This is a genomic window from Bradyrhizobium sp. CCGUVB23 (assembly GCF_024199885.1).
Classification (GTDB): domain Bacteria; phylum Pseudomonadota; class Alphaproteobacteria; order Rhizobiales; family Xanthobacteraceae; genus Bradyrhizobium.
Map to the genome: position 1 here is coordinate 1,081,069 of NZ_JANADQ010000001.1, position 112,068 is coordinate 1,193,136.

108 protein-coding genes, 1 tRNA gene, 6 pseudogenes and 1 riboswitch (1 of these 116 only partly in view) are annotated in these 112,068 nt (G+C 62.4%); of the genes and pseudogenes, 44 read left to right on the forward strand and 71 right to left on the reverse strand.

Annotated elements, in window-relative coordinates:
* Positions 1–342, reverse strand: the 5' portion of a protein-coding gene (locus tag NLN62_RS05065; protein WP_254107718.1) for a helix-turn-helix domain-containing protein. 339 nt of this gene lie to the left of the window's left edge; only the first 342 of its 681 coding nucleotides appear in the window; its start codon is at positions 340–342; the stop codon falls past the left edge of the window.
* Positions 343–697: 355 nt separating this feature from the next.
* Between NLN62_RS05065 and NLN62_RS05070 the strand changes: the two genes are divergently transcribed.
* Positions 698–862 carry a hypothetical protein gene (locus NLN62_RS05070; protein ID WP_254107720.1) on the forward strand — a complete coding sequence of 55 codons (165 nt, stop codon included), beginning with the start codon at positions 698–700 and terminating at the stop codon, positions 860–862.
* 74 nt (positions 863–936) lie between these two features.
* Here NLN62_RS05070 and NLN62_RS05075 read toward each other — a convergent pair whose 3' ends face one another.
* Together NLN62_RS05075 and NLN62_RS05080 are read right to left on the reverse strand one after the other, a co-directional pair.
* Positions 937–1,440 carry an ester cyclase gene (locus tag NLN62_RS05075; protein WP_254107722.1) on the reverse strand — a complete coding sequence of 168 codons (504 nt, stop codon included), beginning with the start codon at positions 1,438–1,440 and terminating at the stop codon, positions 937–939.
* A 407-nt stretch (positions 1,441–1,847) separates the two neighbouring features.
* Positions 1,848–2,633 (reverse strand): class II aldolase/adducin family protein, encoded by a 786-nt coding sequence (locus NLN62_RS05080; RefSeq protein ID WP_254107724.1) that lies wholly within the window; start codon positions 2,631–2,633, stop codon positions 1,848–1,850.
* 76 nt (positions 2,634–2,709) lie between these two features.
* On the opposite strand from NLN62_RS05080, the gene NLN62_RS05085 reads away from it, so the two are divergent.
* Positions 2,710–3,072, forward strand: coding sequence for a hypothetical protein (locus tag NLN62_RS05085; RefSeq protein ID WP_254107726.1), 363 nt, complete (start codon positions 2,710–2,712; stop codon positions 3,070–3,072).
* A 299-nt stretch (positions 3,073–3,371) separates the two neighbouring features.
* Here the strand turns inward: NLN62_RS05085 and NLN62_RS05090 are convergent, their stop codons facing one another.
* Entirely contained in the window at positions 3,372–3,884 is a 513-nt protein-coding gene (locus NLN62_RS05090; RefSeq protein ID WP_254107728.1) for a hypothetical protein, read from the reverse strand.
* 940 nt (positions 3,885–4,824) lie between these two features.
* Here NLN62_RS05090 and NLN62_RS05100 point away from each other — a divergent pair.
* Complete coding sequence (locus tag NLN62_RS05100) at positions 4,825–5,016, forward strand: hypothetical protein (protein ID WP_254107731.1); 192 nt, start codon at positions 4,825–4,827, stop codon at positions 5,014–5,016.
* A 48-nt stretch (positions 5,017–5,064) separates the two neighbouring features.
* Here the strand turns inward: NLN62_RS05100 and NLN62_RS05105 are convergent, their stop codons facing one another.
* Positions 5,065–5,364 carry a DUF1330 domain-containing protein gene (locus tag NLN62_RS05105; RefSeq protein WP_254107733.1) on the reverse strand — a complete coding sequence of 100 codons (300 nt, stop codon included), beginning with the start codon at positions 5,362–5,364 and terminating at the stop codon, positions 5,065–5,067.
* 298 nt (positions 5,365–5,662) lie between these two features.
* On the opposite strand from NLN62_RS05105, the gene NLN62_RS05110 reads away from it, so the two are divergent.
* Positions 5,663–5,887, forward strand: a complete 225-nt coding sequence (locus NLN62_RS05110) for an MGMT family protein (RefSeq protein ID WP_254107734.1) — start codon at positions 5,663–5,665, stop codon at positions 5,885–5,887.
* A 79-nt stretch (positions 5,888–5,966) separates the two neighbouring features.
* Here the strand turns inward: NLN62_RS05110 and NLN62_RS05115 are convergent.
* The 6 genes and pseudogenes from NLN62_RS05115 to NLN62_RS05140 all read right to left on the reverse strand — a co-directional run.
* Positions 5,967–6,164 (reverse strand): annotated as a pseudogene (locus NLN62_RS05115) (JAB domain-containing protein); the annotation flags it as partial.
* 88 nt (positions 6,165–6,252) lie between these two features.
* Positions 6,253–7,310, reverse strand: a pseudogene (locus tag NLN62_RS05120) (glycosyltransferase family 4 protein).
* Between the two features lie 479 nt (positions 7,311–7,789).
* Complete coding sequence (locus NLN62_RS05125; RefSeq protein WP_254107735.1) at positions 7,790–8,176, reverse strand: hypothetical protein; 387 nt, start codon at positions 8,174–8,176, stop codon at positions 7,790–7,792.
* A 122-nt stretch (positions 8,177–8,298) separates the two neighbouring features.
* Entirely contained in the window at positions 8,299–8,799 is a 501-nt protein-coding gene (locus tag NLN62_RS05130; protein WP_254107736.1) for a DUF1236 domain-containing protein, read from the reverse strand.
* A 216-nt stretch (positions 8,800–9,015) separates the two neighbouring features.
* Positions 9,016–9,261, reverse strand: a complete 246-nt coding sequence (locus NLN62_RS05135) for a hypothetical protein (RefSeq protein ID WP_254107737.1) — start codon at positions 9,259–9,261, stop codon at positions 9,016–9,018.
* 94 nt (positions 9,262–9,355) lie between these two features.
* Positions 9,356–9,580: a hypothetical protein gene (locus NLN62_RS05140; protein ID WP_254107739.1), complete on the reverse strand. Its 225-nt coding sequence runs from the start codon at positions 9,578–9,580 to the stop codon at positions 9,356–9,358.
* Positions 9,581–9,723: 143 nt separating this feature from the next.
* Between NLN62_RS05140 and NLN62_RS05145 the strand changes: the two genes are divergently transcribed.
* The gene (locus tag NLN62_RS05145) at positions 9,724–10,080 is read left to right on the forward strand and encodes a PRC-barrel domain-containing protein (RefSeq protein WP_254107741.1); all 357 of its coding nucleotides are present in this window, start codon (positions 9,724–9,726) and stop codon (positions 10,078–10,080) included.
* A gap of 824 nt (positions 10,081–10,904) precedes the next feature.
* Here the strand turns inward: NLN62_RS05145 and NLN62_RS05150 are convergent.
* Complete coding sequence (locus NLN62_RS05150; RefSeq protein WP_254107743.1) at positions 10,905–11,147, reverse strand: hypothetical protein; 243 nt, start codon at positions 11,145–11,147, stop codon at positions 10,905–10,907.
* A 52-nt stretch (positions 11,148–11,199) separates the two neighbouring features.
* Between NLN62_RS05150 and NLN62_RS53285 the strand changes: the two genes are divergently transcribed.
* From NLN62_RS53285 to NLN62_RS05160, 3 genes are all read left to right on the forward strand, one after another.
* On the forward strand, positions 11,200–11,328 hold the full coding sequence (locus NLN62_RS53285; RefSeq protein WP_371933101.1) for a hypothetical protein: 129 nt from the start codon (positions 11,200–11,202) through the stop codon (positions 11,326–11,328).
* Between the two features lie 408 nt (positions 11,329–11,736).
* A complete protein-coding gene (locus NLN62_RS05155) occupies positions 11,737–11,922 on the forward strand; it encodes a hypothetical protein (RefSeq protein ID WP_254107744.1) in 186 nt (61 codons plus the stop codon).
* Between the two features lie 86 nt (positions 11,923–12,008).
* Positions 12,009–12,239, forward strand: coding sequence for a hypothetical protein (locus tag NLN62_RS05160; RefSeq protein ID WP_254107745.1), 231 nt, complete (start codon positions 12,009–12,011; stop codon positions 12,237–12,239).
* A 182-nt stretch (positions 12,240–12,421) separates the two neighbouring features.
* On the opposite strand, the gene asnS is transcribed toward NLN62_RS05160, so the two are convergent.
* Positions 12,422–13,822, reverse strand: coding sequence for an asparagine--tRNA ligase (gene asnS / locus NLN62_RS05165; protein WP_254107746.1), 1,401 nt, complete (start codon positions 13,820–13,822; stop codon positions 12,422–12,424).
* A gap of 700 nt (positions 13,823–14,522) precedes the next feature.
* Here asnS and NLN62_RS05170 point away from each other — a divergent pair.
* Both NLN62_RS05170 and NLN62_RS05175 read left to right on the forward strand, forming a co-directional pair.
* A complete protein-coding gene (locus tag NLN62_RS05170; protein WP_254107747.1) occupies positions 14,523–14,702 on the forward strand; it encodes a hypothetical protein in 180 nt (59 codons plus the stop codon).
* A gap of 188 nt (positions 14,703–14,890) precedes the next feature.
* Positions 14,891–15,517, forward strand: coding sequence for a hypothetical protein (locus tag NLN62_RS05175; RefSeq protein ID WP_254107748.1), 627 nt, complete (start codon positions 14,891–14,893; stop codon positions 15,515–15,517).
* Positions 15,518–17,255: 1,738 nt separating this feature from the next.
* Here NLN62_RS05175 and NLN62_RS05180 read toward each other — a convergent pair.
* Positions 17,256–17,747 (reverse strand): annotated as a pseudogene (locus NLN62_RS05180) (SOS response-associated peptidase family protein); the annotation flags it as partial.
* Positions 17,748–18,024: 277 nt separating this feature from the next.
* On the reverse strand, positions 18,025–18,258 hold the full coding sequence (locus tag NLN62_RS05185; RefSeq protein WP_254107749.1) for a hypothetical protein: 234 nt from the start codon (positions 18,256–18,258) through the stop codon (positions 18,025–18,027).
* A gap of 540 nt (positions 18,259–18,798) precedes the next feature.
* On the opposite strand from NLN62_RS05185, the gene NLN62_RS05190 reads away from it, so the two are divergent.
* Positions 18,799–19,053 (forward strand): hypothetical protein, encoded by a 255-nt coding sequence (locus NLN62_RS05190; RefSeq protein ID WP_254107751.1) that lies wholly within the window; start codon positions 18,799–18,801, stop codon positions 19,051–19,053.
* Positions 19,054–19,074: 21 nt separating this feature from the next.
* On the opposite strand, the gene NLN62_RS05195 is transcribed toward NLN62_RS05190, so the two are convergent.
* On the reverse strand, positions 19,075–19,452 hold the full coding sequence (locus NLN62_RS05195) for an NUDIX hydrolase (protein WP_254107753.1): 378 nt from the start codon (positions 19,450–19,452) through the stop codon (positions 19,075–19,077).
* A 344-nt stretch (positions 19,453–19,796) separates the two neighbouring features.
* Here NLN62_RS05195 and NLN62_RS05200 point away from each other — a divergent pair, with 344 nt between their 5' ends.
* On the forward strand, positions 19,797–20,051 hold the full coding sequence (locus tag NLN62_RS05200) for a hypothetical protein (RefSeq protein WP_254107754.1): 255 nt from the start codon (positions 19,797–19,799) through the stop codon (positions 20,049–20,051).
* A 166-nt stretch (positions 20,052–20,217) separates the two neighbouring features.
* Here NLN62_RS05200 and NLN62_RS05205 read toward each other — a convergent pair whose 3' ends face one another.
* A complete protein-coding gene (locus tag NLN62_RS05205; protein WP_254107756.1) occupies positions 20,218–20,595 on the reverse strand; it encodes a hypothetical protein in 378 nt (125 codons plus the stop codon).
* Positions 20,596–21,263: 668 nt separating this feature from the next.
* Between NLN62_RS05205 and NLN62_RS05210 the strand changes: the two genes are divergently transcribed.
* A complete protein-coding gene (locus tag NLN62_RS05210; RefSeq protein WP_254107758.1) occupies positions 21,264–21,413 on the forward strand; it encodes a hypothetical protein in 150 nt (49 codons plus the stop codon).
* Between the two features lie 43 nt (positions 21,414–21,456).
* Here the strand turns inward: NLN62_RS05210 and NLN62_RS05215 are convergent, their stop codons facing one another.
* Positions 21,457–21,660 carry a cold-shock protein gene (locus NLN62_RS05215; protein WP_254107760.1) on the reverse strand — a complete coding sequence of 68 codons (204 nt, stop codon included), beginning with the start codon at positions 21,658–21,660 and terminating at the stop codon, positions 21,457–21,459.
* 151 nt (positions 21,661–21,811) lie between these two features.
* On the opposite strand from NLN62_RS05215, the gene NLN62_RS05220 reads away from it, so the two are divergent.
* Positions 21,812–21,976, forward strand: coding sequence for a hypothetical protein (locus NLN62_RS05220; protein ID WP_254107761.1), 165 nt, complete (start codon positions 21,812–21,814; stop codon positions 21,974–21,976).
* 1,154 nt (positions 21,977–23,130) lie between these two features.
* Complete coding sequence (locus tag NLN62_RS05230) at positions 23,131–23,295, forward strand: hypothetical protein (RefSeq protein WP_254107763.1); 165 nt, start codon at positions 23,131–23,133, stop codon at positions 23,293–23,295.
* Positions 23,296–23,703: 408 nt separating this feature from the next.
* On the opposite strand, the gene NLN62_RS05235 is transcribed toward NLN62_RS05230, so the two are convergent.
* A complete protein-coding gene (locus tag NLN62_RS05235; RefSeq protein WP_254107764.1) occupies positions 23,704–23,886 on the reverse strand; it encodes a hypothetical protein in 183 nt (60 codons plus the stop codon).
* Between the two features lie 228 nt (positions 23,887–24,114).
* Between NLN62_RS05235 and NLN62_RS05240 the strand changes: the two genes are divergently transcribed.
* Complete coding sequence (locus NLN62_RS05240) at positions 24,115–24,615, forward strand: Crp/Fnr family transcriptional regulator (protein ID WP_254107765.1); 501 nt, start codon at positions 24,115–24,117, stop codon at positions 24,613–24,615.
* A 135-nt stretch (positions 24,616–24,750) separates the two neighbouring features.
* On the opposite strand, the gene NLN62_RS05245 is transcribed toward NLN62_RS05240, so the two are convergent.
* Both NLN62_RS05245 and NLN62_RS05250 read right to left on the reverse strand, forming a co-directional pair.
* Positions 24,751–24,972 (reverse strand): DUF2274 domain-containing protein, encoded by a 222-nt coding sequence (locus tag NLN62_RS05245; RefSeq protein ID WP_254107766.1) that lies wholly within the window; start codon positions 24,970–24,972, stop codon positions 24,751–24,753.
* Positions 24,973–24,976: 4 nt separating this feature from the next.
* Positions 24,977–25,132: pseudogene (locus NLN62_RS05250) on the reverse strand (TrbI/VirB10 family protein); the annotation flags it as partial.
* On the opposite strand from NLN62_RS05250, the pseudogene NLN62_RS05255 reads away from it, so the two are divergent.
* Positions 25,133–25,231 (forward strand): annotated as a pseudogene (locus NLN62_RS05255) (P-type conjugative transfer protein TrbJ); the annotation flags it as partial.
* A 172-nt stretch (positions 25,232–25,403) separates the two neighbouring features.
* Here the strand turns inward: NLN62_RS05255 and NLN62_RS05260 are convergent.
* The 3 genes from NLN62_RS05260 to NLN62_RS53290 all read right to left on the reverse strand — a co-directional run bounded on the left by NLN62_RS05260 (position 25,404) and on the right by NLN62_RS53290 (position 27,819).
* The gene (locus NLN62_RS05260) at positions 25,404–25,628 is read right to left on the reverse strand and encodes a hypothetical protein (RefSeq protein ID WP_254107767.1); all 225 of its coding nucleotides are present in this window, start codon (positions 25,626–25,628) and stop codon (positions 25,404–25,406) included.
* The gene (locus NLN62_RS05265) at positions 25,625–25,801 is read right to left on the reverse strand and encodes a hypothetical protein (RefSeq protein ID WP_254107768.1); all 177 of its coding nucleotides are present in this window, start codon (positions 25,799–25,801) and stop codon (positions 25,625–25,627) included. Before NLN62_RS05265 ends, NLN62_RS05260 begins: the two co-directional genes overlap by 4 nt.
* A 438-nt stretch (positions 25,802–26,239) precedes the next feature.
* Positions 26,240–26,339: riboswitch (SAM-I-IV-variant riboswitch) on the forward strand.
* A 1,204-nt stretch (positions 26,340–27,543) separates the two neighbouring features.
* Complete coding sequence (locus NLN62_RS53290; protein WP_371932922.1) at positions 27,544–27,819, reverse strand: hypothetical protein; 276 nt, start codon at positions 27,817–27,819, stop codon at positions 27,544–27,546.
* 1,144 nt (positions 27,820–28,963) lie between these two features.
* On the opposite strand from NLN62_RS53290, the gene NLN62_RS05275 reads away from it, so the two are divergent.
* Complete coding sequence (locus tag NLN62_RS05275) at positions 28,964–30,403, forward strand: FAD-binding oxidoreductase (RefSeq protein ID WP_254107769.1); 1,440 nt, start codon at positions 28,964–28,966, stop codon at positions 30,401–30,403.
* Positions 30,404–30,569: 166 nt separating this feature from the next.
* Here NLN62_RS05275 and ald read toward each other — a convergent pair whose 3' ends face one another.
* The 18 genes from ald to NLN62_RS05365 form a co-directional block, all read right to left on the reverse strand.
* Positions 30,570–31,682, reverse strand: coding sequence for an alanine dehydrogenase (ald, locus tag NLN62_RS05280; RefSeq protein ID WP_254113343.1), 1,113 nt, complete (start codon positions 31,680–31,682; stop codon positions 30,570–30,572).
* A 739-nt stretch (positions 31,683–32,421) separates the two neighbouring features.
* Entirely contained in the window at positions 32,422–33,102 is a 681-nt protein-coding gene (locus NLN62_RS05285; RefSeq protein WP_254107770.1) for an aspartate/glutamate racemase family protein, read from the reverse strand.
* Positions 33,103–33,397: 295 nt separating this feature from the next.
* Positions 33,398–34,723: an FAD-binding oxidoreductase gene (locus tag NLN62_RS05290; RefSeq protein WP_254107771.1), complete on the reverse strand. Its 1,326-nt coding sequence runs from the start codon at positions 34,721–34,723 to the stop codon at positions 33,398–33,400.
* 507 nt (positions 34,724–35,230) lie between these two features.
* A complete protein-coding gene (locus NLN62_RS05295; protein ID WP_254107772.1) occupies positions 35,231–36,553 on the reverse strand; it encodes an FAD-binding oxidoreductase in 1,323 nt (440 codons plus the stop codon).
* A 293-nt stretch (positions 36,554–36,846) separates the two neighbouring features.
* Complete coding sequence (locus NLN62_RS05300; RefSeq protein ID WP_254107774.1) at positions 36,847–38,175, reverse strand: aspartate aminotransferase family protein; 1,329 nt, start codon at positions 38,173–38,175, stop codon at positions 36,847–36,849.
* 79 nt (positions 38,176–38,254) lie between these two features.
* Complete coding sequence (locus NLN62_RS05305) at positions 38,255–39,328, reverse strand: phosphotransferase enzyme family protein (RefSeq protein WP_254107776.1); 1,074 nt, start codon at positions 39,326–39,328, stop codon at positions 38,255–38,257.
* 50 nt (positions 39,329–39,378) lie between these two features.
* A complete protein-coding gene (locus NLN62_RS05310) occupies positions 39,379–40,842 on the reverse strand; it encodes an aldehyde dehydrogenase family protein (RefSeq protein WP_254107778.1) in 1,464 nt (487 codons plus the stop codon).
* A 75-nt stretch (positions 40,843–40,917) separates the two neighbouring features.
* Positions 40,918–42,087 (reverse strand): alanine racemase, encoded by a 1,170-nt coding sequence (locus NLN62_RS05315; RefSeq protein WP_254113344.1) that lies wholly within the window; start codon positions 42,085–42,087, stop codon positions 40,918–40,920.
* Between the two features lie 26 nt (positions 42,088–42,113).
* Positions 42,114–43,124, reverse strand: coding sequence for a GNAT family N-acetyltransferase (locus NLN62_RS05320; protein ID WP_254107779.1), 1,011 nt, complete (start codon positions 43,122–43,124; stop codon positions 42,114–42,116).
* A 96-nt stretch (positions 43,125–43,220) separates the two neighbouring features.
* Positions 43,221–44,249, reverse strand: a complete 1,029-nt coding sequence (gene tdh, locus NLN62_RS05325) for an L-threonine 3-dehydrogenase (protein WP_254107780.1) — start codon at positions 44,247–44,249, stop codon at positions 43,221–43,223.
* A gap of 19 nt (positions 44,250–44,268) precedes the next feature.
* Positions 44,269–45,471 carry a glycine C-acetyltransferase gene (locus NLN62_RS05330; RefSeq protein WP_254107781.1) on the reverse strand — a complete coding sequence of 401 codons (1,203 nt, stop codon included), beginning with the start codon at positions 45,469–45,471 and terminating at the stop codon, positions 44,269–44,271.
* A gap of 18 nt (positions 45,472–45,489) precedes the next feature.
* Positions 45,490–46,458, reverse strand: coding sequence for a homoserine kinase (locus NLN62_RS05335; protein WP_254107782.1), 969 nt, complete (start codon positions 46,456–46,458; stop codon positions 45,490–45,492).
* A 33-nt stretch (positions 46,459–46,491) separates the two neighbouring features.
* Positions 46,492–47,919, reverse strand: coding sequence for a threonine synthase (gene thrC / locus NLN62_RS05340; protein ID WP_254107783.1), 1,428 nt, complete (start codon positions 47,917–47,919; stop codon positions 46,492–46,494).
* A gap of 72 nt (positions 47,920–47,991) precedes the next feature.
* The gene (locus NLN62_RS05345) at positions 47,992–49,302 is read right to left on the reverse strand and encodes an FAD-binding oxidoreductase (protein WP_254107784.1); all 1,311 of its coding nucleotides are present in this window, start codon (positions 49,300–49,302) and stop codon (positions 47,992–47,994) included.
* 53 nt (positions 49,303–49,355) lie between these two features.
* Complete coding sequence (locus NLN62_RS05350) at positions 49,356–50,234, reverse strand: ABC transporter permease (RefSeq protein WP_254107786.1); 879 nt, start codon at positions 50,232–50,234, stop codon at positions 49,356–49,358.
* Positions 50,235–50,272: 38 nt separating this feature from the next.
* Positions 50,273–51,223 (reverse strand): ABC transporter permease, encoded by a 951-nt coding sequence (locus NLN62_RS05355; RefSeq protein WP_128938452.1) that lies wholly within the window; start codon positions 51,221–51,223, stop codon positions 50,273–50,275.
* Between the two features lie 55 nt (positions 51,224–51,278).
* The gene (locus NLN62_RS05360; RefSeq protein ID WP_254107788.1) at positions 51,279–52,946 is read right to left on the reverse strand and encodes a peptide ABC transporter substrate-binding protein; all 1,668 of its coding nucleotides are present in this window, start codon (positions 52,944–52,946) and stop codon (positions 51,279–51,281) included.
* Positions 52,943–54,634, reverse strand: coding sequence for an ABC transporter ATP-binding protein (locus tag NLN62_RS05365; RefSeq protein ID WP_254107790.1), 1,692 nt, complete (start codon positions 54,632–54,634; stop codon positions 52,943–52,945). Before NLN62_RS05365 ends, NLN62_RS05360 begins: the two co-directional genes overlap by 4 nt.
* 673 nt (positions 54,635–55,307) lie before the next feature.
* On the opposite strand from NLN62_RS05365, the gene NLN62_RS05370 reads away from it, so the two are divergent.
* Together NLN62_RS05370 and NLN62_RS05375 are read left to right on the forward strand one after the other, a co-directional pair.
* The gene (locus NLN62_RS05370) at positions 55,308–56,633 is read left to right on the forward strand and encodes an FAD-binding oxidoreductase (protein WP_254107791.1); all 1,326 of its coding nucleotides are present in this window, start codon (positions 55,308–55,310) and stop codon (positions 56,631–56,633) included.
* A 113-nt stretch (positions 56,634–56,746) separates the two neighbouring features.
* Positions 56,747–57,223, forward strand: coding sequence for an Lrp/AsnC family transcriptional regulator (locus tag NLN62_RS05375; protein ID WP_254107793.1), 477 nt, complete (start codon positions 56,747–56,749; stop codon positions 57,221–57,223).
* Between the two features lie 32 nt (positions 57,224–57,255).
* Here NLN62_RS05375 and NLN62_RS05380 read toward each other — a convergent pair whose 3' ends face one another.
* Complete coding sequence (locus NLN62_RS05380; RefSeq protein WP_254107795.1) at positions 57,256–58,632, reverse strand: aspartate aminotransferase family protein; 1,377 nt, start codon at positions 58,630–58,632, stop codon at positions 57,256–57,258.
* A 339-nt stretch (positions 58,633–58,971) separates the two neighbouring features.
* On the opposite strand from NLN62_RS05380, the gene NLN62_RS05385 reads away from it, so the two are divergent.
* Positions 58,972–59,661 (forward strand): haloacid dehalogenase type II, encoded by a 690-nt coding sequence (locus NLN62_RS05385; RefSeq protein ID WP_254107796.1) that lies wholly within the window; start codon positions 58,972–58,974, stop codon positions 59,659–59,661.
* A 125-nt stretch (positions 59,662–59,786) separates the two neighbouring features.
* Here NLN62_RS05385 and NLN62_RS05390 read toward each other — a convergent pair whose 3' ends face one another.
* The 3 genes from NLN62_RS05390 to NLN62_RS05400 form a co-directional block, all read right to left on the reverse strand.
* Complete coding sequence (locus NLN62_RS05390; RefSeq protein ID WP_254107798.1) at positions 59,787–61,244, reverse strand: NAD-dependent succinate-semialdehyde dehydrogenase; 1,458 nt, start codon at positions 61,242–61,244, stop codon at positions 59,787–59,789.
* 212 nt (positions 61,245–61,456) lie between these two features.
* Entirely contained in the window at positions 61,457–61,813 is a 357-nt protein-coding gene (locus tag NLN62_RS05395; protein WP_254107801.1) for a cupin domain-containing protein, read from the reverse strand.
* 13 nt (positions 61,814–61,826) lie between these two features.
* Complete coding sequence (locus tag NLN62_RS05400; RefSeq protein WP_254113345.1) at positions 61,827–62,750, reverse strand: glyoxylate/hydroxypyruvate reductase A; 924 nt, start codon at positions 62,748–62,750, stop codon at positions 61,827–61,829.
* A gap of 343 nt (positions 62,751–63,093) precedes the next feature.
* Here NLN62_RS05400 and NLN62_RS05405 point away from each other — a divergent pair, with 343 nt between their 5' ends.
* Positions 63,094–63,972 carry a GNAT family N-acetyltransferase gene (locus NLN62_RS05405; RefSeq protein ID WP_254107803.1) on the forward strand — a complete coding sequence of 293 codons (879 nt, stop codon included), beginning with the start codon at positions 63,094–63,096 and terminating at the stop codon, positions 63,970–63,972.
* Positions 63,973–64,035: 63 nt separating this feature from the next.
* Positions 64,036–64,137 (forward strand): hypothetical protein, encoded by a 102-nt coding sequence (locus NLN62_RS05410; protein ID WP_254113346.1) that lies wholly within the window; start codon positions 64,036–64,038, stop codon positions 64,135–64,137.
* A 17-nt stretch (positions 64,138–64,154) separates the two neighbouring features.
* On the opposite strand, the gene NLN62_RS05415 is transcribed toward NLN62_RS05410, so the two are convergent.
* Complete coding sequence (locus NLN62_RS05415) at positions 64,155–64,352, reverse strand: hypothetical protein (RefSeq protein ID WP_254107805.1); 198 nt, start codon at positions 64,350–64,352, stop codon at positions 64,155–64,157.
* Positions 64,353–65,022: 670 nt separating this feature from the next.
* Here NLN62_RS05415 and NLN62_RS05420 point away from each other — a divergent pair.
* Positions 65,023–66,279 carry a tyrosine-type recombinase/integrase gene (locus NLN62_RS05420; RefSeq protein ID WP_254107807.1) on the forward strand — a complete coding sequence of 419 codons (1,257 nt, stop codon included), beginning with the start codon at positions 65,023–65,025 and terminating at the stop codon, positions 66,277–66,279.
* Between the two features lie 8 nt (positions 66,280–66,287).
* Here NLN62_RS05420 and NLN62_RS05425 read toward each other — a convergent pair whose 3' ends face one another.
* Both NLN62_RS05425 and NLN62_RS05430 read right to left on the reverse strand, forming a co-directional pair.
* Positions 66,288–66,467: a hypothetical protein gene (locus NLN62_RS05425; protein ID WP_254107810.1), complete on the reverse strand. Its 180-nt coding sequence runs from the start codon at positions 66,465–66,467 to the stop codon at positions 66,288–66,290.
* 117 nt (positions 66,468–66,584) lie between these two features.
* A tRNA-Pro gene (locus tag NLN62_RS05430) sits at positions 66,585–66,661 on the reverse strand.
* 68 nt (positions 66,662–66,729) lie between these two features.
* Here NLN62_RS05430 and NLN62_RS05435 point away from each other — a divergent pair.
* The 6 genes from NLN62_RS05435 (at position 66,730) to NLN62_RS05460 (ending at position 72,845) form a co-directional block, all read left to right on the forward strand.
* Positions 66,730–67,719 (forward strand): L-threonylcarbamoyladenylate synthase, encoded by a 990-nt coding sequence (locus tag NLN62_RS05435; RefSeq protein ID WP_254107812.1) that lies wholly within the window; start codon positions 66,730–66,732, stop codon positions 67,717–67,719.
* Positions 67,720–67,739: 20 nt separating this feature from the next.
* The gene (locus tag NLN62_RS05440) at positions 67,740–69,167 is read left to right on the forward strand and encodes an FAD-binding oxidoreductase (protein WP_027524328.1); all 1,428 of its coding nucleotides are present in this window, start codon (positions 67,740–67,742) and stop codon (positions 69,165–69,167) included.
* A complete protein-coding gene (locus NLN62_RS05445) occupies positions 69,164–69,619 on the forward strand; it encodes a GNAT family acetyltransferase (RefSeq protein ID WP_027524327.1) in 456 nt (151 codons plus the stop codon). Before NLN62_RS05440 ends, NLN62_RS05445 begins: the two co-directional genes overlap by 4 nt.
* Before the next feature lie 200 nt (positions 69,620–69,819).
* A complete protein-coding gene (locus NLN62_RS05450; protein WP_027524326.1) occupies positions 69,820–70,401 on the forward strand; it encodes an NUDIX domain-containing protein in 582 nt (193 codons plus the stop codon).
* A gap of 305 nt (positions 70,402–70,706) precedes the next feature.
* On the forward strand, positions 70,707–71,636 hold the full coding sequence (locus NLN62_RS05455) for a glycine reductase (RefSeq protein ID WP_027524325.1): 930 nt from the start codon (positions 70,707–70,709) through the stop codon (positions 71,634–71,636).
* 15 nt (positions 71,637–71,651) lie between these two features.
* The gene (locus NLN62_RS05460) at positions 71,652–72,845 is read left to right on the forward strand and encodes a CaiB/BaiF CoA-transferase family protein (RefSeq protein WP_254107814.1); all 1,194 of its coding nucleotides are present in this window, start codon (positions 71,652–71,654) and stop codon (positions 72,843–72,845) included.
* 126 nt (positions 72,846–72,971) lie between these two features.
* Here NLN62_RS05460 and NLN62_RS05465 read toward each other — a convergent pair whose 3' ends face one another.
* Complete coding sequence (locus NLN62_RS05465) at positions 72,972–73,730, reverse strand: SOS response-associated peptidase (protein WP_254107816.1); 759 nt, start codon at positions 73,728–73,730, stop codon at positions 72,972–72,974.
* 63 nt (positions 73,731–73,793) lie between these two features.
* Between NLN62_RS05465 and NLN62_RS05470 the strand changes: the two genes are divergently transcribed.
* The 4 genes from NLN62_RS05470 to NLN62_RS05485 all read left to right on the forward strand — a co-directional run bounded on the left by NLN62_RS05470 (position 73,794) and on the right by NLN62_RS05485 (position 75,737).
* Positions 73,794–74,294: a hypothetical protein gene (locus NLN62_RS05470; RefSeq protein ID WP_027524322.1), complete on the forward strand. Its 501-nt coding sequence runs from the start codon at positions 73,794–73,796 to the stop codon at positions 74,292–74,294.
* 10 nt (positions 74,295–74,304) lie between these two features.
* Positions 74,305–74,727 (forward strand): NUDIX hydrolase, encoded by a 423-nt coding sequence (locus NLN62_RS05475; RefSeq protein ID WP_254107817.1) that lies wholly within the window; start codon positions 74,305–74,307, stop codon positions 74,725–74,727.
* 54 nt (positions 74,728–74,781) lie between these two features.
* The gene (locus tag NLN62_RS05480) at positions 74,782–75,159 is read left to right on the forward strand and encodes a TIGR02301 family protein (protein WP_027524320.1); all 378 of its coding nucleotides are present in this window, start codon (positions 74,782–74,784) and stop codon (positions 75,157–75,159) included.
* A gap of 311 nt (positions 75,160–75,470) precedes the next feature.
* Complete coding sequence (locus NLN62_RS05485; protein WP_027524319.1) at positions 75,471–75,737, forward strand: hypothetical protein; 267 nt, start codon at positions 75,471–75,473, stop codon at positions 75,735–75,737.
* Positions 75,738–75,901: 164 nt separating this feature from the next.
* On the opposite strand, the gene NLN62_RS05490 is transcribed toward NLN62_RS05485, so the two are convergent.
* The 5 genes from NLN62_RS05490 to NLN62_RS05510 all read right to left on the reverse strand — a co-directional run bounded on the left by NLN62_RS05490 (position 75,902) and on the right by NLN62_RS05510 (position 80,020).
* The gene (locus NLN62_RS05490) at positions 75,902–76,219 is read right to left on the reverse strand and encodes a cupredoxin family copper-binding protein (RefSeq protein WP_254107818.1); all 318 of its coding nucleotides are present in this window, start codon (positions 76,217–76,219) and stop codon (positions 75,902–75,904) included.
* A gap of 10 nt (positions 76,220–76,229) precedes the next feature.
* On the reverse strand, positions 76,230–76,763 hold the full coding sequence (locus NLN62_RS05495) for a DUF4142 domain-containing protein (protein WP_254107819.1): 534 nt from the start codon (positions 76,761–76,763) through the stop codon (positions 76,230–76,232).
* 88 nt (positions 76,764–76,851) lie between these two features.
* Complete coding sequence (locus tag NLN62_RS05500) at positions 76,852–77,538, reverse strand: RNA polymerase sigma factor (protein WP_371933102.1); 687 nt, start codon at positions 77,536–77,538, stop codon at positions 76,852–76,854.
* A gap of 69 nt (positions 77,539–77,607) precedes the next feature.
* Positions 77,608–78,486, reverse strand: a complete 879-nt coding sequence (locus NLN62_RS05505) for a sulfurtransferase (RefSeq protein WP_254107822.1) — start codon at positions 78,484–78,486, stop codon at positions 77,608–77,610.
* Between the two features lie 199 nt (positions 78,487–78,685).
* Positions 78,686–80,020 (reverse strand): dihydroorotase, encoded by a 1,335-nt coding sequence (locus NLN62_RS05510; protein WP_254107825.1) that lies wholly within the window; start codon positions 80,018–80,020, stop codon positions 78,686–78,688.
* Between the two features lie 103 nt (positions 80,021–80,123).
* Between NLN62_RS05510 and NLN62_RS05515 the strand changes: the two genes are divergently transcribed.
* The 6 genes from NLN62_RS05515 (at position 80,124) to NLN62_RS05540 (ending at position 86,625) form a co-directional block, all read left to right on the forward strand.
* Entirely contained in the window at positions 80,124–81,005 is an 882-nt protein-coding gene (locus NLN62_RS05515; protein WP_254107828.1) for a folate-binding protein YgfZ, read from the forward strand.
* The gene (locus NLN62_RS05520) at positions 81,002–81,628 is read left to right on the forward strand and encodes a DNA-3-methyladenine glycosylase I (RefSeq protein WP_254107831.1); all 627 of its coding nucleotides are present in this window, start codon (positions 81,002–81,004) and stop codon (positions 81,626–81,628) included. The genes NLN62_RS05515 and NLN62_RS05520 overlap by 4 nt, the downstream gene beginning before the upstream one ends.
* Positions 81,625–82,242: an HD family hydrolase gene (locus NLN62_RS05525; RefSeq protein ID WP_254107833.1), complete on the forward strand. Its 618-nt coding sequence runs from the start codon at positions 81,625–81,627 to the stop codon at positions 82,240–82,242. The genes NLN62_RS05520 and NLN62_RS05525 overlap by 4 nt, the downstream gene beginning before the upstream one ends.
* Positions 82,243–82,376: 134 nt before the next feature.
* A complete protein-coding gene (locus NLN62_RS05530) occupies positions 82,377–82,883 on the forward strand; it encodes a tyrosine phosphatase family protein (protein WP_027524310.1) in 507 nt (168 codons plus the stop codon).
* Between the two features lie 22 nt (positions 82,884–82,905).
* Entirely contained in the window at positions 82,906–83,874 is a 969-nt protein-coding gene (locus NLN62_RS05535; protein ID WP_254107835.1) for an NAD regulator, read from the forward strand.
* A gap of 45 nt (positions 83,875–83,919) precedes the next feature.
* Entirely contained in the window at positions 83,920–86,625 is a 2,706-nt protein-coding gene (locus tag NLN62_RS05540) for a DUF2339 domain-containing protein (RefSeq protein WP_254107837.1), read from the forward strand.
* Between the two features lie 3 nt (positions 86,626–86,628).
* On the opposite strand, the gene NLN62_RS05545 is transcribed toward NLN62_RS05540, so the two are convergent.
* The 7 genes and pseudogenes from NLN62_RS05545 to NLN62_RS05575 all read right to left on the reverse strand — a co-directional run bounded on the left by NLN62_RS05545 (position 86,629) and on the right by NLN62_RS05575 (position 96,145).
* The gene (locus NLN62_RS05545) at positions 86,629–88,317 is read right to left on the reverse strand and encodes a methyl-accepting chemotaxis protein (protein ID WP_254107839.1); all 1,689 of its coding nucleotides are present in this window, start codon (positions 88,315–88,317) and stop codon (positions 86,629–86,631) included.
* Between the two features lie 233 nt (positions 88,318–88,550).
* A complete protein-coding gene (locus NLN62_RS05550) occupies positions 88,551–90,521 on the reverse strand; it encodes a methyl-accepting chemotaxis protein (RefSeq protein ID WP_254107841.1) in 1,971 nt (656 codons plus the stop codon).
* Positions 90,522–90,766: 245 nt separating this feature from the next.
* Complete coding sequence (locus NLN62_RS05555; protein WP_254107844.1) at positions 90,767–92,500, reverse strand: methyl-accepting chemotaxis protein; 1,734 nt, start codon at positions 92,498–92,500, stop codon at positions 90,767–90,769.
* Positions 92,501–92,705: 205 nt separating this feature from the next.
* Positions 92,706–92,958 (reverse strand): annotated as a pseudogene (locus tag NLN62_RS05560) (hypothetical protein).
* A 183-nt stretch (positions 92,959–93,141) separates the two neighbouring features.
* Entirely contained in the window at positions 93,142–93,741 is a 600-nt protein-coding gene (locus NLN62_RS05565; RefSeq protein WP_027524305.1) for a hypothetical protein, read from the reverse strand.
* Positions 93,742–93,852: 111 nt separating this feature from the next.
* Positions 93,853–94,839: an MDR family oxidoreductase gene (locus NLN62_RS05570; protein ID WP_254107847.1), complete on the reverse strand. Its 987-nt coding sequence runs from the start codon at positions 94,837–94,839 to the stop codon at positions 93,853–93,855.
* A gap of 40 nt (positions 94,840–94,879) precedes the next feature.
* Positions 94,880–96,145 (reverse strand): MFS transporter, encoded by a 1,266-nt coding sequence (locus NLN62_RS05575; protein ID WP_254107849.1) that lies wholly within the window; start codon positions 96,143–96,145, stop codon positions 94,880–94,882.
* Between the two features lie 370 nt (positions 96,146–96,515).
* Between NLN62_RS05575 and nadA the strand changes: the two genes are divergently transcribed.
* The 3 genes from nadA to nadC all read left to right on the forward strand — a co-directional run bounded on the left by nadA (position 96,516) and on the right by nadC (position 100,285).
* Positions 96,516–97,622 carry a quinolinate synthase NadA gene (gene nadA, locus NLN62_RS05580; RefSeq protein WP_027524302.1) on the forward strand — a complete coding sequence of 369 codons (1,107 nt, stop codon included), beginning with the start codon at positions 96,516–96,518 and terminating at the stop codon, positions 97,620–97,622.
* 172 nt (positions 97,623–97,794) lie between these two features.
* Positions 97,795–99,396, forward strand: a complete 1,602-nt coding sequence (locus NLN62_RS05585; protein ID WP_254107851.1) for an L-aspartate oxidase — start codon at positions 97,795–97,797, stop codon at positions 99,394–99,396.
* Positions 99,397–99,409: 13 nt separating this feature from the next.
* Positions 99,410–100,285 carry a carboxylating nicotinate-nucleotide diphosphorylase gene (gene nadC, locus NLN62_RS05590; RefSeq protein ID WP_254107852.1) on the forward strand — a complete coding sequence of 292 codons (876 nt, stop codon included), beginning with the start codon at positions 99,410–99,412 and terminating at the stop codon, positions 100,283–100,285.
* A gap of 4 nt (positions 100,286–100,289) precedes the next feature.
* Here nadC and NLN62_RS05595 read toward each other — a convergent pair whose 3' ends face one another.
* The 3 genes from NLN62_RS05595 to NLN62_RS05605 form a co-directional block, all read right to left on the reverse strand.
* The gene (locus tag NLN62_RS05595) at positions 100,290–101,735 is read right to left on the reverse strand and encodes a cell wall hydrolase (RefSeq protein WP_254107854.1); all 1,446 of its coding nucleotides are present in this window, start codon (positions 101,733–101,735) and stop codon (positions 100,290–100,292) included.
* A gap of 592 nt (positions 101,736–102,327) precedes the next feature.
* Complete coding sequence (gene ppdK, locus NLN62_RS05600; protein WP_254107856.1) at positions 102,328–105,237, reverse strand: pyruvate, phosphate dikinase; 2,910 nt, start codon at positions 105,235–105,237, stop codon at positions 102,328–102,330.
* A 95-nt stretch (positions 105,238–105,332) separates the two neighbouring features.
* Complete coding sequence (locus NLN62_RS05605; protein WP_084801505.1) at positions 105,333–105,488, reverse strand: DUF3096 domain-containing protein; 156 nt, start codon at positions 105,486–105,488, stop codon at positions 105,333–105,335.
* A 234-nt stretch (positions 105,489–105,722) separates the two neighbouring features.
* Between NLN62_RS05605 and NLN62_RS05610 the strand changes: the two genes are divergently transcribed.
* Complete coding sequence (locus NLN62_RS05610; RefSeq protein WP_254107858.1) at positions 105,723–106,076, forward strand: DUF1236 domain-containing protein; 354 nt, start codon at positions 105,723–105,725, stop codon at positions 106,074–106,076.
* A 236-nt stretch (positions 106,077–106,312) separates the two neighbouring features.
* On the opposite strand, the gene glyS is transcribed toward NLN62_RS05610, so the two are convergent.
* From glyS to NLN62_RS05640, 6 genes are all read right to left on the reverse strand, one after another.
* The gene (gene glyS / locus NLN62_RS05615; RefSeq protein WP_254107861.1) at positions 106,313–108,421 is read right to left on the reverse strand and encodes a glycine--tRNA ligase subunit beta; all 2,109 of its coding nucleotides are present in this window, start codon (positions 108,419–108,421) and stop codon (positions 106,313–106,315) included.
* Positions 108,421–109,359 (reverse strand): glycine--tRNA ligase subunit alpha, encoded by a 939-nt coding sequence (locus NLN62_RS05620; protein ID WP_254107863.1) that lies wholly within the window; start codon positions 109,357–109,359, stop codon positions 108,421–108,423. The genes glyS and NLN62_RS05620 overlap by 1 nt, the downstream gene beginning before the upstream one ends.
* Before the next feature lie 213 nt (positions 109,360–109,572).
* Positions 109,573–109,764, reverse strand: a complete 192-nt coding sequence (locus tag NLN62_RS05625) for a hypothetical protein (protein ID WP_027524294.1) — start codon at positions 109,762–109,764, stop codon at positions 109,573–109,575.
* Between the two features lie 104 nt (positions 109,765–109,868).
* A complete protein-coding gene (locus NLN62_RS05630; protein ID WP_027524293.1) occupies positions 109,869–110,780 on the reverse strand; it encodes a S49 family peptidase in 912 nt (303 codons plus the stop codon).
* Between the two features lie 214 nt (positions 110,781–110,994).
* On the reverse strand, positions 110,995–111,771 hold the full coding sequence (locus NLN62_RS05635) for a tRNA1(Val) (adenine(37)-N6)-methyltransferase (RefSeq protein WP_254107866.1): 777 nt from the start codon (positions 111,769–111,771) through the stop codon (positions 110,995–110,997).
* Positions 111,764–111,991 carry a DUF2007 domain-containing protein gene (locus NLN62_RS05640; protein ID WP_027524291.1) on the reverse strand — a complete coding sequence of 76 codons (228 nt, stop codon included), beginning with the start codon at positions 111,989–111,991 and terminating at the stop codon, positions 111,764–111,766. Before NLN62_RS05640 ends, NLN62_RS05635 begins: the two co-directional genes overlap by 8 nt.
* Positions 111,992–112,068 lie beyond the last annotated feature (77 nt).

Below are 112,068 nucleotides of genomic sequence, written 5' to 3' on the forward strand. Positions count from 1 at the left end.
CACCACCTCAAGGCTTTGCCGTTTGATCAAGCGAACAGTGGTCTTGACCACAGCTTCTGCCGTAAATCGATGCGTCTCACCGTTGTCGAGTCCAAAGATATCGCCGGGCAAGTGAAACGCGCCGATCTGGCGCCGACCATCGGAGAGCAGTTTGTAACGTCGCACCGCGCCTGCTTTTACCTGATAGACGTACTCGGCAGGCTCCTTCTCGCCGTAGATTACCTTACCTTTTGGGTAGGTGAATTCACTCAGGCTGACGATTGGGTTTGAGCCGCTCGTTATGCCGAAGTCACTGAGCGAATTGAGACGAGGCGTTCGGTCTGTGGTGATGTGCACAAACATGGTTCGACACTCCTGAACCAATGATTGTCTCTCGAAAGGCATTGTAACCAAATAGTGCCACCGGCAAAAGCGGCATCGTTTGCGAGGTGCATGACAGCATGGCGCACCGCGAGCATGTAAAGCGAGCTTCGGGGGTCCGGGGCAGACCGTACAGAGCGCCGGAGCGCGGGGAACAGGATAGGGACAGCGCGGTCACAGCCTGCTGCAGCGTCGCTGATCGACGGCGAGGGCCGAGCAGGCCATGCAAGGGTTCCTTCACCTTGATCCAGGGATACATCCTAATGAGCTATAGCCGGAGATCGCTTCGTGCTGAAGAGTGAGACCGCCGCCGCTGGGGGCCAAACGGAGATGTCCGATGGATGTGGCAGGCAGGCGCTTCGCGCATGTGAAGAGAACCCTCCGCGTCCGGTCGGCCCTTGTCGGCCTGCTGGATGAGTTGCCGTTTATCTGCCCGGTGGTGGTCGCAATCGGCTCGCTGATCATGATCGGCATCACGCTCTGCAAGGATTGGCCACAGTGAGGCATCAAACTGCGGCGGAGAGCGGGTAATCCTTGGACCACCGCTTTGAGGCCATAACTGGAAGCTCGGACCAGCTATTGCTTGGGCGGCGGCAAAGCTCCGGCCTGATGAAGCATCGCAAAGCGATCCGGCACTCCCCAATGCTCAACTAGCCTTCCGTTTTCAAATCGGCATATGTCGATGACGGTCATGCTAATCGGTTTGCCTGAGCGCCGGTGTGTTCCGGTCGCTGTGCTTCGGCCCCAGACCTTGTCGCTGCTCTCGACGAGGTCTTCAACCGTAAGCGTGAGCCCTTGTATGTTGCCGCGAGCTGTGTGGATCTGATCCTTCAAAATCTCTGGACCGAGAACATCGGTCTTGGCGAGGTATTCGTGCTCAGACAGTTTTGGAGCGCACACTTCATCAGCAATGGAGAGATCTCCCTGATTGAAGCCACGTTCGATGATGGCGATGAACAATCGAACATTCGTGGATTGGGCGGCCCCTTGCGCCGTCGCCATTGTCGCTCCGGCCGCCGAGCCGATTGCTGCGCCCGTGATAGCCGTCACAAAGTCGCGCCTTGTCGTGTTCGCAGACATTCCGTCGCACTCCCTATAGGCCAACTCACCAAACCATCTAAGCGGACGCAGAAGCTGGTAGCAAGCCTCGCGCTCGTATCCACCGAAGGCCCGACATGGCGGCGTCGCGCGTCGCGGTCAGGACGGTGGATCGGGCGTGCCGGGAAGGCTGCAGCAACGCGGCGAGAGCGCGGCCTAAGAGGGATACCGGCCGACCGGCACGCAGCAGCGGCGACAGGACCGTAGCACGCCCCACCCAAGCGTTTTTCCGGCGCTCGTGCTACAGACACACCGGGCTCGGAGTTCGGGCGCATCAGCGGCCTTCCCAGAGGCGGCGGCGGATCGGGACACAACGGCGGACACACCAAGCCATAACCGTTGTATTTTCTGACTTATTTTCGCCAATCCGGTTCCCGCAAGGGGAGAAGTCACGTAGCGTAGTCCGGCTCCTTGCGGTCGAGGATGCGCTTGAGCGCATCGAAGTGCCGCTGCGCGGGGATCGGGCTCTTGTAGAGGTGGTCGTCCCTGTAGTCGCGCTTGGTCTTCTCGACTACGGGCGTCGGCAGCTGTTTCAGCCGCTGCCCGGTCCACATGGCGTAGATCTGCACCTGCGCGGCGCGCTCGACGTAATAGAGCTTGTCGTAGGCTTCGGCGACGGTTGCGCCGGTGGTGGTGATGCCGTGATTGGCCATGAACAGGACACTCTTGTTGCCGATGACGCGGGCAAGCCGCGCGCCTTCGACGGGGTCCATAGCCGGGCCGGAATACTCATCGTCATAGGCGATGGCCTCGGAGAGGCCGACTTCGGTCTGGCCGATCTCCTTGATGCGGGGGTCCTCGAGCCGCGTCAGCGCGCTGGCATAGGGCATGTGGGTGTGGAACACGGCCTTCGCCTGCGGCAGCCTCTTGTGAATCGGCGCATGGATGCAATAGCAGGAGCGCTCGACATCACCCTCGCCGCTCTTCACCTCGCTGTCGTCGATGCCGACCTCCATGAAGGTCGAGGCCGTCACCTCCGACCAATGGGTGCCGAAAGGAATCTGGTAGTAGCGGTCGCTCTGGCCTGGCACCACCAGCGTCAGATGATTGAAGATACCCTCGGAAAAGCCGTGCATATAGGCGAGGCGATGCGCGGCCGCGAGATCGACCCGCGCCTGCCACTGCTCGGCGGGCACATCGTCGCGAAGCGATTTCGGCGAAACCCTGAATTGCATGCGCATGCTCCCGTGTAGCTTGTTGTTATCGGGGCAGTATAGCGCAATTGGCGCGAGGCGCTGAGGCGCGCCCATCGTGTTCGTGGAGATCGATTTGGCCACCGGTGCGACGGCTCGCACTCCCAAAATTTTGCCGATCCGGTCACGAATCTCGGGGTCTGTCCGCAAGGCTGCAGAGCCGGGCACGCTTTTTTCAATGCGCGAACTGAGGAACGCCAAGAAAGGCGACTTTCGGATCATGCGCAAGCTGCTCTCGCGCGTACACGGGGCAGAGCGCCGCGTGGCCGCGCGAAAGCCTACCGGCTTGCCGACAAGGCTGAATTTGCGCGGAGATACAAAGACCGGACCGCCAGTTGTCCGCATCGAAAACAACACCCGAAGGCGCTGCTCGATCCTTAGCGCGCTCCGTTGGTCCGGTCCCACGGTCGCGCCGCTGTAAGACACCGGGCAATGCATCGAATGTATAAGCGGCCTCTCTAACCGCTGAATATCTCCGACTTACACTCCGCTGAGACTTTCGAGCCTATGCCGCAATCATTGCGGTTTTTCATCTCTGTATGTCCCCCCAGGCGTCTCCTAGCGCTACTGGCAACCGCTTGTGCCCGAGGGTGGCATGCGCGGGCGTCGCAAGGCATGCCGACGCCGTCATGGGACGTTAGTTCGTGCCCTATGCTGCATAGTGATGTCTGATGTTGCACAGACCGGACACAAACCGGACAAACGGCTTGGCTCTTGCAACTAACCTTTTGATTTATCAATATTTTCACAATCTATAACTTCTATGACAAATCCCTGCGAGGGAGGGCTCCTCCTCCGCGCCATATACTTGGCGACGCTGGTCTGTCCGATCTCGATGCCGAGCTTGAGAAGCTCTCCATGGATTCTCGGCGCTCCCCATAATGGGTTGGCGATGCTCATCTCGCGGATCAGCCGGCGAATTTCCAACGGTACAGTTGGTCGACCGCAGCGGTGCCGCGATTTCCAGCGCCAATACGATCTGAAACCAGCACGGTGCCAACGGATGACGGTATCCGGCGTCACAATCGTGAACGCCTTGATGGTATTTGGCACCAAACGATACAGACCAACAAAGATCAGGCGATCCATGGCACTGAAGGGCACCCTCTTCGGCACATGCCGACGCTGGATGTTAAGTTGATGACGAAGGATCAGGATCTCAGCTTCCAACGAGACCCGCGACCGGAACAACAGGACCAGCACCGACCAGACCAGACTGTAAGCTTCTCTCATGAGACAAAAGCATTGCGCGATTCGACCTCACGTACCGGCCGGATTAGGGTTTCGGACAGGGACAGAGGCCCGACAGCTTCACCTCGGTCATTTGACCCGGAGGCCCAGCCGTGGCCACCTCAGAGAGATCCAAAGTTGACCTAGCATTTGACGAAGGTCCCGACGCCTGAAGAGGCGTCCCAGTTAGGAAGCATTCGCCCGTACTCGCTGCCGGGCGGCGCGCCGTCGCTCGCGATGTCGCGGAGTTGTGTCGCTCACAGCTTCATCCTCTGCTCGCGGTGTAAGGAGGACGGGCACTGCCCCTGGGAATTCACGCAACGGCAGCGACGCCTTTTGGCGCGACCCAGACGTGGATCTTCCCACTCCATGGAACTATCGACGACGTTTGAGGAACGCGAAACAATTTCCCACTCTGTAACTTAAGTTAATCGTGGGGCCCGATCAAAGAAGTCGCGTCATGGAACCGATCAGCCGAATATCGGACCACATCGACCATAAGACCGCCCGGTCGATCTGTGACGAGGTGGGTGAAAGGTTGCAACAGGACTTATCTCGCGAAACTTCGCCCCTGCCGCCATACCTCGAACGTCTAATCGATGAGTTGCGCAAACAGGAGCGTCATCTAAATGATGGCGTCGAAAGCTGGCGCGCGCCCGCTGACTAGCGGCGGCCATCTGAGCGTGAAGAAAAGGCGGCGCCGCACTCGCTCACCCGGTGGCGCTTCCGCCGATTTCGCCGTTCAGTGCATGTTGCGTCTCGGCGGTCCCGGATTGTCTGCTCTCGCGCCGCAATTGGGGGCCAAGCAGACGTGCACGGCGTGTGCTCGATGTTGGCACGGTTCACATCGAGGGGCGCGAGAAGGTTGCAGATCATTCGGTAGTTGATTGAGCGCACCTTGGTGGTCGGACTGCCTCACTGCGGCCAATCCTTGCAGAGCGTGATGCCGATCATAATCAGCGAGCCGATTGCGACCACCACCGGGCAGATAAAACGGCAACTCTTCAAGTTAACTCCGAGCTTGCAAATCGACCTTACCAAGATTCATTGCGTGCATTTGCGCTATTCCATTCTGGCTCGTCATCAAATCGCTGCCGAACCTGCGTTCCGCTTTTGCAGCTTAGGCGGAGATTAGGACGAGACGGCTCGTTATTCGTCGCTCCAGTCTAGCGGACTGGCGGAATCAGCCGCCACCATCAATGCCGTGCACCAGCAACAGAAGGGTATCCGCTCCCGCCTTTCGGTCCTTTGCAATCTCCCGATATTGGGCTGACTCGAAGAACCCGCGGAAAGCCGTCGCATTTGAAAAAGACAGAAGCACGATCTTGTCCCTATCCCAACGCCCCTCGATGATTTCTGGCTGCTCATCGGCTGCCAACAGCCTTCCTCCGAATTGCTTGAGTACGCCCCTGAAACGCGCAGCGTAGCGTTCGTATGCCGCACGATCGGTGAATTTGAGCTGTCCAACGACGTAGACGGTCATGAAGGGTCCTCCCATTTAAGACTTTGGATGTCATCCGGGCGTTGCCGTTGGGCTCACATCTACCTCGCCTTCGGCACGCTCTCGTCGATCAACAACTTCGCCGCCGCGACCGCCAGTAAGGCCGGCAAGGAAGGGACGCTCAAGAAAACTAAAAAGTGCCTCCACAGTGACGCCTTACCGGACGCCGCCGGCGATTGTGACTATTGTCGGTGCCGGGAACGGTCGGCAAAGAATTACGTTCCATACAAACATAAAGAACACTCCTAGCGGTCAACTTGAAGAAGGCTACACTCGGCATATGAAAAAGACGTTCTCCGACAAAGTGCGCGATATCGTCCGGAAAATACCGAAAGGCAAGACGATGACGTACAAAGAGGTCGCTTCAAAAGCTGGAACTCCGAAGGCCGCACGGGCTGTCGGAGCCGTTATGCGATCCAATTACGATCTGTCGATACCGTGCCATCGCGTCGTTGCGAGCGACGGGAAGATGCGCGGGTACAACCGCGGTGCGCGCATCCGCTGATCGCTCTGCGGATGAACGCGCGTATGTTCTCATTGGGTCCGAGGATAAGGTCCGGATTGGCCCCAAGAAGCGGCGTCGTTTAGATCAGCTTCAGTCCTTTCAGACTGGCGTGACCTTGCTTGCCGACGATGATGTGGCCCTGGATCGCAATACCGAACTGCTTCGCGATCTCAACAATCACTCGCGTCATCTCGATGTCAGCACGCGATGGTGTTGGATCTCCTCCCGGATGATTGTGCATCAGCACGACCGGACGGCATGATGTCCGCTTGGGGCGACCGCCAACCCTGAACAATGCCGCCCCGCATGATCTTGCAGTAGAGACCGAGCGATTGGTACTTGCCTTGCCGTGATCTTCTCGAGCGCTACCGCTCGAAGCACGCGCTCTCTCCTATCGGAGCCGCGGCGATCAGCGCTCGGTAGTGGCTCTCGTACTCTCTTAACATTCGCTGCACGGAGAAGCGCTCCTCGACCGCGCGCGCACCTTTCTTCGATCCAGTTGCGCCACTTTGCTTACCGCGCTGACAGCCTGCTCCTCGCTGTTCACAATAAAGCCCGTTACTCCGTGGTCGATGACCTCCGGCACAGAGCCCGAGCGATAGGCGATAACAGGCGTTCCGCACGCCATCGCCTCGATCATGACTAGGCCGAACGGTTCGGGCCAATCAACTGGAAACAGTAAGGCGGCGGCCTGCGCAAGGAATGGCTGCTTTTTTACTTCGTCGACCTCGCCGACTAGCTGAATTGTCTCGCTGTCGATATGAGGCTCGAGATATTTTTTGAAGTAAGCGGTCTCGGCACGCGGTATCTTTGCAGCGATGCGCAGTGGCTTTCCGGCTGCGCGCGCTATGCGGATCGCGTCTTCCGGACCTTTCTCCGCCGTAAGGCGCCCGAGAAACGCCAGATAGGATCCTTCTCCGTACGACGGCCGAAACAGGTTCGGGGGCAGTCCGTCTTGGATCGTGCCGCTCCAATTTGCATCCGGAAGTGGTAGGCGCTGATGGTCCGAAATCGAAACGAAGCTGGCTCGTGAAAATTTTCGAACTACACCGGGCAGCCCCGGTAGGTCGGGGCGCCCGTGCATGGTCGTGAGCAATGGCACGCCCAGTCTGCCGAGCAGCGGGAGGTGTAGCCAGTCGATGTGAGCGTGGATCACATCAAAGTCCTGCGCTCGTTGCGAAACGGCTTCCAGCAGCAGCGCGTAGGCCGCATTTGGATCTGTACGCTGCCGTCCGAGGCGCAGCGCGCGCGGCCATACGGGCTGAAGCTTCCCTTTCGTTCGGGAATCGCCGCTCGCGAACAGCGTGACGTCGTGCCCAAGTTCGACCAGCTCATCCACCAGCCACGCCACGACTCGCTCCGTGCCGCCGTAGAGCTTAGGGGGAACGCTCTCGGCCAATGGAGCAAGTTGGGCGATGCGCATCGATTCCCCCTAGACTGGAAGCACGGCCCGAAAGACGAGCACGACCGCCGCGGATAGGAGCTCCGAGATAGCGAGCAACGTCCAGGCTGGCCTGGCGCTGTCGAGCGTGACTCGCCTGACGAGCCCCTCCATCGGACTCAACATTCGTCTTCGGGAAGGCGCTCCAGGTAAGCCAGGCCGAACCCTGTCAGTTCTTCGGCGTCGCTCACACGCGCTTCCCATCTCCCTTGCAGATGTCGCTCAGGCAGCGGCGGCTATCCGCGGCATCGACGTCGCGATGCTTAGCCCGAAACAGGGACCAGACCGTATCCACGGCCGTTCGCAACGAGACATCGGCGACCATTTTGCGACTCCGCAAAAAGAGACTTTGTCGGACGGCAACTCGCCTGATTGGCGTGAGTTTCCGGTTTTTCCCTTAAACTTCCGGCTAGTGGCAGCACAGGCCGTGGCGTCCTCGTCAGGCCGGCGGGAGCAACCGATCACCACGTTCCAGAGAAATCACGACGGTCGAAAGCCAGCCGACTTTCCGTCGGCCTGCGCACCAGTTTTGCCGACCGCTTCGCACGAGGCCTTTGCCGCGCGACTTTCTGCGCAAGCGGCTTCTGGTCTTCAGTCTTCGGCACCGTCGCCTCCGTCATCGCCGCAAAAGCTTCGCGAGAAGGTAAATTGGCCACTTCCGCTGCAGCTGCCATCGGCGCGAGCATCGCCGGGCTATGCGTGTCGAGCACGATTTTTTCGGGAAGGCTCTGCGCCGAGCGAATGCGAATGATCGTCTTATCGAGGTCGGCGGACGGTGCGTGACCAACCGACGCAGGAAGATATCGGTCGGCGGCAAAGAGCAGCGCTGTCAAAAAAAAGACCGACAAAGACGAAGTATCTGATGATCGGCATGGGACCGCCATTCTTTAAGGTTCGCATTTTTCGCCGACCTGCCGCGTCGCGCGACGGCTCGCGGCGGGCGGCTCCTCCCGGGCCCGCCGCGACGGTCTTAGTCCACCTCCTGGACGACGGTTCGGGTGGGCGGATCCACCAGCATCACGCGCTCTCCGGAATAGACGTACCGATACTTGGTCAGAGACGACCCCCATTCGGCCGGCACCGCTTCGAGCTCCACGCCGCTCGGCACCGGCGATCCGACGACGATCTTCTCGCGCGTCTCGACCGGACGGATCTTGTGCTCGGTCACGTGGCTCCGAATCTTCGTGCGGTACTCCGGCTCGATCTGAACTGCGGTTGTATGTCCGGTCCCGGTCGTCGTGACTGTGGACTGGGCAAACGCGCCGGTCGAAATCAGCGCGGCCGCTGCGGACAGCAATAGCAACTTCCTCATGTCATTCTCCTCGCCGCTGGTTGCGGCCGCCGCAAAAACCTCCAATGCTGGCAAATCGTTCCCCGCGCTTGGCATGAGACTTTCCACTTTTTCCCTGCTAGCCTGCGGAACCGGGAACGTATTGCGCGATTGCATTTGGCGGACGAGGGTCGATCCCATCCCTCTTGATCCTTGATGCACTCAAGAATGGAGGAATCATGCGCACGTCGGATGTCATGGAGTGGCGCGATGAGGCAGGGCTGGCAACGAAGCTGGAAAACGAGGCATCGGCCTGGCGCAAACGGCGCCTCCTGCGACCGAAATTTTCGATGAGTGGCGTCCAGGTCGTTCGGCTTCCGAGACGTCGGCTATCGCGTTCGGCCGTCGGGGCGGTGGTCAGCCGTTCTTGAGGGTCGATCTCACCTCCCGTACGGACCAAGATTCGCCTGCGCGTATGACCCGGGCCACGCCGCCGGCGCCGATGAGTGCATGAGAACCGACGTCGCCCTTCGTCGCGACGACGTCAAGCTCAGTTTCCGGCTTCCAATTGAGCGTGACGTCGAGATCGCCCGGGAATATCTGCCAGCGCGAGCCATCGTCGAGTTCGACGATGTGACTCTCCGAATGCGACCTGATCTTCATGGCATCTCGATCGACCGTGCGACGCCGGACATCAGTACGATTTTCATGGCATCCGCGCGTCCATGCGAGCCAGCAGCCTATGCGGAGTGAATGTTCACTTTCGACCGGACGGCGCTTGAGCATTCGCCTTGTTGGGATCCGACTTGTTCGCCTCGTGATGGCCGATCACGCAGCCGACCGCTGCGCCGAGCTTGCCATGGCCCGCCACGTGGCCGGCAACGCCGCCGACGATGGCTCCCTTGATGCATCCTTTTGCCTCGGCGGCGCCAGAGGAGATCAGAGCAACGGCGACACAGGCAACGGCGAGTATGGACTTCATGATAAACTCCCAACGTCAATCCAACGATTCAATCGCCATACCTACCGTCAGTTCCTCGCCTTCGCAGTGGAGATCGAAAGGAACGAGACTCAGGCGCGCTCCGTTACACCGCATCTATGTTTCTAAAACGAGGAGGATTTACGATGGAAACGGAAAGGCGTGAAACAGGAACGCTGATCGGCAGCGATAAGGTCGAGGGCACCGCAGTGTACGGCGTCGATAACCAGAAGATCGGCTCGATCGAGCGTGTGATGATCGACAAGGTCAGCGGCAAGGTGTCGTATGCTGTTCTCGGCTTCGGTGGCTTCCTGGGAATCGGCGACGATCACTACCCCCTCCCCTGGCAATCCTTGAAGTACGATACGGGCCTTGGCGGATATCGATCCAATCTCACCGCAGAACGGCTGCGGGGAGCGCCGAGATACGGCAATGACAACGACTGGAATTGGGAGGACCCGGGACGGGCGAGAGTGGTGAACGAGTACTATTCCGGATTCTGACCCATGCTGGTCGCCTAAGATGGGCGATGCCGTAGCAGGCAACGACGACGGCATCGCCCCCGCGTCCATCGCGCGCCTGTCAGCAGGCTGACTAAATGTTCTTGCTGTCCAATCCGATTATCCGAATCCTCTACAGGGGGAAAGGAACAGTAGCCGGTCAGCCCGCGTTCCATTGCCATCGTTGCGAGAGGAGACGTCAAATATGGGAATCTTCACCAAGGACATAAAGTCAATGGAAGATCTGCTGATACACGGTCTCCAGGACATCTACTATGCCGAACGTGAGATCATCAAGAACATCCGTCAGCGCCTCAACTAAGCCCGCACTATTTGGCGGTCTTTTCATTTTCGAATGTCACTGATGGCGCATCAGCGAAGTGACGGCACGCCTCTGCGAGGCTCACGCTTGTTCCGGAAACGCTCACATCCATTTGTTGTGGACTAACTCTTCATTAACGCCTGCGCCGTCACCATACTTGTAGCTAGTGTTTGGGCATGGAGGTTCTTTTAAGATGCTTCAGACCGCGCTTGTCATTTTTGCGGGCGCATCCCTGTTCGGCCTAACGGGTGTTCTGTTTCGTGATGAAATCACGAGCGAGCGCTGGCTTAGAGGACAAAGGGCCACTAATGCTAATCGCCGGTCCGCAACCTCCCGATAGTCGTATGGATGACCCCGAACGTCCCGGCGATATCGCTTAGGGCCTCCCGGCCTCGCGCCGTGCCAGAGCCTCGCGTTGCTGATGTGGCGTCGATGCCGGTGGCTGCCCATATGCACCCCTCGGGCCATCGCCTTGGCCCTGCCTTCGCTGGTACGGGGTCAGCGGTCAATCCTTCGCCTTCAGTCGTGCTTCATTTTCGGCAATAAACGCACGAATCTCATCGGACATGCTCAGAAGCTTCAACCATTGCTCTTTATATAGCGTCACTGGAAAGCGCCCCATTCCGTAAACGGAGAGGCCGCCCTTTTCACTTACTTTCATACGGACGCCTTCGGACGCTCCTTTCTTGAGAGTCTCGTTCTCTCTGCGGAGGCGTTCGAGCTCAGCTTTCATATCATCATCGGACATGGCAGCATTCTCCCTCTTGTTACCGTGATTTTATCACGTCGCTTCCAACTTTCTGGCATTTCTTCTCCGCCCGCATGAAAGCCATGGTCTGGGTGACACATTCCTAAAGTCTCTCATGAGGCGCGCCCTGGAAAATGTACCCGGAACCGCCAATGGGTACCCTCAACCTCGTTTTGGCTGATTTCACAGATGCGCTCGTCACACGTGAATGGCGAGGCATTGACGTTCTGATCGAATCCAAAATTAACAGGCTCGTGTGAGCTATAGAAAACAAAATCGATTCGACAGAATCCGAAGATCAGCTCACCTCCTCAAGAAAGTGAGCTGCTTCACATGCTGTGGCTTCTCTTCATTGATATAAAATAAACGAGACAACGGTTCTGCCAGGTGTTGGTTGATGGCGTCCGTGATCGCGCCGAGAGAATAATGGAGATGACCATGAGTGTGGCGCTCCTCTTTCAACGGGTGGTGATCGGTGCTGCCGAGTCGTCATTAGATGTCGCGGGGTCTGCGCTCTTGCCGGGCGCTTGCGAACGCGGACATGGGCAGGGCAATCCCTGCGCTGTACAGATCGGCCGCTCAACCAGTCATGCGCGACTTCGGCACCGGCTTGCCACGAGCAGCCGTTAAACCAGGCTTGGCATTGATCGCGACGGAAGATTCCTACTGCGGCGGCGAGACGCTCGCGCGCCGTTCTGCCGAGCGAGCCCAGGCAAAGGTCGCCGTTTTGGAAGGGTCATTGGTGGATGTGCCAACAGCCAAAACAAGGAGCTGACGCGATCAACGCGTTCGTGGCAAACCTGAACTAGCTAGCACTAGCTGAGCTGGACGCCGCGCGCCTTGGCAGCCGCGAGCGCTTGTTTGGTTCGGATCGATGTTGCGGCGCTCCTTCTCCGCCAGCGATGCCGAGCTGGCGAAGGAGAACAGGCGCAATATGCAAAGACGCTGCGGCTGAACTTGATCGAATTTCGCCACCTGCCTGTCGAGAAGATCGCTTACGAACTGACCAGACGGAAGGTCGCGACGCCGCACGGTGGCCGCTGGCATGGCAGGAAGGTGGCAAGGCTGCTCGACCGGTTGCATCTGCGGTGATCACTGGGCTTCAATCGAGCCGGGGTTCTCGAGCGCCACGTCGGTGAACGTCCCGCCGATGTCGAGGCCGAGCCGGATTGTGTGTGTTGGGAGGGGTCACACTCGAAACCCGCATTGCGATGCAACGCTAATTCATCCGCCGCAACGATGAAAGCGGGCCGCGCAGGCGGTCGCGCGACACCTCAATACTTCGCATGCCCCGGAGTGCGCGGGAACGGGATCGCGTCGCGCACGTTGGAAAGCCCGGTGACGTAGGCGAGCGTGCGCTCGAAGCCGAGGCCGAAGCCGGCGTGCGGTACCGAGCCGTAGCGGCGCAGGTCGCGGTACCAGCCGTAGTGCTCCCGGTCGATTCCGAGTTGCGTCATCCGTGCATCGAGCATGTCGAGCCGCTCCTCGCGCTGGCTGCCGCCAATTATCTCGCCGATGCCGGGCGCCAGCACGTCCATGGCGGCGGCAGTCTTTGCGTCGTCATTCACCCGCATATAGAACGCCTTGATGTCCTTCGGGTAGTGCATCACGACCACGGGCTTCTTGGCGTACTTCTCGGTGAGATAGCGCTCGTGCTCCGCCTGCAGGTCGACGCCCCAGCGCACCGGAAACTCGAACTTCTCCTTGGCGCCTTCGAGCACCTTGATCGCTTCGCCGTAATCCATGCGCACGAAATCGGATGCGACGATGCCTTCGAGCTTCGCCACCAGACCCTTCTCGACCCGCTCGTCGAAGAAGGCGAGATCCTCGTGCCGCTCCTTGAGCAGCGCCTCGAAAGTGTACTTCAGGAGCCGCTCGGCCAGCGTCGCATTGTCGGAGAGATCGGCGAACGCGATCTCCGGCTCGATCATCCAGAACTCGGCGAGATGGCGGCTGGTGTTGGAGTTCTCGGCGCGGAAGGTCGGCCCAAACGTGTAGACTTTGGTGAGCGCGAGGCAGTAGGCTTCGACATTGAGCTGGCCGGACACGGTGAGGAACGCCTCGCGGCCGAAGAAATCCTGGGCGAAGTCGATCTTGCCCTGCGGCGTGCGCGGCAGGTTGGCGAGGTCGAGGGTCGACACGCGAAACAGCGCGCCCGCCCCCTCGGCGTCGGACGAGGTGATGATCGGCGTGTTGACCCAGAAGAAGCCGTTCTCGTCGAAGAAGCGGTGGATCGCCTGCGCGAGCGTGTGGCGCACGCGCGTCGCTGCGCCGATCACGTTGGTGCGCGGGCGGAGGTGCGCGACCTCGCGCAGGAACTCCATGGTGTGCGGCTTCGGCTGGATCGGGTAGGTATCCGGGTTGTCGACCCAGCCGATCACCTTGATCGCATTCGCCTGCATCTCGAACGGCTGCCCCTTGGCAGGCGACGGCACGATTAGGCCAGTCGCCTCGACGGCGCAGCCGGAGGTGATCCTGAGCACCTCGTCGGCATAGTTGGGTAGCGTGTTGGGTGCGACCACCTGCACTGGGTGGAACGCCGAGCCGTCCGAAAGGTGGACGAACGAGATACCCGCCTTGGAGTCGCGTCGGGTGCGCACCCAGCCCCTGACAGTCACCGGTGCATCGTTCGGCGCCTCGCCGGCGAGGATGCTGCGCACGTTGATGTTGTCCATCGGCGAAGATTAACTCGGCGGCCGCGACATTGTCCAGACGCACGGAAGGGTTCGGGCGATGCGGGGCCGTTACTCCCGCTCTTTCGGGGTCGGCGCCCATTGCGTCGCCGCCAAGCGCCTTCGCGGCTTTGAGTTCGACGGCTAGTCTCCTCACGACACTCAAGTCCGAATATAATCGAAGAACACGTTGCCTCTCCGGGCTGGACGACGAGGGGACGAGTCGAATGGTTCGACCGCAGACAAGATCGTGAACACGAGCTTGCTGATGCCGTTGCCGAAAAAGTGTGTCTCGGCATATGTGTCTTGGAGACCACAGCCGCCACCAAACTGATTAGCCGCGGCAGCATTTTGCTGGACTTTTCGCCACAAGCAAAGACCATCCAGCGCATCCTCAACCGTGGATGCATTGCATCACGGCATGGTCCACGCTAGAGCGGCCGTAACTTTTAGAGGTAGACACATGTCATATGCCTATAAGCTGAACCAAGACGTTCGCCACCAGCCCCAACGTCCACAAGGACGTGCCGCAACTGATTCACCTATGATTTACACCATCGTTCAACTTATGCCCATCGAGGCAGATGGACGTCTTAGATACCGCATCAAGAGCAAGTCGGAGAATATCGAGCGAGTCGTTACGGAAGATCAGCTTTCGTATTCTCAGTGATTTAGCGCGCTTGATGACGGTAGGAGTCTAGTCGTGCTGAATGATCGAGAAAATATCCTGAGTGCGCTCCGCGAGAACCCGCTCAAAGTGCGCGAGGTCATGAAACGCGCCAATGTCGTGAATGAAGAAGCTTGCCAAGACCTCCTGTTGAAAATGCGAGACGAAGGCTTGGTGAAATTCGATATCCACACAGGGCGATGGATCATCGGATGATTTGCGAAATTGCGGGGACCATCTAGCGTGATCCCAGGAGACTCACTGGGCTCTTAGGAACACGCTCAGACTTGAAGGATGGAGCGTCTACTCTCTTGCCGGAACATCGGCTGGGACACGTAGCCGGTAGGTTGATTTGCCATTGAACAACTGCCCCGCCGAGTCACGAAGCCGTGGCGAAACGCGAGATGCGCGATCAGGTTGCCGCGCTGGCGCAGGCTGCGGCACCGAACGCAGATGCAGCGATTGAATTTGGTCAACCAATCCAGTTCGCGACATCGCGACTGACGGCAAGCATCTACAACGCAAATTCGCCCGGCGCGGTGGCCTTCGGCGAGACGCATGATGCGGTTGGTCTTATCGCGTGGCTCTGGGGCGACCAGCTCATCGCCAAGCTCGACAAAGCCATCGACGATGCCGCTGACGACGGCGCGGCGTTGACGCGCGAGCAGCGCGAGGTGCAGGAGGCGCAGGTGCTCAGCGACATGCTCGCCGTCGAGCGGCGCGAGGTCGCGTTGATCTTCGCCGCTGAGGCGCAGGGCACCATGATCGATTTCCGGCCCGACACCTCGCCGCAGGCACTGCTCGGCCTGCGGTTGGCAATCGACCGCATGCCAGCCAGTCAGGGACTTCGCCCGAGCATGTCATCACGTTCGGGGGCACGCGATGTTGACGCGTTCGTGCAGCCGGGAGCGCGGTTGCCTGCCGAGCCCGGCATGCACGGGCTCAAGAGAGGATCGGTGTCCCGCTTTGGATTAAACTCGCAGAACAGTGGCAGCGAACATGGGCGGAGGGGCAAGCGCCATTCGAGTTAACTCTGCGTTTTGGCCGCGCCCTGGGGGCTTTCGTCCGCACGCCTGACCAATTCGAATATGGCGAGGTGAGTGTCGTCCACCCAATATTCAAGCGTGTCACCGCAAATCGTACAGGATGCATGACTGGTGTGCGGCACCAGGAATTTCTCGGCTGTACGGTGGTACTCAGCGCCGCAATTGTTACATCTGACAATTGTCGCCATCGAAAGATTATGCGCCCGCGCTCAACCGCTTTCCAGTGGGGATGGCTGACCTATCAAAGTAGTCACAACGGATGCCCCAGCGATGAGGCGGGAAGCGGGATGGGAGCGTTGTGTTGCTCCTAAGCGGCGCGCTCCGGTCTCGTCGGTGATCTCGCGGAGGTGTGCTATTGAACCTTCGGCGAGCCCGCGCGGGACCGCCGGAGAATTGGAGCGGCGGATGCCACGAAGAGAACCCCTGTTAGTCGCGGGCGGCGCTCACCTCTATTCGCCGCGTGGCTTGCGATCCAGTCGCGCGGCCCGGTGTGCGAGCGTTGGCGATCATAGTTCACGAATTTCTATGGCCGTCCCTCTTTTAGGGGAACCACCAAAATCTCCGCCCGCGCTTCGAACGCTCCCAGGCTGGTGGCTCGTCCTCGCAGTCGGGAATGTGTGGAGGCGCGTTGCCTTCCAGTTCAGCGATCCGATCAACCAATTTTCGTAGGCACGTCGGTACCAGTGAGGTGTCGCGCGCGAGGCTATGCTGAAGCCGCACACCGATCTCCTCGCAGATCGCCCGACAATGGTCGAGTTCTAAAGCTTCGGTTAGGTGAGGGTCTTGTGGCGGAAGGGGCTTCGCCATGGCTGCCACCGTTGGCTTGATGGGCACAGCTTCGTTATTTGTTCCCTGCCGCCGCCGCCGTCATAACGCGGAAGGTACTTGCACCGATCCGGCGGAACCGAATCTTTTTTATCATAGGTGAATTTATCGATGGGGCTGCCCGAGGCGAAGGCATGCCATGGCTGCCATATCGGTGCGCGACGCGTTTCTTACGGTCGCCATCATGTCCGTCACTTTCCTAATCGAAATCGGCTTTTTCGCCTTGATCGGGGTGTTCTGAACGCGCGCTCTGGGCACCGCACAAATGGAGGAACCATCCCTATGAGGACCGAATATCTCGCTGCGATTGTGATAGCTGTTCTCGCCGCTGGTACGGGGCTGACAGTCAATTCTGTCGGCTCGCTGCCTTCCGAAAAGCAGTCCATGCCGAGTGCCGGGCAAGCAGCGGACCGGTTAGCTGAGGCCGTGGATCTGCATCGGTCCGGTGGCTAACAGCCGGGCGCAACTCAAACTCATCGCTCCTAAGCGCTTTCGCAAAATCCCTTGGCGCCGCCGACCGCACATGAAGCGACCGTGCGCCCGTAACCGTCGAGGCTCATCGGCGTGCATGAAACGGGCCGACTACCGATGAATGCCGCCAATTCGTTGGCCGCCTTCGCTCCGCATCGATATCCAAGGCTACGTCCCCTCGACAAATCTGACTGCTCTCGGAGCATCGATGCCCCAGAGCCGGATGCGCGTGCCGTGGAGTTCGAGGGTGTCGCCGTCAATGACGCTTGTTTGGCCGGGCAGTTCGGCTGCAAGAACTGGTAACGCGATCATCGGGAGGAAGAAGGCCAGGCAATCGAAAGAACAATCCCTAAGCGGTGCCATCCATTAAGATGTGCCATCTTGCCCCACGACCGAAAGCCCATCCATCGCTGTCCCTGCGATCCATCTATGCTGCGACTTTATCTTCCTTGTCGGCTCCGCGCGCAACGATCATTAGCGCCTTATCCGGCAGTGGCCGCTGCAGTGCCTTTGCCTTCCAAACGTCGCGCTCCTCATCGGTCGTCAGGATCACCGGCACTGCCTTTGGATGGATCGGCGCGACGACCGCATTCGGCGCCGTCGTCAGGAGGCCGTAGACCTGATGCGGTCCGGGGATCGGCTTGGACTTGGTTCCTCGGTCGCCCCTGAACTCGGTCCAGATGCCCAAAAACGCGCAGAGAGGCCGGTCATCATTCAGGGCGAACCAGACGACATTCTTCTTGGTCTCAGGGTTCGGCTCCGGCGCGTATTCGGCGAAGCTGTTGAATGGCACAAGGCAGCGGTTCTCGGGCTTCAGCCAGCCGCGCCAGTGCGGTGACGACGTGTTGCGGATGTTGGTGACCGGCGGCCCACCCGTGCGCGGCGGCGGTGGCATGCCCCAGCGCATGAGTGTCATCTCGCTTCCGGAACCGCAATCCGGTTTTGAAGTCGCAGGCTGCTACTCCCGCCGACCTCGGCATCACCAAAACGCAGTCGTCACGCTGGCGGCCCAACTGTCCGCAAACGAGCATTGTTCGAACAGTTGCTTTGCTGGCGGCGGGGAAAGCTCAATAAAATCACAACGCAGGCCGGTCGCGCCAGCCATCGAAAATCGAACTGTTGCATCAAAGCGGGCTCAGCCGCCGGACAAACCGCGCAGCCGAGCCCGGTGAGTTCGCAAATTTCCTCGCAATCAGTTACGCGGGCTGCTCGCCCTCGGCCGGCGGCTCGCCTACGGGCTCGGCCGGGGCCTCGACCGGCTCCGCAGAGATGACGGGCTCCTGCTCGGGCTCGGCCACGGCCGGGGCCTCGACCGGCTCCGCAGAGACGGCGGGCTCCTGCTCGGGCGCGACCTCGATGGCCGGGCTAGGCGTCGCCTCGGCGGTTGGCTCCACGCTCGGGGTGGTCTGATCGGGTTCGTCTGGTGCCATAGGTATTCCCTCCCTCAAGGGGTGACTTTGTTAGACATTTGGATTTGGAAGAGTGGTCGCGTTGCCTGCGCGAGCAGGCAAGTCCGCAACGTATTCATTTAACGCACAACGCGAACCTTCCCGCAATATCGTAGGTTCAGCCGCGCTGTGATTTTTTTTTGCGCGCGACGACAACACGCCAGTGAATTCGCCAGCGCCAGCAAACAGCCGTCGCTACTTCACTCTGACCGGGATCGGCGGAATGATGGGCGATGTCCGACCGCCCGACCAAGATCAGCTTCGGCGAAATGCGCCATTGCGCGGACTGCCACTGCAGCCATTCGGTTGCGATCAGCGGCCCCGCGACCCGTGTCAGCCGACTCAGCCTATCAAGGCTCTACAATCAGCCGTATGGCCGGGGTCCGCGGCCTCGCCGCGCCGTCATTCTGGATCGTAGGCCTGAGCCAGAGCCGCCGTCGCCGCAATCGCGACGATAGCCGAAATGAGTCTGGGATGGACGCCTTAGCCTCTTCGGATCGGGCTGAAGGCGAAGTCGAAATAATGCTCGCAGCCCGACCCCAAAAGATCACCTTCGGCGAGATGCGCCAGATGGGCGTGCGCGGCGTCCTGGTCTATTGCGCCGACTATCGTTGCAGCCACAACGTGGCCCTGAGCGCCGATTGCTGGCCCGACGATACGCGGCTGTCCGACATCGAGCCGCGGTTCGTCTGCTCCGCTTGCGGTCTGCGTGGGGCCGACGTTCGGCCGGACTTCAACTGGAACGAGCCTGTGATCCCAGCCATGGGATACCGATGAGGTTCGCTTTGGTCAGTGCGCTCAGGACGGAAATAGCTTGTCCCGGATGTACCGCGAGGTGGGGGTCAGCCGGAGACCACGGGGCTTGCGCCAGGCAGCCTTGTCGATCTCTTTCTTGTCGCCGATCTTTAGGCGACCGGAAACCGACTTAGCCACGAAGATCGCGTCGCTCATCTTTCGGCCAGATCGGGGGTTCTTCGCGTTCACTTCCTTCCAGAGCTTCACAGACCCAAGCCTAAGATTGGGCAGCTCTTCGCTGATCTCTCGGCGAAGGCATTTCCTCTCGCTCTCACCTACGCGCTTGCGCCCGCCTGGAAACATCCAGAGCCGATCGCTTCGACGTCTCACGACGAGCACCCGCCCCTTTCTTGCCGCGACAAGCTTTGACGATTTCGCCATTCCCCGACTCGACTCGGTAGGTGGTAACGTCAGTATAGCTAGCAACATCACCGCAGAGTTCCGTAGTTTCCCGGATAAGAACCGGAATGGAACTCGGGCAAACTTAGAGGGATGCCAAAGGGTTCCAACGGCGAATCCCAAGTTCCGGTTTGCGAGGCGTATGGGCGCGAAATGACGCCGTTGGGCGTACTGCCGGCGATCAACAACAGGCCCCGCATACGCGTGTACAGGTGCTTGCCCTGCGGCAGGGTCGCGAACGTCGAAGAGGAATAGAGCGACTTAGAACGGCTCGCATCTGCTTGACCGGGAAGGATATGCAACCAAACCCCCGTGAGCGAGGACTCATGAAGCTTACCTGCGAACGACCCTACGCCAACCCGGAAGCCGCAGCGCGAAAGCTCGTCGAGCTCGCCGCCTGCATCGAAGCCGTCCAGGACGGTCGAATCCATATCGAGAAGATCAACGCTACGTTCCTCTACACGCTGAAGGCCAGCGGCCCTGAGTTCGGCGCCGGGATCAAGCACGCAGTCGAGCGCAGTTGGCTCGAGCTGCACGAGAGCGGGACCTATGTGCGGCTGATAAATGGGCAGGCGGCCTGATCCAGTTAGACAAGATCAGAAACGCCGAAATGGCGACAGTGGTCGCCCCGAGAGCGCTGAAGGAGAACGGGAAATAACTCTGGGGAAGGACCATGAACCCGCTAAGTCAGACTTATCGCCCCAGCGTCCCAAGGTGGAACGGCAATTGGCGCCAGTTCATGCACCACTAGCGACGAGCGCCGATCCTGGGCGAGCCACGGATCCTTTTGCCTCGGGCGGGTCCGATGAACCCGCCGCCGGCCCACCAGCCGCCATATGGGTCCACCATGGGAGCGTCGGAGTAAGGGGCATAGGCGAGAGCGGATTCCTGAAGCTTGAGTTGTTGCATCTGAATCTCGGCTTGGCGGCGCTCAATCGCGATCTGCTTTTCAGTCTGCATGCGCTCCCAGGCGCGCCGGTTCTGTGCTTGCAACTCGGCATTGTCGAGGAGTTCGCCGCCGGGACCATAGACGTGCTGGATGTCGCCAGCGATGACCCGGACTTGCTGGGCAAAACAGGGCATTGCCATGGCGACGGAAGTCGCAATCAAAACAGCTCTCAGCATGTGCGAGGCTCCTTCCGTGCTGATCGACCCCCGATTCACTCACTCCACGCGCATGACGGCGGCAGCTAAGACAACGGGCACCCTGATCATCACAACGCCCTCGTGATGAGGACAGAGCAGACGCCAATAATACCGCCGCTCGGCCCGTGCATCGAGAGAGTCCACTAGTCGACACAGGGCAGATTAAATTTCATGACCAGTAGCGTTACCCCGAAAGAGGTACTTACGGATCGCGGGCTCAGATTCATTTTTGTTATTTGCTGACGCGGGCATCTGTCGAATGATCTACGCTACCGGGCTGGCTAAGCGATTGCAGTTTCGGAGTTCCTATTGCAACCCCGGTGAAAGGGCCGCCGCTCCAAACGCAGCGGCCCTTTGCTCTGTGCTCCGTTGGACACTCAGCAGATCAATATCCGTTCGGCGGTGCGCAGATGGACGGCTCCGGCTCGCTTTCAGCCAGCCCCGCGCGCTGGAGCCGTTCTCTCTCTACTGAACTTGGGAAAAACTGGCAGACGGCATTTGAAGCGCTGATCCTGGTGGCCCGAGCAAGGCGGTGACCGTGTTCGCCCGCATCGGCATCATGCGGGCCTTGCACCGGCACGACGTCCCAGCGTTCAATCCGAAGAAAAAAACCGCATTTGGGGCCGGCGCAAACTGAAGAGGGATCAATGACCGTCTTCGTCTACGTCAAGACTGCCAAGCAGGTCGGCGACGCAGAGCACATCAAGATCTTCGTGACAGTCGATGCCGCGGAAAAGTGGTTCGAGGAGAACGACTCGGAGGGCATCGCCTTCGAAAATGATGTGATCGAAGAGTGATGTGAGTGAGTGCCCGCCAGCACGCTGGCGGGCACTTCGCCAATCAACCAACCCGAAGATTTCCAGCGGATTCTTTGCCGCGGTCCGAAACTATTTCGTAGCTTACCTTCGCACCCTCGTTGAGGCTGCTCAGTCCGGCCTTCTCAACGGCCGAGATATGGACAAATACGTCCTTGCCGCCCTTGTCGGGTTGAATAAATCCATAACCTTTGGTTGCGTTAAACCACTTCACCGTCCCTGTAGCCACGTCGCTTCTCCCCATAATTCGAAACGTGAAAGGATGGTGCCATAAATCTGGCGAAACAAAGGGGGCTAGCGTGAACCGGCGGGCCTGATGTCGTCCCACGGGACCTTGCGGCAAGCGCGGCGCGATCCTCGGGGGCGGATCAGAGCCGACCATGATGGGCATCTTCCTCATGAAGCTCACTGCCGAACGTCTCTTCCCCAGCCCGGAAGCCGCAGCGCGGAAGCTGGTCGAGATCGCCAGCGGCATCGACTTGGCAGAAACTTCTCCGGCCCGCGATGCCGGCCCGGCAAGATGGCCCATAAAATCGTGTCCTTGAGCTCGCAGTACGGGCTGAGCGTGTTCTGCGCAGACTACCGTTGAGCTTACTCTGGCGGCTGCGAACCTGGGGATCGCAACCACCCAAACACGTGCCCAGCGTTTTCGGCTTGGCGCGCCTTCTGCAGAAGCTCCTCGCGACGAATGCTAGGAGGCATGCCTTCGGCTTGCTTGCGAAGATTGATTGCCTCTTCCGCTAGTCGGTCTTCAAGTGCCGATGATTGGTTGATAGGTCGTCGCGGCCACATGGCGCTACTCCCTTATTTGATTAAGGCGGGAGCGCGATCGGGCGTTCTCATCACCGATAGATACCAACGGCAGCGCGGTGATACCCGTCAACGTTTGGGGATTCTGGTTGGTTGCTGGGCGAACTGTCCGTATTCAACCCTCCAAGCATCCAGAATTGATGGGTGCCTGCGGCAAGCGCGGTGCCCATCCTCAGGCCGATGTTCCCCCGGATGAGCTAGGGCCGCCGCTATCGTTCGCGCGGCTCGGCCGCGTAATGCGTCTTGCTCCCTGCCAGAATTCCACCGGGCGATCACGCACCAACCGTTGGGCGGCTGAATGGCTTGGCTCAGGCTCGCATTCAAGGTCGTGCCATTCGAGCACGTTGCCTCGTTCGTGTACGAGAACCGATTCGACATTCGGCCTTTCCGCCATATCTTTACGCGCCATGCGACCCTCCAGGCGACCCGTTCGCAACCAGCGCCCTCTTGTCACAGTGAGCTTGGACGTAAAGGATCGTCCGGAAAACCGACAAATGGCGCATGCGCCTGATTTCTAATGTTGTCGTAGAGGCCGAGCGAAGGCAAAAGATGATGAAGGTAGCGGTCGGACTTCTCGCCATTTTGTTTGCAACGAGTGCGTTTGCTCAGAGTCCTCCACCGAAAGCGGCCAAAAGACCGGCGGCGGCGCAGGCCAAGCCACAGGCGCCAATGGGTTGCAAACTGGTCGGCACCGTTAAAGGCACCAAGATTTGGGCGGGCGATTGTGCCGCCCCGTCAGAGCTCAGGGGTAGCACACCGGCCGCCGAGCCCACGGCGCCGGTTGCACCACCCGAACCACCCAACAAACCGTAGCGACTTCCCTTGCGCTCGCCCTCCGGTTACGGAAACATCCGTCGCGCCGTCGAGACTCCGGGTTGAGGGCGAGGCAATGACTGAGGCTGATCTTCGCGACCTGTTAGAACTCGCCGAACAACTGCTTGCTAAAGTTCGTAAGCTGCCACCAGGATCCGAGCGAGAAGAGGCCTTGCGCGAGATTGCCAGCTATCTTGATACGCTCGCCGCGATCTCCGCGAAGGTGAAGTCCGAGTCCTAAGCCATGACAGAATCTGAACGAGAAGGCCGATTCGCCCCAACAGCAATAAGAATGCGGGCGATCCGCCGCGCATCGGCATATCCGACGCCGCAGGCGTTTTGTGAGTTTCTTGGAATCAGCGGCCTCTCGGCTCTCAAGTGTCGAGGACGGCTTCCCGATGTCGCGTATGATTCAGGACATCATCATTGCGAAGATGCCCTGGATCTGTCGCAGATCGGTTTATGCGTCGGACCGTTAGCGATCCACTTGCGCTCATGTTTGCTTTCACGACTTCCAGTATTCCTAGACTGATCAGTATGGGCAAATAGAAGGCCAGCATAGGGTTGCTCAAGGTTCGACTGGGAAAAACCGTCACTGTAAATTGGGCTGCCGCTGTGTTCGTTCCGGTGCCCTACCGAGAGGTGATCATCACCTGAATCCTTCGATCAGCGTCCTCCAGCCGAGCGCATCGTTCTCCATCAGCAGAAAAACGCCAAGCGCTGCCAAGTGGCGTGGCAACTCGCAATCGGGACGGGCGCGCATATCGCTGACAAACGCGACCGCGTTTTTAAGATCGCCGCGGTCGTGATAAGCGAAGCCCGTTGCTTGCACCGCTCGACATTTTTGTCGCGCGACATGTCAGTTATCGGGGAACGATCCATTTCGCCTCGCCGCCGATGACTGATTCCGGTAGGAGCAGTTGAACCGAACGGATTTGACTTGTCTGTTCGAAAGCGACACGCAGACGCGTTTTCCAACCGCAGTGTGGGAATCAGGACACAGACGCGCACGCCGGAACCCGTATCTCTCGCGCCGAGAATCCGAGCGAAAAGAGGCCGCTTGCGTTGCCACAAGCGGCTCAAGTCTAGAAAGAATCAGCAGGCACTCGCTGTGCTGCCCGTGTTTCGCACCGTGGTGCATGCCTATGTTGCGTCGGTCTTGGTTCAGACCGCTCAATCAGGCGCATGCAATACGGTCCATCCGTTACAGCAACGTCTTGGGCGATGGTTGCTGCTCGCACGCGATGCCTTGCAATCTGACGACATTCCACTTACCCACCAAGTGCTCGCTCAACTTCTCGGCGTGCGCCGCGCGGGGGTGACCGAGAGCCTTATTCTACTCAGAAAGGAGGGGCTCATCGAAATGATGCGCGGTCGGCTTGTCATACGTGACGCTTTTCGACTGGCGCAAAGCTCCTGCCCTTGCTGGCGGTTGATCAAACGCGAGTACGAGCGCCAGCTTGTAAGCACCGAAGCTGGAGACATCGGAGCGTTGCCCACGCAAATCACAAGGGAAAGAACGGCCTCGGATCACTTTCTCCTAAGGCAAAAAACCGTGTAAGGCCTATGCTGGAACGACCGGCGCGAGGTTGGGGGCTGGACGGCTGGCTGCTTGCTGCGGCGATCACATGGTCGCTGGTCGTCACTGGCCTGTTGCTCTGGCTTCTCTTCTTCGTCTGACAATGCGAGTGCAGGGTCACTTGATGTGTGCGCGAAGCTTTGCAAAGGCCCGATCCGTTGCCATGAAGCGCGTCAACATGGGGGCGATCAGTTTGACCGGATCGCCAATGGGCTGACCACTCTCGCGCGCAAGTAACTCGGCATAGGCGATCAGGTCTCGGTGTACGCTCGCCGGCAGCTCATGTGTGACCTTGACCGGCTTGTCGTCGGTGAGCGCCCCGAGTTTGAGTTTGGCCATGCTGCTAGCCCCCATACGGTTCGAGCACGAGATCGCGATTGACGATGACCTGCACCGGAAATCCCGGTCGAATGGTCAGCGTCGGCTGGATGTTGAGATTGCGTCTAACGATCTGCTGGCCGGTTTGATTGAGGGAGTCCCCTGCCCCCCGTCGTAGCGCAACCAGATCACGTCATTGCAAAATCAGGCGCAGATGCTGATCAACCAGGGAAAGAACCTGGCGACCCTGCCGCTCTCGTCCCTGTTACAGCTCGAGCAAGGACCTGCCCTTCCATCAGATCACCATGCCGCGCTCCCGGCTGAACGCCCCCGGGTCCCCCACCCCCTTCAGCGATAGATGTCCACCGCGACGGCCGCCAGAGCTGTTAGCCGTAGCGTGTACTCACTGGTGGCGTGATGGGCAGTCTGGCCGATCAGTCCGGCCACAGCCGCTAACGGCGTCGAGGCACTGCTATCTCGCCGCTCATCTCGAATTCTTCGATGATGAGGCCGCCAAGCTGGCTGCCGTGGAAGATGCCGGTGAGCTGACGTTCGATAAACTTGTATTCGGCGCTGCCCTCTTGCGCGTGGCTCAAGCGATAGACCAAATCGGAGATCGTGTCTTCCAGCTCGATCTCTTCGGCGGTCCTCGGAACGATAGGGTCGTAAACAGTCATTGGTCCCTCGGTGGCGGCGACTTTTGCAGGTGGGGCTGTGGCGTTGAAGCAGGACGGTGAGCGATCGTGAGCGAACTGGCGCCGCCGACGCGCCGGTAGAACTCGTCTTCCTCTTCTTCGGTGTAGGGCGGCTCGTGATAGTAGGTGCCGTTCTCCGCCATCTTCCTGACCACGCGCGACCTCCACCACCGTCGCGATTATTCTACCCCAGCTGAGAGGAAACAACCACGGCGCAAGTGCAACCACCGTTACCCCGCCGAACGGTGGAGGTGCCGACAGGCTGGAGGCATGACGCATTGGTCCTGCACACACGGTCACCGCAAAAATGAATCGCTGCGATTCCGAAAACGCGGATCGTACAGATCCTAAACGGTTTGGTTTAGCCAATATAGCGGCTTGGCCTCCTGTCACTCCTCGGAGAAATTACCAAGAGTGCTAGACGCTGGAGATAAGACGAAGGCCACAGATTGGCGAAGCAAGCCATCGCGCGGCATGATGAGAGGCGTACGACCCGCAGGCCTCTTTCTCTTTTCGAATTCGATCTGGCCCATCTTGGAGCGTCTCACGCGGCGATCTGGAATTTGACATGGTTTGCAAATGCGCTATCTATAAGTCTGCATCCTGAGAGGACCTGACGGTCCCGCCAACCAGCCTTAGACCGGCAACGGTGGCACGACGATGTGGCCCGCAAGGGCAACAGTAGGTCGCCAGTCCTCCAGATGCGTGTGCCATCTCGGAGGATTTTTTATGCTGCAATCACGACGTGGATTTCTGATCGGTGCTGGTGCGGTGCTGACGACGGCGTTCGTGAGGGACGCGCGCTCCTTCATTCACCGGAATAACGAGCCCCTGCTGACCTCGCCTTCACAGGCGACCGAGACCATGTATGGTGTGAAATTCCAGACGAGGGTTATACCTGACCCCGCCAGGAATCCCTGCAAATGAGTTTCCTCACCACGTACCAGCTCGCAGGCGATGGTAGATACTTGGCGGTGTTTGTTCCACCGCAAGAAGCGGGACGACGATCTCCCGGCGATATGGTTGCGTGCACGGACAGTGCCGGCTCGCACTGATTACAATTACTCGATGCCAGTACGTATCCCAGATGCGCGACTCCGCCGTTTGGGCGATGCACCCCATTTCCTATCGAGTGGCTGCCAGCGTGAACTATAGCCGACATGCGGCATCTCGCGGGTTCATGATGGCTCCAAATCCCTCCTGAGCGTGACGACGGTAGATCCACACGACTTCATGCCATGGCTTGTGGTCGTAGATTCAGACAAGCATGGCGCCGCTCTCGCCAGGGATCGCGTCCAACTGTTTGCGGAAGGGCATCATGACGTTCGCGACTTACGGCAAGCTCATGAAATGCTTGCATCCCGACAGTCAGCGAAGCGAGGCGGAGAGAAGTGAGGCACGCGCGCTGCTCGGTCAATGGAAACAGGACGGGGATCGAGCGCGACGCCGAGCTCAGCAGCGGTCCTCGTCAATCCTGCGCCAGTAGCCTGTCGATACTCGGGCACGCGGATGGCCATGGTTCGCATGGGCGAGCAGCGTGGCTTGTTCGAGCCTGGCATTGGCTCAGAGGATTCGCTTGCACATGCCAGAGCATGCGCTCGGCAATATCGGGACGCACGCCACCGCGACGTCAGCGCGCGGTTCTCCGCAGTTCATGCAACACCCATGGCGCGACACACCCGGCAGCTTGGCGTCAAAGGCCCGCTTGCTCTTGCTAGGCCATTGATCGGGCGGTCGCCGCGACCAGCGAAAATGTGCGGGTTGTCGCCGAGAGGCTGCGCCTTGACGATCTCAGGCGCAGCGCGGGCAACAGCAACTCGCCTGCATGTCATTCTCGCGGGTCTCTGCGGGATCGTTCACATGTCATTGATTGAAACATCGGCCCATTGCATCGATGTCACCTTGTCGCGGCGTTACCCGGTCCGGATCGGCCGGCCTCTGAACTGGGGCGTCGCGAGGAAGACGCCTTGGTCTGCAGACGAGTCTCCGATACCGGCAGCCGTTCGAGATGACCTCCAATGACCAACCAGCTGGCGAAAAGAAGGGTCACCGGGTCAGCATCGGGGAAGTCGGCCATGGTCGAGGAGACCACCTCGGGATCGTCCCTCTCATTGTTGATGCCCTGATGGAAGAGGTTGCTGCCGGCGCTCCAGGCTTCCAGCGCCGCCTTCATCGATGGCACCGGGATCGCGAGATCGTAGAAGCCGACCGAGGTCCTGTAGGTCTAGAATGCTGGACGCGATCTAGGTTTCGGCACTCACTCGCGTCGGGGAGTATGCGGGATTTCGTAGCTCTGGAGCCGCTCGACGCCTTTCTCGATCTCGCGCTGCGAAAGCCAGACTTCGAATAGAAACAGCGAACCCGCAAGAGCGGCTAAACCGACAGTCAACCTCAACATTGCGGAGAAATATCTTGCAGGCTCCCCAGTTCCAAATTTTGCTGCCCATAGCGACCTCGGACTTAGTTTTATCATTGGCAGGATTAGCATATGTGAAAGCCGGAACTGGCGGCGGGGGGATCCTCTTCAGCACCGGGGCTGGCTAAGCAATTTCATTTCGGTTTTATTGCAACCCGGGGAGGCCGCTGTTCCAGAGCAGCGGCCTTCGACGCGAGGTTGCATTCGGCTGTTGGAGAAAAGTTCGAGAAGCGCCGCGCAAAAGGCTTGAGAAAGCAGCCAAGTGCTTGAAATCACTGGCGCTCTCTTGGGGAATCGAACCCCTGTTTCAGCCTTGAGAGGACCAGCGACGGTCTTAGGAAATGCGTTCGAGAAGGGATGGGTGCCGACAGAGTCTGGGGCTAAAACCGGAGCTGAGCTGCTGTCTCGCGATCGACCTGCAATCACAATTGAGTCATCACGCCATCGCCAACTTGCGCTGCGACCTACCTCTCACTGCTTCCACATCGCTTCCACGAGCGAAAATTGAGCATAGAGATGGAACGATGAAAAGCCCTTGAAATCGATCTGATTTCAAGGGCTTGGCAACTAGTTGCGGGGAGGCGCAACCACCGATACCGACATTCGGTTCGAGTTGCGATCTAATCGCAGTTCGACAGAGAGAGTGGGCAGTAAACCCCATTGAAATATGTACCGTTTTTCAGTTCAGCACAGGGCAACCTACGATCTTGGCTACGCGTAGCGACGCCCCACTTCAAGTACCAGGGCGCAATAGATTAACCGTGAATCATCGACTGCTCCTCTCAAGTCCCAAAGGCCTCGCGAGAAAGTGTTCGACAGCGGCGCAAGCTGCCGTCAATCGTAGCAATTCGGCATTGGTTTCTTCTGAATGCCCCCCAAACAGCAGCCAATGCGGCAGAGCATGTCCCAGTCAGTACACGTTCGGGCCTTTCGCGACCTTGTCGGCGACAGAGGCGTCATTGACGACCAGGAGCGGATGGCTGTCTACACGACGGATCAACGCCAGCTATTCACCGGCTCGACGTTTGCCGTGCTGAAGCCGACGACGACGAAGCAGGTCGCCGACATCCTGCGGCTCGCGGCGTGCCACGGAATAGGAATCGTTCCGCAGGCCGGCAACACCAGCTACTGCGGCGGCGCGACGCCGGACGCCTCCGGACAGCAGATCATCGTGAGCCTCGAGCGGATGGACCGGATTCGCGAAGTCGATCCTGTCTCCATGAGCATCTCTGTCGATGCCGGCGTCATCCTGAAGAACGCACAGGACGCCGCGGCGGCCGCCGGACTTCTGTTGCCACTCAGCCTCGGCGCGGAAGGTAGTTGCCGGATCGGCGGTAACATCGGGACGAATGCCGGCGGACTATCGGTCGTCAGGTACGGGATGACGCGCGATCTGCTGCTCGGAATCGAGGCGGTCTTGGCGGACGGCACGGTGGTTTCCGACATGCGTAAGCTGCGGAAAAACAATACCGGTTACGACGTCAAACAGTGCTTCGTCGGCAGCGAGGGAACTCTCGGCATCGTCACGGGCGCGGTGCTGCGTCTAGCGCCTTTGCCGACCCGCCGCGCAACTGCCTGGCTGAAGCTCGCGAGGGGGGCACCGCTCGCCGAGCTTCTCACGTTGGTGCGTCGCGAATCCGCGGACCTGCTGACCACGTTCGAGTTCATGGCGGCCCGATCCATCGCGCTCGCAACCGAAGCAATGACCGACCCGCCCTCTCCCCGAGCCGGCCCAGGAGGCGCCGTCCTCGTCGAGTTCGCCTCTTCCTCACGCCATCTTGATCTCGATGAACTGATGGAAGCCGTTCTGGCCGAGGCGATCGAGTCCGACTGGATCGATGACGCATTGCTGGCGCAGAGCGGATCACAACGGACCGCGATGTGGCGGCTCCGCGAGACCATCCCCGAGGGCGAGAAGCGCCGGAACGGATCGGTCAAGCACGACATTTCCGTACCACTTTCCTCCATACAGAGCTTTCTGGATTTAGCCGGCTCGCAGGTGCGGTCGTATGACGCTGATCTTGAACTGTCCGTCTACGGCCATGTCGGCGACGGTAACCTGCACTACAACGTGCTCGTTCCTCCCGGCGTCGACCGGATGGAGTTCACCAAGCGGATCGAAGGCAGCCTGTCGCTGCAACTCTACGACACGGCCGCAGCGCTCGGCGGCACCTTCAGCGCGGAGCACGGCGTCGGTCGTTTCAAGAAGCACCTTCTGGAGCGGTACGGCGACGTCGGGCGTATCGCGGCGATGCGCCGGATCAAGACCGCCTTTGATCCGGCGGACATCATGAACGCCGGCGCGGTCGTTCGTCCGTTGGGAGAGGAGTCTGCCCCTTGAACCATCGACCAACGAGCTAACGATCTTTCGTCCAGGCCTGAACGGTGCGTCGTCGGCTGAGGCACCTCGATCGCCTAAATCGGCTTGTCCCATAAAGAAAGAGCCACTCCGAAGGAGTGGCTCAAGTTGGGGAGGAAACGCCCCTTAGGGACTGCTGAAATCGCGATCAGGCCGCGACCAGGTCGACAGGTGAGCATGGCAGGCCGAGACTCTCAGCCACTGGCCTTGAAGTTAGCCGTCCGCGATGGACATTAAGCCCTGCACGCAAATGTGGATCTTCAAGCACGGCTGCGAATCCCCTGTTGGCGAGGGCCAGACCGAATGGCAGCGTAGCGTTATTCAATGCCTGGCTTGAAGTTAGTGGCACAGCTCCCGGCATGTTGGCGACGCAATAATGGATGACGCCATCCACCTCGTAAGTCGGATCGGCGTGCGTCGTAGGACGCGATGTCTCGAAGCATCCGCCCTGATCGATGGCTACGTCCACGATCACGGTTCTCTTGCGCATCGAGTTCAACATACCGCGGCTCACAAGTTTCGGCGCGCTCGCCCCCGGAACGAGCACTGCGCCAATAACGACGTCTGCGGCAAACACCTCGTTCTCGAGGACATCTATCGTCGAGAACCTGGTACGAACACGTCCTTCGAACGATTCATCCAGTTCACGAAGCCGCGGTATCGATCGATCGAGAATAGTGACCTCGGCGCCCAGGCCCACCGCCATGCGTGCTGCGTGCGTACCGACGACCCCGCCTCCGAGCACCACGACGCGCGCTGGTTGGACGCCCGGAACGCCGCCCATCAAGAGCCCTCGCCCGCCCGCATAGCGCCTGAGGGCCGCACCCGCAGCTTCGATCGCCAGCCGACCCGCGACCTCGCTCATCGGCGCAAGCAACGGAAGTCCGCCGTGCGCATCAGTCACGGTTTCGTAGGCGACTGCCGTGCATCCGGACTTCAGGAGACCCATTGCCTGTTCTGGGTCGGGCGCCAGATGGAGATAAGTGAACAAGATCTGGTTCTCTCGGAGCTGCACCCATTCGGAGGGCTGCGGCTCCTTAACCTTTACGATCATGTCGCTTGATGAAAATACGTCACGCGCGGTGTCTAGAATCGTTGCGCCAGCCCCGCGATAGTCCTCGTCCGTCGCGCCGATGCCATCGCCTGCATTGGTCTCGACTAACACGCTGTGGCCGGCCGCCACATACTCCCGGACGGCTCCAGGCGTCAGGCCCACGCGATATTCGTGCGTCTTGATTTCCTTCGGCACACCAATTTTCATTTGCAACCTCCTTGAGGCACGATCTCGTCTATTCGAAAGAGCGGCTTGTTTTCCCACAAACTTGCGAAGCGGAACGCCGAACGGTGCAGAACTTCAGCGAACCGTGTGAGACCACACAGGATTCAAACAGACGACACCGCGAGAATCCATCTGACGATCCTGACGCTGACTGGAGCGTATCTTGGGTCCGACGGCATTACGCAATCAAACTGAAGCAGAGTTCGGCACGATATTGCATTGAAGATGCATCAGAACGGGCGACATGCTGTCAGCGGCTGGCGCGTCACAGCGCGATCCAGTCCTACATCCGATACCTCTGAATGATAGCCGGCATAAACGACGAATGCGCAGCATCGCACCCGTTCATTATCGGCGAGTTCGTAGTGCATGATTCGATGGCTCAGTTTGGGAGCTTAAATCATGGGCGCCCGGCCAAATGCAGCGCTCTTTGCCGACCCCCAACGCTTTTCGCCATCGACGTCGATGTCTCGGCCGGTTTCGGGGAAGTACAGCGAGTAGCCGCCTGCATCTCTTCGGAGATCAGTTGGTGGCGCGCCAGTCGTTGCACAAGCCGCGTCGACTGCTGAAATAGCGGTACCGGAAACGTCGACGCCTGTGCCGTCGCCTTTTATGAGCGCGACGCACGGGGCTTTATCATGCCCTAATCAGTCCCGTTACAGGAGCTGCAATCGATAGGTTTTCGAGGATGGCGAACCATTGCAGCCTCTCCCACCTCGTCCTATCGCTTCTTTAAACGCCGTTTCACGTTTTCAACCCCAAGCACGGGGCTTGTCAGAACTGGAAGACTGTGGACCGTGCCCCGCACTGCACGAGCCATCGAGGCCTGCGCAAAAACGACCACATCAACCTTCTGCGACAGCTCTTCGAGAGCCTGACGGATTTGCGCATCATGGGCTTCGACGTCCCCATCGGCGAGGAGTTGAAACGCTCCCTGAACAAGCACATGGTCGATCGCTATATCCTTGCCCGCCTCGCATGCCTGGCGCTTCAGCAAATCCACTGTCGGCACCAGCGTTGTGGATAAGGTCGCTAGGACGCCTATGCGGTTTCCAAGCCCGACAGCGGCTTTGGCCATACCTTCATCAATACGGAACAGCGGCACAGGGCAGAGCGCCACAATGGCATCGACTGCCGGTCCGAGAGTCGAGCATGTGACGACAATCGCATCTGCCCCGGCGTCGGCTGCCGACCATACGTGGGTAGCGAGCCTTCGTTTCGTCAGATCGGAGAGTGACCCGCGCTCAATGGTATTTCTCAGGAGGCTCTCGTCGAGGATCGCGAACGGCTTCCAGTCGGGCAAATGTTCTTTGGCGAGGCCCTCGAACTCGGAAACGACACCGGAAACCGTATGGATAAAGGCCACCGTTCTGGCGGAAACCTCCCGTACTTGAAATGACATATAATCTTCCATCTAGTCGCTGAGAGCTGAGTTGGCGGAACTGGATGTTTGGACCAGAAGGATCGCAGCATAGTTGCGATAAAGATTGCGGATCCTCTCGCTCATCTTCTGATCGCCTGTTCGCACGTGTCCGCGACCGTCAGGTCGTGCGGTGCGAGCTGCCTACGATGCAGCTGTGCGCCCGCATCGGCAAGAGCGGTCACGAACGGTCCAGATCGCGCTTTAGCCCTGTAGATGTGCGGCCAGACCCGCATTCGCTCAGCGCTCTTTGCTTTGGCTACGCGGCTAAACTGCATCAGATTGCGCCAACCTCAATTTTCGATCTGTCCGTGAAGCGCGACAGACGGAATGGAGTCGGATCGACGCTTGCGGCGTCGCCTGCGACCAGATCCGCGGCGAGATGGCCAATGCCGGGGCCGGCGCCAAAGCCGTGTCCCGAACAGCCTGCGGCGACGAACACTCCGCCGATGCTGCCCACCGGTGAAATCACGGGTATGGCGTCCGGTGTGGAGTCGACATATCCACCCCAAGAGGACACGATGCCGGCATCGGCAATGGCGGGAAACAGGGCTTTTATCCGCGTCGTTATGGTTGCCAACATCCGCATGTCCGGAGCAGGATCGAGTACGCGGATGCGTTCGAAGGGGGTCGGCCTGTTGAGATGCCAGCGACCGAGTGTTTCCGGGCCCTGGAAGAACGAGCGGCCTATGCCGATCTCGACGGCCTTGCGTCGTTTGATGAACATCGGCAGAAACGGGCGGGCATAGCGGATGCTCTGCGGCGTGAGCTCGAGCGTCGCCCTGCCGCTGACGGCTATCGTATAGCTGCCATCGATCCGGCGAGTCAGGGCACAGTCAGAAGTATAGATTGCTCCGCCAATATCCGGTGCAGGACGGGTCCGTAGGGCGGTCTGACGGACGCTGGCCTGCGGCAGGGAAACCGCATGCATGCGCAGGAAAGAAGAAGCCCAGGCACCAGCGGCACATAGTACCCCGCTGGTGCGGATAAGTCCTTTCTCAGTGACGACGCCGCTCACTTGCCCATTGGTGATATCCAGGCCGCGTGCCGCGCAGTTCTGATGAATGGTAGCGCCATGCTTGCGCGCGCCCTCGGCTATCCGAGGAGCGGCGAGCCAGGGCTCGGCCTTGCCATCCTCTGCCGCGTGGACACCGCCCAGCCATTTTCGGCCGCCAGCCGCAGGAACGGCGGCAGTGGCCTCGTCGGCGGTAAGCATCCGCGTATTGACGTCGAACCGTCGGGCAATCTTGCGCCATCGGTCCCACTCGGCGAGCTGCTTTGGATCGTTCGACGCATAGATGAGCCCGCAACGGCGGAAGCCAAGGTCGTGCCCGATCTCGCGGGTCAGCTCTTCCCACAGCCGCAGCGCCAGATTGGCAAGCGGCAATTCACGTGCATCGCGGTTCTGCCGACGGCACCAGCCCCAGTTCCGACTCGACTGTTCGCAACCGACATACCCCTTTTCGGTAAGCGCCACCGACAGGCCGCGCCGCGCCAGGAAATAGGCCGCGCTGACGCCAACAATCCCGCCGCCGATCACCACGATGTCCGCTGACTTGGGTAGCGTTTCATCACTGCAGATGTGGTGAACAATAGGGGACATTGGGGCCTCGGCAACCAAGAAGAGCCAGCAGTATCGGCAACTCGGTGCCGCAGAATGCACCGACTGCTCGGGCATTTCAGTATTTTGTGCCGAACATCGCCGGCATTCGGCCCGTGAGGTGAAGAGGCAAGGCGAGCCTCGAGGCGTTTGCGAAGCAACGCGACAGCGCGACTGTGCAAGTGCCTATGATGCCGGCATCGACGACAACAGCGTCGACGTCCAGGCCCAAACGTTGCGTCCTCGGCTGACGGCCCTCGATCGCCCAAATCGCTTTCTAAGATAAAGAAAGAGCCACTCCCAAGGAGTGGCTCAAGTTGGGGAGGAAGCGCTCCTTCGGAACTGCTGAAAGATGCGCATCGGGCATAGGCCGCAGGCTGGTTGGATCATTCCTGTTCCCAGCCGGTGAGCAGCTTTGACGGCGCGGAAACATTGGGGGTCCCGGCTTAGTCGACTGCCGACACCTCGACTTCGCTTGGTGCGCGTCAGGCCTGACTTCCGGCTCGATCTTCAGATGGCGGAGATGTCCAGCTTCGAGCCATCGACCAGACGCGACAGCCGGAACGGTGTGGGATCGACGCAAGGCGTGTCGTTGACGACGAGCTCTGCGGCCAAATAGCCGAGCCCCGGGCCCAGACCGAAGCCGTGACCCGAGCAGCCCGCCGCGAGGACGAGGCCCTTCACCCCCTCCACCTGCGACACCACGGGCACCGCGTCCGGCGTGCAATCGACGAAGCCGCCCCAGGCGCTATCGATCTTTATTTCGCCGAGTTGAGGGAAGGTCTTCCGGACACTCTCCACCACTTGGCTCACCAGCCATTTCAAGGGCGGAGGATCCAGCACGCGATTCCGTTCGAAGATCCGATCATCGTTGGTCAGAAGCGCCGACATTGAATCCGGCCCCGAAACGAACGAGTGGCCGACGCCGAGCCTGACGTTCTTCAGGCGACGCAAGAATTGCGGCATGAATTCCCGGCTGTACCGGATAGCCTGAGGCGTGATTTCGAGGTTCGCCTTGCCGCTGATCGCAAGCGTATAGCTGCCGTCCAGTCGGCGCGTGATCGTGCAGTAGGGTGTCGAGACCGCCTCCCCAATATTGATTGTGGGGGTGGAACGCAGCGCGGTCTGCCGGATGCTCGCTTGGGGGAAACTGATCCCGAGCGGCCGAAGGAAGCGCGAGGACCAGGCGCCGGCGGCGCACAACACCGCGCTGGTTTTGATATAGCCCTTCTCCGTGTGCACGCCCGCAATCTTGCCAGCGGCCAAGTCGAGCGCCCGCGCGGCGCATCCCTGATGGATCGTGGCGCCGAGAGTTCTGGCCCCCTCGGCGATAGCAGGCGCGGCGAGCGCAGGCTCGGCCTTGCCGTCCCGCACCGAATAGGTCCCGCCGACCCATTTGTCGCGCGCTTCGGGGACGCGCTCGGCCACCTCGGCCCGGCTCAGCACGCGGGTGTCGACGTCGTACTCCCTGGCGACCTCGCGCCACTTTTGCCAGCCGGCGAGCACAGCCTCGTCGTGGGTCGCATAGACGAGACCGCAGCGTCGAAATCCGAGGTCCCGATTGATATCGCGCGTGAGCTCGTCCCACAGCCGCATGGAGAGCACCGAGAGCGGCAGTTCTCGCCGGTCGCGGTTCTGCTGGCGGCACCAACCCCAGTTTCGGCTCGATTGCTCACAGGCGACGTGGCCCTTCTCGAGCAGCGCCACAGAGAGGCCGCGCTTCGCCAGGTAATAGGCGGCCGTAGAGCCGAGGATGCCGCCGCCGACGATGACGACGTCGGCCGCGGCCGGAAGACGCTCATCGCTGTGAATGCGCTCGACGTGGGGCGACATGGTCCAACGAACCTCGGCTGCCAAGAATGCGGAAGCAAAGTTCCGATCAGCCCTTCATCGCATCGTGCGCTCGATAGAATGTGCTGAAATCATCCAGGACTTCGCAAGATGTTCGGGTTTTTGACCGCTTGAGTGATACAAGCTGCTCAAGCGCGATCGAGTCGCAGTTCGGCGCAGGGGCGGCGTAGTGGCTGCCTGGACAGGTGCAGATTTCGTTTAAAGCGTGATCGGGTTTGGTAGCCCGCGCCGCAGCTCGCCCCCGGAACGGGTGCCGCCCCGAAGAGGTCTACGATCTAGCGTGCGATATTGATGAGCGCGCGCTCCATGGCTGCCAGGAACAGGTCAACATGCTCGGCTTCGCAAACGAGCGGAGGGCGCACTTTAAGCGTATCTTCATTGGCGCCGGTCGTGCTGATAAGCACGCCGTCATCGCGCATTGCGTTGACCAGATCTAAAGCCATCGCACGCCGGCCCGCCGCCGGGCTGCCCTCAGCCCCTATGTCGACGCCAAAGAAGAGCCCGGCGTTTCTGATGGCGCGAATTTCATGACGTTGCCTTGCGAGCTTCTCCAGTCTGTCGCTAAGGCGCCGGCTCGTTGCAAGAGCCTTTTGCGGAATTCGGTCCCGCTGCAGGATCGTTAACACGGCGTCCGCCGTTGCTATTCCGACTGTGTTTCCAGCAAATGTGTTGGAGTAGCGAGAGGTGGCACCAAATTGGTCCATCCATGCTCTGCGACCAACGACAGCGCCAATCGGAAATCCGTTGCCCATCGGCTTACCGAGGGTAACAAGATCCGGAACGATGCCGTGGCGCTCGAAACCCCACATACAGGCGCCGGTTCGTCCGAAGCCCGGTTGAACTTCGTCGGCAACGACGAGACCACCAGCCTCCTGCACCGCAGCAACTCCGCTCGCGATGAAGCCAGGAGGATCTACCCATACGCCATCGCTGGAAAAAATACTATCGATGAGCAGGGCCGCAACGCCGATACCACGACGGTTCAGATCCATCATGGCTGAACGAATCTGTGTCTCGAAATAGTCCGCAGCCTGGGCTTCCGGTATGCCCGCTGGCCCGGGTAGGGACACCATCCGCACGAATGGGCTGAGCTTGACCGCGTCGCCCAGGTTCGGCGAAACTGCGGCCGTCGCAGCACTGGTGCCGTGATAGGCATAGGCGGAAACGATCACGCCTTCGTTGCCGCTCGCACATCGCGCAATGCGAAGCGCCAGATCGTTCGATTCACTCCCCGTGCAGGTAAACACCACGCGGTCGAGCTCGTTTGGGAAAGTATCGACCAACCGCTCGGCATAATCGACAAGCTTTGGCTCGAGATAGCGCGTGTTGGCGCTTATTCGGCCAGCCTGCTCAGCCATGGCCGCGTTTACTTCCGGATGGCAATGGCCGAGACACGGCACGTTATTGTAGAAGTCGAGATAGGCCCGCCCGTCGGGATCGTACAGCCACATACCTTCGCCGCGCACGAAGTGCACGGGCCGGCGGTACTGGAGCCGATAAGAGGCCCCCAGAATTTTGTCACGACGAGCAATCAGCTCGGATTCGCGCCTGGGAAGCTCGGATTCGCCGGGCCTGTAACGATTGGGCATGAGATCTGTGGACATGAACTTCTGCCTGTTTGAAAGAGAATCCTGGTCACTTCGCAAATTTTACGACCTGTTGATCGGGCGAACCTAAGCGGCCTCACGGTGAGGACGACGATACTGCCGCCAGGACTGCCGCCTCCCCCAATGCGACATCGAGAGGCGCCAGGATCGAAAGACCGTGCTCGGCACGCGCGACGTTCTTTTTGATGTACTCGGCGTCGGCCGGGAAAAGGTGGGCGCGCCAGTTATTGATCAAGATCAATGCGCTTTGTCGCGCCCGCATCAGTCCGACGAGGAGTCTTGCTTCAAGCGGCGAAAGCGCAATGACAGAGGCATAGCCGCCAATGAGATGTTCGGCGCCACCGAGAGGAAGAGTCGGATCTGATACGAGGTGGCTTGCTGCGATCGCCAGATCCTGAATCCTGGGGCTCCAGCAGCCGTCACCAAAATCGATGAAGCCCAGACCCCGGCCAGTCACAATCATATTGAACGGACTAGGATCGTTATGAGTGATCTGCCAGACGACGTTCGAGATTTGCGGCTCAACAAACTCCAGATACTCGGCCATGGCGGTGCGAACGCAATCGGCAACGCTCCCGCTTGGTAGGTACCGCTCTAGTTCCATCAGGCGCGACCAGCACCCGACATGCCAAAGGACGGGCCGATGGGCTGCAGGCACCTTGACTTGCGCAAGCGCTAAATCAAGCAGAGCGAGGGCGCGTCCGGTCCGAAATAGCAGGTCGGGAGTGCGCATCACCTGGTGCAGCGGAATGCCCTCGAGCCGGGTTTGCAGGAACCCGCATATGCCTTCTTCCTCAAACATCAGTGCCCCGCTGCTTGTGCGCAGCACTGCGGGTGCAATGAAGCCCGCAGCTTCCTCCAAGCCTGCCAAGGCTGAGCTCTGGAAGCGGAAGCTGTCGATAGCCTCCGGTCTGGTCGACGTCTTCAGGATGCACCGGCCGCCGTCCAGGGTGTCGACTTCAAGGGTGCGCTCGATCTCGGAGGACAACGTCGCGATCGAGCCGGTCACTCCGTAGTAACGCTTCAGCAGCGCCGCTGACATGTCCGGTCCGGAGGAGTCGGACCGCATGGCCAGGACCGCGGCGGCCGCGCGAAAATAGGTTTCGGTTGACGCTGATGCGCAAGAAAGATGGTCGACCGCTGCAATCACGGGTGTTTCTATGCCTGGGCTTGAAAGGGGCTTCTGGTGACTGCCAGCGTTCATCGGTAGAACCCGAGAACTGCCTTGGTCTCGAGATACTCCTCCATGCCCTCGATGCCGTATTCGCGGCCGTTGCCGGAGCGCTTGTAGCCGCCAAAAGGTGCGTTGGGGTCCCAGTCAGGATAATTGAGATGCACTTGACCCGACTGGATCTGATGGGCGACCGCCCGTACCATCTCCATGTCAGTGCCTTGTACATGGGCGCCGAGACCGTAGACGGAGTCGTTGGCGATCTCGATCGCCTCCTCAACGGTGTCGTAGGGAATGATCGACAGCACCGGGCCGAATATCTCCTCCTGCGCAATCCTCATGTCGGGACGGACGTTCGAGAAGATGGTCGGCCGCGCATAGAAGCCAGTCTGAAGATCGCCGGGCCGCCCCCGCCCGCCGATGACGAGCTTGGCGCCTTCTTCCAGGCCGACACCGATCATGGCCTGGACTCGCTCGAACTGTGGACGGTTCGCAATCGGACCATGAGTCGTGGTTTCCGCAAACGGGTCGCCGACCACCAGTTCAGAAGCGGCCTCCGCTGCCAGGATATCGACCTCCTCCATGTGTGCGCGGGACACAAGCATGCGCGTCGGCGCGCTGCAGGATTGGCCGAGATTGCGGAAGGCGGCTCCGACGCCGAGCGGAACAGCACGGCTGAGATCGGCATCCGGCAAAATAATGTTCGGCGACTTGCCGCCGAGCTCCTGGGCGACGCGCTTGACGGTGGGCGCCGCGGCCTGCGCGACGAGAACCCCGGCCCGCGTCGAGCCGGTGATCGAGATCATGTCGACCAGCGGATGCGACGCCAGACCGGCGCCAACGATCGGACCTGTCCCATTGACGAGGTTGAAGACGCCGGGCGGACAACCGGCATCGTCCATCAATTCCGCGAACAGCAAAGCGCTCAGCGGCGATAATTCGCTCGGCTTCAACACCACCGTGCAACCGGCCGCAATCGCCGGGCCCACCTTCGCAGTAATCTGATAAAGTGGCCAGTTCCATGGCGTGATGAGGCCGCAAACGCCGATTGGCTCGCGCATGATCGCGGTGCTGCCGCGCGCGGCGATGAATGGATAATTCGCGAGATTGTCACGGGCGACGCGAATATGTTCGGCGGCCAGCGGCACCTGAGCGCGGCGCGCATAGGTGATCGCAGCTCCCATCTCGCAGGTAAGCGCCTGCGCGAACAGCTCCAGGCGCTCAAGGAGCAAGGCGTGCATCCGGTCGAGCAGCGCCGCTCTCTCAGCAGGCGGTGTCATGGACCAGCCGGCGAAGGCTCGTCTGGCGGCTGCGATCGCGCAGTCCACATCATCGTCATCGCCGAGCGCGACGTCAGCGATCGGCTGCTCCGTCGCCGGATTGACGACGGTTGCTGCTGCCGCGACTGATCCGATCGGCTTCCGCCATTCACCGTCGATGTAGAATTTTCCGAGGAAGCCGGCTTCCGTCAGGTGTCGAAGGGGCGAGGTCATTGGAAGCGATCCTTGATCCGGTAATGGGCGCCGATCAGCGGCAGGAACCAGGGGGCCGGGAATGGCCGGCCAGCCCTACCAGCCGCGCATCCGGGGCCATCGGGCGTGGATCGCGTCGCTGCCGGCGGAGACGACGTTGTACAACTCATGTTGCGACGCCGTCGCACAGGCGTGATTGGGGAGAATCCTAACCTTCGCGCCGATTGGAAGATTGGGCAAAGCGTGCGCCGACCCGGGCCTGATGGCGAGGATCCCGTGCTCCTGGCTTGCTTGCGAAACGATCAGATCGGGATAGACCTTGCCGGCCACGTCGCAGACCAGACCATATCCCTGGTCGACCCGCTGCGCCGCGGTGCCACGGTCGCGCGACAGCGCCATCCACCCGGCATCGACCAAAATCCAGCCCTTCTCGGGCTTCGTGCCGATCACGGTAGCGAGCACCGAGATCGCGATGTCGTCCGTCCTGCAGACACCGACACCGTGCATGACCAAGTCGAAGAACATGTAGACGCCCGCCCGCATTTCCGTGACGCCGGTCAGGTCTTCGGCGAAATGCGCTGTCGGAGTCGAGCCGACGCTCACGATGGGGCATTGGTGCCCGGCCGCCCGCAAGGCCTCCGCCGCGGCAACCGCCACCCCTCTCTCATTCTCCGCGGCCGCGACGAGAGCCTCGGGCGTGAAAAGGCTGTAGGATTCGCCGGCGTGGGTGAGAACGCCGGCAAGCTGGACGTCGGCGTCGCCCAACGCGACCGCAACTGCAATGAGCTTTGGATCGTTCGCGGTGAGCCCGCCGCGGTGACCATCGCAGTCGATCTCGATGAACGCGGTCGGTGTCACACCAACGGCACGACCGGCGGCGCCGAGCATTCTCGCCTGCTCCGGCGAATCGAGCAGCACCTTAAGGTCGACGCCCGCTTTGCGCAGACGCATTGCTCTTTCAGCTGTGTGGGGCGCCAGACCCACCGCATAAGTCATGTCGCGAAAACCGTGCCGCGCGAAATACTCGGCTTCGGCCAGGGTGGAGACTGTGATCGGCCCCGGTCCCGACGGATAGGCCCGTCGCGCCACGTCGATGGATTTGGCGGTTTTCATGTGGGGACGCAGCACGACGCCCCGCTCCGCCATGCGCGAGGACAGACGGGCGAGATTGCGATCGAGTCGATGCTCGTCGAGCAGAAGAGCCGGCGTTGCCAGCGTGCCGAGCGTTGCAGCCGTCTCGCAGTTCTGGTGATCCGTTCCGCTCATCTCCTCGCGTCGCACGTCAATGTCTCCTAGCCGAACGACTGATTGGGAATTGCAAACACGCGCGCCGGCCCGCCCGATGGTGCCGGCGTGCCCAGGATCATGGTGGTGGCGTCGCCGACCTGCTCCAGGCCGATGCCTTCGAGCCAATCCCCGAGTTGCGATGTGGCAGAGGTGTCGATGCGGACAAAAACACTGCCGAGCCGCGCGAGCGCAGCCTCGATCAGCGCCTGTGCATCGGTCGCGGTTTCGGCGACGACAGGACCGATGACATGCCCGCGGCCGAAAAGCCGGGAGATGGCGTAGCCGCGGGACATGCCGTCACGCTGCAGGACATAGCCATCACCGCTTTGGAGCAGCTTTTCAAGCATCTGCCGTCTCTCCAAGCCCGTAGCGTCGCGATCGAGTCGCATGATCGCCTCGAAATCCGAGGCCGCCATTGGCCTGACGAGCCCCGGCGGCGACTCATGGCGTCCTCTGGGAATTCCCTGATGCTGGTGGATGACCCCGATGGGGACGAAACCGCGCCGCTGGTAAAGCGCCTGGCCTTCAGCGGTCGAATTCAGCGCGATTGTCCGCGGGCGCGCGGAGGTCAGCAACGCATCCATGAGCCGGGCCCCGTAGCCACGGCCCTGAGCGGTCTTCGCGACGATGATCATACCAGCGGAAGCATGGGTTTCGCCATACGGCCACCATGCCGCGGTCCCGATCACCTTCCCAGCGCGCTCCAGAACAAAGCCTTGGCCCAGCTGTAGCGCGACATCCCAATCTTCGAGCCGATAGGGCCAGGACATCTCCTGCGAGAGCTTCAGAGCGCCTTCCAGATGCGATCTGGCGAACGGAACCAGCACCGCTGCTCGATCGTCGCGATCTCCGGTCTTGTAAGCTGCGGACTTCATCATTGGTCGACGTTTCTCTTGCTCGCGGTACTTGTCGCCAGTACCTGATTGACGACGAGGGCCACCCTGATCCTCGCATCGTCCGCACTGTACGTTGCACCAGACAGCATTACACAATTGGACTGGAGCAAAGTTCGGCACAGAATTTCATTGTTCGTGGCTCGACGCCGCCAATCTGCCGTCAGCGGCTGGCGCGCCAGGACGGCCTTCGACAGCGGGCCGTCAGGGCTGACGTCTTCAAGCCTTCCAGTCCAGTACGACCTTGCCGCAATTGCCACTCCGCATGATCTCGAAGCCGGTCTTGAACTCTGCGGCAGGCAGGCGGTGGGTGATGATCTTTCGGATGTCGAGACCGCTTTCGAGCATTGCAAGCATCTTGTGCCAGGTCTCGAACATCTCCCGACCGTAGATTCCCTTTACGGTGAGCATCTTGAAGACAAGCTTGGTCCAGTCGACCGTCACCGGCCGAGCGGGAATGCCGAGCATGGCGATCTTGCCGCCCATCACGAGATTCTCGACGATCTGGTCGAATGCGGCGGGAGCACCACTCATCTCGAGCCCGACATCGAAACCTTCCTTCATGCCGAGGCGCCGGGTCACAGACCTAAGATCTTCCTTGGTCACGTCGACAGGAACAACGTCCGCGACATCAGATGCCAGCGCCAGACGGTGCGGATTGACGTCGGTTATCACGACGTGTCGCGCGCCGACGTGTCGGGCGACTGCGGCGCTCATGACGCCAATAGGACCTGCCCCGGTGATAAGCACATCCTCCCCGACGAGGTCGAATGACAGCGCGGTGTGGACGGCATTGCCGAGCGGATCGAGGATAGCCCCGATCTCATCATCGATCGCGTCGGGAAGCGGCACGACATTGAAGGCAGGCAAACTCAGATATTCCGCAAAAGCTCCGGGAATGTTGACACCGATCCCCTTGGTTTGAGGATCCAGGTGAAACCGCCCTCCGCGGGCAGCGCGGCTACTCATGCCAACAACATGGCCCTCGCCGGAAACGCGCTGCCCAATTGCGAACTTCGTGACGTTCGCGCCCATCTCGGCGATCTCACCGGCATACTCGTGACCGACGACCATCGGGACAGGGACGGTCCGCTGCGCCCACTCATCCCAAGCGTAGATGTGAATATCCGTGCCGCAGATCCCGGTCTTGTTGATCTTGATGAGAACGTCATCCGGCCCAATCTGCGGGATCACCCGTTCGCCGAGCCAGAGCCCCGGTTCGGCTGCCGCTTTGACGAGAGCTTTCATGAGAGCACCTTTCCAGCCATCAAATCACGCCAAGCACTTTGCCGGCGTCCGTGAAGGCCTCAACGGCCAAATCAACGTCTTTCTCGGACAGGGCGGCGGACATCTGTGTCCTGATCCGCGCCTTTCCTTTGGGGACGACGGGATAGAAGAACGCGGAGACATAGATGCCGCGTTCATCCAGCGCGGCTGCCATGTCCTGCGCCAGCCGTGCGTCGTGCAGCATGACTGGAATGATTGGCGTCTCGCCCGCGAGCAGCTCAAATCCGGCCTGTTCCATCCCACACCGAAAACGCCGCGCGTGGGCAGTCAGGCGCTGCCGTCGGTCGTCAGCTCTTTCTGCGATCCGGACGGCCTCGATCGATCCCGCTGCCACTGCCGGAGCGAGGCTGTTGGAGAAGAGATAGGGACGCGCTCGCTGTCGAAGCAGATCAATAATGGGTTGCGACGCCGCGACGAAGCCGCCCATGGCGCCGCCCAGGCTCTTGCCTAGCGTACCCGTTACGATGTCGACCTGATGCCTTGTGCCAGTCAGCGTGGGCGTGCCGCGGCCGGCTTCGCCGAGATGGCCCGTGGCATGGCAGTCATCGACCATGACGACAGCGCCGTATCTCTCGGCCAAGTCGCAGATCGCGGGGAGCTTGGCCACATATCCATCCATCGAGAACACGCCATCCGTGGCGATCAATTTGAAGCCGGGCCCCTCCCTGTCAGCCTCCTTGAGCCGATCCTCGAGCTCATCCATGTCGCCATTGGCGAACCGATAGCGCCTCGCCTTGCAAAGACGTACGCCGTCGATAATGGAGGCGTGATTGAGGGAATCAGAAATGATGGCGTCATCGGCATCCAGAAGCGGCTCGAAAACCCCGCCATTGGCGTCGAAACAGGCCGCGAACAGGATGGCGTCATCCTTGCACAAATAGCGAGCGATCGTGCGCTCGAGCTCGCGGTGCAGGGTCTGCGTACCGCAGATGAAGCGCACGGATGCCATGCCAAACCCGAACTCATCCAGGCCTCGCTTGGCGGCTGCGATGACTTCGGGATGATCGGCCAGGCCAAGGTAGTTGTTGGCGCAGAGATTGACGAGTTCGCGCTCGGAGGCCTGGGAAAGCACGCGAATCCGTCCGGCCTGCGCGCTGCTGATCGTGCGCTCGCGCTTGTACAGCCCATCGGCCTCGATCTGAGAGAGAAGCTCGCGAACCCGGACTTCGAGAGTCGGCGTCATAATTACCCCCAATCCTCGCTAGGGCGCCATTTCGGCGATCATCATGGGGATCTCTCCACGCAGGATGCGCAACATGCGCTCGAAGTGACCCGGATCGTGTGACTCTAGGAGCGTAGCTTTGCGGGGCAGATACACGTCCCACAGGCGCGAGAGTAAAAACCGAAATGCCGCAGCGCGCTGCATCGCGGGAAGCAGCAAGCGTTCCGAGGGAGTCAGCATCCGGACGCTCTCATATGCGCCGAGGAAGGCAATGACTCGCTCGTCGTCGTAACGGCCGGAGGGACTATCGATGCACCAATCATTGAGGCACACTGCAATGTCGAACAGAAGCGCGTCGTATCCGGCGAAATAGAAATCAAGAACGCCGGACAGCTGCCCTCGCTCAAACAAGGCGTTGTCGCGAAAGAGATCAGCGTGCACCGGTCCCCTGGGCAGTTGCCGGTAGGTCGAGGACAAAGCGACCTGGTTCTGAAACACCAATTCACTCGCGAGCAGCGAGCGCCGCGCAGCAATTGCATAGCGGCTGACCACCGGCACAACCTCGTTCCACCATTGCAGGCCGCGTGGATTTATCTGTTGTCGCGGGTAATCGGCCCCGGCCAAGTGCATCTGCGCGAGAAATTTTCCGACGGCACCACAATGCGCGACCGTAGGCTCCGTCTCGCTTGCACCGGGAAGCCTATTAACGACCGCCGCAGGCCGCCCCTTCAGTGAGTGAAGGATTTTGCCGTCAGGGTTAGCGACCGGATTGGGGACGGGCATTCCCCGCGCAGCAAGCTGCTTCATGAAGTGGAGGTAAAACGGCAGTTGCTCGAATGTGAGGCGCTCAAAAATGGTGAGCACGTACCCTTCCCGATCCGTATCGACGAAGTAGTTGGTGTTCTCAATTCCGTTGGTGATCCCGCGAACGGAACGAGGCGCGCCGAGCCCCAGCGCTCGAAAGAACGCTGCGACTTGATCGAATGACAGCTCCGTGAATACGGCCATGGTTGACGCGGTCTTCGTTCCGATATCTGCTGTTCAGCAGGCTCTATCGCGCACAATCTGGGTGATGTAGTTCTTGACCGCCTGTGCATTCGCGGGAAGGACTTTGACTCGCCTCGGCAACTTCTCAATGCCATCGTAGCTTTGCGGGCGATCGGGCTCCCGGCCCAGAGCTTCCTTGATCGTCGCGGCGAATTTGATCGGCAGTGCAGTTTCGAGCACGATCATCGGCATCTCGGGGCTCGCGTGCATGCGCCCGACCTTCACGCCATCTGCCGTATGTGGATCGATCACGGTGTTCTGGCGCTTCCACATGTCACGGATGGTCGCGAGCCGGTCGGCATGTGTGCTCCTTCCGCTACGGAAGCCGAAACGGGCTGCAGCCTCTGCAAATCTGGATTCTCCGCTCAGATCGAACGAGCCTCGCTCCCCGAGCTGATCAGCAAACAGCGACTTGGTTCGCTCTGTGTCCCGATCTAACAGGTCGAATACAAAGCGTTCGAGATTTGAAGCCTTGGAGATGTCCATGGACGGGCTTGAGGTTTCGAGCGTGTCTGCGCGACTTCGGACGCGATACACCCCGGTGCGGAAAAACTCGTCGAGCACGTCGTTCTCGTTGGTCGCAAGGACCAGCCGGGATATTGGAAGCCCCATCATGCGCGCAACATGCCCCGCGCAGATGTTTCCGAAATTGCCCGAAGGCACTGCAAAGCTTACGCTTGTCGCCCCCCGTTCGGACGCCTGCAGATAACCGGAGAAGTAATAGACGACCTGCGCAAGCAGCCTCGCCCAATTGATCGAGTTCACCGCACCGATCTGGTATTGCTGCTTGAACTCGAGATCGCTCGCCACCCGCTTGACGATGTCCTGGCAATCGTCGAAGACGCCATCTATCGCGATGTTGTGGATGTTGTGGTCCTGGAGGCTGAACATCTGAGCCTGTTGAAAGGCACTCATTCGTCCGCGGGGCGAGAGCATGAACACCCGCACCCCTTTCTTGCCGCGCATGGCGTATTCGGCGGCACTTCCGGTGTCGCCACTGGTCGCACCAAGAATGTTCAAGTTCTCCTGCCGGCGCGCCAGCTCGTACTCGAGCAGATTGCCGAGCAACTGCATGGCCATGTCCTTGAACGCCAACGTGGGACCATTCGACAGCTCCTGGAGGTAAAGTCCCGTCTCCAGCTTTCGCAGCGGCGCGATGTCAGGCTTTCCGAATATCTCCGGCGTATAGGTCTTTGCACAGATGGCCTTCAAGTCGGCGGAGGGAATATCGCCGACATAGAGCGACAGGATCTCGAAAGCCAGGTTGGCGTAGGACAGCGTACGCCACGCATCCAGCGTGGCATGGTCCACGCGAGGATAGGTCTCGGGGACGTACAGCCCGCCATCCGGGGCGAGGCCTTCAAGCAATGCCTCGCAGAATTGCTTGCGGCCTGACTGGCCGCGCGTGGACACGTACTGCATCGTCAATCTTCTTTCGAGAGGCGGAAGTGCTCCGGAACTCACACACCGGCTTGCAAGCTGTGCTGCCGGCCATCAACGGCTGGCGCGCCACATCGCGATCCGGTCACGCATCCGGTAGCCCTGAATGAACGCAGGCATGAACCACGGATTGCCCCGATAGAACGGGATGAAGGCCGGAGGCCTGAAGTCGAACGCGGTGCGCGCCCGCTCCTCGTGTCCCATGAGCTTGTGGGCCGCATGCATACCGACCCATGGTGCCCAGACCACGCCCGACCCGCAGAAGCCGCTGGCATAGACGATACCTTCCTTCTCGAAAATGCGCGGAATCATGTCGCGGTTCATGGCTACATGGCCGAACCAGCTGTGTGAGAGGCGAACGGCCTCCAGCTCAGGGAACAGATTCACGAGGCCCTTGCGCAGAAGCAGCTTCGGAGCGACGGGGTCGCCGACCCGCGAGCTGTCGCGGCCGCCGAGCAGGATGCGTTTGCCATCAGGCGAGGGCCGATAATAAAAGCCGACCTCCCGGTTCTCGGTGATCATCATGCGTTTCGGCATCAGCCGCGCCATGACTTCAGGCGCAAGCTCCTCCGTCGCAATGATTCGGCTGCGAACCGGGACCAGCCGACGGCGCAGGAAGGGCACGGCGCCATCGGTGTAACCGTTGGTACACACCAGCACCTGACGCGCCTGCACCGGACCGGCCGCGGTGACGACGCGGAAACCGGAGCCATCTCTCTCGATCGAGATCACGGGCGTTCGGGCGTGGACTGTCAATCCGGAAGCGAGCGCGACCCGCAGCAGTTCGGCGTGAAATTTCGCCGGGTGCAGTCCGCCGATGTCCATCCGAACCGTACCGCCGCGATAGACATCGGTGCCGATATACTGACGCTGTTCGGCATAGGGAACGGCGTAGGCTTCGATTCCAAGTTTCTTTACGAGCCGCTCGGCGGTGCGCGCCATGGCTTCGTATTGCTCATAGCCGAAGGCACCCTTGAACTGCCCCACCGGCTGGAAGTCGCAGGCGAGGCCTTCCGTCCTGATGAAATCGTACAGGAACTCGCGCGCGGCCTTGCCTTCCGCCTCGATCGCCAGCGCCTTCTCTTCTCCGAACCGGCGCGTGAGCGTCCCGTAGTCGGGCCGAATGGATCCGCTGGTGATACCGCCGTTGCGCGTCGAAGCTCCTTCGCCAGGGTCCATGGCATCATAGGCCGCAACCGAGCGGCCCTCGCGCGCCAGCACCAGACCGGCCGAGAGCCCTGCATAGCCCGCGCCCACGATCAACACGTCGAGCTTCTTGGCTATTGGTTGCTGAGGCGGCGGCTTAAGCGGCGCGGCTTCCCACCAATAGGGCGTGGCCTTCTCGGCAACTCTAGGCGCATGCATGGCTTTGCTTCTCGTATGGTTGCTGGGTTGAACCGCGGCTCGGTTCAAATCGTTCAGATGTGGTCGTTTCGAACGTCGAGGGCATCTCGCAGACCGTCACCGATGAAATTAAAGCTGGTCACCGCCATCGTAATGGCGGCACCGGGAATGATGGCCAGCCAGGGAGCGCTCGCCAGATATTGCTGGGCGCCATTGAGCATGTTGCCCCAGCTGGGCAGCGGCGGTTGGATGCCGTAGCCGAGAAAGCTGATATAGGCCTCCAGAAGGATCGCGCGCGCGACGGCCAGACTTGCGGCGACGATGATGGGACCCATGGCATTGGGCAGAATCTCGCGGAACATGATGTGCGCCCTGCTAAGCCCGACCATGCGCGCAGCCTGGACGAACTCGCGCTCGCGCAGCGAGCGGACCTCGGCCTCGACGATTCGCGCAGTCTCCATCCAGCTCGTGACGGCAATGATCACGGTGATCATCACCGGGCTCGGCCGCAGCGTTGCGGCCAGCGCCAGCACGAGAAAGATCGAGGGATAGGACAGGAAGCCATCCACCGTCCGCATCAGTGCCGCCCCGATCCAGCCCCCGCGATAGCCGGCCGTCACGCCGATGAGCGTACCGATCAACGTCGACAGCAACATCGCGGAGAATCCCACCGCCAGCGAGACGCGCCCGGCCATCAACAGCCGCACCGCGAGGTCTCGCCCCAAGGGATCCGTGCCGAAGTAATGGTGGCCTGTCAGGGGCGGAGCAAAGCGGGCGCGCAGATCGATGTGGAGCGAGTCGTAGGGTAAGGCATAGGGACCGATGGCGCACGCCAGCACGAGCAGGGTGATCATCCCGATTCCCAGGAGTGCCAGATGGTGACGCATGAAGCGGTTAACAGCGCGGCTGTTCCACCAGCGGGTCGGAGCTGCGTGCGCGACGATGGCGGTCATATCTACTCGCTCCTCTTATCTGGCGTGAATCCGCAGGCTCAGGCCAAGCGAATGCGCGGATCGACGGTGGCGATCACGATGTCTGCGATCAGATTGCCCAACACGACCAGAATGGCCGAGAAGATCAACAGCCCCATCACGACCGGATAGTCGCTGTAGCCAAGGCTGTCGAGAAACAGCCGCCCCATGCCCGGCCAGGTGAACACGGTCTCCGTGACCAGCGCACCGGTGAGAATGCTGGGCAATTGCATCCCTGCCAGCGTGATCATCGGCAACAGCGCATTGCCGATGACATGTTTCAGCAAGATACGGCGTTCGCTCACACCCTTGGCCCGGGCCGTCTTGACGAAATCCTGACTCAACGCATCGAGCGTCGCCGTCCGCATGTAACGGCTCCAGATCGCGACATGAACGAGCGACAGCACCATGCTCGGCAAGATCAGGTGATGCAGATAGTCCAGCACCGAGCCGTCGCCGATCGTGTACATGTTGCCTGCGGGCACCCAACCCAGCTTCAGGGTGAAGATGTAGATGCCGATGAGGCCGAACCAGAACGTCGGAACGGACAGCGCCACCATGGCGCCGACGGTCGCGCAGTAGTCGAAGAGGGAATAGCGGTGGGTCGCACCGCGGATGCCGATCCACGTGCCGGCCGCGATCGCCAAGGCGGTGGATGTGCCCATCAGCAGCAGCGTCGCCAGCAGATGGCGACCGATCACCGCAAGCACGGAAGAGCCGTCTCGGAAAGAGTGCCCCCAGTCGCCCTGCATCAGCCGCCAAGCCCAATCGAGATACTGGATCCACAGCGGGCGATTGAGGCCCAACTGTGCAGCGAGCCGCTCGACGTCCTTCTGGGTCATGCCGGGATCGAGCCCGAATTGCGCGAGGGGCCCGCCCGGCATGAGGTTGAGAACCGTGAAACCGATGATCGAGACGATCACCAGCAGCACGATGCTCTGGAAGAGACGATTCAGCAGGAAGGCGGACATTCGAGTCCTCCATTAGCGTGACAATGCCGTCCGCCGCGGTCCGTCCGGCAAGACATCAGCTCGCCCAATACCAGGCAAGCGCGTTCCAGGACTCCGTGCGAGTATTGCCATTCGGCACGAATCCGTTGACCCCCTTCTTGAGACCTTCGACCGCATTGCTCTGATACAGCGGCAGGAAAGGCAGGTCGCGGCGCACGAGTTCCTGTACCCGGAAGTAGATCGCGCGCCGCGCTTCCGGATCGAAGGTGCGTGCGCCCTTGTCGAGCAAAGCATCGACCTCCTGATTTGCATACTGCGCATTGTTCGAGCCGCGGCCGCCCTTCGCTCCGATCGAGCGCGAGTGCAAGCGATTGGTGACATCCGGATCGGCGCCAATCAGATACGAGCTGCCGACGATCACGGAATCGAACTGCGATTGCATCCAGAACTCGCCCCACATCACGGCGGCCGGCAGGTTCGATATCTTCATCTCGACGCCGAGCTGCGCAAAGGTCTGCTGCAGGAACTGTTGCACCTGCTCGCGAAGAGGATCGCCCGACGTGGTCGAATTGGAAAAGGACAGGCGAACTCCGTTCTTGGCACGAATGCCGTCCGTGCCCTTTGCCCAGCCGGCTTGATCGAGGATCTTGCCCGCGCGATTCACGTCGAATTGGTGCAAGGGTAGATTGGCATTGAAGAAGAAGGACTGCCTCGGCATGAAGGTCTCTGTCGGGGTCGGCACGCCGTAATAGAGCCCCTGAATAATCGCCTCCTTGTCGATCGCCGCGTAGAGCGCCTCGCGAACGGCAAGCTCCTTGAACTGCGGGCGCTCGAGGTTCAGATAGAAGGATTCGAACGAGGTTCTTGGGACGAGAGTCACAACACGGTTTGGCAGCGTCTTGGCTTCCCCATAATGATCAGGCGTGATGTAAGGCTGGCCTACGAGATCAATGTCGCCGCTCTTGAACTGGGTGTAGAGGACCGTGAGATCGGGAATGTATTTGAAGACCAGCCTCTCGATGTGAGGGCCATCACCGAAGTATTCGCTGTTCGCAACGAGTTCGAGATGATCACCAGCAACCCTCTTGCCCCACTTGAAGGCGCCGGTACCAACCGGTGCCTGATTGAAGGCGGCGTTGTTCGGGTTGGCCTCTTTCTCGAGGATGTGCTTGGGGACGATGAAGGTTTCGGTCAGGAAGGATAGATACGGCGCAAAGGCCTCCTCCATTCGCCACGAGATCTCCGTGGGCGAGACCACCGTGATGTCGCGCACGAGGGTATGGCCAGCCGTGCGCCAACTCCGAAAGTTGGGACTCGTGATCAGTTCCAGCGTGAATTTCACGTCCTCGGCGCTGAAAGGCTTGCCGTCGTGCCAGCGGACGTCGTCACGCAAACGGACGCGCCATTTGAGACCGTCTTCCGAAATACCCCCGTTCTTTTGATCCGGCACTTCCACGGCAAGATTGGGCTGAATGACGCCTTGAGGGTCGATGCGGAAGAGCGCGTCGAACACCGAGAAATGCACACCATCATCGACTTCAATGTGTGCCATCAGCGGATTGAAGACGGTCGGCTCTTGTCCAAGGCCGACGATCACGCGCCCGGTCGGCTTTGTCGGAGTGCGCGCGTGGGCCGGCTTGCCTAGTAGATTGGGCGCGATCAGTCCGGCAGCTCCGCCGATCGCCACCATTCGCAGAGCATCACGCCGCGAGTAGCTCGATGTCGTTGCAGAACCCTTGGTCATAACGTCTCTCCTTCCTTGTGCTGTCCGCCGTACTCTGCATGTTCGGGCATGCTCCGGGGTTGCTCGCCCGGGATCGCTGCCACCAGTTCTCGCGTGTAGGTGGATTTCGGATCGAGGAAGATCTGGGACGGCGGTCCGCGTTCCACGATTTGCCCTCGATGCATGACGGCGATTTCATCGCAGATTTGGCTTGCGACGCGCAGATCATGCGTGATGAAGATCATCGAGACGCCGGTCTCCCGCTGGATCTGGTCGAGCAGCTTCAAGATCTGGGCCTGGATCGATACGTCGAGCGCTGAGACCGCTTCGTCGGCAATCAGCAATTTTGGTTTGAACATCAGCGCTCGCGCGATGCCGACGCGCTGGCGCTGCCCGCCGGAGAACTCGTGCGGATAGCGCTCAAAGGCGCCTGCATCCAGGCCGACATGAGACAGTAGCTCCCGCGCGCGCCCGCAAGCCTCGTCATAAGGCATGCCATGCGCGACGGGGCCGACTGTGAGAATTTGCCCGACCGTCGATCGCGGATTGAGAGATGCGAAAGGATCCTGAAAGATCATCTGGATCTTCGGCCGTAGCGGCCGAAACTCGGCTTCGGGAAGCCCGGCGATGTCGCGGCCCTCGAACAGAATCGAGCCGCCGTCGCACTCCATGAGCTTGATCAGCAGCCGACCGAGCGACGACTTGCCCGAACCGCTTTCCCCGACAACGCCGAGCGTGCGACCCGACGTGAGGTCGAAGCTGACGCCATTGACCGCAGGCACGATGCGCTGCGTACGGAAAAGCGCGCTGCCGCTGCGATAAGTCTTTGCCAGGCATTCGACCTTCAGGATCGACGCTCGCTCCCCGGCTTCCGAGGGAACGCGGTCCTTGCCGGTCAGGTGGGGCACGGCTGCGATCAGGCGACGCGTATAGAGATGACCGGGCGACTTCAGCACCTGTGCGGCACTGCCCTGCTCCACGCAATGGCCCTTCTCCATCACCACAACGTGGTCGGCAATCTCCGCGACAACGCCGAAATCGTGGGTGATGAACATAACGCTCATTCCCTTGCGGCGCTGAATGTCGCGGATCAATTGCAGGATCTGCGCCTGGGTCGTCACGTCGAGTGCGGTGGTCGGCTCGTCCGCGATCAGGATCGCAGGTTCGAGGGCCAGAGCCATGGCGATCATTACCCGCTGCCGCTGCCCGCCCGAAAGCCGGAAGGGATATTGGTGATACATGAGCTGCGGATCCGGCAGACCCACTTCAATCAACAAGTCTATGGCCCGGCTGCGACGGGAGGCCGGCGTGCCGACGTCGTGCGCTGCCATCACCTCCTCGATCTGCGCGCCGACAGTCATCAGCGGGTTAAGCGCCGAGAGAGGATCTTGAAAGATCATCGACACGACGCGGCCGCGCAGGCTGCGGAGCTTATCGGACGAGAGGCCGACGATGTTCCTCCCGTCCAGGTGGATCGCCCCCGAAGAGACGCGGATCACTTTGGGCAGAAGTCCCATGATCGCATTGGCTGTGACGGACTTGCCCGATCCGGACTCCCCGATGATGCACAGGATCTTGCCGCGCTGCAGGTCAAAGGAGACATTCTCGACGGCGTAGGCCCGCTCCATTCCTCCCGGCAGGCTTACGCAGAGGTCGCGCACCGAGAGCGCGACATCGGCGGGGGCGATATCTTGGATGTCAGAGGCCATAAGAACATCCTCCCCTTTCAACCGACTCCGGTCATCCTTGCGCGAGCCGAGTCTTCGAGTCCTTGCGTCCCCACGTTCCTCGGAGACAACAATTTGGCGCTCCAATTGCCATTCCCTCACCGGAGGCTGCGACATGATTCAAACCTTCTTGCGCGATAAGCAAGAGCTGTTGCTCAGACGGCAGCGCCGGCCAAGTCGACCAATTCCGTCGAGTCCCCGCTCATACGACGTGCGCGTCATGGCTTGATCGCTTCTGCGAAGGTCTGTTGCTGGACAGAGCTCATGGACTTCGCCTCCATGGACTTCGACTCATCGATCGAGATGGTATGGTTCTCCTAATTTTGACGACTTCAATCACCTTGGAGTCGCCGAAACGCAGCGCCGGGGCAGCATGAACTTCCGAAAACGAAGTCCAATTTGGCATTTCAGTCTGTGCCGCCATGGCTGGCGCCGCGCGCGCGGGGTCGGCGTCCCACGCTACGCTCAAGGCCGAATGGACCGAACGTGCGTCGGAACTCCATTCACGTGATGCGGTGCAATCAAAGTATTTTCACAACAATGGCCTGTAACAAAGGCAGCAAACGGCAGGATATTCCGTCCGGTTAAGAAAGTTCGCGGGGGCCTGCCGCGATTCCTCGGTTACGCTACGGTCATCACTGGAGGTCCCCGCCCGATGAGCGCGCCGCTCATGTATATCGAATCCAGTCCATCGCTGCCTCAAGAGGCCGACGTCGTCGTGATCGGCGGCGGAGTGGTGGGCGTGTTCACGAGCTATTACCTCGCCCGTCGCGGGCTTAAGGTCGCGCTGGTTGAAAAGGGCCGCGTCGCCGCCGAGCAGTCCAGCCGCAACTGGGGATGGTGCCGCCAACAGAACCGCGATGCACGCGAGCTGCCCCTTGCGACAAAGAGCCTCGATCTCTGGGAACGAGTTGCCCAGGAAACGGGTGAAGACACGGGCTTTCGCCGCTGCGGCCTATTGTATTTGTCGAACGACGAGAATGAGCTGGCAGGCTGGGCCAAGTGGCGAGACTTCGCCAGAACCGTTGGCGTCACGACGCATATGTTGAGCTCGGAAGAGGCGAGCGGTCGGGGGAAGGCGACGGGTCGCAAGTGGAAGGGCGGCGTCTTCTCACCGACAGACGGGACGGCGGACACTTCAAAAGCCGTCCCCATCGCCGCGCGTGCGATCATGGTGGCAGGCGGTACCGTGCACCAGCATTGCGCGGCGCGCGGCGTCGAGCTCAGTGCCGGCCGGGTCAGCGGGGTGGTGACCGAAGCCGGCACGATCCGGACGAAAACGGTGGTGATGGCAGGAGGCGCGTGGGCTTCTTCGTTCTGCAATCAGCTTGGAATTCGTTTCCCTCAGGCATCGGTGCGCCAATCCATTCTCGCCGTCGCTCCTGGCGCAGCCGGCCTGCCTGATGCGCTACACACTGCGCAGCTGTCGCTCACACGGCGCGGCAACGGCGGATACACGCTGGCCATCAGCGGGCGCGCGCGAGTCGATCCGACCCCGCAGCAGGTCAGGTTCGGCCGCGAATTCCTCCCCATGTTCGCCCGCCGCTGGCGAAGCCTCAGCCCGGGGGCCTTCGAGGGCATGCGGCAAGGCCACGAATCCCTGGCGAAATGGAGGCTCGACGAGGTGACCCCGATGGAGCTGAACCGAACGCTCAATCCCCGCCCCGACATGAGGCAGATTCGGCTGACGCATCGACGCGCGTGCAAGCTGGTCCCCGGGCTGCGGCAACTCGCGATCTCAAACGTCTGGGCCGGCTACATCGACAGCACACCGGACGGCATTCCGGCAATCGGCGAGGTTGAATCCATTCCAGGCTTCATCCTCGCGGCGGGGTTCAGTGGCCACGGCTTCGGGATCGGGCCCGGCACCGGGCACATGATCGCCGACATCATCACCGGTCGGGCACCGATCGTCGACCCGCGTCCCTACAGGCCGGAACGGCTGAGAATGAGCGCTTGGGGCAAGGTCAGCGAGTTCTGAATTGCGGCTTCCGCCTCGTTGGGAAAAGCTGCTGGTTGATGCTATGAAGATGCATATGACGCTGAAGACTCGAAGCCCCGACGCCGTTGTCGGCCCCATCTGATGGCATTGCTATGAAGCTCGATAAGATCGACATCAGGATTTTATGCGAACTGCAGAAGAACGGGCGCATTTCCAACGTCGAGCTCGCAGAGCTGATAAATCTTTCGCCGAGCCCGTGCCTGATGCGCGTCAAGAGGCTCCAGACGGAGGGCTTCATCAGAGGCTATTCCGCCCAGATCGATGTTGCCAAGCTCGGACAAACTCTAACTGTCTTCGCCGAGATCACTCTCAAGAACCACCGGCAGATCGATTTTGCTCGCTTTCTCACGACGATCGAAAAGATCGACTCCGTCGTCGAGTGCCATCTGGTTTCAGGCGGATATGACTATCTCGTCAAGTTCATCACCGCAGGAATTAGCGAATACCAGGCGGTGATGGAACGTCTCGTCGAGATGGATATCGGTATCGACAAGTACTTCAGTTTCGTCGTGCTGAAGTCCCCGATCGTGAAATCCCATCTGCCGCTCGAAAGCATCTTCAATGGCTAAGAACTAAGACAACGGCGCCGGCAGCGCGGTGATCATCCCTTCATCGCCGCGCGGACGTCCTTGTCTTCGAGCGTCTGGTCGAGCGTAGTCTTTGTCCGCTCAATAATGCCGTCGATATCGTCATCGGTACAGGACAGCGGCGGCGCATAGCCCAGCACGCCTTGCGCGAAAGCGCGGATCACGAGACCATTGTCCCATGCGCGGTCGAAGATGCGGCGCGCCGCGTCGGCTTCCGCCGGCAGAGGCGTCTTGAGCTCCTTGTCAGTCACAAGCTCGATTGCAGCCAGCATGCCGCGACCGCGGACATCGCCGACGAGCGGATGATCGGCAAGCGCGCGAAAACCCTCCATCAGGCGGTGCCCGGCCTTCCGCCCGTTGTCCAGCAAGCCGTTTTCATAGAGATCGAGGCAGGCGAGCCCAACGGCTGCGCTGACGGGATGAGCGGAATAGGTGTAGCCGTGGCCGACGGCCGCCTTGCCGGCGCCATCGGCAATCGTGTTGTAGACGCCGTCGGACATGAGAACGGCCCCCATCGGCACGTAGCCCGAGGTCAGCCCCTTTGCCGTGGTCATGAGATCCGGCACGACGTCATCCTCTTCACAGGCGAAGAGCGGACCGACACGGCCAAAGCCGGTGATGACCTCATCGGCAACGAACAGAATATCGTGCTCCTTGCAGACAGCGTGCATGGCCTTCAGCCAGGACGGCGGCGGAACGAGGACGCCTCCTGACCCCTGTATCGGCTCGACGTAGAAGGCGGCGACGCGTTCGGCGCCGAGTTCAACGATCTTGGCCCGCAGAGCGGCGACCGACGCCGCAATGATAGCCTGGGGATGGGAACCAACAGGATTGCGATAGGCGTAGTGCGAGGGGATCTTGTGTTGCCAGTCGTATGGCACCCCAAAGCCCGCATGAAAGGCGGGCAGCGCGGTCAAGCCGGCCCCCGCCGTCGACGATCCGTGGTAGCCAGATTCGACGGAAATGAACTGGTCCTTCTGTGGCGCACCCTTGGCATGATAATAGTACCTGATGAACCGGACCGTACTGTCGATGGCATCGGAGCCACCCAGCGTGAAGTAGACATGGTTCAGATCGCCAGGGGCCAATTCAGCCAACCTGGCCGCCAGCCGGATCGCCGGGTCCGAGCCCAAACCGAAATAGCCCGTCGCATAAGGCAGCTCCTGCAGCTGCCGCCTAGCCGCTTCAACGATGCTGTCCTGTCCGTAGCCGGCATTGACACACCATAGACCCGCAAAGCCATCCAGCAATTGATGTCCCGAGACGTCGGTCAGCGTCGCGCCCTTGCCTGACTTCAGCACGCGGACGCCCGTCGCCTCGTGGCTGCGATAGGACGAAACCGGGTGAATCAGATGCGCGCGATCGAGTTCAACTAGCGAGTTGCTCAACATGTTGTCCTCCAGTTCGGCCGCGATGTTTGTGCGAGCAGCCCGTCGTGTCTGGGCTCAACATAAGTTGCCGAAGACAGCACTTGCTCCCAGGTAGGACATAGACGGAGGACGTTTTGACTTTGATTGGGCACCCGTGCGGCATCTTATGCCGGCCTGATGGGGCGACGGCATTGAGGCCAAACGAAGAGAGCCGTAGTCGCGCAACTCTCTGCCACGGCTCCGATGCGATACGACACAATCTGCTCCCGACCACCGCGACATCGGCGCTTTATCTCGTCGGCTGCTCGCTATGGTGCGTGTCGTACCGGCAAGCGGTGCGAGATCGCAAGGATTGGAGCTATGGCGACATTCAGACCGAAATACATCACCTTCGACTGCTACGGCACGCTGACCAATTTCGACATGGCCGGCGCCGCGACCCGTGTCTACGGCTCGGAGCTTTCTGCCGCGGCGATGGCGAAGCTCATCAAGGACTTTTCAGCCTATCGCCTGGACGAGGTTCTCGGCGCGTGGAAACCGTACTTCGAGGTGGTGCACAACGCACTGGAACGCGCCTGCAAGCGCAATGGCGTCGTCTTTAAGCCGGAGCATGCCCAGCGCATCAATGACGAGATCCACACGTGGGGTCCACATGCCGACGTCCCGGCTGGTCTGGCCAAGGTTGCCAAAGAGATCCCGCTGGTCATTTTGTCGAACTCCATGAAGAACCTCATCATGTCCAACGTGGAGAAGCTCGGTGCTCCCTTTCACACGGTCATCACGGCCGAGGAGACTGGCGCCTACAAGCCGCACATGAAAGGCTTCGAGTACATGTTCGACAAGCTGGGCTGCGGCCCGGAGGATATCACCCACGTCTCCTCCTCGTTCCGCTACGATCTGATGACCGCCTACGATCTGGGTATCAAGAGCAAGGTATGGGTGAACCGCGGTCACGAGCCGGCGAGCCCCTTCTATGAATACACCGAGGTCTCCAGCATCGGTGGCCTGGCTGCCGCAGTCGGCCTGGAGCCTCTTCGCAAGAGCGCCTGAGCGCAGTCTTTCGGGATCCCTCGCGACGCTTCAGTTCTTGGAAAACTTCAATAGAGATCTGCGCTGGTCAAGGAAAAGGGGGCGGTTCAGCCGCCCCCTTTTCTTGTTTCAGATCCGATGGACGCTCAATCCAGGCCGCCGACATGAAGGGCCTTGCTCTCGAGATATTCTTCTATCCCGAGCTGAGATCCCTCGCGTCCCAATCCAGACTGTTTGACACCGCCGAAAGGCGCGACCTCCGTCGAGATCAGGCCGGTATTCAGGCCGACCATGCCGAACTCCAGCGCTTCGGCAACACGCCAGCAACGCTTCAGGTTTTCAGTGTAGAAATACGCCGCAAGGCCGTACGGCGTGCCGTTGGCGATCGCAATCGCCTCCTCCTCGGTCTCGAACCGGAAAAGCGGCGCGACCGGCCCGAAGGTCTCCTCCGAAGCCAGGAGCATCTCGGTCGTGGCGCCACTGAGCACGAGAGGCCGGGCATATTGCCGACCTTCCGGCACCGCCTCACTCTCCGAGATGATCTTTGCGCCCTTGTCCAGGGCATCCACGACGTGCCGCCTGATCTTCTCGATCGCCGCGCCGTTGATCATCGGCCCGATTGCGACCCCCTCTTCGGTGCCGGCGCCGACCTTCATTTTCGCGACCTTGCCGGCGAGCTTCCCTGCGAACGCATCGTAGACGCCCGATTGGACGAGAATGCGATTGCAGCAGACGCATGTCTGTCCGCCGTTGCGGAACTTCGATGCAATCGCGCCCTCGACGGCCCGGTCGATATCGGCATCGTCGAAGACGATGAAAGGCGCGTTGCCGCCGAGTTCGAGACTGAGCCGCTTGATGTTGTCGGCGGCGCCTTTCATCAGCAGCGCGCCGACGCGGGTCGATCCCGTGAACGAGATCTTGCGGACGGTCTCATTGGCCATCAGCTCTTTGCCAATGTCCGCCGGCATGCCCGTCACGATGTTGATCACGCCAGGTGGAATTCCTGCCCGCTCCGCCAGCACACCGATCGCGAGGGCCGAAAACGGCGTGAATTCGGAGGGCTTGATGACGACGGTGCAGCCCGCGGCCAGCGCGGGTGCCACTTTGCGTGTAATCATCGCGTTGGGGAAATTCCAGGGCGTAATGATCCCACAGACGCCGACCGGCTCTTTCAAGACCAGAATGCGGCGATCGACCGTGGGAGACGGGATCGTCGTTCCGTTGATCCGGCGCGCCTCTTCCGCAAACCATTTGACGAAGGAGGCCCCATAGCGGATTTCGCCGAGCGATTCCGCCAGTGGCTTACCCTGCTCCAACGTCAGCAACAGCGCCAGGTCCTGCTCGTGGCGCCGCATGAGCTCATACCAGCGCTCCAGCAGAACGGCACGCTCCGCATGAGCCGTCGCCTTCCAATGCTTGAACGCGTCGGCCGCAGCGTTGATGGCAGACCTGGCCTCCTCGCACCCCATATCCGGGATGGTGCCAAGAACTTGCTGGCTGGCAGGATCGATGACATCAACCGTTGCCTTCGCACTCGCGTCGCGCCAGTGGCCGCCGATCAGCGCCTGCTGGCGAAACAGATCCTTGTCTTTCAATGCAACCATTTATTTTTTCCCTCACCCTTGGGGGTCAAACCGCCATCACTGCCGGATATGCGATTGGCGAGACAAAGCCGTCTCAACTGAGCGATACAGCACCGCGCGCCGCATTTTTCATCGAGTAGGAAGCGTCTGACGGCGTCGAATCCGGGCAGACGGGATCTCGAAAGTCGATTGTTCTGCCGGTCGTTCAGTGACCCCGCCGTCAGGCACCGTGCTCAGTCATAGTGGCAGACATAGATCTTCCGCACCGTCTCGATCGTGCGCCAGACGCCGACAAAGCCCGGCTTCATCACAAAGCTGTCGCCGGCGCGGAAAGTCTTCGTCTCACCACCTTTTTCCTCGATTTCGATAAGACCCGAGAGGATGTGGCAGAACTCGAAGGTGGTGCCCTTGATGGAATGAGTCTCGCCGGGGGTTGCCTCCCAGACGCCCGTCAGCACTTTCTCACCCTTCGAGGCGTCCTGCGCCCAGGTCTTGAAGGACGGATTGCCCGAAATGAGCCGTTCCGGAGCTGGCTCGGCCTTCTTCGGTGCGAAGTCCGGATTGGTGTCGATGGCGATCAGAAGTGACATGGCATGTTTCCTGTTAGTAGCCCAGCGTTCGATCGACGAGGCCGATCGGATTTCGTCCGGCGCGGTGGAGCCGGATGTTCTCTATGACGGATTGCGCGGCCGTATGCGGTTGCGTCACCGACGCGATATGCGGCGTGATGATCACCTTCGGATGCGACCAGAGCGCATGGGCTTCCGGCAGCGGCTCGGGATCGGTCACGTCGAGCATCGCTGCGGCGAGACGCCCGCTGTCGAGCGCTTCGATGAGTGCGTACTGGTCAAGCTGCGGACCGCGGCCGACATGCAGCAGCCTGGCTCCCGCCGGCAGGAGAGAGAACAGCTGTGCGTTCAGGATGCCGTTTGTTTGCTCCGTCAGGGGCAGAAGACAGACGAGAATGTCAGTTCCTTTCAGGAAGCTGCCAAGCTGACCATCGCCGTGGAAGCAGGTGACGCCCTCGATCGTCTTGTTGCTGCGGTTCCACGCGGCAAGCGGAAATCCAAACGGCTTGAGGCGATCAATCGCAGCTTGCGCCAACATGCCGAGGCCCAGAAAGCCGACGCGCCGATCGGCCGCCTGGGGCGTTGCAAGAGCCTGCCATAGGCTTCTTCCCTGCTGCTCCCGATAGGCAAGCATCTCGCGATGGAGTGTCAGCACCCCAAGCACGACGTACTCCTGCATCATGCGTATGATGCCATCCTCGACCATGCGCACGAGCTTGACGTGGCCAGGTATGGTCTCCGGCTTGAACTGGTCGACCCCGGCGCCGATGGAAAAGAGCATTTCCAGATTTCGAAACCGCGAGACGTCGTCGGGCGCGTTCCAGGTTATCAGGTACCGTATCTTTTCCGGCTCGAAGCATTCGCTGGAATGATAGAACTCGAGATCAGGGAGCTCGCGCGCAAAGGCCTGCCGGAAAATAGCCGCCCGAGCAACATCGGAATTGAAAAGGAACGCCATCGACGTGGTCCTCTCAGGTCCCCGCACGGGATGCGGCGCGTTGAGACCGGCCTGGCCGGCCACCGAGGGCTGGAAAGGCAGCGAGCCCTCCAGCGAAGCCTTCAACGTTCACTGGGCTCACCCTGCCTGCTGTTGCCGGCTATCGATAAGCCGCAACCAGTAGCTTTCCCTGCTGAATCGCGTTGCACGGGCGGCGAAACATTCCGAATACCGCCTGCCAAACAGGCGAAACCTGCTGGCCTTCCGCGCTATGCTGCTGCAAAAGAGGGCTTGTGCGGCACGTAGCAGAAGGCCGGCGGGATAGGCGCAGGCTTTGAGCCCCGCGAAGGAATGGATGAGCCGAATGGGACGAACGGTACGCGTGAAGTCCTTTGAACTGGTGGCCAAGGACATCAACGACGTTGATGTGAAGCTGCTCCACGCGCTTTCGATCGGTGTCGGCTGGCCGCATCGTCCCAAGGACTGGGATTTCCTGCGCCGCGCCGGCCACGGCATCGTCGCCGTTGATGGCATAGACCGCGTTTTCGGCAGCGCGATGTGGTTCCCTTATAGCCAGGAATTCGCGACGATTGGCCTGGTGATCACATCGCCCCGAACCCAGGCACAAGGTACTGGCCGCTGGCTCATGGAGCAGGTTTTCGAGCGGTGTGGCGACCGGAATTTGGCGCTAAACTCGACCCATGCCGCCTATCACCTGTATCTGTCACTGGGGTTCACGAAGGAAGCCACCGTATATCTGTGGCAAGGAGAACTCGTCTCACCACCTCCGACGGTGCCGGCACCCGCCGGTGAATTGAGCTCGCTGTCCACCGCGAATATCGAAGAGATCGCGGCACTGGATGAACGCGCGTTCGGAACTAACCGGCAGAAACTGCTCGCATTGCTTTCTGAAGGTGCGTCAATCTCCGTCTTGCGCCGCGGCGGAGCAGCCGTCGGTTTTTCGATGAAGCGCGAATTCGGACGCGGTCATGTGATCGGCCCGATCGTCGCCAGCAATGATGGTGACGCGATCCATCTCACCGCCGTGCATCTTAAGGATCTCGCGGGACAATTCGTCCGCGTCGATACGCGGGAGCAGACGGGTCTGTTTGCCGACTTCCTTCAACAGAGCCGCCTCGGAATGACCGACACCGTCACGACGATGTCTAAGGGCCGGCGATTCCTGAGCCGAAAGGAAAATGAGCCGTGGGTCTACGGGCTAGCCGGTCACGCGTTGAGCTGAGGCTATGAAGCGAAGCTCCGTAGGGACTGGTGCCATGGGCAGTGGACAGATCAAGGCGGATCACTGTCCCGCAGTGAGCGGCTCGCAAAATACAATCGCCTGCTCGAAATCGAGCGCGAGCTTGGAGCTGGGACCGTTTACCAAGGTCCATTTCCGAAAGCATGAAAGCTGGGCGAATGCACCTATAGAGCTGCCTGCGAGTTGCGATGCGTCCTTTTCGGCGAGATAGCGACGCCTGTGCGGTTTGGCTTGTTTGCTTCGAACTGCTCGCGTGCAATCTGACGACCGATCAGGCGAGCGAGCGTCTTGAGGGCCTGATCTGCGCGGATTGAAATGACATAAGTGTCAGTGATCGGAATTTCTTCGTTCTCTTTCCTCATGATGAAATCCTAAAGACCGCCAAGAAAAGCGGTGCTCGGCCGGCACGCGTTATGTTTTCTGGATTCGGATGGCCGAGCTCAGCGCAGCCGGAGCACTAATGCTTGCGACCGTGACGAAGCGATGAGTGTGGTTGCGGGGTGATTTGAACCTGTGAGCTAAGCCATTGATGTTATTGGGCTCGATTTCAGACAAAAAAATAACCCCAGCAAGTCCTTCAGACTGCTGAGGTTATTTCCCAACTTGGTTGCGGGGATAGGATTTGAACCTATGACCTTCAGGTTATGAGTTCCAAATTGTCCGATTTACACTCGAAAGCCGCCGATTGCCGCACCAACCAGGAGGCAACGCTTCTCGAAGAGCAGATTTCGCATACACCTCGGACCCAGCGGCCGATCGAAAGGCCTCGCGTACTCACGAGTACCACGTTCAAGATATGCCGAAGCGTAAGATCGACAAGTTCGCACGCGCGAATGCACGGCCCGATCCTGCCCAATGGGGCGAGGATGAAGTGATGACACTTGTCGAGGCCGCTGTCGTGTTCTTTCCGCACGGTCCATTGACACTATCATCGTTGCGCAGGGCAGCGACCGCAGGGACTCTTGAAATAGCCAAAGTGGCAGGCAAAGATCTGACCACCCCTCGTGCCATCCGCAAACTGGTCAAGCCTTCATGCCGGGCCGCAAAGCCAAGCCGCCACGACTCTGGTTCCGAGAGGACGATGAGACCTGGATCATCCTCGACCGCGGCCGGCAGATCCGCACAGGCTGCCGCCGCGACGACATTGATGGCGCTGCGAAGGCACTCGAAACCTACATCGGCGGGCGACATACCAGCACAATCGGTGCCACTGACCCGGGCGCCCTCGCCATAGCTGATGTTCTCACCGCTTACGAGATTTCAAAGCGCCCCAAGGAAAAGGGCGACCGACGCGCGTGGGCACAACACGATCTGCTGCTTATTCGCGTGCTCGACCTCAACAATTTCTTTGGCGACAAGACGGTCAGCGAACTCAAAGCCCAACTCTGTCGCGATTTCGTAGACTGGTCTACGGGCACACCGAACGACAACAACAGGAAAGGCGATATCAAACCGCGCAACGGCACGGTCTCGGACCAAACTGCGCGACGCCGGCTCGAGGATTTGCGGGCTTCCGTCAACGCGTATCATGCGGAGCACACGCTTAATGTCGTGCCCAAGATTACCCTGCCCCCGAAGGCAGAGGGGCGTCACCGCTGGCTGACACGCAATGAAGCCGCACGCTTGCTCGGTGCAGCGATCGGCTATGTGTGGGACAATGAGCAGGAGACCTGGAAGCGGGGGGAAGATGGCAAGCTCTTGAGACGTGAACGGTGGATCATCCGTCGCCGCTACCCAGCTGCGCGCTTCACTTTGATTGGTATCTACAGCGCCCGCCGCGAAGAGACGATACGCCGCACACAGTGGCTACCGACTACGACACATCCCTGGATGAACCTGGGCGCAATGGTGTACCAAGGTAAGGGTGCCTTGGAGCGGTCAACCAAAAAGCGACGCCCGCCCGCAAAGATCGCCAGCCGACTGCGCCCTCACCTGGTCCGTTGGCGAAAGATCGACGAGATGCGCTCCTCCGAACTCAGAGCGGCGGGCGTCATGAAGAACGGCGAGGAGATTCGGTTCGTCGTCAACCGCATCCGCGATGGCCAGCCGCTTGCCGGCAAGATCAGGTCGGCTTGGGAAGGAATCCTGGAGGATGCTGGGCTGGGCGATGATGTGGTTCGCCACTCCTTGCGCCACACCGCCGCGACCTGGCTCATGCAAGCCGGCGTCGATATGTGGGAAGCCGCTGGCTGGCTTGGGATGACCGTGGAGCAGCTGGAGGCCAACTACGGCCATCACCACCCGGACTTTCAGGAAGAGGCGGCGGAAGCATTTGGCGGAAGGCGCTGAGCTGCACGCTACTCGCCGCCAGCTATTCGCACCTGGATATCGGCCAAAATCAGCTCGTAGGTCCGGAGCGAGGACCTGGGGTGCTCAATCATGTCCTGTGTGACATCGCGCCAAGGGCCGTTTCCCTTGCGCTCCCCGATTGTCATTGTTCCAGTTTCAAGCGGCGCAAGATCGTCGCGGATTTGCATATCTGCTCCTCGACGTCCGTGTAGGCCTTAAGCTCGACCGGCATAGCTGCCGTATCCCAAATCGTTGCGCATTTCATTGCGCCCGAAAAACATCGAAACTATAAGTACTTGAAACAATGGTCGGAGTGGCAGGATTCGAACCTGCGACCCCTGCGTCCCGAACGCAGTGCTCTACCGGGCTGAGCCACACTCCGACAAGAAGGCGGCTTATAGCGTCGGGTTTGGCACACCGCAAGCGGCCGATTTGAGGAATTTTGTCCCAGTGAAAACGGGCCTGACTACCGAGATTCTACCGGCCGGACCGGCCGCCACCGATGCCGCCGCGCGGGCGCTTGCGGCGGGCCTTCTGGTCGCGTTCCCGACCGAGACGGTCTACGGGTTGGGTGCGGATGCCGCCAACGCGACCGCGATCGCCCATCTCTACGCTGCCAAGGGCCGCCCCGCCTTCAATCCGCTGATCGCTCATGTCGCCGACCTCGCCGCGGCGAGGCGCATCGGACGATTCGATTCGCGGGCCATGAGGCTCGCGGAAGCCTTCTGGCCGGGGCCGCTGACGCTGGTGGTGCCGAAGACGGATAACTGCCCGGTCGCTGAGCTTGCGACCGCCGGGCTCGATACGGTCGCGATTCGCGTCCCCGCCCATCCGGTCGCGCAGGCGATCCTGCGTGCCTTCGACGGGGCGGTGGTGGCGCCGTCGGCGAACATCTCCGGCCACGTCTCCCCGACGCTGGCGGCGCATGTGGAAAGCGATCTTGCGGGGCGGATCGACCTGATCGTCGACGGCGGGCCGGTCGAGGTCGGCGTCGAATCGACGATTCTCGGCTGCTTCGAGGCGCCGATGCTGCTTCGCCCCGGCGGACTGTCACGCGAGAAGATCGAGGCCGTGCTCGGCGCGCCACTGGCGCGGCCGCCGCAAGATGTCGAGAGCGACGACAGCCAGCCACTCGCGCCTGGCATGCTCGCCTCGCATTACGCCCCGCGCGCCACCGTGCGGCTCCATGCGCATGATGTCGCACCCGGCGAGGCGCTGCTCGCCTTCGGACCGGCCGTGCTGCCCGGCGTCGAACAGGCAGCAAGCGTCATGAATTTGTCGGCGAGCGGCGATCTCGATGAAGCCGCCGCCAATTTGTTCGGCTATCTTCGCGCGCTCGATGCGAAGAGCCCGCGCGCCATCGCGGTGATGGCGGTGCCTGAGGAAGAGCTCGGCGAAGCGATCAACGACCGGCTGCGGCGCGCAGCGGTCGGGCGGTAAGGAGCGGGAAGAAGAAAGAGATGAACGTGACGAGAACTGCCATGCCGCCGCTGCCGCCCGAGTTGATCGAGAAATTCCGCGCCATCGTCGGCGCCAAATATGCGGTGACCGATCCGGCCGACATCGAGCCTTACGTCACCGAGGAGCGCAACCTGTTCCATGGCCGCTCGCCGCTGGTGCTGCGGCCCGCAACGACTGCGGAAGTCTCCGCGATCTGCAAGCTCGCCTCCGAATACAAAATCGCGCTGGTGCCGCAGGGTGGCAACACCGGCCTCGTCGGCGGCCAGACGCCGCACAATGGCGAGGTGGTGGTGTCGCTGCGCCGGCTGGACAAGATCCGCGAGGTCGATACCGCCTCCAACACCATGACCTGCGAGGCCGGCGTGGTGCTGCAAATCGCGCAGCAGAAGGCAGCCGAGGTCGACCGACTGTTCCCGCTGTCATTGGGCGCGGAGGGAAGCTGCACCATCGGCGGCAACCTCTCGACCAATGCCGGCGGCACAGCAGCGCTCGCCTATGGCGTCGCGCGCGAGATGGCGCTGGGGCTCGAGGTCGTGCTCGCCGACGGGCGCGTTCTCAACGCGCTGTCGAAGCTGAAGAAGGACAACACCGGCTACAACCTGCATAACCTCTTCATCGGCGCCGAAGGCACGCTCGGCATCATCACCGCGGCGACCCTAAAGCTGTTTCCGAAGCCGCGTGCGATCGAGACCGCGTTCGTCGGGCTGAAGTCACCGGCAGAGGCGCTGAAACTCCTGACGATCGCGCAGGGCGAGGCATCGACCGCGCTGACGAGTTTTGAACTCCTGGCGGAAATGGCGGTCGACTTCTCGATCCGCCACGGCATCGACGTGCGCGATCCTCTGCAAGAGAAGCATCCCTGGTACGTGCTGATGGAACTGTCCTCGCCGCGCGACGATGCGCGCGCCACGCTGGAATCGATCCTCACCCGCGCGATGGAGGAGGAGATCGTCGACGACGCCGTGATCGCGGCGAACCTGACGCAGCGCTCTGGCTTCTGGAAGCTGCGCGACGAGATGTCGGCGGCGCAGAAGCCCGAAGGCGGCTCGATCAAGCATGACATCTCCGTTCCCGTCGCCGCGGTGCCCGCCTTCATCGCGGAGGCCGATGCCGCGGTCGTCAAGCTGATCCCCGGCGCGCGCCCGGTGCCGTTCGGCCATCTCGGCGACGGCAATCTGCATTACAATGTCAGCCAGCCGGTCGGGGTCAATACCGCCGACTTCCTCGCCCGCTGGCACGACGTCAACGCGGTCGTGTTCGAGATCGTGCTGCGCATGGGCGGCTCGATCTCGGCCGAGCACGGCATCGGCGTGCTCAAGCGCGACGAGCTGCCCGAGGTGAAGGACAAAACCGCGATCGAGCTGATGCGGCAGGTCAAGGCGATGCTCGACCCCCTCCAAATCATGAACCCCGGTAAAGTGCTGTGAACGTGCCCGTCTCCCCTTCCCCGCTCGCGATCGCCGAAATCGCGGATGCCGATGTCGAAACCGTCGTCGCGCTCTGGCAGCGCTGCGGCCTGACGCGGCCCTGGAACGATCCGCATGCCGACATCGCGCTGGCGCGGCGCGAGGCGAACTCGACCGTGCTGATCGGGCGGAACGGCGATGCGATCGCGGCCAGCGCGATGGTCGGCCATGACGGCCATCGCGGCTGGATCTATTACGTCGCGGTCGATCCCGATTGCCGCAAGCGCGGCTATGGCAGCAGCATCATGGCCGCCGCCGAGGACTGGCTGCGCCAGGCCGGCATCGCAAAACTCCAGCTCCTGGTCCGCCGCGAGAACAAGCAGGCTGGCGCGTTCTACACGTCCCTCGGCTTCGAAGAGTCAACGTCGGTGATGTTCGCCAAGTGGCTCGACGGCCGGGATCCTACGCCGTAAGACTGAGCCAAGATGCCGCCGCGAACGCGGTGCGCTCCCTCGCCCCGTTCTTACGGGGAGAGGGTTGGGGTGAGGGGCTGCTTCCGCAAACACAATAACAGTTGGACTCGCGGAGAGTCCCCCTCACCTGGATTGCATCTTCGATGCAATCCGACCTCTCTCCGCAAGCGGGGCGAGGTGAACAAACGAGAGAGATCCGCATGTCCGTTTCCGATCGCGTCCGCGTCAAAGATGTCCGCCTGCTCTCGGACAAGAAGTACATTCTGAAAGCGGCGACCTTCGAGTGGCGCCGCAACGATGGGCAATGGCAGACGCAAACCCGCGAGGTCTATGACCGCGGCAACGGTGCGACGCTGTTGCCCTATAACCGCAAGCGGCGCACCGTCGTGCTGGTGCGGCAATTTCGCTATCCCGCCTTCGTCAACGGCTATGACGACCTGCTGATCGAAGCCGCCGCCGGCATGCTCGACGACGCCGATCCCGAAGCGCGCATCCGCAGCGAGGCCGAGGAGGAGATCGGCTATCGCCTGCATGACGTCCACAAGGTGTTCGAGGCCTTCATGACCCCCGGCGCAGTAACGGAGAAGCTGCACTTCTTCGTCGCCGAATACGAGCCGGAGATGAAGGTTGGCGACGGCGGCGGCCTCGCCGACGAAGGCGAGGAGATCGAGGTGCTGGAGCTGCCCATCGACGAAGCGCTTGCGATGATCGCCGACGGCCGCATCGTGGATGCGAAGACGATCATGCTGCTGCAATATGCAGCGCTGCACGTCTTTCGGTAGCTAGGTCGAGCCGCGTGCGAGCTGCTTTCCCTCCTCCCCTTGCGGGAGAAGGTGGCGCGCGCAGCGCGCCGGATGAGGGGTTGCATCCGCGCGCTCGCCGTTGAGAGTTTTACTCGCGGGGAGAGACCCCTCACCCGTCTCGCCGCTTACGCGGCGAGCCACCCTCTCCCGCAAGGGGAGAGGGGACAGCAGCGCAATTCGCTCCAACACGCCTGCAATACAGACCTGCGTCGCCCTACCCGCTGTTGAGCAAATCGCCGACTATCTCTACTCTGTCCGCAACAAGAACCCGAGGAGACGCGCCCATGTCAGCTCCGCGCGACGATGAATTCGGCTTTGCGCCCGACTACGACGCTCCCATTCCCTATATGCAGCGGACCCGCGATTACTACGCGGCCATCGGCTACACCACGCCGTATCGGTGGGCGCACTATGTCGACGCACCGTTCCAGCCGCTGAAGAAGCCACTGGCGCAATCGCGCGTAACCATCATCACCACGGCCGCGCCTTACGATCCGACCAAGGGCGATCAGGGGCCGGGCGCGCCCTACAATGGCGGCGCAAAGTTCTACAAGGTCTATGACGGCGACACCTCGCAAGCGCACGATTTGCGCATCTCGCACATCGGCTACGACCGCAAGCATACAAGCGCGACCGACAGCGGCACCTGGTTTCCACTGCCGCAGCTCCTGAAGACCTCTGCTGCCGGGCGCATCGGCGAGGTGAGCCAGCGCTTCTTCGGTGCGCCGACCAACCGCAGTCATCGCGTCACCCTCGACACCGACGCGCCGGAGATTCTGGCACGCTGCCTCGCCGACGAGGTCGATGTCGCAGTGCTGGTGCCGAACTGCCCGGTCTGCCACCAGACCACCGCGCTGGTCGCGCGGCATCTCGAATCCAACGGCATTCCCACCGTCGTCATGGGCTGCGCCAAGGACATCGTCGAGCACGCCGCCGTGTCGCGCTTTTTGTTCTCCGACTTCCCGCTCGGCAATTCCGCCGGCAAGCCGCATGATGTCGCTTCGCAATCGCAGACGCTGGAGCTCGCATTGAAGCTCCTCGAGTCCGCCAGCGGCCCGCGCACCACGATGCAGTCGCCGCTGCGCTGGAGCGAGGACGCCTCCTGGAAGCTCGACTACAACAACGTCGCACAGCTAAGCCCCGAGGAACTTGCGCGGCGGCGCGCCGAGTTCGACAAGCAGAAGGAGATCGCGCGCGGCAACCGCGCGGCCTGACGGGAGAAACGCGCCGTGACGAGGCCCTTCGAAGGCGTCAAGATCCTCGACTTTACGCAAGTGCTGGCTGGCCCCTATGCGAGCTACCAGCTCGCGCTGCTGGGTGCCGACGTCATCAAGGTCGAGCGGCGCGAGGGCGAGGACATGCGCCGCACGCCGCTCAGCCGCGAATGGGCCGAGCGCGGGCTCGCGCCGGCATTCCAGGCGATCAACGGCAACAAGCGCAGCCTCACGCTCGGTCTGCAAAAGCCGGACGCGATCGCGATCGTGAAGAAGCTCGCCGCGCAGGTCGATGTCGTCATGGAGAACTTTCGCCCGGGCGTGATGGACAAGCTCGGCATCGGCTACGAGGCGCTGTCCGCGATCAATCCAAAGCTGATCTATTGCGCCGTCTCCGGCTTCGGCCAGACCGGCCCCGATCGGCTGCGCCCGGGCTATGACGGCAAGATGCAGGCGCTTTCCGGCATCATGGCCATCACCGGCCATCCCGAGACCGGGCCGACGCGCGCGGGCTTTGCGGTATGCGACGTGCTCTCGGGCGCGACCGCGGCGTTCGCCGTCTCCAGCGCGCTCTACCAGCGCGACCGCACCGGCAAGGGGCAGCTCGTCGACGTCTCCATGCTGGAGGCGACGCTGGCGTTCCTGTCGGGCCAGATCGCGGACTGGTCGGTCGCCGGCCATCGCCAGCAGCTCTCGGGCAACCAGGCGGTCAGCCGCAAGACCACGGCGAACCTGTTCAGGTGCGGCGACGGCTACATCCTGCTCGCCGTCAACAACGAGAAGCAGTATCGCGCACTGATTACGGCGCTCGGCCGCGCCGACACGCTCAGCGATCCGCGCTTTGCCGACTGGTTCTCCCGCAACGAGAATGAGCCCGCGCTGCGTGCGATCATTGAGGCCGCGCTTGCGACGAAGAGCCCGCGCGAATGGGAGACGATCTTGGAGGACGCCGGCGCGCCCTGCGCCAGTATCTGGACAATCGAGGAGATCATCGACCATCCGCAGATCGTGGCACGCGGCGCGATTCAGGAGCTCGACACGCCCTACGGCCGCCTGCGCTTTGCTGGCAGTGGTTTCAAGCTCGCGCACGGCGGCGGCAAGCTCGACCACATGGCGCCGGCGCTGGGCGCGGATACGGATGCGGTGCTGGGCGAGCTCGGTTTTAACGAAGCGGAGATCGCGGATTTGCGGGCAAGGGAGATTGTCTGAGAGTGGCGCCACAAACTCCGCAGCCGTGGGGTGGGCAAAGCGAAGCGTGCCCACCATCGCGCAACGAGTAACCAGAGAGATGGTGGGCACGGCACGTCGCGCCTTTGCCCACCACGACGCCGGCAATCAAAACAACGAGCCCTGCCCGTCATCGGCAGGCGCTGCCGCTGCTTTTCGCGCCGCCTTCTTCGACTGCGGCGCCTCCGCCTCCATCTCCTCGGCGCTGATCGGCAGCAAAAGCTGCGCGTCGTCATTGGCGACGCGGTTGACGCGGGTGGAGACCGGGTGCCAGGCGAATTCGCCGATGCGCGGGGCGGCCATCAGCGGCAGGATCGCATCGACCTCGTCGCCGCGGCAGTCGAGCCAACGCTCGAAATCGTCAGGCGAAATCGTCACCGGCACGCGGTCATGCAGCGCGGCGAGATCCTCGCTCGCAGCCGCCGTGACGATCGCGACCGTGTCGAGCTCCTCGCCGTTCGGCCCGACCCAGGTCTCGAACACCGCGGCAAAGCCGAGCGGCTGCCCATCGGCGCGATGGATGAAATAGGGCTGCTTGCGGCCGTCCACCGCCTTCCACTCGTAGTAACCGTCGGCCGGAATCAGGCCGCGGCGCCGCCGAATCGCGTTCTTGAAGGCGGGCTTTTCCAGCACCGTCTCCGAGCGCGCATTGATCAGCAACGTAAAACCACGGGGATCCTTCACCCAGGTCGGCAACAGCCCCCAGCGCATGAGCTGGAAATGCCGCGCGCCCTTGTCGATGAGCACCACCGGAATCGGTTGTGTCGGGGCGACATTGTGCCGTGGCGGGAAATTCGGCTGCTCGAGATAGCCAAAGAGTTGCCGCAAGGCCGCCGGGGCCGAGGTTATGACAAAGCGTCCGCACATCCTTGAGGGCCTATATAGGTTCCGTTCAGCACCTTTTAACCCCGAACGTTAACACTGCGGCCGATGAGCTCAATGGTCTCCGATCCCGCGCGGACACATGTAGTGACGGGCCCCGAGGCTGCGGCCTGGGCTGAGCGGCTGCGCGTGGCCAACATCAACCCGCTGACCGGGCTTGCCACCGACTATCTGAACCATTTCAATGAAGCCGTCATGCTGCTCGAAATGGTCCCGGACATGCCGGAATGCGCCGAAGACTTCTTGACCTGGACGCCGCTGTCTTATGCCGAGCATTTCACCGCCTCGAACTTCAAGGCGCGGGATCTGGCGATCGAGGCCTATGAGAAGGCCGCTCCCAACGTGCGCGCCCAGTTCGACCACATCACCGATACCATGACCTCGATCCTGACGGCGGTCGGCTCGGCGATGCGCGAGGTCGAAAAGGATACGACGCGCGTCCGGCTGGCCGAGCAGGCCGCCCTCTGGGTCAAGCCGCTGATCGCGGCGTGCGGCGGCATCATCAACGGCGGCGCGGAAGCCGACGTCGATACCATCATGTCGAATTGAGGCCGACACCGTGCAGCCGAGCCATCCCCAGCTCGCCGTCAGCGCCGCGATCTTCCGCGACGGCAAGGTGCTGCTGGTTCGCCGCGCCCGCTCGCCGGCCAAGGGCTTCTATTCGCTGCCGGGCGGCCGGGTCGAGTTCGGCGAATCGCTGCACCAGGCACTGACGCGCGAGGTCGACGAGGAAACCGGGCTCGCCATCGACATCGTCGGCCTTGCCGGCTGGCGCGAGGTGCTGCCGTCGACCGGCGGTGCCGGCCACTACCTGATCATGTCCTTTGCGGCGCGCTGGACGGCCAGGGAGCCGGTTCTGAACGAGGAGCTCGACGATTTCCGCTGGCTCGCTCCCGACGCGCTGGGCAGCCTCGGCAACCTCAAGCTCACCGGCGGGCTGGACGAAGTCATCCAGGCCGCAAAGCGCCTGATCGGGTCCTGACGGCCCGTGTGGCCGCCTTGCGTCTGCCGCCCTTAAGGGGCATACACGCCGCCGATGTCCACGCGATTTCCGGCCGTTTTGGCCCTGATTCTGGCCTGCGCCGTCCTGCCCGCCCGGGCCCAGGACGTGGCTGCGCCGTTCGACGGCGATTTGCAGCGGCTGGCGGAAATCCTCGGCGGCCTGCACTATCTGCGCGGCATCTGCGGGGCCAACGAAGGCAACAAATGGCGCAACGAGATGCAGGCGTTGATCGACGCCGAAACCCCCTCCGGCGAGCGCCGCACCCGCATGATCGCCGGCTTCAACCGCGGCTATAACGGTTTTCAACAGACCTACCGGAGCTGTACGCCGGCCGCGACGGTAGCGATCCGCCGCTACATCGAGGAAGGTTCGAAGATCTCCCGCGACCTCACGGCGCGCTACGCGAACTGAATTGCCGCCGCCTTCAACTGCCAACCCTCATCCCTGCGGAGCAGGCGTCTCGAAGGATGTAAGGTCGAGCTGCATCAGCCGGGCCTGCATGGTTCGCCCGGCGATGCGAAGCATCGTCCGGAGACGCGCGTTCCGCGCCTCCTCACCATGAGGATTTGGCACTACCGGATGTGTCGCTGGAACAACTCATCCACATTGTTCACCTCCGTTAACCTTTCCTAAAGATGTGGTCTAGGCGGCGTTAATCTGCGTGCTACACCTCTCACGCAGCGCATCGCAGTGGATCGCGCCTCCAGCCTGTTCCGAGCTTCATGAGCATTCCCGTGTCCTACGCCCCCGCCCGCGCGCCACTGCCCGACCACGAGCAGAAGCAGGCCGCGCTCAGCTATCTCAACGAGGCATGGGCGGAAGCGCGCCATGACGGCGTCGACGGCGATTGTCTCGCGCAGGCGAGCCTGTTCGCCGCGCTCGCCGAGCTCGTCGGCACCTATGGCGAGGATGCGGTGGCGAAATTCGTCGAGGGTTTTCCCGCCCGCATTCGCAACGGCGAGTTCTCGGTCGGACTGGCGAAGCAGTAGCCAAAAATCACCCCGCCGGGAGAGGCGGGGCGAAGTCTAGGGATGAATGACCTCACGACAGGTCGCGATGGCTGTGCTCACGATCGCACGAAAGCGCGCGTCACGAGATAAGCAATAATCCGCGAAATGCGCGGGAGTTTTTCCTGATATCGCCGGGGGAAACGTCACGGCTCTACTCTGAGCGTCGCCTTCATGTTGGGATGGTAGCGGCAATAGTACTCCACCATCCCCGCCTTCTTCAGCACGAAGGTCGCCGATTTCTTCGCCGGCAGATTTACGTCGAAGTCGCCATTCCTCGCCGTCGCCGTGTGGGCGAGGACGTCCTTGTTGACCCACTCAACGGAGTCGCCGACCTTCGCCGAAACCTCGGCCGGCGAGATCTCCAGATTCTCCATCGAGATCTGAACGGTCGCGGCGCGCGCCGGGACGAGTATCGACGCGAGCATGATTGCGGTCATCGCCAACAGCCGTCCCGGCATCATCGCCTCCCATCTATTTCAGCTCAGCAGCGACGTGCTCGGCATGCTGCTCATGGCCCTGGAAGATCTTCAAGCCGGTTTGCAGCAGGCCCTTCAGCTCCGCATTGTCCGCGGAGGGAATGAGCTGGGTCTCCAGCGCGCTGTCGACTGCCTTGTGGTAGGCGACCTCGTTGTCGACATAGGCCTTGTCGAAGTCAGCACCTTTGAGCTTCGAAAGCTCGGCGAGCTTGTCGTTCGCCTGTTTCGTGAGCGTGCGGCTGGTGTCGTTGTCTTCGGGTGTTACCTTCAGCTTCTTCACCAGCGCGAGCGCCTGCTTGTTGACCGCCTCATGATCGCGCACCATGTCCTGCGCGAACGCCTTCACGTCCTTGTTCTTGGCTTTCTTCAGAGCCTGCTTGGCGGCATTGATGTCGATCACGCCCGCGGTGTAGGCGATATGGGCGATCTGCGGATCGGTCGGCTTGTCAGCCGCTCCGGCGCCCTGCACGAAGGCAGGGCTGACAAAAAGAGCGATCGTGACGATCGCCGCGCTCCATCGGACGAACATGATTTGACACTCCTGTGGTGCCGGAACTCATCCGGCGTATGACCTGCACAGGAGTTGGATGGGAAATTCCGATAAAGGTTCCTGAGAATTACGCGCCGACGCCGAGCCGCTTCAGCACGATCTCGGTCAGGCGCTCGCAACGATGACCTGCGAACGGGAACGCATCCATCACCACCGGTCCGATCTTCTTCTCGACGTTCTCCCGCAGCATCGTGCGGGCGCGGTGCAATCGCGTCTTCACGGTCTCCGGTTTGACGCCGAGCAGATCTGCCGTCTCCTCGACATTCATACCCTCCATCACGCGCGCGATGAAGACCATGCGGAAGGCATCTGGCAATTCATCGACAGCGTGCTCGACGACGCGCTGGATTTCACGTTGGGCCATGGATTTTTCCGGATCGCCTGCGGCGGAGGACAAGGGAAACTGGATGATCTGGGCTTCAAGCGTTGCCTCCGGCAGCGCGCCGAGCTCGACATGCACCTTCCGGCTTCTCACCCGGCCGAGCGCCTCGTTGATGGCAATGCGCGACAGCCAGGTCGACAGGCCGGACTCGCCGCGAAAGCCGTCGAGATGCGTAAACGCCCGCACATAGGTCTCCTGCACCACATCCTCGGCCTCGCTGTCGTTGCGCAGGATGCCGCGAGCCAGCCGATAGAGCCTGCGATTGTTGGCCTGCATGATCGCGCGCAGCGCCGCCTCGTCGCGGGCACGGGCGCGCTCGACCAGTTCGGCCTCGGTCAGGCCTGTGGCTTCCGATATTGCAGTGCGACGGATGGCGGTCACGGCTCGTCTCCAGCTTTTCCGCACATTGGATGCAGGCCCGCCCAAAAGGTTCCCGCCAATCTACTCTTTGTCCGTCTCGATCGGCAGCCCGGGATCCCTGGCCCATTCGCCCATGGAACCGTCGTAGAGCGTGAGCTTGTCGTAGCCGAGCTGCGTCAGCATGAGGAGATCGATCGTCGCCGAGATGCCGCCGCCGCAATAGCAGATCACGTTCTTGTCGCGCGTGATGCCCTGGGCCGCGAACTTTGCTTCGGCATCGGCGAGCGCGGTCAGCGTCTTGTCGGCGGCATTGACGAGCGTTGCGGCCGGCACGTTCACACTGCCGGGAATGCGGCCGGGCCTGCCATAGCGACTCGGTTCCAGTCCGCGATGAAACTGTGGCCCGAGCGCGTTGACGATCATGGTGGAGGAATCGTCGATCCGCGCCAGCACGGCGGATTTGTCGACGAAGAAGCCCTCGCGCGGCGCGGCCTTGAATATCGTCTCCGGATAACCGCCCGGCGCCCCCTGCTCGACTGGTCGCCCTTCGGCCTTCCATTTGTCGAAGCCGCCGTCCAGCACGCGCGCATCGACGCCGAGCGAGCGCAGCATCCACCAGAACCGCGTCGCCCACATCATGCTGCCAATGCTGTAGAGCACGATCGTCTTGGAGGCATCGAGGCCGTGGCGGCCGAAGGCGGCCTCAAGCTGCGCGGTCGCCGGCATCATGAAGAGCGGACGTGCGGAGGTGTCGGAGAACTCGCCTTGCAGATCGAGGAAATCGGCGCCGGGAATGTGGCCGGCCGCGAACGTCTTGTCGCCGGGCACGGCGATGTACGGCACGTCGCTGCCTTGCGGCACGGGCTCGTTGTAGGTCGTGCAATCGTAGATGCGCAAGTCGGGCCGGCCGAGCATGGCGGCGAGCCGTTCGGTGGTGACGAGCGGTGCCAGTCGGGTCATTGGTGCCCTCCCATGCCTCCCTAGTGTCGCCCTGGCGAAAGCCAGGACCCATTACCACAGGATTGAGTTGTGGCGAACGAAGTTGGCCACCAGTCTTCATAACAACTTCCGGTCGGGGTTATGGGTCCTGGCTTTCGCCAGGACGACAGCGGAGAATGTTGCGCGCATCTGAGCGCAACGGCCGCCCTTCACCCAAACCCTACTGCTTCAGCGTCTCCAGAAACCGCACCGGCTCGCCTTGCGACGGCGCCACCAGCTCGCCTTGCCACATCACGCGCTTACCGCGGACGAAGGTGCCGACCGGCCAGCCCGTGACGCGCACGCCGTCGTAAGGCGTCCAGGCGGCTTTGGAGGCGATCCATTTGTTGGTGATGGTCTCGCTGCGCTTGAGGTCCACGATGGTGAAGTCGGCGTCATAGCCAGCGGCGATGCGGCCCTTGCAGGCGATGTTGAAGAGGCGCGCGGGGCCGGCGCTGCTGAGATCGACGAAGCGGGTGAGCGACAGCCGGCCGGCATTGACGTGGTCGAGCATCAAGGGCACCAGCGTCTGCACGCCGGTCATGCCCGAGGGCGAGGCCGGATAGGTCTTGGCCTTCTCCTCCAGCGTATGCGGCGCGTGGTCGGAGCCGAGGATGTCGATGATGCCCTGCTCGATGCCGCGCCAGATACCGGCGCGGTGATCGGCCGAGCGCACCGGCGGATTCATCTGGGCGAGCGTGCCGAGCTGCTCATAGCATTCGGGCGCGGACATGGTGAGGTGATGCGGCGTCGCCTCGCAGGATGCGACATCCTTGTGGTCGCGCAGGAACTCGATCTCTTCCTTGGTCGAGATGTGCAGCACGTGGATGCGCCTGCCCGTCTCGCGCGCGAGCTTCACGAGGCGCTGCGTCGCCATCAGCGCTGCGGCTTCGTCGCGCCACACGGGATGCGAGCGCGCATCGCCCTCGATGCGCATCGACTTGCGCTCGTTGAGGCGATATTCGTCCTCCGCGTGGAACGAGGCGCGGCGGCGGATCACCTGGAAGATGCGGCGCAGGCTGTCATCGTCCTCCACCAGCAGCGCGCCGGTCGAGGAGCCGATGAACACCTTCACGCCGGCGCAGCCCGGCGCACGCTCGAGATGCGGCAGATCCTGCACGTTCTCGCGCGTACCGCCGATGAAGAAGGCGAAATCGCAATGCATGCGGTGATGGCCGCGCTTCACCTTGTCGGTGAAATCGGCCTCCGTCACCGTGAGCGGCGAGGTGTTCGGCATCTCGAACACGGCGGTGACGCCGCCCATCACGGCGCTGCGCGAACCGGTCTCGAGATCTTCCTTGTGCGTCAGCCCCGGCTCGCGGAAATGCACCTGCGTGTCGATCACGCCCGGCAGGATGTGCAGGCCCTTGCAGTCGACGACCTCCGCCGCCGCGCCTTGCGCGAGCGATCCGATCTCCGCGATGCGGCCAGCCACAATGCCGATGTCGCGGACGCCCTCGCCGTCCTGATTGACCACCGTGCCGGATTTCAGGATCACGTCAAAACGCTGGGTCATGGCTATCAGTCTCTCTCATCCCTCAGGCGCAGGGCTCGAGGCCTTGTCGTTTAAGCAGGGCGGGCTTACGTTCGAAGCCGGCATGTCGCAAGAGATTTTCGCAATGAAGGCAGCGTTTCTCCCCGATCGGGGAGTGGTCAAGGTCACAGGCGAGGACGCGCAGAGCTTCCTCAACGGCCTGTTCACCACGGATATTGGCAGGCTCAAGCCCGGGCTCGGCCGATTCGGCGCGCTGTTGACGCCGCAGGGCAAGATCATCGTGGATTTCCTGATCACGGAGGCACCCGCCGGCCATGGCGGCGGCTTCCTGATCGACTGCCCGAAGGCGCTCGCGGAAACCCTCGCCACCAAGCTGAAGTTCTACAAGCTGCGCGCCAAGGTCACTGTGGAAAATCTCTCTGATGATCTCGGCGTGCTCGCAGGCTGGGACGGCACGCCTGCCGCCCAGCCCGACCTGTCTTTCACCGACCCGCGCGACGAGCGGCTCGGGTTTCGCACCCTGATCCCCGCGGAACTCAAGGAGAAGCTCGCCGCGCTGATCGGTGCCGAGCTCGTCGAGGCGTCCGAATATGAGGCGCATCGCATTGCGCTCGGCGTGCCGCGCGGCGGGCTTGATTTCATGTATGGCGATGCATTCCCGCACGAGACCAACATGGATCGGCTCGCAGGCGTCGATTTCGACAAGGGCTGCTATGTCGGCCAGGAGGTGGTCTCGCGCATGCAGCATCGCGGCACCGCGCGCACCCGCAGCGTCAAGGTGCTGCTCGACGGCCCCTCGCCCGAGCCGGGCGCCACCATCCTCGCCGGCGACAAGCCGGTCGGCACCATCGGCTCGACGGCACAGGGCAAGGGCATTGCGCTGGTGCGCATCGATCGCGTCGCCGACGCGCTCGATGCCGGACAGACGCTGAGCGCCGGCGGGCTTGAAGTGAGACTCGCGGAACCCGATGTGGTCCGCATTCCAGCGAAACAGCCCGTCGCATGAGCCGCGCCGCTCGCCTGCATGCCGACGGCCTGACGCGTTGCCCCTGGCCCGGCGAAGATCCGCTGTATGTTGCCTATCACGACACCGAGTGGGGCGTGCCGGAATATGACGACCGCGCGCTCTATGAGAAGCTGATTCTCGACGGTTTCCAGGCCGGCCTCTCCTGGATCACGATTTTGCGCAAGCGCGACAATTTCCGCAAAGCCTTCGACGACTTCCAGCCGGAGAAGATCGCGCGCTACAACGCGAAGAAGGTCCACGCGCTGATGAACGATGCCGGCATCGTGCGCAACCGCGCCAAGATCGAAGGCACGATTGCGAGCGCAAAATCCTATCTGGAGATCATGGAAAAGGGCCCCGGCTTCTCGAAGCTGCTCTGGGATTTCGTCGACGGCAGGCCTCTGGTCAACAAGTTCAAGACCACGGCGAGCGTGCCGGCGTCGACGCCGCTGTCGGTGCAGATTTCCAAGGAGCTGTCCTCGCGCGGCTTCAAATTCGTCGGTCCCACCATCGTCTATGCCTTCATGCAGGCGACCGGCATGGTCAACGACCATCTCGTCGACTGCCATTGCCACGCGTCCTGCGGCAAGACGCAGCGCAAGCTTCGCCTCAAAGCCAGATGAAGGCCGGAAAGCGCGCCGCAAACGACGTGCAGTCCCGCGCCTGGCAGCGCATGCTGTCCGGCCGCCGCCTCGATCTGCTCGACCCCTCGCCGCTCGACGTCGAGATCGCCGACATCGCGCATGGGCTGGCGCGCGTCGCGCGCTGGAACGGTCAGACCACCGGCGCGCACATCTTCTCCGTCGCCCAGCACACGCTGCTGGTCGAAACCGTGATGCGCCACGAAAGCCCGCGCGTCGACCAGCGCCTGCGGCTCGCCGCCCTGCTGCACGATGCCCCGGAATACGTGATCGGCGACATGATCTCGCCGTTCAAGGCGGTGCTCGACGGTCACTACAAGGCGGTGGAGAAGCGCCTGCTCGGCGCCATCCACATTCGTTTCGGCCTGCCGGCGGCGCTGCCCGAGGAGATCACGCAGGCCATCAAGGCCGCCGATCGCGGCGCGGCGTATCTTGAGGCCACCGAACTCGCCGGCTTCAGCGAGAGCGAAGCCAGGCGTCTGTTCGGCCGCGACCCCGGCCTGCCCGAAACCGTCCTGCGCGACTATCTGACGCCGTGGACGGCCGCAAGAGCCGAGAAGCGGTTTCTGGAGCGGTTCAATGCGGTGTTTTCGTAGCGTAGGCTATTCGTAGGGTGGGCAAAGCGAAGCGTGCCCACCGATCAGTGCAAGGTGCAGCATGGTGGGCACGGCGCGTTGCGCCTTTGCCCACTCTACGGCGCCAGCTATAATCGGCTGCCAAAGGGAACGTCATGATCCACGTCTGCTCGCTTGCCGCCCTGCCCGAAACCGTTCGTCTCACCGGCGCCAGCCATGTGCTGACCGTGATGGCCAATGTCGAGCAAGTAGTGCGGCCGGTCTCGGTGCTACCGGCCAATCATCTGAAAGTCTCGATGGATGACATCACCGAGGAGCTCGACGGCTTCGTCGCGCCCTCGGAAGGACATATCAACCAGGTGCTCAACTTCGTTCGCGGCTGGGATCGCAGCGCGCCGCTGGTCGTGCATTGCTATGCCGGCATCAGCCGCTCCACCGCGAGCGCCTTTGCCGCAGCATGCTTGCTAAATCCGCATCGCGACGAGATCGAGATCGCGAAGAAGATCCGCGCTGCCTCCCCGATCGCCTCGCCCAACCGCCGCATCGTCGAGCTCGCCGATCGCGCGCTCCGCCGCGACGGCCGCATGCTGCGCGCGCTCGATGAGATGGGTCCGGGCGCGATGATGGTGGAGAGCCGTCCGTTCGTGATCGAGCTCGAATGACCACGCAAAACCCCTTTCCCGGATGAGCGACAAGCTGCTGACGCCGATCGAGATCGGCCTGACTGCCGCGATCGTCGCGATCGAGGACAATGAACCGCTGATCCTCACTGCGCGCGGCAGCGATGGCCTCGCGGGCCTGCCCTTCGGTCCGTTCGATGCGCTGACGCATCGGACCTTCGAGATCGGCCTGCGCGCCTGGGTCGAGGAGCAGGCTGGCTTAAGGCTCGGCTATGTCGAGCAGCTCTACACTTTTGGCGATCGCGGCCGTCATGCGGAGGCCGCCGATACCGGCGCGCATATGGTCTCGATCGGCTATCTCGCGCTGACCCGCGCCGCCGACAACGGAGTGCACGCGGCGGGCGCGACGTTCGCGCCGTGGTATCGCTTCTTCCCCTGGGAGGACTGGCGCGAGCAGCCGCCGGCGATCATCGTCCGCGACATCATTCCGGCGCTGACAAAATGGGCCGAGGAGGAAACGCCAGAGACGATTCGTGCGCTGCCGCGCAAGGATCGTGTGCGGCTGAATTTCGGCCTCGAGGGAGCTAGCTGGGACGAGGAGCGCGTGCTCGACCGCTACGAGTTGCTCTACGAGGCCGGGCTGATCGAGGAAGCGCGGCGCGACGGGCGTCCTGCGGCATTAGCGCGCAAGGCGCTTCCTGCGCTTGGCCTCTCGATGCGGTTCGACCACCGCCGGATTCTCGCCACGGGCATTGCCCGGCTGCGCGCAAAGCTGAAGTATCGTCCCGTCATCTTTGAACTTTTGCCCGCCGAGTTCACACTCACGGAATTGCAGCACACGGTGGAGGCAATCTCCGGCCGACACCTGCACAAGCAGAATTTCCGTCGTCTGGTGGAAAGCGAGGCGCTGGTCGAACCGACCGGCGTGATGTCGACACAGACCGGCGGGCGGCCGGCAGCACTCTATCGCTTCCGCCGCGAAGTGCTCCAGGAGCGGCCAGCGCCCGGCTTGCGCGTCCGCTCCCGGCGCTAAGAGCATGTTACGCGGGTCGCTTTTCGCGACTCGCCTGGAGGCCTTATGTTCGACGCTCCGTTCGACGTCTTTGCGGTGATGATCGCAATCGCCGCCTTCCTTATTTCATTGAAAGCGTCCAACCAGGCGACCGACCTCCGCCGACGGCTGAGCGCGCTGGAAGCTGGCCTGCACACGCCGCGGCAGGTCCAGCCGCCGCCGCTCACGCCACAGCAGGAGATGGAGCAGACGCTTGCGGCTTCAACGCCGGGCACCGCCGAGCGGCCTGCGCCCGACGCCGAGTTGGCGCCGCCCCTCGTCGCCGATGAGGCGACACCGCCGCCCATCGACACGGACGCAGCTCAAGCCGCGCCACCGCCTCCGATGCCGGCTGCGGGGCCGGGTCTCGAAGAGCGCCTCGGCACCCGCTGGGTGGTGTGGATCGGCGGCCTGGCGCTCGCGCTCGGCGGCTTCTTCATGGTGCGCTATTCGATCGAAGCCGGCCTCGTCGGCCCCGGCGTGCGTGTGTTTCTCGGCGGCCTGTTCGCGCTGGGGCTGCTTGGCGCCGGCGAATGGACGCGGCGCAAGGAGAGCATCGCCGACATCCAGGCGCTGCCGATCGCCAACATCCCCGCGATCCTCACCGCGGCCGGCACGGCGGTGGCGTTTGCGACGGTCTATGCGGCCTACGCGCTGTACGATTTCCTCGCGCCTGCGACCGCCTTCGTGCTGCTCGGCCTCGTTGCGCTCGGCACGCTCGCGGCGGCGCTGCTGCACGGGCCGGCGCTCGCCGGCCTCGGCGTGGTCGGCGCGTTCGTCACGCCGATCCTGGTCTCCTCCAACAAGCCGGACTACTGGGCGCTCTACATTTACCTCGCGATCGTCAGCGCGGCGAGCTTTGGCCTCGCGCGCATCCGGCTGTGGCGCTGGCTTGCGGTGACCACGATCGTCTTCGCGCTTCTGTGGACTTTCCCGGGTCTCGACCTCGGAGCGACACTCGCCGCCCCGCATGCCTTCCATGTGATCGCGGGCTTCGTGCTCGCCGCCCTGCTGGTGGTCTGCGGCTTCATGTTCGGCCCGACCATCGACGACGGCCAGATCGAACCGGTGTCCTCCGGCTCGCTCGCCGCCTATCTGTTCGGCGCGACGCTGATCGTGCTGTCGAGCGCGCATGCCGATCTGGCGCTGATCACGTTCACCCTCCTCGTTGCCGGAACGTTGTTCGTCGCCTGGCGCGCGCCTGCGGCGACCGGCGCACTCGGTGCGGCGGCAGCGCTCGTCTTCATCGTGTTCGCCGAATGGGCCGTGCGCGCAAACCCCGACATGCTGGTGCTGCCGGGCGGCCCGCTGCCCGGCATCGGACCGACCGCGACCGACAGTTCGGTGTGGCTGCACCTCGTGATGGCCGCAATCTTCGCCGTGGGCTTTGGCGGCGTGGGCTTCCTCGCACAGGGACGCTCGACCTCCGCGATCATCCCCGTCGTGTGGTCGGCGGCGGCGACCTTCACACCCGTTGCGCTCCTGGTCGCGCTCTACGCCCGCATCGCACATCTCGACCGCTCGATCCCGTTCGCGATCCTCGCCGTGCTGCTCGCCGCCGCTTTCGCGGCCGCGACCGAAGCGCTCTCACGGCGCGAGAACCGGCCGGGCCTTGCGATCTCGATTGCCCTCTTCGCCACCGGCACGCTCGGCGCGCTGGCATTGGCGCTGACCTTCGCGCTGGAGAAAGGCTGGCTCACGATCGCGCTGGCGCTGATGTCGCTGGGCACCGCCTGGATCTCGATCCAGCGGCCGATCGCCTTCCTGCGCTGGCTTGCCGCAATCCTGGCTGGCATCGTCACCGCGCGCATCGTGTACGACCCGCGCATCGTTGGCGATGCCGTCGGCACCACGCCGATCTTCAACTGGCTGCTGTGGGGCTACGGCGTGCCGGCGTTGTCGTTCTGGGCGGCGAGCCGCTTCCTGCACCGCCGCGGCGACGACGCGCCGCTGCGCATGGTGGAAGCCGCCGCGATCCTGTTCACCGCGCTGCTCGCCTTCATGGAAATTCGTCACTTTGCGACCGGCGGCGACATGACGTCGCCGCCCTCACTGCTCGAATTCGCGCTCCAGGCCTGCGTGACGCTCGCCATGGCGATCGGGCTGGAGCGGCTGCGACTGAGGAGCCTCAGCATCGTGCATAATGTCGGCGCGGTCGTGCTCACGGTGATCGCCGGGCTCATCAGCGTGTTCGGCCTTCTGATCCTGGAGAATCCGTGGCTGTTCAGCAGCATCGATGTCGGGGGCCTCGTGTTCAACCTGCTGCTGCTCGGCTACGCGCTGCCGGCAGTGCTCATGCTGCTGCTGTCCTATGCGGTGGCAGGACATCGTCCGACCGCCTATGCCAACACGATTGCCGGCGGCGCGCTGGTGTTCGCTCTCGCATATGTGACGCTGGAGATCCGCCGCTTCTATCACGGACCGGTGCTGCTCTATGGCGCGACAACGGGCGCCGAGCAATACACCTATTCGATCGGCTGGCTCGGCTTCGGCGTGGTGCTGCTCGGCGTTGGCCTCTTGGTCAATTCGGAGCGCGCGCGGCTCGCCTCCGCTGTCGTGATCGCGCTGACGATCCTGAAAGCCTTCGTCATCGACATGTCGACGCTGACAGGCGTCTGGCGCGCGCTGTCGTTCATGGGGCTCGGCATCGTGCTGGTCGCGATCGGCTGGCTCTACCAGCGGATCCTGTTCCGCCGGCAGACGCCGCCAGCCGTGACGCAGACGAGCGCGTGATGGTCAGGCCGCGCGCACCGACTCCAGGAAGCTCGCGACCTCGACCTTGAGGCGCGTGCTGTCGGAAGCAAGCGATTTCGCGGCCGACAGGACCTCAGTCGAGGCCGAGCCGGTCTCGATCGCGCCGCGCTGCACGTCGGTGATGTTGGAGGAGACCTCTTGCGTGCCGACCGAGGCCTGCTGCACGTTGCGTGAAATTTCCTGCGTGGCGGCGCCCTGCTCCTCGACGGCCGCGGCAATCGCCGACGACACCTCGGACAGCCGCTCGATGGTGCCGGCGATCTCCTTGATGGCGCCGACGGACTCCTGCGTGGCCGTCTGAATGCCCGAAACCTGGAGGCCGATTTCCCCGGTCGCCTTTGCAGTCTGTTCGGCGAGCGCCTTGACCTCGGACGCCACCACGGCAAAGCCACGGCCTGCTTCGCCGGCGCGCGCGGCTTCGATCGTCGCGTTCAGCGCCAGCAGGTTGGTCTGGCCCGCGATGGTGTTGATCAGCTCGACGACGTCGCCGATGCGCGCGGCCGCCTGCGACAGCGCGTTGACGCGCTCGTTGGTGCGCGCCGCCTGGTCGACGGCCTCCGCCGCCATCCGCGCCGATTCCTGCACCTGCCGGCTGATCTCGGTGATCGACGAGGACAGCTCCTCCGACGCCGACGCGACGGACTGGACGTTGGTGGACGCTTCCTCGGACGCCGCCGCAACCACGGTCGCGAGTTCCTGGCCGCGCTGCGCGGTGCCGCTCAACGTGCTCGCGGACGCCTCGAGCTCGGTCGAGGCCGACGACACGGTCTCGACGATCTCGCCGATCACGGTCTCGAAATTGCGCGTGATGCCGTCGACGCGGCGAGCCCGTTCGATCTTGGCCTCGGCGTCGCATGCCGCCGCCTCGTCGGCCGCTTTTTTCGCGATCAGCGCGTCCTTGAAGATCTGCAGCGCATCGGCCATCGATCCGATCTCGGTCCGCGCGCCCCGATGCGGGACTTCGGCCGAGAGCTCGCCATTGCCGAGCACCTGCATCGGCCGGACGATCGAGGCGATGCCGCGCGAGACATCCTGCACCAGGAAATAGGCGGCCGCGACCGCGATCAGCACCGACGTCACGATGATGCCGAGCAGAACACGGAAGGTGATGGTGTAGCTGTCGGCGGCCTTCTTCGTCTCCGCCTCGGCGCCCTTGTTGTTGAGCTCGATGTCCTGCTGGAGCAGCGGATCGGCGGCCTGCGCCATCTTGGCGACCTTGGTCTGCAAGAGCTCGTTGGCGTCAGTCGGGAAGTGGCCGACGCCCTTGCGCGACAGCGTCATCACCTCCTGCACGCCATTCAGATATTCGGCCCAGGCTCTGCTCCACTGGTCATAGAGAGCGCGCTCTTCGGACGAGGTAATCAGGGGCTCATAGCTCTTGCGCGTCGTCTCGATGCGATCGCGCAGCGACGCCATCCGCTTCTCGGCGGCGTCCTTGCCCTCGGCGCTGTCCTGCATCAGGTGCAAGCGCAGCGCGACCCGCAGCTCGTTGATGTCGGCGCGGAGCGATCCCAGCGCGCGGACGCTGGGCAGCCAGCTCTCGGAAATCTCGACCGTATGCGCATTGATGGCCTGCATGGTGGTGATCGCCATGATGCCGACACCGGCGAGCGCGAGCACCAGAGCGCTCAACACGGTCAATATTTTCAATCGGATCGAGAATTTCGACATCGCAATAATCCCGGCGGATGGACGTTACGCAGTGCGGACGCAGTCGCTACCGCCGCGATCGGGAAAACCGACGATCGGACGGTGCTTGGTTCAACAATGCTGGCTGGTTCTCTTTGGGTAGAAGATGCACCTTGAGTTCCAAGCCTCGGTTAATTTGAAACCCCGTACTAATACGGAACCGATCAATCATCGATTTCTGTGCAACCTTTAGACGTTTCTTTGCATGCCTCCCGCTATGCAGCCCGTACGGAGTCGAGGAAGCGCGCGACTTCGCTCTTCAGCCGGTTGCTTTCCAGCGACAACGATTGCGCCGACGCGTGAACCTGGGCGGACGCAGCGCCGGTCTCGCCGGCGCCGCGCTGGACGTCGCTGATATTGGCGGAGACCTCGGACGTACCGTGCGCGGCGTGCTGAATGTTGCGTGAGATCTCCTGAGTCGCGGCGCCCTGCTCCTCGACCGCCGCGGCGATGGTCGCGGCGATCCCGGACATCCGCGCGATGGTGTCGCCGATCTCCCTGATGGCGCCGACGGAGTCATCCGTCGCGGTCTGGATCGCGCCAATATGCTGGCTGATCTCGCCGGTCGCCTTCGCGGTCTGCTCGGCGAGCGCCTTCACCTCGGTCGCGACCACGGCAAAACCCTTGCCAGCCTCGCCGGCCCGCGCCGCCTCGATCGTGGCATTGAGCGCCAGCAGGTTGGTCTGGCCGGCGATGGTGTTGATCAGCTCGACGACGTCGCCGATGCGGCTCGCCGCCTTGGTCAGTTCGGCGACGCGCGCGTTGGTGCGCTGCGCCTGCTCGACCGCGGCATCGGCCACACGCGCCGATTCCTGGACCTGGCGGCTGATCTCGGTGATCGAGGAGGTCATTTCCTCACTTGCCGAGGACACCGACTGCACATTGGCGGAAGCCTCTTCCGAGGCCGCGGCGACCGCGGTGGCAAGCCCGTTCGAGCGCTCGGCGGCCCGCGTCAACGTGTTGGACGAGGCTTCGAGCTCGGTCGCCGCCGACGACACCGTCTCGATGATCTCGCCGACCGCGCCCTCGAAACCGTCGGCGAGACGCTGCATGTCCGCCTTGCGCGTCTCACGCTGCCGCGCTTCCGCCTCGAGCTGCTCGGTGCGCAGCCGCTCGGCCTCCGCCATATTGTTGCGGAAGACCTCGACCGCGCCGGCCATCTCACCGATCTCGTCCTTGCGTCCGAGGCCCGGCACGGTGATCGAGAGCTCGCCACGCGCAAGCCGCGTCATCGCGCTCACCATTGCCGAAAGCGCGCTGGAGATCGAACGGCCCAGCAGGAATCCGACCACAGCCAGCAACAGTACCGTGACGCCGAAGGTGACCATCATCCACAGCCGTACCGCATCGCGCGTTGCGGCCTCGGCGGCATCGGCCTCCTTATAGGTTCGATCGACGGCGCTGCGGACGTCGATGATCAGCGGCTCGAGTTCGCGAAACGTCTTCATCATGCTCGCGTCATAGGCCGCGCTCTGTTGTGCCGCCTCGGCCCAGCTCGAAAACTCCGATTGGTATTTCTGCAGCCTGGCCGTGATGTCGGCCATGACGGGGGCCGGCACGGCCGCGGCCTCCATCGCCTTGGAGAATTCGGATGCAGCCTTCTTCAGCTCGGCGATATATTTCGGGTCGCGCCGCAGCATGAAATCCTTTTCATGCCGCCGCATCATCAACATCCAGCTCGTCAGCCGCGGATTGTCGATCTCCTTCAGCTTGGCCTCGATCTCATGCACGGCGGCGCGCAGCGAGCCGGACAGGCCGAGATTCTCATTGAGGCCGAGCTTGATCTCGCTCGCGACCAGCGCGGAAAAATCAGCCGCATAGCGCTTGAAGCCAGCCTCGGCCTGCTGGGTCTTCTCCGACAGCGCGCTCATGCCGCCGGCCGACATCAAGCGCTGCAACTCGTCGAAATCTCTCGTGATGGGTCCGCTCAGCTCCGCATGGGCCTTGGCGTAGCTCTCGTTCCTGCGCTGCTGAAAGTTCTTCTCGTTGCGCCGTGCCTCGAGCAGCTCGATCGAGAGCTGCTTGTTGAGGTCGGAGATCATCCGGGCTCGGTTCGCAACGATGCGGGAGGCGTCCTGCGACCGGCTACCGATCTCGTAGATCGCGCCAAACGCCATGAGACCGACGAGCCCGAAAAGTCCGATCGCCATCACCTTGTGGGTGAGGCGGATGGAGAGGCCGCTCATGAATGTGCTCCGAAACGCTCGAGGTGCAAATGACCGAAAAGGACAGGGTTGGTGACCGGAATGTTGCGGGGATGATGCCTGCTTCGCTTTTCTGGAAAGTTAACCGTGCGGCTTTTTCATCGCGGCATCGCACAACGCAAAACCGCCGCGGCTTGCCCGCGGCGGTTCAGACGAGATCAGGGCCTCGGAAGGCGGCGATTGGTGCGGCGAGGCTGACAGCCGCGCGACCCGCGCCGGCGGCAGTGCTAGGCCGCGCGCACGGTATCGAGGAATTTTCCGACTTCGAGCTTGAGCCGGTTGCTGTCGCCTGCGAGCGACTGCGCGGCCGCCAGCACCTGCGTTGAGGCCGATCCGGTCTCGCCCGCCCCGCGCTGCACGTCGGTGATGTTGGATGACACCTGATGCGTGCCCTGCGCGGCCTGCTGCACATTGCGCGAGATTTCCTGCGTCGCTGCGCCCTGCTCTTCCACCGCAGCCGCAATGGTCGAGGAGATCTCCGACAGCTTCTCGATGGTGTCGCTGATATCGCGGATGGCGTTGACCGATTCTTGCGTTGCCGTCTGGATGCCGGAGACCTGCTGGCCGATCTCGCCGGTCGCCTTCGCGGTCTGCTCGGCCAGCGCCTTGACCTCGGAAGCCACGACGGCGAAGCCGCGACCGGCCTCGCCGGCGCGCGCCGCCTCGATGGTGGCGTTGAGCGCGAGCAGGTTGGTCTGGCCCGCGATGGTGTTGATCAACTCGACCACGTCGCCGATACGGGTGGCCGCCTTGGACAATTCGCTGACGCGCTCGGTCGTGGTGCGCGCCTGGCCGACCGCCTCGTTGGCGACGCGCGCGGACTGCTGCACCTGCCGGCTGATCTCGGTGATCGACGACGACAGCTCCTCCGTCGCAGAGGCCACCGACTGCACGTTGGTGGAAGCCTCTTCAGACGCCGCTGCGACCATCGTGGTCAGCTCCTGTGCGCGCTCCGCAGTGGAAGTGAGCGTCGAAGCCGATGCTTCGAGCTCGGTCGCGGCGGAGGACACCGTGTCGACGATCTCGCCGACGGCGGCTTCGAAGCCGCTGGCGAGTTTGTGCATCTCGGCCTTGCGCTGAGCAGCGGCGATCTGATCCTGCCTGGTCTTGGCCTCGGCCTCCTCGCGCGCCTTCTGCTCGGACACGATCTTGAATTTTTCGACAGCCGCGGCGACGCCGCCGACCTCGTCCTTGCGACCGAGCCCCGGCAGCACCACGGAGAAGTCGCCACCGGCGAGCTTGTCCATGGCCACCGTGAGCGCGCGGATCGGCCGAGCAATCGTCAGGAAGGACATTAGCCAGGAGCCGAACAGGACAAGCGCGGCACAGACGCCGACCACAGTTCCGATATGTTCGCTGGACGCCATCTCCTGCACCGAGCCGGCGATCTCCTCCTCGCTCCTGTGCCTGGCGAAATCGGCGATCTGGCCCGCCAGCACGTCCGTTTCGGCAGCGGTCGGCAATGTGACTTCGCGCGCGATGCGCATGCTCTCTTCGGTGAGCTTGGCGACACGGGCGGCATCTGCGCCGGTCGCGGCGATCATCTCACTGCGGATCGAGGCAATCTGCTGGGCGCCCTTGAAATAATCTGCGGAGAGGTTCTTGAGCTTTTCGATCCGCGCTCGGTTTTCCGAAGACCGGGACAGCTTGAGCATCGCATCCACGACGTTGCCCAGCGACCTTGAGCGCTCGACGAGCGACTCGCTCGCCTTTTGCAATTCGCCTGCATTGTTGGCGAGCCGGATATCCCGGACGCTGAGCTGCATGCTGCGCGCCCCAAGCTTGGCTTCGACGGCATCCCGCGCCAGCTCCTGCTGCGCGAAGGCGGCCTCGTTGGAACGACGCACATTGCCATTGCCGACGAGTTGGCTCGCGATCATGGCGATCACCAAAAGAATACCGAACGCCGACGTCACCGCCAGCTTGGTACCGATCCGCAAATTCTGAACAAGGCTCAACATGGACACGTTTCCCGGACAGGCGCGGTCGAGTCATTGTCGGCCGCTCTCGGCGTTGTTCGCCCTTGCTTAAGAACTGAGCGCCGGGAATTCCGATTTGGTTAACAACACGCTCCGTGGAACTACTGAGATTTGACAAAAAACACTTGAAAACCAGCACGTTTCACGCGCTTAACTGGTTAACCACACGCGGCAGTATGCGAGGCTTCTAGCTGGCAATGCCGCATGCCTTCGGGCTCTCACCGACCAGGCTGATGCGAAAAACGAGCTGTTTGTTTTCGTCGAGGAGATCCATGTGCCATTGCGCGTTGGGCTTCAGGCCGCGTGCGATGCTGCCGACGAGGTTCGCGCAGACCTCCGTCATCTCGCTCCAGGCCGCCGCGCGATCCTCTGAATTCATAAGCGTGATCGGATGCCCCGGAATAGCGTCCGGTGCTGATCCGAAAGTAATACAGCGCCATCGTCGAACCTTCTTGTCGAGCCGCTGCCTGCCGGCCGTCACGCAAGGCTGTGGCGCGAACAGCTACCAAGGCATGAAAACCGCCGCCCGTATGACTACGGCGCGGCGGCGAACACAGTTCGTCAGGTTTCAACGATAACGGCGCGGAAAGCACACGCGCCTGGCAGGCAAGGGCTGGCAAGGCTCAGTCGGTCGAGCGGCGCAACTCGAGCGGGCCCTCATTCTTCGGCGCTTCGGGCTTTGGTCCCGACTTCACTGGCTCGATGCGGCCAGTCTCGACACGCGGCGTCTCGACACGCGCGGCGACTTCGGTTGAGGATGCGCTGACCGAGCCAGTCGTGCGCGGCGCATGCGGCGATCGCGGCCGCGCCACCGCGCGCGCCATCAGCATCTGATTGCCACCCTGGTGGTGGAAATCGCAATAGGCGAAGCCCATACCCGAGACCGAGCCGCGGAAGCTGCGATCATCGGTCTTTTCAAGGTTGAAGCAGGGTTCGAATGGAATGCCCTTGATCGAGGCGCAGACGTTCTGGCCACGGATCTGGAGCGTGTTGCCCGGCAGGCGAAGGTGGCGGACCGGGCCTGCGCCCGAGAACTGCACGGCGCCTGCGGCGCCGAGATCGTCGAGAATGCGGCCTGCCCCGCGGGTCCCGTCAAAGCAGGTGAAGGCGAACACCTTGCCGGCGACAAACCGGCGCGCCTCATCGGCATTCATGCTTCCAGCAACGGCCGGCACAATCGCTGCTGCCGCCGTAACGGCCCCCAACACAAAACGCGCAAGCATGCTCTTACTCCGACAACCCCAGTAGCGGGCAAGCCTGATCCCTTTACCCGCTGCTTACCATACTAACCGTGGCGACATTGAAGCAGCTTGGTTGGTAAAGTCTGAACGCCGTTAGAGAATTTTTACCACGATACGGCCGCGGACCTCACCGGCGAGAATCTTCGGTCCCCACTCGACAATTTGGTCGAGCGGAATTTCCTTAGTGATTTCAGTGAGTTTCGTCCGATCCAGGTCGGACGCCAGGCGTTGCCAGGCAGCCCTCCGCGGCGCAATCGGGCACATCACCGAATCGATGCCGAGAAGGCACACCCCGCGCAAAATAAACGGCGCGACCGAGGACGGCAGATCCATGCCGGCGGCAAGACCGCAGGCGGCAATCGCTCCGCCATACTTGGTCATCGACAAGAGATTGGCGAGCGTGGTCGAGCCGACGCTGTCGACGCCGCCGGCCCAGCGCTCCTTGGCGAGCGGTTTTGCGGGCGCGGACAGTTCGTTGCGGTCGATCACCTCGGCCGCTCCCAGCTCCTTTAGATAGCTCGCTTCCGCTGCGCGACCGGTGGAGGCGATGACGTGGTAGCCGAGCTTCGACAGCACGGCGGTTGCAACCGAGCCGACGCCACCGGCCGCGCCCGTCACCACCACGGGGCCGCTCTTCGGCGAGATGCCCTGCTTCTCCAGCGCCAGCACCGCGAGCATCGCGGTGAAGCCGGCGGTGCCGATCGCCATGGCATCACGCGCCGACAGGCCCTGCGGCAGCGCGACCAGCCAATCGCCCTTCACCCGCGCCTTCTCGGCATAGGCGCCGAGATGCGTCTCGCCCATGCCCCAGCCGGTGCAGACGACCTTGTCGCCCGCCTTCCACTGCGGATGAGATGATTGCTCGACAGTGCCGGCAAAATCGATGCCGGCGATCATCGGGAAGCGCCGCACCACTGGCGCCTTGCCGGTGAGCGCGAGGCCATCCTTGTAGTTCAGCGTAGACCATTCGACGCGCACGGTGACGTCACCGTCCATCAGCTCGGCTTCGTCGAACTGCGTCAATGCGGCGGTGGTGCCCTTGTCCGCCTTGTCGATCCGGATCGCCTTGAACGTTGCCACGGCAAAACTCCCTGACTTGTTTCAGGGGATGTTTAGCCGATCAGGCAGGCAGCGCAACCGCTCGCTGGACGGGTTTCTCCACGATCGGGAGATTGATCAGCGCGGAGAGCACGCCGAACAGGATCGAGAGCCACCAGATCGGCGTATAGGAACCGAAGCGCTCGAACACGATGCCGCCGAGCCAGACGCCGAGGAAACCGCCGACCTGATGGCTGACGAAGGCAAAGCCGTAGAGGGTTGCGAGCCAGCGCGTGCCGAACATCAGCGCCACCAGCGCCGAGGTCGGCGGCACGGTGGAGAGCCACATCAGGCCGGACACCGCACCGAAGGCGATCGCCGAGAACGGCGTGATCGGGAACGAGATGAAGGCGAGCGTTGCGAGCGCACGGATAAAATAGATCGTCGAGAGGATGTAGCGCTTGGGCAGATAGTTCTGCAGCCAGCCGACGCTAAGCGAGCCCATCATGTTGAAGAGTCCGATCGCCGCGATCACCCAACCGCCGACCTGCGTGGAGATGCCGCGATCGACCAGGAACGCCGGCAGGTGCACGGTGATGAAGGCGAGCTGGAAGCCGCAGGTGAAGAAGCCGAGCACGAGCAGAACATAGGAGCGGTGGCCGAAGGCCTCGGCGAGGGCCTTGGTGAAGGATTGCTCGTCTGCGGCCGGCGTGCCGGACGAACTTGCAACCTGCGGCGTGGACAGCGCGAACGAGAGCGGAATGATCAGAAGCATCAGGCCCGCAAACACCGTGAGCGCCTGCTGCCAGCCGAAATTGTCGATCAGCGCGACACCGACGGGCGCGAACAGGAACTGCCCGAACGAGCCGGCCGCAGTGCCGGCGCCGAGCGCAAGGCCGCGTTTCTCGGCCGGAAGCAACTTGCTGAAAGCCGACAGCACGAGATTGAAGGAGCAGCCGGCAAGGCCGAAGCCAACCATGACGCCGGCGCCGACGTTGAGCGAGAGCGGCGTCGAGGAATAGCGCATCAAAAGCAGGCCGCCGGCGTAGAGCACGGCGCCGACGCACATCACGCGAAACAGGCCGAAGCGATCGGCAATCGCGCCGGCAAACGGCTGGCCCAGTCCCCACACCAGGTTCTGCACCGCGATGGCGAGGCCGAAGACGTCGCGGCCCCAGGAAAATTCATGGCTCATCGGCTGGACGAAGAAGCCGAGGCTCGAGCGCGGGCCGAAGCTCAGCATGCCGATGGCGCAGCCGCAGAGAATGATGATCGCTGGCGTGCGCCAAGAAGAATGAGAGGTAGAAGAACGCGAAACCGGACCGACGTCGCCCACGCTTGCCGACATGCATTTTCCCTTTTCTGCCGTTGGCGGATCCGGAATAGGTCACCGCGCCCCAACCAGTTAATGCATCTGCATGAAAAGCCCAAGAGGGATGCCGAACATTGCAGCCCTGCAAATCGCGCGCGGAGCGAGCGCACGGGGCGGAGCGAGCGCACGGGAATGTGTCCGGATGGGTCTGGCGGCCGGCAGCCTCACATGTTATGTTTGATTTACTCATATTGAGCATATCGACATGAGCTGCCTGGCCCTCCCTGAGCTGCGGATGTTGTCCGGGTAAAGCTGATTGCGGCTCGCAAACCCAACCGGCCGGAAAGGCCGGATTTCTAACGGCCTACATATACTCAAGTTGAGTATATGAGAACGGGAGGCTTCGATGCCGATCTCTGGAATTTACGGTCCCGACGATTTTGCCACGCGGCCGCAGGCCCGCCCCGCTCCCACCGCACGCAAGCCCTTCGGCAATCGCGGCCCCGCATTGCCGCGGCCTTTGCTGGAATGGACACCGGAGGTCGAGCAGGCCACGGCGCATCTCTACGAGCGGGTGAAGCACGTGATCCCGTCGATCGAGTGGCCGCTGATGGCGCCGGCCATCAAGGTGATCAACGAGTTGAAGCAGGCACGGGGCGCGGTGATCCTCGCGCACAACTACCAGGCGCCCGAGATCTTTCACTGCGTCGCCGATATCGGCGGCGACTCGCTCCAGCTCGCGGTCGAGGCGACCAAGGTGAAGGCCGACATCATCGTGCAGTGTGGTGTGCACTTCATGGCGGAGACGTCAAAGCTGCTCAATCCGGACAAGACGGTGCTGATCCCGGATTCCCGCGCCGGCTGTTCGCTCGCCGCCAGCATCACGGGCGCCGATGTACGCCTGCTGCGCGAAAAATTTCCGGGCGTACCCGTCGTCGCCTATGTCAACACCTCCGCCGAGGTGAAGGCCGAGGTCGACATCTGCTGCACCTCGTCGAATGCGGTGCAGGTGGTCGAAAGCCTGCGCGCGCCGAGCGTGATCTTCCTGCCCGACCAGTATCTCGCGAAATACGTTGCCTCGAAGACCGACGTGAAGATCATCGCCTGGAAAGGCGCCTGTGAGGTGCATGAGCGCTTCACCGGCGAAGAGCTGCGCGGCCTTCGCGAAGCTGATCCGTCGGTGCAGATCATCGCGCATCCGGAATGCCCGCCCGACGTCCTGGCGGAGGCCGACTTCACCGGCTCGACCGCGCACATGATCAACTGGGTGCGCGAGAAGCGGCCGAAGCGGCTCGTCATGATCACCGAATGCTCGATGGCCGACAATGTGCGCGCCGAGCTGCCCGACATCGAGATGCTGCGCCCCTGCAATCTCTGCCCGCACATGAAGCGCATCACGCTGTCGAACATCTTGGACAGCCTGCTGACGCTCGGTGAGGAGGTGACGATCGATCCCGCCATAGCCGAACGCGCGCGGCGTTCGGTCGAGCGGATGATCAATCTGAAGAACTAGCGCCACAACCAACACTGTCGTCCCGGGGTGCGCGAAGCGCGAGCCCGGGACCCATAACCACAGGATGTGGTTTTGGCGCGAAGTTCCCAACCGCGAGTCTTCGCCAAATCATTCCCTGGGGGTATGGGTCCCCGCCTTCGCGGGGACGACAGCTGAGTGAATGGAGACAGCCATGCCAAACACCATCCACAACCTCACCCGCACCACCGACGACGTCGTCATCGTCGGCGGCGGCCTTGCCGGACTGTTCTGTGCACTGAAGCTGGCGCCGCGGCCGGTGACGTTGATCTCGGCTGCGCCGCTCGGACAGGGCGCATCATCCGCCTGGGCGCAAGGCGGCATCGCAGCAGCCGTCGGCGAAGGCGACAGCCCGGAGGCCCATGCTGCCGACACCGTCGCGGTCGGCGCCGGTCTCGTCGATGAAGCGATCGCGCTCGGAATCGCACGCGAAGCGGCGCCGCGCATTCACGATCTGCTCAGCTACGGCGTGCCTTTCGACCGCGATCTCGAAGGCAGGCTCGCGGTAGGGCGCGAAGCCGCGCATTCGGCGCGGCGCATCGTGCATGTGCGCGGTGACATGGCGGGCGCGGCGATCATCGCGGCGCTCAGCGAGGCCATGCGGCGCACGCCGTCGATCCGCCTGATCGAAGGCCTTGTCGCCGAGGCACTGCTGACCGAGGACGGCGCCGTCACCGGCTTGCAGCTCCGCGACGCCAGCCACGCAACGGTGCGTCCCGTCATCATCGCTTCGCGCGCGGTGGTGCTGGCAACCGGCGGCATCGGCCATCTCTACGCCGTCACGACCAATCCACTAGAGGCAAGCGGATCAGGGCTCGCGATCGCGGCGCGGGCCGGCGCCGTCATCGCCGATCCGGAGTTCGTGCAGTTCCATCCGACCGCCATCATGGCCGGCCGCGATCCGGCGCCGCTTGCGACCGAAGCGCTGCGCGGCGAAGGCGCCGTTCTGATCAACGGCAAGGGCGAACGCTTCATGGCGGCACGCCATCCGCTCGCTGAACTGGCACCGCGCGACATCGTCGCACGCGGCGTGTTCGCGGAGATCGCCGCAAGCCGCGGCGCGTTCCTCGATGCGCGGGAGGCGTTGGGTACGCGCTTCGCCGACAAATTCCCAACCGTCCATGCAAGCTGCATTGCGGCCGGGCTCGATCCGGCGACGAAAGCGATCCCGATTGCGCCCGCCGCCCACTACCACATGGGCGGCATCGCCGTGGACACGCGCGGCCGCACGTCCATCGACGGGCTGTGGGCCGGCGGCGAGGTGTCGTCGACCGGTGCGCATGGCGCCAACCGGCTCGCCTCGAACTCGCTGCTGGAGGCCGTCGTCTATGCCGCGCGCATTGCGGAGGACATTGCCGGCCGCGCGATCCCCTCACCGGCATGGCTGCCGGAAGCGCTGGTGACGCCGCGCAACGGCGCGATCGACAAGCGAGCCGAGACCAGTCTGCGCGCCATGATGAGCGCGCATGTCGGCGTGATCCGCGATAGCGACGGGCTTGCACGGGCCGTGCAACATTTTGCGGCGCTCGAACGCGATGCCGGCAGCGTCGCGCTGCGCAACATGGCAACCACGGCGCTGCTCGTCGCCGCATCCGCCTTCACGCGGCACGAGAGCCGCGGCGCGCATTTCCGCTCCGACCATCCGGTCGAGGCGATCGCCAAGCGGACCATGACGACGCTCGCCACCGCCCGCGAGGTTGCCGAAGGTCTCGCCGAACAACCCGCGCGCCGAACGGCGCAAGCCATGATCGCCTGACGGAGATTTTGTCATGACCCCAGCTTCCCTGCTCCATCCCGATGCTTTCCTGTCACCGCTCGCGATCGACGAGGCCGTGCACCGCGCTCTCGACGAGGATCTTGGCCGCGCAGGCGACATCACCTCGCTCGCGACGATCCCTGAGGCCAACGCGGCCCACGCGATCCTGGTCGCGCGCCAGGCCGGGGTGATCGCCGGCCTGCCGCTGGCGCTGGCGACGCTGCAAACGCTCTCCAATGCGATCGAGGTGCAGGCGCACGTCCGCGACGGCGCGCGGGTGAAGGCCGGACAGCGCGTGATGACGATCACCGGCCCTGCCCGCGCCATTCTCACCGCCGAGCGGACCGCGCTGAACTTCGTCGGCCGGCTCTCCGGCATCGCGACGCTGACGGCCGACTACGTCCGCCAGACCGAAGGCAGCAGGATGCGGATCTGCTGCACGCGCAAGACCACGCCGGGGCTGCGCGCGCTGGAGAAATACGCGGTGCGCTGCGGCGGCGGCTTCAACCACCGCTTTGGCCTGGATGACGCGATCCTGATCAAGGACAACCACATCGCGGTCGCTGGCGGCATCCGCCCCGTGCTGGAGCGCGCCCGCAGCCATGCCAGTCATCTCGTGAAGATCGAGATCGAGGTCGATACGCTGGCGCAACTGCGCGAGGTGCTCGACACCGGCCTTGCCGACGCCGTGCTGCTCGACAACATGGATATCGCCACGCTGCGCGAAGCGGTGAAGCTCGCGGCCGGCCGTGTCGCGCTCGAAGCGTCCGGCGGTGTCACACTTGAGTCGATCCCGGCGATCGCATCGACCGGCGTCGACTACGTCTCGTCCGGCGCGCTGACGCACTCGGCACCGAATTTCGACTGCGCGCTGGATATCGAGGCGTGAGCGGCTACCGCCGCTCGGTCGCGCCAAGCTCGGCCGAGCTCTTGGCTTCCTGCGCGAGCTCGGCTGAGAGCGCGGCGGTCTGCGCCGGCGTGCCCCAGCTCGGCTCCTCGCTGCCGTCACCCCAGGCGCGCGGTCGGTAGAAGGTGTGCACGCCGAACTTGTACATCTTCTTCATCTCGGCGACCCAGGACGGGCGCACCCAATAGGCGTGGTAGTGCGTCGACTTGCCGACCTCGGGCAGCCAGATCTGGCCGTCGAGCGTCGCCTTGGCGATCTTCTTGGCGCGCTCCCACATGTCGGGCTCGCGGATCACGTCGGGATTGTTGTCGCAGGCGAAGGTGAACTGGCAGGCGAAGTGGCGGTACTTGTTCTGATAGACCACGCCGCACACGGTGTCCGGATATTTGCCGGAGAACACGCGGTTCATCACCACCTGCGCAACCGCCATCTGGCCACGCACAGCCTCGCCGCGCGACTCGAAGTACACGGCTTCAGCCAGGCACTTCTCTGATTTGGCGCGCGACTTCTCGTCGAGGGCTAGCCGTTCGGCCGGCGACCTGACGCGCTGGTCGTCGGCGTTGACCTCGCCCTTGGGCGCGACGCTCTCGCCACCCTCGGTTGCTCTTGCGACCTCCTCCGACGACGGCGGCAGCGAGGCCGTCACCTTCATGTCGGGGTCGGACATCACGATGAGCGGCTCGGCGCCGGGCTGCCAGCTCTCCATGCTCTCGAGGCTGCCGCCAAGCGACGAGCTGCCGAAGAACAGGTTCGACGTCTTGACGCTGAAGGGATCGCGCGCTGGCGCGGCCGGGGCCCGCTTCAAATCGTTGAGCGGCTGGGCTGCAAGCGACAGCGCGGTGTCGCTTGCCGATGGCGTGCCCGAATATTGCGGCAGCGGCGGCGCGCGCAACGCCTCCTCGAGTTCGGGATCAAGCGCGGCCGCGGACTCCGGCGACATCGCCTGTGGCAACGCGGCCGTCTTGGCGCCAAAGACCGAGCTGTTCGATGTCGCGGGATCCTGCGTGGCGGGTGCTGCAGATGGGGCGGCCGGCTCAGCCGGCGCGGGCGTGACTGTCGCGAGACGATCGCCCTTCAGGGTACGATCCACGCGCGGAAAATCGGCGGCCTGATAGCGCGGCGGCGTCTGGAGCGCCGGATTGCGCGAGATGCTGCCCGTGATGTCGCGATCGTCCAGGCTCGCGAGGCGGTAGCTCGCGCTCTGCGGAACCGAGGTTCCGATCGGACGGGCGAAGCTGTAGGTCGCGAGCTGGATCGAGGACGCCGCGGAAAATACCTGCTTCTGCCAGCGCTCGGCGACGCCCGGCTGGCGCGCGAGCAGCGAAGCAATGTCCTGATATCCGGTCTCTCTCGGCACCAATGCGAAGATGCAGAGACCGATGCCGAAGGACGCGAACCGCGCGCCCTTCGGATGGTTACGCAACACAAACATCGATACGCTCACGCAACGCTTACGCTAGAGAAGATCGAACGCAGTGCGTCCGTGCAATTCGATCCTTTTTGTTGGTATCTAATTTAGGTTGCCGGGGAGTTAATCGACGTTGCGCGCGCACCACACTCAAGCAATCGCAGGTGTTTTCACGGCGCAATAGGACTCGTTGGTAAATGCGACCTCACGCGACGAGGTAAACGCCCCGTCAACGGATATGGTGAAGGAACTCTTTATGATGCGTGTCATTACGGGACGCGCGTCCACAAACACCGTCATAGCGACGGTCCTTCCACACAAACGCTGTCATTCCCCGCGAAAGCGGGGAATCCCGTACGCCGCGGCTTCTCCGCATACGTCACTGCCTCTGGAATACTGGATCGCCCGCTTTCGCGGGCGATGACATCGAGAGTTTGGCGCGCGCGTGCAACAATCTCGTCATTGCGAGCGCAGCGAAGCAATCCAGGCTGTCACCGCGGAAAGATTCTGGATTGCTTCGCTGCGCTCGCAATGACGATGTGGACAGAGCAGTGTTTCAAAAGAAAGAGGCGGAGCATTCGCCCCGCCTCTTCGGCTCTCAAATCTCAGTCGCGTTCTACGCCTGGCTTGCGGCCGCCTTGCCGAGCGCGGCCTGGGCGGCGGCGAGGCGTGCGATCGGCACGCGATAGGGCGAGCATGACACGTAGTCGAGGCCGATCGCGTGGCAGAACGCCACCGACGCGGGATCGCCGCCATGCTCGCCGCAGATGCCGACCTTGAGCGAGGCGCGAGTCTTGCGGCCGCGCGCGACGCCGATCTTGACGAGTTCGCCAACGCCTTCCTGATCGAGCGCGATGAAGGGATCGATCTGCAAAATTCCCTTGGTCACGTAGGGACCGAGGAAGCTCGCGGCGTCGTCGCGGCTGATGCCGTAGGTGGTCTGTGTCAGATCGTTGGTGCCGAAGGAGAAGAACTCCGCCGACTGCGCGATCTCGGCCGCGAGCAGGCAGGCGCGCGGCAGCTCGATCATGGTCCCGACCTGATAGGCGAGCTTGGTGTTGGTGTCGCGCATCACCGCCTGGGCGGTGGCATCGATGCGCGCCTTGACGAGGTCGAGCTCGGCCTTGGTCGCGATCAGCGGCACCATCACCTCCAGACCAACGGCCTTGCCGGTGCGCCGCTGCGCCTCGACCGCAGCCTCGAAGATCGCGCGCGCCTGCATCTCGGCGATCTCGGGATACGCTATCGCGATGCGGCAGCCGCGGAATCCGAGCATCGGGTTGAACTCCGAGAGCTCGCGTGCGCGGTCAGCCAGGCGGCGTGGGTCGGTGTTCATGGCCCGCGCCACTTCCTCGACCTCGGCGTGGGTGTGTGGCAGGAACTCATGCAGCGGCGGATCGAGCAAGCGGATCGTGACGGGCAGGCCCTTCATGATCTCGAACAGCTCGACGAAGTCGGCGCGCTGCATCGGCAGCAGCTTTGCCAGAGCGGCGCGGCGCGACTGTTCGTCCTCGGAGAGGATCATCTCACGCACCGTGCGGATGCGCGTCTCCTCGAAGAACATGTGCTCGGTGCGGCACAGGCCAATGCCCTGCGCGCCGAACTTGAGCGCGGTGCGCGCGTCCTCCGGCGTATCGGCGTTGACGCGCACGCCGATCTTGCGGACCTGGTCGGCCCAGTTCATCAGCGTGCCGAACTCGCCGGACAGCTCCGGCTCGATCATCGGCATGCGGCCGGCGAGCACCTGGCCGAGCGAGCCGTCGATGGTGATGACGTCGCCGGTCTTGAAGGTGCGCGAGCCGATGCTCATGGTGCCGCGGCCGTAATCGACGCGGATGGTGCCGCAGCCGGAGACGCAGGGCTTGCCCATGCCGCGCGCGACCACAGCCGCGTGCGAGGTCATGCCGCCGCGGGTGGTGAGGATACCCTCGGCCGCATGCATGCCGTGGATGTCTTCCGGGCTGGTCTCGATGCGGACCAGGATGACCTTGCGCCCGTCGGCCTGGAGCTTGGCGGCTTCATCCGAGGAGAACACGATCTCGCCGGAGGCAGCACCGGGCGAAGCCGGCAGGCCGGTTGCGATCACGTCGCGCTTTGCGTTGGGATCGATGGTCGGATGCAGCAGCTGATCGAGCGACGCCGGATCGATGCGCGTCACCGCTTCCTTCTTCGAGATCAGGCCCTCATTGGCGAGCTCGACCGCAATGCGCAGCGCCGCCTTGGCGGTGCGTTTTCCCCCGCGGGTCTGCAGCATCCAGAGCTTGCCGCGCTCGACGGTGAACTCCATGTCCTGCATGTCGCGGTAGTGCTTCTCGAGCTGCGTGTAGATGCGCGTCAGCTCCTTGAACGCCTCCGCCATCGCCGTTTCCATCGACGGCTTGTCGGACCCGGACTCTTTCCGCGCATCCTCGGTGATGTCCTGCGGCGTGCGGATACCCGCCACCACGTCCTCGCCCTGCGCGTTGATCAGGAACTCGCCGTACAGCTTGCTCTCGCCGGTCGAGGGGTTGCGGGTGAAGGCGACGCCGGTCGCCGACGTCTCGCCCATGTTGCCGAACACCATGGCCTGCACGTTGACCGCGGTGCCCCAGGATTCCGGAATGTCGTGCAGCTTGCGGTAAGTCACCGCGCGCGCGTTCATCCAGGATGAGAACACGGCGCCCACCGCGCCCCAGAGCTGGTCGTGCGGATCCTGCGGAAACTCCTTGCCGGTCTCGCGCGCCACCGCATCCTTGTACTTGCCGACCAGATCGACCCAGTCCTCGGCGGAGAGGTCGGTGTCGAGCGAATAGCCCTGGCTGTCCTTGAATGTATCGAGGATTTCCTCGAAGTGATGATGCTCGAAGCCGAGCACCACGTCGGAATACATGGTGATGAAGCGGCGATAGCTGTCATAGGCAAAGCGGCGGTCGCCCGACAGCTCCGACAGCGCTTCCACGGTCTCGTCGTTGAGGCCGAGATTGAGCACGGTGTCCATCATGCCCGGCATCGAGGCACGCGCGCCGGAGCGCACCGAGACGAGCAGCGGGTTCTTGGCATCGCCGAATGCCTTGCCTGTCAGCTTGCCGACATAATCGAGCGCCTTCTCGACCTGCGCTTTCAATTCCTTCGGATAGCTCTTCTCGTGGGCGTAGAAGTAGGTGCAGACCGAGGTCGGGATGGTGAAGCCGGGAGGCACGGGCAGGCCGAGATTGGCCATCTCGGCGAGGTTGGCGCCCTTGCCGCCGAGCAGGTCGCGCATTTCGGATTTGCCCTCGGCCTTGCCATCGCCAAAGGTGTAGACCCACTTGCCCGCCTTGGCGGCGCTTGGCGCGGCCTTCGCGACAACCTTGGGCGCAGCCGGCTTGCTGACAGGCTTAGTCACAGGCTTGCTCGGAGCCTTGGCCGCGGGTTTCGCGACCGGCTTCGCAGCGGTCTTCACTGCACTCTTGGGCAGCGCCTTGCGGGCCGCCGGCGCGGCTTTCGCCTTTGCGGAGGGCTTTGATTTCGCTGGCATTTTCTTAGGCTTCGAGGCGGCTTTGGCCATGGCTTGCACACAACCTGCGAGAGGAACGGGAAATCGCGGGCCTTACACCATTTTGGGCGGGCTCGCGCAAGTCGGACTGATGGGGGATTAGGACTTTACAGATGCAGCCACCTCAAAAGGCCAAGCCCGATCGCGCCATTCAGGATCAGAAAGATCGCGACGATCAGGTTCAGGAGCCGCGGCATGATCAGGATGAGCACGCCCGCGATCAGGGACATGATCGGCGAGATGTGGGCGATGGTGAGGTGCATGAAATATCTTTCTCGAGGCTTCTGGGTGATGCGAATCGCGGCCGGATCATACCGGGCCCGGTTCCGCGAGTAGAGACGCATGAGCCCATAGTTGAGTTCCGCCCTTCGCGAAAACTGCCTGAAATTGCCGCGGATGCGGCATTCAATCTTTGGGAACGTTGGGCAGTTGCATGCATTGGCAATCGGGGTCGCGCCACTGGCGTGGCGCCGAATCATCTTCGTGAGGAGTTGCCCATGCGGAACAGGATTCTTGCACTTGCAGCGCTTGGCGTCGCGCTCGGCACGCCGGTCGCGGCGCAGGCGCAAGCCGACGTCACGATCGGCCGCGCGCCCGCCGTGGTCGAACGCAGCCCCGGCATCGCCGTCGAACAGCGTCCAGCGTTTCGCGACTATGTCGTCGAGCAGCGCGTACCGGCCTTCAGCGTGCCGGACCGCATCGTGGTCGGCACCGTGCTGCCGGAGACCGGCATCACCTATTACGACGTGCCGCAGCGCTTCGGCGCGACGACCTATCGCTACACCGTCGTGAACGGCGAGACCGTGCTGGTCGAACCGCGCTCACGACGCATCGTCGAGGTACTCGACTAGATGTCCGGCGCGCCTCACTGGAAGACTTGGCGCGAATAGAGTTTTCGGACATCAGGCCCTGCCCGGTCCTCCCCCCCGCCGGGCGGGGCTTTTTATGCGTGCGTTCTCGTGTCCCGGGCAAGCGAAGCGCAGACCCGGGACACGAGAAGCCGAGTGCACGCGGCGTGGGCCCCGGATCAGCAGCGCACCACGCCGCAGCTGGCGGCGCGCTGCGCAGCATCCGGGGCACGAGAGTGTCAATCCTGGATCTTCGAGAAGTCCGCCACCGCGCGCGTGGCGCTGCGGATTTCATTCAGCAGCTTCAACCGGTTCTCACGCACCTTTGCATCCTCGTCGTTGACGCGGACCTTGTCGAAGAAGGCATCGACCGGCGGACGGAGCTTCGCCATCGCGCTCATCGCGCCAGCGAAGTCTTCCTTCGCGACGGCGGCGCTTGCTTCCGCCTTCACCTCGCCGATTGCTTTCGCCAGCGCCTTCTCCTCGTTGAGACTGTAGAGCGTCGCATCCGGTGCGCCGTCGAATGCGCGCTTGTCCTTCTTCTCCTCGATCGCGAGGATGTTGCTGGCGCGCTTCGTGCCAGCGAGCAGGTTCTTGCCGTTCTCTGTATCGAGGAACTTACCGAGCGCCTCGACGCGACGGACCGTGGAAAGGAGGCCGACCTCACTACCTCCTAGTTCGAGAACCGCATCGACAAGATCGTATCGCGCCCCCTGTTCGCGAAGCTGAACTTTGAGGCGATCTTCAAAAAAATCCTGAAACGAGTCGCCAATATCCGAAATAGCCGTGTCAGAAAGCTCCGGTCGAACTCTCTTGATACGCCTTTCGAGAAGCCCTCGCGGATATAGTTCAATTTCTCTCTCGATCGATATCCGAATGACCCCGAGTGCAGCTCGCCTCAAGGCGTAGGGATCTTTGCTTCCCGTCGGTTTCTCATCGATCGCCCAGAAACCAATGAGCGTATCAATCTTATCCGCAAGCGCCACAGCGAGACTAACTGGATTCGTCGGCACGCGATCGGACGGCCCTTGAGGCTTGTAGTGTTCCTCGCTTGCGGCGGCGACAGCGCCGTCTTCGCCCTGCGCAAGCGCATAGTATTTGCCCATCAAGCCTTGCAATTCCGGAAACTCGCCCACGACTTCTGTGAGCAGATCAGCCTTTGCGAGGCGCGCTGCCCGCTTCGCCGTTTCAGGGTCGGCCCCCGTCAGTTGGGCCATCTCTGCAGCTGACATTTCGATCCGCTTGATCCGCTCTGCCTGCGTGCCGAGCTTCTCGTGGAACACGATCTGCTCGAATTTCGGCAGCCGGTCCTCGAGCTTCGTCTTCAGGTCGGTCTCGTAGAAGAACTTCGCGTCCGACAGCCGCGCGCGGATCACGCGCTCATTGCCGGCTACGATCGCCTTGCCGCCGTCGGTCGCCTCGATATTCGCAACCAGGATGAACTTGTTCGCGAGCTTGCCCGTTTTGGGATCGCTCACCACGAAGCACTTCTGGTTGTTGCGGATAGTGGCGCGGATCACTTCCGCCGGAATCGACAAAAATTCCTGGTCGAATGAGCCCATCAGCACGACCGGCCATTCGACGAGGCCCGCGACCTCGTCGAGCAGGTTCTGGTCCTCGACGAGCTCAAAGCCCTGCGCAAATGCGAGCTGCTTGGCGTCGGTCAGGATCGAATCCTTGCGACGCTCCGGATCGAGCACGACCTTTGCGTCCAGCAGCTTTGCCTCGTAGTCCTCGAAGCGGCGCACGTTGATCGCCGCTGGCGCCAGGAAACGATGGCCGTAGGTGGTCTGTCCGGTCTCGATGCCGTCGACGGAGAAATTCACCACATCAGGCTCTTCGGTCTCGAGCCCGTAGGTCGCGGTGATCGCGTGCAGCGGACGCACCCAGTTGAGTGAACCCGGCTTGGCCGAACGCGCGCCCCAGCGCATCGATTTCGGCCAGGGGAAGGTGCGGATGATCACGGGGAGGATCTCGGCGATCACGTCGATCGCCGCGCGGCCCGGCTTCTCGATCAGCGCGATGTAGAAGTCGCCCTTCTTGTCGCTCTGGATCTTTGCTTCGCTGAGCGAGGCAAGGCCCGTCGCTTTCAAGAATCCCTGGATCGCAGGCTCGGGTCCGCCGACGCGCGGGCCGCGGCGCTCTTCCTTCAGGTCAGGCTGGCGCACGGGGATGCCGTGCACGGTGAGCGCAATACGGCGCGGCGTCGCAAACGCTTTCGCGCCTTCATAGACGAGGCCTTCGGCAACGAGCTTGTCGGTGACCATGCGACGCAGATCGTCGGCCGCCTTGGCCTGCATGCGCGCGGGAATTTCCTCGGAGAACAGCTCCAGCAACAGATCGGGCATCAGGCCACTCCGCCCGCTTCGGTGTGGACCCAGGCTTCGCCACAGGCCTTGGCCAGCTCGCGCACCCGGAAAATGTAGCTCTGGCGCTCGGTCACCGAGATGACGCCGCGCGCGTCGAGCAGATTGAACACGTGGCTCGCCTTGATGCACTGGTCATAGGCCGGCAGCGCCATCAGGTGCTCCCTGCGGTTGCTGGCATCGCGCCAGCCGGCCGCGAGGTATTTCTTGCAGGCTTCTTCCGCCATCTTGAACTGCTCGAACAGCATCGCGGTGTCGGCATGTTCGAAATTGTGCCGCGAATATTCCTGCTCGGCCTGGAAGAAGACGTCGCGGTAAGTGACCTTCTGGTCGCCTTCGCGGCCGTTGAAGTTGAGGTCCATGATGCGGTCGACGCCCTGCAGATAACAGGCAAGCCGCTCGAGCCCATAGGTCAGTTCGCCCGCGACCGGCGCACATTCCACGCCGGCGACCTGCTGGAAGTAGGTGAACTGCGACACTTCCATGCCGTCGCACCAGCATTCCCAGCCGAGGCCCCACGCGCCCAGCGTCGGGCTCTCCCAGTCGTCCTCGACGAAGCGGATGTCGTGCACGGCGGAGTCGATGCCGATCGCGGCGAGCGACTTCAGGTACAGCTCCTGGAGGTCCGGCGGCGACGGCTTGAGGATCACCTGGAACTGGTAATAGTGCTGGAGCCGGTTGGGGTTCTCGCCGTAGCGGCCGTCCTTCGGCCGGCGCGAAGGCTGCACATAGGCAGCATTCCACGGCTTCGGGCCGAGCGCGCGCAGGGTGGTCGCAGGGTGGAAGGTGCCGGCGCCGACCTCCATGTCGTAGGGCTGGAGGATCACGCAGCCGTAATCCGCCCAATAGCGTTGCAGCGCCAGGATCAGGCCCTGGAACGAGCGGTCCGGGCGCATATGGGCGGGCAATGAGGCGTCCATCGTCAGGTCAGGCTTTCGCGGGGGGTTTTGAATCGCGCGGGACCGTATCGACGGCGGCGGTGGGAATCAAGGCAAAGGGGGCCCAAAATGGCTGTCATTCCGGGGCGATGCGACGGGACCGTGCAAGCGCGGCCCGGAGCATCGAACCCGGAAGCTCAAGATTCCGTGTTCGCCCTTCGGGCGCCCCGGAATGACAGCGTGAAAATCGAGTAGCTAACCCGGGCGGTACGCCCCCGTGACGGGGTCGCGCTTCAGCGTCTGGATTTCCCCCATGCGGGCGGCTTCGGCGACGCGCGACAGGCGCATCTCCTCCAGCTCCTGGTTGATCCGGACAGCGGTCTTGTAGGCCCAGCGGACCACGGCTAGCCCGCCCAGGACGCCCGCGAATGCAACGAACGGCGGCATCGGTCGATCCTTGTTCAATGCTCAGCCCCCACGCGTATTCTCGCGCAGACGGGCCCGCGCCGCAATTGGCTTGGTTCGGACCAAATGGCGCGGGCCGGCGGCTGCTAGAACCCGAATTTCGCCCAAATCGCCCGTGTTTCCAGCGCCGAAATCAGCTCATCCGGCAGCCCAACCATTCCTTCCAGGGCCGAAAGCTGGCCAGCGCCGGGCGATTTGCGGCCAAACAGGCCCGACAGCAGCCCGGTCGGCTGCGCGATCACGGGGGTGAGAACCTTCTCGCCATAGCGGGCACGAAGAGTTGAGCGGAGATCGCCGATCCCATCGGCAAGCCCCAGCGAGATTGCGGTGTCGCCCGCCCAATATTCGCCGGTGAACAGCGTGTCCTCGTCGCCCTTCAGCCGCGCCCCCCGGCTCTCCTTCACCAGCGTAATGAAGATCGCGTGGATCTCGCGCTGGAGCTTCTTCAGCCGCGCCACGTCGTCGGGGTTTTCGGGCAGGAATGGATCGAGCATCGCCTTGTGCTCGCCGGCGGTATAGAGACGCCGCTCGATGCCGAGCCGCTTGATCGCCTCCTGGAATCCGAAGCTGCCGCCGACCACGCCGATGGAGCCGAGGATCGAGGACGGATCGCAGAAGATCTCATCGCCCGCGCAGGCGATCATGTAGCCGCCGGAAGCGGCGACGTCCTCGACGAACACCAAGACCTTAAGCTTCTTCTCGGCCGCAAGCTGCTTGATGCGCAGATAGATCTGGCGCGACTGCACCGGCGAGCCGCCGGGCGAGTTGATCACCAGCGCCACTGCCTTGGCATTGCGAACCGAGAAGGCCCGCTCCAGCACCCGCGCGACGCCCGCGAGCGTCATGCCCGGGCGCAGCGGCGTCACCGCGCCGATCACGCCCGACAGTCGCACCACCGGCACGATCGCGGCGCCGGGGCGAAAGCGCGCAGGCAGATATTCCATGAACCTGTCGGCCAGGCCGGACGACTCACTACGATGACTCAATTGTTCGGCCATGCCGTTACCTCGTCTTAACCACTTTTTATCACGCGACTGTCATTGGAAGTGCCTGGAACGTGTTTTGCAAAGTCTCCATTGGGAGGCTGCAATGGCGAAGCGGAGGGCACAATGAAGATCTATCTGTTGATCATGCTGATGGGTGCGCTGTTCGCGGCGATTCGCTTCACCACAGCGCAGGAACAGCAGTCGAGTTCGCTTCCCCAGTAGATCTTCAAGCTGTCGCCAGCGGCAGTACCGCCCTCCCCGCAAGCACGTCCCGTAACTCTTTTTTAGGCACGCGTGACTCCTCGTTGAGCATCAGGCTCGCCAGCATGCGCGTCGGCGCCCTGCCGCCTTTGATGGCGCGGACCAGCACGCGGATCGCGGGCTTTTCCGCGTCACCGTGAACCGGCAACACCGAGAGGCTCCCGAAGCCGCGTGACAGCGCTGTCAGTACGTCTGCTATCCCATCTGCGCGCCAGATCAAGGTCAGCGCGCCACCGGATTTGAGAATACGCCGCGCTGCATGCACCCAGGCATGCAGCGTCTCCGCTGTCGCGACATGTGCGACGTGACGCGTCTGGTCCGGAGAGCCGCGATGGCGCCCGGCATCGTTGAAGGGCGGATTCATCAGGACGACGTCGACGCTGTCCGGCAGAAGGCCGCTTGCCGCGAAGCTCTCTGCACCGGCCGTGACGTCGAGGACGATCGCCTCGGCGTCAATCGCATTCGCGGCCGCATTGGCGCGCGCGAGGCTGCCGAGCTCCGGATCAATCTCGACCAGTGTCAGGCTGATCCCGGGGACGCGATGCGCCAGCGCTAGCCCCGCCGCGCCGACGCCAGCGCCAAAATCGACGACGCGATCGCCTGCCTTGGCAGCGGTCGCCGCGGCCAGCAGGATCGCATCGTGGCCGGACCGGTGGCCGGACCGCTTCTGCCTCAAGTGCAGTTGCCCGCCGAGAAACGCGTCCTCGGTGACGTCATCGACGTTCGGGGCAAGCTCAGTCATCGCCGCGCAATTCGTGGCTGAGGCCGGCCTCGGTCAGGAGCTGTCGCGCCTCGCTGGCGTCATCCTCATGGACCAGGATTCGCCGCGGCAGGATGCCGAGTGAGCCCTCGATGATGCTCATGTTCTGGTCCAGCACCAGATGGTGGATGTTGGCGCCGTCGAGCAGCGCGCCGATCGCCGACACCAGCACCATGTCGTTGGTCCGAACCAGTTCGCGCAAAACGAGCCTCCTGCCTGACGCGGGTTGGGCGGAAATGTCAATGGTTCCGCGGCACTTGCCGCGTCCGCCCGCAGTTT

What these genes read in the sequence shown, in the direction of transcription:
- NLN62_RS05070 (WP_254107720.1), top strand. Translation starts at nt 698, where the DNA reads ATGGATGTGGCAGGCAGGCGCTTCGCGCATGTGAAGAGAACCCTCCGC.
- NLN62_RS05075 (WP_254107722.1), bottom strand. Translation starts at nt 1,440, where the DNA reads ATGTCTGCGAACACGACAAGGCGCGACTTTGTGACGGCTATCACGGGC.
- NLN62_RS05080 (WP_254107724.1), bottom strand. Translation starts at nt 2,633, where the DNA reads ATGCAATTCAGGGTTTCGCCGAAATCGCTTCGCGACGATGTGCCCGCC.
- NLN62_RS05090 (WP_254107728.1), bottom strand. Translation starts at nt 3,884, where the DNA reads ATGAGAGAAGCTTACAGTCTGGTCTGGTCGGTGCTGGTCCTGTTGTTC.
- NLN62_RS05100 (WP_254107731.1), top strand. Translation starts at nt 4,825, where the DNA reads ATGCCGATCATAATCAGCGAGCCGATTGCGACCACCACCGGGCAGATA.
- NLN62_RS05105 (WP_254107733.1), bottom strand. Translation starts at nt 5,364, where the DNA reads ATGACCGTCTACGTCGTTGGACAGCTCAAATTCACCGATCGTGCGGCA.
- NLN62_RS05110 (WP_254107734.1), top strand. Translation starts at nt 5,663, where the DNA reads ATGAAAAAGACGTTCTCCGACAAAGTGCGCGATATCGTCCGGAAAATA.
- NLN62_RS05130 (WP_254107736.1), bottom strand. Translation starts at nt 8,799, where the DNA reads ATGGGATCGACCCTCGTCCGCCAAATGCAATCGCGCAATACGTTCCCG.
- NLN62_RS05135 (WP_254107737.1), bottom strand. Translation starts at nt 9,261, where the DNA reads ATGAAGATCAGGTCGCATTCGGAGAGTCACATCGTCGAACTCGACGAT.
- NLN62_RS05140 (WP_254107739.1), bottom strand. Translation starts at nt 9,580, where the DNA reads ATGAAGTCCATACTCGCCGTTGCCTGTGTCGCCGTTGCTCTGATCTCC.
- NLN62_RS05145 (WP_254107741.1), top strand. Translation starts at nt 9,724, where the DNA reads ATGGAAACGGAAAGGCGTGAAACAGGAACGCTGATCGGCAGCGATAAG.
- NLN62_RS05150 (WP_254107743.1), bottom strand. Translation starts at nt 11,147, where the DNA reads ATGTCCGATGATGATATGAAAGCTGAGCTCGAACGCCTCCGCAGAGAG.
- NLN62_RS05155 (WP_254107744.1), top strand. Translation starts at nt 11,737, where the DNA reads ATGCGCGACTTCGGCACCGGCTTGCCACGAGCAGCCGTTAAACCAGGC.
- asnS (WP_254107746.1), bottom strand. Translation starts at nt 13,822, where the DNA reads ATGGACAACATCAACGTGCGCAGCATCCTCGCCGGCGAGGCGCCGAAC.
- NLN62_RS05175 (WP_254107748.1), top strand. Translation starts at nt 14,891, where the DNA reads ATGCGCGATCAGGTTGCCGCGCTGGCGCAGGCTGCGGCACCGAACGCA.
- NLN62_RS05185 (WP_254107749.1), bottom strand. Translation starts at nt 18,258, where the DNA reads ATGGCACCAGACGAACCCGATCAGACCACCCCGAGCGTGGAGCCAACC.
- NLN62_RS05190 (WP_254107751.1), top strand. Translation starts at nt 18,799, where the DNA reads ATGCTCGCAGCCCGACCCCAAAAGATCACCTTCGGCGAGATGCGCCAG.
- NLN62_RS05195 (WP_254107753.1), bottom strand. Translation starts at nt 19,452, where the DNA reads ATGGCGAAATCGTCAAAGCTTGTCGCGGCAAGAAAGGGGCGGGTGCTC.
- NLN62_RS05200 (WP_254107754.1), top strand. Translation starts at nt 19,797, where the DNA reads ATGAAGCTTACCTGCGAACGACCCTACGCCAACCCGGAAGCCGCAGCG.
- NLN62_RS05205 (WP_254107756.1), bottom strand. Translation starts at nt 20,595, where the DNA reads ATGCTGAGAGCTGTTTTGATTGCGACTTCCGTCGCCATGGCAATGCCC.
- NLN62_RS05210 (WP_254107758.1), top strand. Translation starts at nt 21,264, where the DNA reads ATGACCGTCTTCGTCTACGTCAAGACTGCCAAGCAGGTCGGCGACGCA.
- NLN62_RS05220 (WP_254107761.1), top strand. Translation starts at nt 21,812, where the DNA reads ATGATGGGCATCTTCCTCATGAAGCTCACTGCCGAACGTCTCTTCCCC.
- NLN62_RS05230 (WP_254107763.1), top strand. Translation starts at nt 23,131, where the DNA reads ATGACTGAGGCTGATCTTCGCGACCTGTTAGAACTCGCCGAACAACTG.
- NLN62_RS05245 (WP_254107766.1), bottom strand. Translation starts at nt 24,972, where the DNA reads ATGGCCAAACTCAAACTCGGGGCGCTCACCGACGACAAGCCGGTCAAG.
- NLN62_RS05260 (WP_254107767.1), bottom strand. Translation starts at nt 25,628, where the DNA reads ATGACTGTTTACGACCCTATCGTTCCGAGGACCGCCGAAGAGATCGAG.
- NLN62_RS53290 (WP_371932922.1), bottom strand. Translation starts at nt 27,819, where the DNA reads ATGAAGGCGGCGCTGGAAGCCTGGAGCGCCGGCAGCAACCTCTTCCAT.
- NLN62_RS05275 (WP_254107769.1), top strand. Translation starts at nt 28,964, where the DNA reads ATGTCCCAGTCAGTACACGTTCGGGCCTTTCGCGACCTTGTCGGCGAC.
- ald (WP_254113343.1), bottom strand. Translation starts at nt 31,682, where the DNA reads ATGAAAATTGGTGTGCCGAAGGAAATCAAGACGCACGAATATCGCGTG.
- NLN62_RS05285 (WP_254107770.1), bottom strand. Translation starts at nt 33,102, where the DNA reads ATGTCATTTCAAGTACGGGAGGTTTCCGCCAGAACGGTGGCCTTTATC.
- NLN62_RS05290 (WP_254107771.1), bottom strand. Translation starts at nt 34,723, where the DNA reads ATGTCCCCTATTGTTCACCACATCTGCAGTGATGAAACGCTACCCAAG.
- NLN62_RS05295 (WP_254107772.1), bottom strand. Translation starts at nt 36,553, where the DNA reads ATGTCGCCCCACGTCGAGCGCATTCACAGCGATGAGCGTCTTCCGGCC.
- NLN62_RS05300 (WP_254107774.1), bottom strand. Translation starts at nt 38,175, where the DNA reads ATGTCCACAGATCTCATGCCCAATCGTTACAGGCCCGGCGAATCCGAG.
- NLN62_RS05310 (WP_254107778.1), bottom strand. Translation starts at nt 40,842, where the DNA reads ATGACCTCGCCCCTTCGACACCTGACGGAAGCCGGCTTCCTCGGAAAA.
- NLN62_RS05315 (WP_254113344.1), bottom strand. Translation starts at nt 42,087, where the DNA reads ATGAGCGGAACGGATCACCAGAACTGCGAGACGGCTGCAACGCTCGGC.
- tdh (WP_254107780.1), bottom strand. Translation starts at nt 44,249, where the DNA reads ATGAAAGCTCTCGTCAAAGCGGCAGCCGAACCGGGGCTCTGGCTCGGC.
- NLN62_RS05330 (WP_254107781.1), bottom strand. Translation starts at nt 45,471, where the DNA reads ATGACGCCGACTCTCGAAGTCCGGGTTCGCGAGCTTCTCTCTCAGATC.
- NLN62_RS05335 (WP_254107782.1), bottom strand. Translation starts at nt 46,458, where the DNA reads ATGGCCGTATTCACGGAGCTGTCATTCGATCAAGTCGCAGCGTTCTTT.
- thrC (WP_254107783.1), bottom strand. Translation starts at nt 47,919, where the DNA reads ATGCAGTACGTGTCCACGCGCGGCCAGTCAGGCCGCAAGCAATTCTGC.
- NLN62_RS05345 (WP_254107784.1), bottom strand. Translation starts at nt 49,302, where the DNA reads ATGCATGCGCCTAGAGTTGCCGAGAAGGCCACGCCCTATTGGTGGGAA.
- NLN62_RS05350 (WP_254107786.1), bottom strand. Translation starts at nt 50,234, where the DNA reads ATGACCGCCATCGTCGCGCACGCAGCTCCGACCCGCTGGTGGAACAGC.
- NLN62_RS05355 (WP_128938452.1), bottom strand. Translation starts at nt 51,223, where the DNA reads ATGTCCGCCTTCCTGCTGAATCGTCTCTTCCAGAGCATCGTGCTGCTG.
- NLN62_RS05360 (WP_254107788.1), bottom strand. Translation starts at nt 52,946, where the DNA reads ATGACCAAGGGTTCTGCAACGACATCGAGCTACTCGCGGCGTGATGCT.
- NLN62_RS05365 (WP_254107790.1), bottom strand. Translation starts at nt 54,634, where the DNA reads ATGGCCTCTGACATCCAAGATATCGCCCCCGCCGATGTCGCGCTCTCG.
- NLN62_RS05370 (WP_254107791.1), top strand. Translation starts at nt 55,308, where the DNA reads ATGAGCGCGCCGCTCATGTATATCGAATCCAGTCCATCGCTGCCTCAA.
- NLN62_RS05375 (WP_254107793.1), top strand. Translation starts at nt 56,747, where the DNA reads ATGAAGCTCGATAAGATCGACATCAGGATTTTATGCGAACTGCAGAAG.
- NLN62_RS05380 (WP_254107795.1), bottom strand. Translation starts at nt 58,632, where the DNA reads ATGTTGAGCAACTCGCTAGTTGAACTCGATCGCGCGCATCTGATTCAC.
- NLN62_RS05385 (WP_254107796.1), top strand. Translation starts at nt 58,972, where the DNA reads ATGGCGACATTCAGACCGAAATACATCACCTTCGACTGCTACGGCACG.
- NLN62_RS05390 (WP_254107798.1), bottom strand. Translation starts at nt 61,244, where the DNA reads ATGGTTGCATTGAAAGACAAGGATCTGTTTCGCCAGCAGGCGCTGATC.
- NLN62_RS05395 (WP_254107801.1), bottom strand. Translation starts at nt 61,813, where the DNA reads ATGTCACTTCTGATCGCCATCGACACCAATCCGGACTTCGCACCGAAG.
- NLN62_RS05400 (WP_254113345.1), bottom strand. Translation starts at nt 62,750, where the DNA reads ATGGCGTTCCTTTTCAATTCCGATGTTGCTCGGGCGGCTATTTTCCGG.
- NLN62_RS05405 (WP_254107803.1), top strand. Translation starts at nt 63,094, where the DNA reads ATGGGACGAACGGTACGCGTGAAGTCCTTTGAACTGGTGGCCAAGGAC.
- NLN62_RS05415 (WP_254107805.1), bottom strand. Translation starts at nt 64,352, where the DNA reads ATGAGGAAAGAGAACGAAGAAATTCCGATCACTGACACTTATGTCATT.
- NLN62_RS05420 (WP_254107807.1), top strand. Translation starts at nt 65,023, where the DNA reads ATGCCGGGCCGCAAAGCCAAGCCGCCACGACTCTGGTTCCGAGAGGAC.
- NLN62_RS05425 (WP_254107810.1), bottom strand. Translation starts at nt 66,467, where the DNA reads ATGCAAATCCGCGACGATCTTGCGCCGCTTGAAACTGGAACAATGACA.
- NLN62_RS05440 (WP_027524328.1), top strand. Translation starts at nt 67,740, where the DNA reads ATGAACGTGACGAGAACTGCCATGCCGCCGCTGCCGCCCGAGTTGATC.
- NLN62_RS05450 (WP_027524326.1), top strand. Translation starts at nt 69,820, where the DNA reads ATGTCCGTTTCCGATCGCGTCCGCGTCAAAGATGTCCGCCTGCTCTCG.
- NLN62_RS05455 (WP_027524325.1), top strand. Translation starts at nt 70,707, where the DNA reads ATGTCAGCTCCGCGCGACGATGAATTCGGCTTTGCGCCCGACTACGAC.
- NLN62_RS05465 (WP_254107816.1), bottom strand. Translation starts at nt 73,730, where the DNA reads ATGTGCGGACGCTTTGTCATAACCTCGGCCCCGGCGGCCTTGCGGCAA.
- NLN62_RS05470 (WP_027524322.1), top strand. Translation starts at nt 73,794, where the DNA reads ATGAGCTCAATGGTCTCCGATCCCGCGCGGACACATGTAGTGACGGGC.
- NLN62_RS05480 (WP_027524320.1), top strand. Translation starts at nt 74,782, where the DNA reads ATGTCCACGCGATTTCCGGCCGTTTTGGCCCTGATTCTGGCCTGCGCC.
- NLN62_RS05485 (WP_027524319.1), top strand. Translation starts at nt 75,471, where the DNA reads ATGAGCATTCCCGTGTCCTACGCCCCCGCCCGCGCGCCACTGCCCGAC.
- NLN62_RS05490 (WP_254107818.1), bottom strand. Translation starts at nt 76,219, where the DNA reads ATGATGCCGGGACGGCTGTTGGCGATGACCGCAATCATGCTCGCGTCG.
- NLN62_RS05495 (WP_254107819.1), bottom strand. Translation starts at nt 76,763, where the DNA reads ATGTTCGTCCGATGGAGCGCGGCGATCGTCACGATCGCTCTTTTTGTC.
- NLN62_RS05505 (WP_254107822.1), bottom strand. Translation starts at nt 78,486, where the DNA reads ATGACCCGACTGGCACCGCTCGTCACCACCGAACGGCTCGCCGCCATG.
- NLN62_RS05510 (WP_254107825.1), bottom strand. Translation starts at nt 80,020, where the DNA reads ATGACCCAGCGTTTTGACGTGATCCTGAAATCCGGCACGGTGGTCAAT.
- NLN62_RS05515 (WP_254107828.1), top strand. Translation starts at nt 80,124, where the DNA reads ATGAAGGCAGCGTTTCTCCCCGATCGGGGAGTGGTCAAGGTCACAGGC.
- NLN62_RS05520 (WP_254107831.1), top strand. Translation starts at nt 81,002, where the DNA reads ATGAGCCGCGCCGCTCGCCTGCATGCCGACGGCCTGACGCGTTGCCCC.
- NLN62_RS05525 (WP_254107833.1), top strand. Translation starts at nt 81,625, where the DNA reads ATGAAGGCCGGAAAGCGCGCCGCAAACGACGTGCAGTCCCGCGCCTGG.
- NLN62_RS05530 (WP_027524310.1), top strand. Translation starts at nt 82,377, where the DNA reads ATGATCCACGTCTGCTCGCTTGCCGCCCTGCCCGAAACCGTTCGTCTC.
- NLN62_RS05535 (WP_254107835.1), top strand. Translation starts at nt 82,906, where the DNA reads ATGAGCGACAAGCTGCTGACGCCGATCGAGATCGGCCTGACTGCCGCG.
- NLN62_RS05540 (WP_254107837.1), top strand. Translation starts at nt 83,920, where the DNA reads ATGTTCGACGCTCCGTTCGACGTCTTTGCGGTGATGATCGCAATCGCC.
- NLN62_RS05545 (WP_254107839.1), bottom strand. Translation starts at nt 88,317, where the DNA reads ATGTCGAAATTCTCGATCCGATTGAAAATATTGACCGTGTTGAGCGCT.
- NLN62_RS05550 (WP_254107841.1), bottom strand. Translation starts at nt 90,521, where the DNA reads ATGAGCGGCCTCTCCATCCGCCTCACCCACAAGGTGATGGCGATCGGA.
- NLN62_RS05555 (WP_254107844.1), bottom strand. Translation starts at nt 92,500, where the DNA reads ATGTTGAGCCTTGTTCAGAATTTGCGGATCGGTACCAAGCTGGCGGTG.
- NLN62_RS05565 (WP_027524305.1), bottom strand. Translation starts at nt 93,741, where the DNA reads ATGCTTGCGCGTTTTGTGTTGGGGGCCGTTACGGCGGCAGCAGCGATT.
- NLN62_RS05575 (WP_254107849.1), bottom strand. Translation starts at nt 96,145, where the DNA reads ATGTCGGCAAGCGTGGGCGACGTCGGTCCGGTTTCGCGTTCTTCTACC.
- nadA (WP_027524302.1), top strand. Translation starts at nt 96,516, where the DNA reads ATGCCGATCTCTGGAATTTACGGTCCCGACGATTTTGCCACGCGGCCG.
- NLN62_RS05585 (WP_254107851.1), top strand. Translation starts at nt 97,795, where the DNA reads ATGCCAAACACCATCCACAACCTCACCCGCACCACCGACGACGTCGTC.
- nadC (WP_254107852.1), top strand. Translation starts at nt 99,410, where the DNA reads ATGACCCCAGCTTCCCTGCTCCATCCCGATGCTTTCCTGTCACCGCTC.
- NLN62_RS05595 (WP_254107854.1), bottom strand. Translation starts at nt 101,735, where the DNA reads ATGTTTGTGTTGCGTAACCATCCGAAGGGCGCGCGGTTCGCGTCCTTC.
- ppdK (WP_254107856.1), bottom strand. Translation starts at nt 105,237, where the DNA reads ATGGCCAAAGCCGCCTCGAAGCCTAAGAAAATGCCAGCGAAATCAAAG.
- NLN62_RS05605 (WP_084801505.1), bottom strand. Translation starts at nt 105,488, where the DNA reads ATGCACCTCACCATCGCCCACATCTCGCCGATCATGTCCCTGATCGCG.
- NLN62_RS05610 (WP_254107858.1), top strand. Translation starts at nt 105,723, where the DNA reads ATGCGGAACAGGATTCTTGCACTTGCAGCGCTTGGCGTCGCGCTCGGC.
- glyS (WP_254107861.1), bottom strand. Translation starts at nt 108,421, where the DNA reads ATGCCCGATCTGTTGCTGGAGCTGTTCTCCGAGGAAATTCCCGCGCGC.
- NLN62_RS05620 (WP_254107863.1), bottom strand. Translation starts at nt 109,359, where the DNA reads ATGGACGCCTCATTGCCCGCCCATATGCGCCCGGACCGCTCGTTCCAG.
- NLN62_RS05625 (WP_027524294.1), bottom strand. Translation starts at nt 109,764, where the DNA reads ATGCCGCCGTTCGTTGCATTCGCGGGCGTCCTGGGCGGGCTAGCCGTG.
- NLN62_RS05630 (WP_027524293.1), bottom strand. Translation starts at nt 110,780, where the DNA reads ATGGCCGAACAATTGAGTCATCGTAGTGAGTCGTCCGGCCTGGCCGAC.
- NLN62_RS05635 (WP_254107866.1), bottom strand. Translation starts at nt 111,771, where the DNA reads ATGACTGAGCTTGCCCCGAACGTCGATGACGTCACCGAGGACGCGTTT.